General features: G+C 42.9%; 114 protein-coding genes and 2 riboswitches (1 of these 116 running past the window's edge). Of the genes, 81 read left to right on the top strand and 33 right to left on the bottom strand.

What is annotated here, in order from left to right:
• Window positions 1-72: 72 nt before the first annotated feature.
• The 3 genes from trpS (at window position 73) to NST85_RS23895 (ending at window position 2967) form a co-directional block, all read left to right on the top strand.
• Complete coding sequence (trpS, locus tag NST85_RS23905; RefSeq protein WP_341190595.1) at window positions 73-1056, top strand: tryptophan--tRNA ligase; 984 nt, start codon at window positions 73-75, stop codon at window positions 1054-1056.
• A 218-nt stretch (window positions 1057-1274) separates the two neighbouring features.
• Window positions 1275-2213, top strand: a complete 939-nt coding sequence (cyoE, locus tag NST85_RS23900) for a heme o synthase (protein ID WP_341190594.1) — start codon at window positions 1275-1277, stop codon at window positions 2211-2213.
• Between the two features lie 154 nt (window positions 2214-2367).
• Window positions 2368-2967, top strand: coding sequence for an SCO family protein (locus tag NST85_RS23895; protein WP_341190593.1), 600 nt, complete (start codon window positions 2368-2370; stop codon window positions 2965-2967).
• Window positions 2968-2982: 15 nt separating this feature from the next.
• Here NST85_RS23895 and NST85_RS23890 read toward each other — a convergent pair whose 3' ends face one another.
• The 3 genes from NST85_RS23890 to NST85_RS23880 all read right to left on the bottom strand — a co-directional run bounded on the left by NST85_RS23890 (window position 2983) and on the right by NST85_RS23880 (window position 4930).
• Complete coding sequence (locus tag NST85_RS23890) at window positions 2983-3333, bottom strand: toprim domain-containing protein (RefSeq protein WP_341190592.1); 351 nt, start codon at window positions 3331-3333, stop codon at window positions 2983-2985.
• Between the two features lie 148 nt (window positions 3334-3481).
• Entirely contained in the window at window positions 3482-3586 is a 105-nt protein-coding gene (locus NST85_RS23885; RefSeq protein WP_211350027.1) for a YjcZ family sporulation protein, read from the bottom strand.
• 174 nt (window positions 3587-3760) lie between these two features.
• A complete protein-coding gene (locus NST85_RS23880; protein ID WP_341190591.1) occupies window positions 3761-4930 on the bottom strand; it encodes an MFS transporter in 1170 nt (389 codons plus the stop codon).
• 577 nt (window positions 4931-5507) lie between these two features.
• Between NST85_RS23880 and NST85_RS23875 the strand changes: the two genes are divergently transcribed.
• From NST85_RS23875 to NST85_RS23825, 11 genes are all read left to right on the top strand, one after another.
• Window positions 5508-5957, top strand: a complete 450-nt coding sequence (locus tag NST85_RS23875; RefSeq protein ID WP_246053944.1) for a hypothetical protein — start codon at window positions 5508-5510, stop codon at window positions 5955-5957.
• A 47-nt stretch (window positions 5958-6004) separates the two neighbouring features.
• Complete coding sequence (locus tag NST85_RS23870; protein WP_341190590.1) at window positions 6005-7159, top strand: transglutaminase domain-containing protein; 1155 nt, start codon at window positions 6005-6007, stop codon at window positions 7157-7159.
• Between the two features lie 92 nt (window positions 7160-7251).
• A complete protein-coding gene (locus tag NST85_RS23865; protein ID WP_341190589.1) occupies window positions 7252-9279 on the top strand; it encodes a peptidoglycan D,D-transpeptidase FtsI family protein in 2028 nt (675 codons plus the stop codon).
• 216 nt (window positions 9280-9495) lie between these two features.
• Window positions 9496-11556, top strand: a complete 2061-nt coding sequence (locus tag NST85_RS23860; protein WP_341190588.1) for a peptidoglycan D,D-transpeptidase FtsI family protein — start codon at window positions 9496-9498, stop codon at window positions 11554-11556.
• 185 nt (window positions 11557-11741) lie between these two features.
• Window positions 11742-12719, top strand: coding sequence for a metal ABC transporter solute-binding protein, Zn/Mn family (locus NST85_RS23855; protein WP_341190587.1), 978 nt, complete (start codon window positions 11742-11744; stop codon window positions 12717-12719).
• 38 nt (window positions 12720-12757) lie between these two features.
• The gene (locus tag NST85_RS23850; RefSeq protein ID WP_341190586.1) at window positions 12758-13522 is read left to right on the top strand and encodes a metal ABC transporter ATP-binding protein; all 765 of its coding nucleotides are present in this window, start codon (window positions 12758-12760) and stop codon (window positions 13520-13522) included.
• Window position 13523: 1 nt separating this feature from the next.
• On the top strand, window positions 13524-14486 hold the full coding sequence (locus tag NST85_RS23845; protein WP_341190585.1) for a metal ABC transporter permease: 963 nt from the start codon (window positions 13524-13526) through the stop codon (window positions 14484-14486).
• Window positions 14486-15376 carry a metal ABC transporter permease gene (locus NST85_RS23840; RefSeq protein ID WP_341190584.1) on the top strand — a complete coding sequence of 297 codons (891 nt, stop codon included), beginning with the start codon at window positions 14486-14488 and terminating at the stop codon, window positions 15374-15376. The genes NST85_RS23845 and NST85_RS23840 overlap by 1 nt, the downstream gene beginning before the upstream one ends.
• A gap of 224 nt (window positions 15377-15600) precedes the next feature.
• Complete coding sequence (locus NST85_RS23835; RefSeq protein ID WP_341190583.1) at window positions 15601-16347, top strand: Cof-type HAD-IIB family hydrolase; 747 nt, start codon at window positions 15601-15603, stop codon at window positions 16345-16347.
• Between the two features lie 7 nt (window positions 16348-16354).
• The gene (locus NST85_RS23830; RefSeq protein ID WP_127190304.1) at window positions 16355-16840 is read left to right on the top strand and encodes a DUF456 domain-containing protein; all 486 of its coding nucleotides are present in this window, start codon (window positions 16355-16357) and stop codon (window positions 16838-16840) included.
• A gap of 78 nt (window positions 16841-16918) precedes the next feature.
• Complete coding sequence (locus NST85_RS23825; protein ID WP_341190582.1) at window positions 16919-18556, top strand: putative polysaccharide biosynthesis protein; 1638 nt, start codon at window positions 16919-16921, stop codon at window positions 18554-18556.
• Window positions 18557-18611: 55 nt separating this feature from the next.
• Here the strand turns inward: NST85_RS23825 and NST85_RS23820 are convergent, their stop codons facing one another.
• Window positions 18612-19952 carry a DUF2515 family protein gene (locus tag NST85_RS23820; RefSeq protein WP_341190581.1) on the bottom strand — a complete coding sequence of 447 codons (1341 nt, stop codon included), beginning with the start codon at window positions 19950-19952 and terminating at the stop codon, window positions 18612-18614.
• Window positions 19953-20150: 198 nt separating this feature from the next.
• On the opposite strand from NST85_RS23820, the gene NST85_RS23815 reads away from it, so the two are divergent.
• The 8 genes from NST85_RS23815 (at window position 20151) to NST85_RS23780 (ending at window position 28423) form a co-directional block, all read left to right on the top strand.
• Window positions 20151-20516 (top strand): thioredoxin family protein, encoded by a 366-nt coding sequence (locus NST85_RS23815; protein WP_307399970.1) that lies wholly within the window; start codon window positions 20151-20153, stop codon window positions 20514-20516.
• Between the two features lie 175 nt (window positions 20517-20691).
• The gene (locus NST85_RS23810) at window positions 20692-21645 is read left to right on the top strand and encodes a COX15/CtaA family protein (protein WP_341190580.1); all 954 of its coding nucleotides are present in this window, start codon (window positions 20692-20694) and stop codon (window positions 21643-21645) included.
• Between the two features lie 202 nt (window positions 21646-21847).
• Window positions 21848-23614 carry a UbiD family decarboxylase gene (locus NST85_RS23805; protein WP_341190579.1) on the top strand — a complete coding sequence of 589 codons (1767 nt, stop codon included), beginning with the start codon at window positions 21848-21850 and terminating at the stop codon, window positions 23612-23614.
• 20 nt (window positions 23615-23634) lie between these two features.
• Complete coding sequence (locus NST85_RS23800) at window positions 23635-24351, top strand: Cthe_2314 family HEPN domain-containing protein (RefSeq protein ID WP_127190298.1); 717 nt, start codon at window positions 23635-23637, stop codon at window positions 24349-24351.
• Between the two features lie 104 nt (window positions 24352-24455).
• A riboswitch (SAM riboswitch) is annotated at window positions 24456-24612 on the top strand.
• Between the two features lie 95 nt (window positions 24613-24707).
• The gene (locus tag NST85_RS23795; protein WP_127190297.1) at window positions 24708-25724 is read left to right on the top strand and encodes a methionine ABC transporter ATP-binding protein; all 1017 of its coding nucleotides are present in this window, start codon (window positions 24708-24710) and stop codon (window positions 25722-25724) included.
• Window positions 25724-26392, top strand: a complete 669-nt coding sequence (locus NST85_RS23790; RefSeq protein WP_341190578.1) for a methionine ABC transporter permease — start codon at window positions 25724-25726, stop codon at window positions 26390-26392. Before NST85_RS23795 ends, NST85_RS23790 begins: the two co-directional genes overlap by 1 nt.
• A gap of 61 nt (window positions 26393-26453) precedes the next feature.
• A complete protein-coding gene (locus NST85_RS23785; RefSeq protein ID WP_127190295.1) occupies window positions 26454-27320 on the top strand; it encodes a MetQ/NlpA family ABC transporter substrate-binding protein in 867 nt (288 codons plus the stop codon).
• Between the two features lie 329 nt (window positions 27321-27649).
• Window positions 27650-28423, top strand: coding sequence for an SDR family oxidoreductase (locus NST85_RS23780; protein WP_127190294.1), 774 nt, complete (start codon window positions 27650-27652; stop codon window positions 28421-28423).
• A gap of 141 nt (window positions 28424-28564) precedes the next feature.
• On the opposite strand, the gene NST85_RS23775 is transcribed toward NST85_RS23780, so the two are convergent.
• Window positions 28565-28810: a NifU family protein gene (locus NST85_RS23775; RefSeq protein WP_091228009.1), complete on the bottom strand. Its 246-nt coding sequence runs from the start codon at window positions 28808-28810 to the stop codon at window positions 28565-28567.
• An 88-nt stretch (window positions 28811-28898) separates the two neighbouring features.
• On the opposite strand from NST85_RS23775, the gene NST85_RS23770 reads away from it, so the two are divergent.
• Window positions 28899-29129 carry a YuzB family protein gene (locus NST85_RS23770; RefSeq protein WP_127190293.1) on the top strand — a complete coding sequence of 77 codons (231 nt, stop codon included), beginning with the start codon at window positions 28899-28901 and terminating at the stop codon, window positions 29127-29129.
• Here NST85_RS23770 and NST85_RS23765 read toward each other — a convergent pair.
• Together NST85_RS23765 and mqnE are read right to left on the bottom strand one after the other, a co-directional pair.
• Entirely contained in the window at window positions 29126-30187 is a 1062-nt protein-coding gene (locus NST85_RS23765) for an NAD(P)/FAD-dependent oxidoreductase (protein ID WP_127190400.1), read from the bottom strand. The two genes, NST85_RS23770 and NST85_RS23765, sit on opposite strands and share 4 nt — an antisense overlap.
• Before the next feature lie 49 nt (window positions 30188-30236).
• A complete protein-coding gene (gene mqnE / locus NST85_RS23760; protein ID WP_127190292.1) occupies window positions 30237-31343 on the bottom strand; it encodes an aminofutalosine synthase MqnE in 1107 nt (368 codons plus the stop codon).
• A 240-nt stretch (window positions 31344-31583) separates the two neighbouring features.
• Here mqnE and NST85_RS23755 point away from each other — a divergent pair, with 240 nt between their 5' ends.
• The gene (locus NST85_RS23755; protein WP_127190291.1) at window positions 31584-31940 is read left to right on the top strand and encodes a HesB/IscA family protein; all 357 of its coding nucleotides are present in this window, start codon (window positions 31584-31586) and stop codon (window positions 31938-31940) included.
• 66 nt (window positions 31941-32006) lie between these two features.
• Here the strand turns inward: NST85_RS23755 and NST85_RS23750 are convergent, their stop codons facing one another.
• The gene (locus NST85_RS23750; protein WP_127190290.1) at window positions 32007-33212 is read right to left on the bottom strand and encodes an AI-2E family transporter; all 1206 of its coding nucleotides are present in this window, start codon (window positions 33210-33212) and stop codon (window positions 32007-32009) included.
• 76 nt (window positions 33213-33288) lie between these two features.
• A complete protein-coding gene (locus NST85_RS23745; RefSeq protein WP_307399990.1) occupies window positions 33289-33510 on the bottom strand; it encodes a hypothetical protein in 222 nt (73 codons plus the stop codon).
• 178 nt (window positions 33511-33688) lie between these two features.
• Here NST85_RS23745 and NST85_RS23740 point away from each other — a divergent pair, with 178 nt between their 5' ends.
• The gene (locus tag NST85_RS23740; protein ID WP_127190289.1) at window positions 33689-34354 is read left to right on the top strand and encodes a YheC/YheD family protein; all 666 of its coding nucleotides are present in this window, start codon (window positions 33689-33691) and stop codon (window positions 34352-34354) included.
• 226 nt (window positions 34355-34580) lie between these two features.
• Entirely contained in the window at window positions 34581-34724 is a 144-nt protein-coding gene (locus NST85_RS23735; RefSeq protein ID WP_127190288.1) for a sporulation histidine kinase inhibitor Sda, read from the top strand.
• Between the two features lie 52 nt (window positions 34725-34776).
• On the opposite strand, the gene NST85_RS23730 is transcribed toward NST85_RS23735, so the two are convergent.
• On the bottom strand, window positions 34777-35025 hold the full coding sequence (locus NST85_RS23730) for a hypothetical protein (protein WP_127190287.1): 249 nt from the start codon (window positions 35023-35025) through the stop codon (window positions 34777-34779).
• A gap of 71 nt (window positions 35026-35096) precedes the next feature.
• On the bottom strand, window positions 35097-36098 hold the full coding sequence (locus NST85_RS23725) for an NAD(P)/FAD-dependent oxidoreductase (RefSeq protein ID WP_127190286.1): 1002 nt from the start codon (window positions 36096-36098) through the stop codon (window positions 35097-35099).
• A gap of 406 nt (window positions 36099-36504) precedes the next feature.
• Here NST85_RS23725 and NST85_RS23720 point away from each other — a divergent pair, with 406 nt between their 5' ends.
• The 4 genes from NST85_RS23720 to NST85_RS23705 all read left to right on the top strand — a co-directional run bounded on the left by NST85_RS23720 (window position 36505) and on the right by NST85_RS23705 (window position 39214).
• Entirely contained in the window at window positions 36505-37698 is a 1194-nt protein-coding gene (locus tag NST85_RS23720; RefSeq protein ID WP_127190285.1) for an NAD(P)/FAD-dependent oxidoreductase, read from the top strand.
• A gap of 1 nt (window position 37699) precedes the next feature.
• Window positions 37700-37948: a hypothetical protein gene (locus NST85_RS23715; RefSeq protein WP_127190284.1), complete on the top strand. Its 249-nt coding sequence runs from the start codon at window positions 37700-37702 to the stop codon at window positions 37946-37948.
• Between the two features lie 100 nt (window positions 37949-38048).
• On the top strand, window positions 38049-38399 hold the full coding sequence (locus tag NST85_RS23710) for a helix-turn-helix domain-containing protein (RefSeq protein WP_127193234.1): 351 nt from the start codon (window positions 38049-38051) through the stop codon (window positions 38397-38399).
• Complete coding sequence (locus tag NST85_RS23705) at window positions 38348-39214, top strand: IS3 family transposase (protein WP_170220213.1); 867 nt, start codon at window positions 38348-38350, stop codon at window positions 39212-39214. The genes NST85_RS23710 and NST85_RS23705 overlap by 52 nt, the downstream gene beginning before the upstream one ends.
• Before the next feature lie 83 nt (window positions 39215-39297).
• Here the strand turns inward: NST85_RS23705 and hemQ are convergent, their stop codons facing one another.
• Window positions 39298-40044, bottom strand: coding sequence for a hydrogen peroxide-dependent heme synthase (gene hemQ / locus NST85_RS23700; protein WP_127190283.1), 747 nt, complete (start codon window positions 40042-40044; stop codon window positions 39298-39300).
• A gap of 203 nt (window positions 40045-40247) precedes the next feature.
• Here hemQ and NST85_RS23695 point away from each other — a divergent pair, with 203 nt between their 5' ends.
• Complete coding sequence (locus tag NST85_RS23695) at window positions 40248-40541, top strand: YuiB family protein (RefSeq protein ID WP_127190398.1); 294 nt, start codon at window positions 40248-40250, stop codon at window positions 40539-40541.
• Window positions 40542-40868: 327 nt separating this feature from the next.
• Here the strand turns inward: NST85_RS23695 and NST85_RS23690 are convergent, their stop codons facing one another.
• A complete protein-coding gene (locus tag NST85_RS23690) occupies window positions 40869-42185 on the bottom strand; it encodes an MFS transporter (RefSeq protein ID WP_341190577.1) in 1317 nt (438 codons plus the stop codon).
• A 171-nt stretch (window positions 42186-42356) separates the two neighbouring features.
• On the opposite strand from NST85_RS23690, the gene NST85_RS23685 reads away from it, so the two are divergent.
• From NST85_RS23685 to dnaI, 3 genes are all read left to right on the top strand, one after another.
• Window positions 42357-43562 carry a helix-turn-helix transcriptional regulator gene (locus NST85_RS23685; protein ID WP_341190576.1) on the top strand — a complete coding sequence of 402 codons (1206 nt, stop codon included), beginning with the start codon at window positions 42357-42359 and terminating at the stop codon, window positions 43560-43562.
• Between the two features lie 91 nt (window positions 43563-43653).
• Window positions 43654-45186 (top strand): helicase DnaB, encoded by a 1533-nt coding sequence (locus NST85_RS23680; protein WP_341190575.1) that lies wholly within the window; start codon window positions 43654-43656, stop codon window positions 45184-45186.
• Window positions 45187-45235: 49 nt separating this feature from the next.
• A complete protein-coding gene (gene dnaI, locus NST85_RS23675) occupies window positions 45236-46192 on the top strand; it encodes a primosomal protein DnaI (RefSeq protein ID WP_341190574.1) in 957 nt (318 codons plus the stop codon).
• 72 nt (window positions 46193-46264) lie between these two features.
• Here dnaI and NST85_RS23670 read toward each other — a convergent pair whose 3' ends face one another.
• Window positions 46265-46420: a YqzM family protein gene (locus tag NST85_RS23670; RefSeq protein WP_127190278.1), complete on the bottom strand. Its 156-nt coding sequence runs from the start codon at window positions 46418-46420 to the stop codon at window positions 46265-46267.
• Between the two features lie 247 nt (window positions 46421-46667).
• Here NST85_RS23670 and trxA point away from each other — a divergent pair, with 247 nt between their 5' ends.
• Both trxA and uvrC read left to right on the top strand, forming a co-directional pair.
• Complete coding sequence (trxA, locus tag NST85_RS23665; RefSeq protein WP_341190573.1) at window positions 46668-47015, top strand: thioredoxin; 348 nt, start codon at window positions 46668-46670, stop codon at window positions 47013-47015.
• A gap of 121 nt (window positions 47016-47136) precedes the next feature.
• Entirely contained in the window at window positions 47137-49074 is a 1938-nt protein-coding gene (uvrC, locus tag NST85_RS23660; RefSeq protein WP_341190572.1) for an excinuclease ABC subunit UvrC, read from the top strand.
• Here the strand turns inward: uvrC and NST85_RS23655 are convergent.
• The gene (locus NST85_RS23655; protein ID WP_341190571.1) at window positions 49056-50780 is read right to left on the bottom strand and encodes a CPBP family intramembrane glutamic endopeptidase; all 1725 of its coding nucleotides are present in this window, start codon (window positions 50778-50780) and stop codon (window positions 49056-49058) included. The two genes, uvrC and NST85_RS23655, sit on opposite strands and share 19 nt — an antisense overlap.
• 288 nt (window positions 50781-51068) lie before the next feature.
• A riboswitch (cyclic di-AMP (ydaO/yuaA leader) is annotated at window positions 51069-51232 on the top strand.
• A 73-nt stretch (window positions 51233-51305) separates the two neighbouring features.
• Between NST85_RS23655 and NST85_RS23650 the strand changes: the two genes are divergently transcribed.
• The 3 genes from NST85_RS23650 to NST85_RS23640 are packed head-to-tail and all read left to right on the top strand — an operon-like array spanning window position 51306 to window position 54592.
• A complete protein-coding gene (locus NST85_RS23650; protein ID WP_341190570.1) occupies window positions 51306-52640 on the top strand; it encodes a TrkH family potassium uptake protein in 1335 nt (444 codons plus the stop codon).
• Between the two features lie 17 nt (window positions 52641-52657).
• Window positions 52658-53323 (top strand): potassium channel family protein, encoded by a 666-nt coding sequence (locus NST85_RS23645; protein ID WP_341190569.1) that lies wholly within the window; start codon window positions 52658-52660, stop codon window positions 53321-53323.
• Window positions 53324-53353: 30 nt separating this feature from the next.
• Window positions 53354-54592, top strand: a complete 1239-nt coding sequence (locus tag NST85_RS23640; RefSeq protein ID WP_341190568.1) for a cation:proton antiporter — start codon at window positions 53354-53356, stop codon at window positions 54590-54592.
• 41 nt (window positions 54593-54633) lie between these two features.
• On the opposite strand, the gene NST85_RS23635 is transcribed toward NST85_RS23640, so the two are convergent.
• From NST85_RS23635 to NST85_RS23615, 5 genes are all read right to left on the bottom strand, one after another.
• Window positions 54634-55596 (bottom strand): alpha/beta hydrolase, encoded by a 963-nt coding sequence (locus NST85_RS23635; RefSeq protein ID WP_341190567.1) that lies wholly within the window; start codon window positions 55594-55596, stop codon window positions 54634-54636.
• An 82-nt stretch (window positions 55597-55678) separates the two neighbouring features.
• Window positions 55679-56362, bottom strand: coding sequence for a hypothetical protein (locus NST85_RS23630; RefSeq protein ID WP_341190566.1), 684 nt, complete (start codon window positions 56360-56362; stop codon window positions 55679-55681).
• A complete protein-coding gene (locus NST85_RS23625) occupies window positions 56359-57270 on the bottom strand; it encodes an ABC transporter ATP-binding protein (RefSeq protein WP_341190565.1) in 912 nt (303 codons plus the stop codon). The genes NST85_RS23630 and NST85_RS23625 overlap by 4 nt, the downstream gene beginning before the upstream one ends.
• Entirely contained in the window at window positions 57267-57641 is a 375-nt protein-coding gene (locus NST85_RS23620; protein WP_341190564.1) for a GntR family transcriptional regulator, read from the bottom strand. Before NST85_RS23620 ends, NST85_RS23625 begins: the two co-directional genes overlap by 4 nt.
• Window positions 57642-57817: 176 nt before the next feature.
• Window positions 57818-58714, bottom strand: coding sequence for a LysR family transcriptional regulator (locus tag NST85_RS23615; RefSeq protein WP_341190563.1), 897 nt, complete (start codon window positions 58712-58714; stop codon window positions 57818-57820).
• 273 nt (window positions 58715-58987) lie between these two features.
• Here NST85_RS23615 and NST85_RS23610 point away from each other — a divergent pair, with 273 nt between their 5' ends.
• The 4 genes from NST85_RS23610 (at window position 58988) to NST85_RS23595 (ending at window position 63881) form a co-directional block, all read left to right on the top strand.
• Window positions 58988-59659 carry a succinate dehydrogenase cytochrome b558 subunit gene (locus NST85_RS23610; protein ID WP_127190268.1) on the top strand — a complete coding sequence of 224 codons (672 nt, stop codon included), beginning with the start codon at window positions 58988-58990 and terminating at the stop codon, window positions 59657-59659.
• A gap of 179 nt (window positions 59660-59838) precedes the next feature.
• The gene (gene sdhA / locus NST85_RS23605; RefSeq protein ID WP_127190267.1) at window positions 59839-61581 is read left to right on the top strand and encodes a succinate dehydrogenase flavoprotein subunit; all 1743 of its coding nucleotides are present in this window, start codon (window positions 59839-59841) and stop codon (window positions 61579-61581) included.
• Window positions 61582-61602: 21 nt separating this feature from the next.
• Window positions 61603-62367, top strand: coding sequence for a succinate dehydrogenase iron-sulfur subunit (gene sdhB / locus NST85_RS23600; protein WP_127190395.1), 765 nt, complete (start codon window positions 61603-61605; stop codon window positions 62365-62367).
• 153 nt (window positions 62368-62520) lie between these two features.
• A protein-coding gene (locus NST85_RS23595) for an IS1182 family transposase (RefSeq protein WP_341188322.1) occupies window positions 62521-63881 on the top strand; the annotation gives its coding sequence in 2 pieces (ribosomal slippage) (window positions 62521-63091 and window positions 63091-63881; 1362 coding nt in all).
• 218 nt (window positions 63882-64099) lie between these two features.
• On the opposite strand, the gene NST85_RS23590 is transcribed toward NST85_RS23595, so the two are convergent.
• A complete protein-coding gene (locus NST85_RS23590) occupies window positions 64100-68224 on the bottom strand; it encodes a S8 family serine peptidase (RefSeq protein ID WP_127190266.1) in 4125 nt (1374 codons plus the stop codon).
• A gap of 360 nt (window positions 68225-68584) precedes the next feature.
• Here NST85_RS23590 and NST85_RS23585 point away from each other — a divergent pair, with 360 nt between their 5' ends.
• Window positions 68585-69076, top strand: coding sequence for a DUF6147 family protein (locus tag NST85_RS23585; protein ID WP_127190265.1), 492 nt, complete (start codon window positions 68585-68587; stop codon window positions 69074-69076).
• Window positions 69077-69105: 29 nt separating this feature from the next.
• Here NST85_RS23585 and NST85_RS23580 read toward each other — a convergent pair whose 3' ends face one another.
• Complete coding sequence (locus NST85_RS23580; protein WP_127190264.1) at window positions 69106-69936, bottom strand: DUF4367 domain-containing protein; 831 nt, start codon at window positions 69934-69936, stop codon at window positions 69106-69108.
• Window positions 69933-70514: an RNA polymerase sigma factor gene (locus tag NST85_RS23575; protein ID WP_170220105.1), complete on the bottom strand. Its 582-nt coding sequence runs from the start codon at window positions 70512-70514 to the stop codon at window positions 69933-69935. The genes NST85_RS23580 and NST85_RS23575 overlap by 4 nt, the downstream gene beginning before the upstream one ends.
• 260 nt (window positions 70515-70774) lie before the next feature.
• Here NST85_RS23575 and NST85_RS23570 point away from each other — a divergent pair, with 260 nt between their 5' ends.
• The 7 genes from NST85_RS23570 (at window position 70775) to NST85_RS23540 (ending at window position 76875) form a co-directional block, all read left to right on the top strand.
• Complete coding sequence (locus NST85_RS23570) at window positions 70775-71566, top strand: CPBP family intramembrane glutamic endopeptidase (protein WP_341190562.1); 792 nt, start codon at window positions 70775-70777, stop codon at window positions 71564-71566.
• 149 nt (window positions 71567-71715) lie between these two features.
• A complete protein-coding gene (locus tag NST85_RS23565) occupies window positions 71716-72603 on the top strand; it encodes a MerR family transcriptional regulator (RefSeq protein WP_341190561.1) in 888 nt (295 codons plus the stop codon).
• Window positions 72604-72644: 41 nt separating this feature from the next.
• Window positions 72645-73337 (top strand): response regulator transcription factor, encoded by a 693-nt coding sequence (locus NST85_RS23560; protein ID WP_341190560.1) that lies wholly within the window; start codon window positions 72645-72647, stop codon window positions 73335-73337.
• Window position 73338: 1 nt separating this feature from the next.
• Window positions 73339-74274 carry a sensor histidine kinase gene (locus tag NST85_RS23555; RefSeq protein ID WP_341190559.1) on the top strand — a complete coding sequence of 312 codons (936 nt, stop codon included), beginning with the start codon at window positions 73339-73341 and terminating at the stop codon, window positions 74272-74274.
• 108 nt (window positions 74275-74382) lie between these two features.
• Window positions 74383-75306, top strand: a complete 924-nt coding sequence (locus tag NST85_RS23550; protein WP_341190558.1) for an ABC transporter ATP-binding protein — start codon at window positions 74383-74385, stop codon at window positions 75304-75306.
• Window positions 75299-76006 carry an ABC transporter permease gene (locus NST85_RS23545; RefSeq protein WP_341190557.1) on the top strand — a complete coding sequence of 236 codons (708 nt, stop codon included), beginning with the start codon at window positions 75299-75301 and terminating at the stop codon, window positions 76004-76006. The genes NST85_RS23550 and NST85_RS23545 overlap by 8 nt, the downstream gene beginning before the upstream one ends.
• Before the next feature lie 299 nt (window positions 76007-76305).
• Window positions 76306-76875: a class I SAM-dependent methyltransferase gene (locus NST85_RS23540; protein ID WP_341191158.1), complete on the top strand. Its 570-nt coding sequence runs from the start codon at window positions 76306-76308 to the stop codon at window positions 76873-76875.
• An 84-nt stretch (window positions 76876-76959) separates the two neighbouring features.
• On the opposite strand, the gene NST85_RS23535 is transcribed toward NST85_RS23540, so the two are convergent.
• Window positions 76960-78240 carry an MFS transporter gene (locus tag NST85_RS23535; protein WP_341190556.1) on the bottom strand — a complete coding sequence of 427 codons (1281 nt, stop codon included), beginning with the start codon at window positions 78238-78240 and terminating at the stop codon, window positions 76960-76962.
• Window positions 78241-78449: 209 nt separating this feature from the next.
• Between NST85_RS23535 and NST85_RS23530 the strand changes: the two genes are divergently transcribed.
• Window positions 78450-79076: a class I SAM-dependent methyltransferase gene (locus tag NST85_RS23530; protein WP_341190555.1), complete on the top strand. Its 627-nt coding sequence runs from the start codon at window positions 78450-78452 to the stop codon at window positions 79074-79076.
• A 327-nt stretch (window positions 79077-79403) separates the two neighbouring features.
• Window positions 79404-80675 carry a beta-N-acetylhexosaminidase gene (nagZ, locus tag NST85_RS23525; protein WP_341190554.1) on the top strand — a complete coding sequence of 424 codons (1272 nt, stop codon included), beginning with the start codon at window positions 79404-79406 and terminating at the stop codon, window positions 80673-80675.
• Between the two features lie 10 nt (window positions 80676-80685).
• On the opposite strand, the gene NST85_RS23520 is transcribed toward nagZ, so the two are convergent.
• Window positions 80686-81012 (bottom strand): MGMT family protein, encoded by a 327-nt coding sequence (locus tag NST85_RS23520; protein ID WP_341190553.1) that lies wholly within the window; start codon window positions 81010-81012, stop codon window positions 80686-80688.
• Between the two features lie 214 nt (window positions 81013-81226).
• Between NST85_RS23520 and NST85_RS23515 the strand changes: the two genes are divergently transcribed.
• Together NST85_RS23515 and NST85_RS23510 are read left to right on the top strand one after the other, a co-directional pair.
• Entirely contained in the window at window positions 81227-81961 is a 735-nt protein-coding gene (locus tag NST85_RS23515) for a DUF1361 domain-containing protein (protein WP_127190251.1), read from the top strand.
• Window positions 81962-82020: 59 nt separating this feature from the next.
• Complete coding sequence (locus NST85_RS23510) at window positions 82021-82512, top strand: GNAT family N-acetyltransferase (protein ID WP_341190552.1); 492 nt, start codon at window positions 82021-82023, stop codon at window positions 82510-82512.
• Between the two features lie 186 nt (window positions 82513-82698).
• Here NST85_RS23510 and NST85_RS23505 read toward each other — a convergent pair whose 3' ends face one another.
• Together NST85_RS23505 and NST85_RS23500 are read right to left on the bottom strand one after the other, a co-directional pair.
• Entirely contained in the window at window positions 82699-83508 is an 810-nt protein-coding gene (locus NST85_RS23505) for a histidinol-phosphatase (RefSeq protein WP_127190249.1), read from the bottom strand.
• Window positions 83509-83531: 23 nt separating this feature from the next.
• Window positions 83532-84434 carry a LysR family transcriptional regulator gene (locus NST85_RS23500; RefSeq protein WP_127190248.1) on the bottom strand — a complete coding sequence of 301 codons (903 nt, stop codon included), beginning with the start codon at window positions 84432-84434 and terminating at the stop codon, window positions 83532-83534.
• Window positions 84435-84697: 263 nt separating this feature from the next.
• On the opposite strand from NST85_RS23500, the gene NST85_RS23495 reads away from it, so the two are divergent.
• On the top strand, window positions 84698-85159 hold the full coding sequence (locus NST85_RS23495; RefSeq protein WP_127190247.1) for a chemotaxis protein CheX: 462 nt from the start codon (window positions 84698-84700) through the stop codon (window positions 85157-85159).
• 28 nt (window positions 85160-85187) lie between these two features.
• Window positions 85188-85964 carry an SDR family NAD(P)-dependent oxidoreductase gene (locus tag NST85_RS23490; RefSeq protein ID WP_341190551.1) on the top strand — a complete coding sequence of 259 codons (777 nt, stop codon included), beginning with the start codon at window positions 85188-85190 and terminating at the stop codon, window positions 85962-85964.
• A 68-nt stretch (window positions 85965-86032) separates the two neighbouring features.
• Here NST85_RS23490 and NST85_RS23485 read toward each other — a convergent pair whose 3' ends face one another.
• Together NST85_RS23485 and NST85_RS23480 are read right to left on the bottom strand one after the other, a co-directional pair.
• A complete protein-coding gene (locus NST85_RS23485) occupies window positions 86033-86809 on the bottom strand; it encodes a response regulator transcription factor (protein ID WP_127190245.1) in 777 nt (258 codons plus the stop codon).
• On the bottom strand, window positions 86794-88398 hold the full coding sequence (locus NST85_RS23480; RefSeq protein WP_341190550.1) for a sensor histidine kinase: 1605 nt from the start codon (window positions 88396-88398) through the stop codon (window positions 86794-86796). The genes NST85_RS23485 and NST85_RS23480 overlap by 16 nt, the downstream gene beginning before the upstream one ends.
• Window positions 88399-88570: 172 nt before the next feature.
• Here NST85_RS23480 and NST85_RS23475 point away from each other — a divergent pair, with 172 nt between their 5' ends.
• The 4 genes from NST85_RS23475 (at window position 88571) to NST85_RS23460 (ending at window position 94150) form a co-directional block, all read left to right on the top strand.
• Complete coding sequence (locus NST85_RS23475) at window positions 88571-90352, top strand: flavocytochrome c (protein WP_341190549.1); 1782 nt, start codon at window positions 88571-88573, stop codon at window positions 90350-90352.
• Between the two features lie 401 nt (window positions 90353-90753).
• Window positions 90754-92160 carry a DEAD/DEAH box helicase gene (locus tag NST85_RS23470; RefSeq protein WP_341190548.1) on the top strand — a complete coding sequence of 469 codons (1407 nt, stop codon included), beginning with the start codon at window positions 90754-90756 and terminating at the stop codon, window positions 92158-92160.
• Window positions 92161-92185: 25 nt separating this feature from the next.
• Window positions 92186-92932 carry an ABC transporter ATP-binding protein gene (locus NST85_RS23465; RefSeq protein ID WP_127190241.1) on the top strand — a complete coding sequence of 249 codons (747 nt, stop codon included), beginning with the start codon at window positions 92186-92188 and terminating at the stop codon, window positions 92930-92932.
• A 3-nt stretch (window positions 92933-92935) separates the two neighbouring features.
• Window positions 92936-94150: an ABC transporter permease gene (locus NST85_RS23460; RefSeq protein WP_127190240.1), complete on the top strand. Its 1215-nt coding sequence runs from the start codon at window positions 92936-92938 to the stop codon at window positions 94148-94150.
• Window positions 94151-94223: 73 nt separating this feature from the next.
• On the opposite strand, the gene NST85_RS23455 is transcribed toward NST85_RS23460, so the two are convergent.
• On the bottom strand, window positions 94224-94340 hold the full coding sequence (locus NST85_RS23455; protein WP_341190547.1) for a YjcZ family sporulation protein: 117 nt from the start codon (window positions 94338-94340) through the stop codon (window positions 94224-94226).
• Window positions 94341-94443: 103 nt separating this feature from the next.
• The gene (locus NST85_RS23450; protein ID WP_127190239.1) at window positions 94444-95742 is read right to left on the bottom strand and encodes an aminotransferase class I/II-fold pyridoxal phosphate-dependent enzyme; all 1299 of its coding nucleotides are present in this window, start codon (window positions 95740-95742) and stop codon (window positions 94444-94446) included.
• Between the two features lie 224 nt (window positions 95743-95966).
• Here NST85_RS23450 and NST85_RS23445 point away from each other — a divergent pair, with 224 nt between their 5' ends.
• Together NST85_RS23445 and NST85_RS23440 are read left to right on the top strand one after the other, a co-directional pair.
• Window positions 95967-96752 carry a helix-turn-helix domain-containing protein gene (locus NST85_RS23445; RefSeq protein ID WP_127190238.1) on the top strand — a complete coding sequence of 262 codons (786 nt, stop codon included), beginning with the start codon at window positions 95967-95969 and terminating at the stop codon, window positions 96750-96752.
• Between the two features lie 174 nt (window positions 96753-96926).
• A complete protein-coding gene (locus tag NST85_RS23440) occupies window positions 96927-97895 on the top strand; it encodes a hypothetical protein (RefSeq protein WP_341190546.1) in 969 nt (322 codons plus the stop codon).
• Between the two features lie 76 nt (window positions 97896-97971).
• On the opposite strand, the gene asd is transcribed toward NST85_RS23440, so the two are convergent.
• Entirely contained in the window at window positions 97972-98787 is an 816-nt protein-coding gene (asd, locus tag NST85_RS23435; RefSeq protein WP_127190236.1) for an archaetidylserine decarboxylase, read from the bottom strand.
• A gap of 179 nt (window positions 98788-98966) precedes the next feature.
• On the opposite strand from asd, the gene NST85_RS29400 reads away from it, so the two are divergent.
• From NST85_RS29400 to NST85_RS23420, 4 genes are read left to right on the top strand one after another with little or no spacing between them, the layout of a single operon-like run.
• A complete protein-coding gene (locus NST85_RS29400) occupies window positions 98967-99122 on the top strand; it encodes a hypothetical protein (protein WP_425464312.1) in 156 nt (51 codons plus the stop codon).
• 31 nt (window positions 99123-99153) lie between these two features.
• Window positions 99154-99759, top strand: coding sequence for an ECF transporter S component (locus NST85_RS23430; RefSeq protein WP_127190235.1), 606 nt, complete (start codon window positions 99154-99156; stop codon window positions 99757-99759).
• Between the two features lie 3 nt (window positions 99760-99762).
• Window positions 99763-101349, top strand: coding sequence for an ABC transporter ATP-binding protein (locus NST85_RS23425; protein ID WP_341190545.1), 1587 nt, complete (start codon window positions 99763-99765; stop codon window positions 101347-101349).
• On the top strand, window positions 101346-102149 hold the full coding sequence (locus NST85_RS23420) for an energy-coupling factor transporter transmembrane component T family protein (protein WP_127190234.1): 804 nt from the start codon (window positions 101346-101348) through the stop codon (window positions 102147-102149). The genes NST85_RS23425 and NST85_RS23420 overlap by 4 nt, the downstream gene beginning before the upstream one ends.
• 122 nt (window positions 102150-102271) lie before the next feature.
• On the opposite strand, the gene NST85_RS23415 is transcribed toward NST85_RS23420, so the two are convergent.
• The gene (locus NST85_RS23415; RefSeq protein WP_127190233.1) at window positions 102272-103396 is read right to left on the bottom strand and encodes a YheC/YheD family endospore coat-associated protein; all 1125 of its coding nucleotides are present in this window, start codon (window positions 103394-103396) and stop codon (window positions 102272-102274) included.
• A 260-nt stretch (window positions 103397-103656) separates the two neighbouring features.
• Between NST85_RS23415 and NST85_RS23410 the strand changes: the two genes are divergently transcribed.
• From NST85_RS23410 to NST85_RS23345, 14 genes are all read left to right on the top strand, one after another.
• Window positions 103657-104814 carry a glycosyltransferase family 4 protein gene (locus NST85_RS23410; RefSeq protein WP_127190232.1) on the top strand — a complete coding sequence of 386 codons (1158 nt, stop codon included), beginning with the start codon at window positions 103657-103659 and terminating at the stop codon, window positions 104812-104814.
• 100 nt (window positions 104815-104914) lie between these two features.
• Window positions 104915-106327: a deoxyguanosinetriphosphate triphosphohydrolase family protein gene (locus NST85_RS23405; protein WP_127190231.1), complete on the top strand. Its 1413-nt coding sequence runs from the start codon at window positions 104915-104917 to the stop codon at window positions 106325-106327.
• Window positions 106328-106544: 217 nt separating this feature from the next.
• Complete coding sequence (locus tag NST85_RS23400; protein WP_127190230.1) at window positions 106545-107369, top strand: glycosyltransferase family 2 protein; 825 nt, start codon at window positions 106545-106547, stop codon at window positions 107367-107369.
• Complete coding sequence (locus NST85_RS23395; protein ID WP_246053942.1) at window positions 107366-108484, top strand: glycosyltransferase family 2 protein; 1119 nt, start codon at window positions 107366-107368, stop codon at window positions 108482-108484. Before NST85_RS23400 ends, NST85_RS23395 begins: the two co-directional genes overlap by 4 nt.
• Window positions 108481-109227, top strand: coding sequence for a glycosyltransferase family 2 protein (locus tag NST85_RS23390; protein WP_127190229.1), 747 nt, complete (start codon window positions 108481-108483; stop codon window positions 109225-109227). Before NST85_RS23395 ends, NST85_RS23390 begins: the two co-directional genes overlap by 4 nt.
• A gap of 27 nt (window positions 109228-109254) precedes the next feature.
• Window positions 109255-109986: a sugar phosphate nucleotidyltransferase gene (locus NST85_RS23385; RefSeq protein WP_127190228.1), complete on the top strand. Its 732-nt coding sequence runs from the start codon at window positions 109255-109257 to the stop codon at window positions 109984-109986.
• A gap of 61 nt (window positions 109987-110047) precedes the next feature.
• Window positions 110048-111145 carry a GT-D fold domain-containing protein gene (locus tag NST85_RS23380; RefSeq protein WP_341190544.1) on the top strand — a complete coding sequence of 366 codons (1098 nt, stop codon included), beginning with the start codon at window positions 110048-110050 and terminating at the stop codon, window positions 111143-111145.
• A 15-nt stretch (window positions 111146-111160) separates the two neighbouring features.
• Window positions 111161-112501, top strand: coding sequence for a glycosyltransferase family 2 protein (locus tag NST85_RS23375; protein ID WP_341190543.1), 1341 nt, complete (start codon window positions 111161-111163; stop codon window positions 112499-112501).
• Window positions 112502-112677: 176 nt separating this feature from the next.
• Entirely contained in the window at window positions 112678-112965 is a 288-nt protein-coding gene (locus NST85_RS23370) for a nucleoside-diphosphate sugar epimerase (protein WP_127190227.1), read from the top strand.
• A 24-nt stretch (window positions 112966-112989) separates the two neighbouring features.
• Complete coding sequence (locus NST85_RS23365; RefSeq protein ID WP_127190226.1) at window positions 112990-113328, top strand: restriction endonuclease subunit S; 339 nt, start codon at window positions 112990-112992, stop codon at window positions 113326-113328.
• Window positions 113325-113636 (top strand): hypothetical protein, encoded by a 312-nt coding sequence (locus NST85_RS23360; protein ID WP_127190225.1) that lies wholly within the window; start codon window positions 113325-113327, stop codon window positions 113634-113636. The genes NST85_RS23365 and NST85_RS23360 overlap by 4 nt, the downstream gene beginning before the upstream one ends.
• Entirely contained in the window at window positions 113633-113995 is a 363-nt protein-coding gene (locus NST85_RS23355) for a hypothetical protein (RefSeq protein WP_127190224.1), read from the top strand. Before NST85_RS23360 ends, NST85_RS23355 begins: the two co-directional genes overlap by 4 nt.
• A gap of 198 nt (window positions 113996-114193) precedes the next feature.
• Complete coding sequence (locus tag NST85_RS23350) at window positions 114194-115285, top strand: CgeB family protein (protein ID WP_127190223.1); 1092 nt, start codon at window positions 114194-114196, stop codon at window positions 115283-115285.
• A 51-nt stretch (window positions 115286-115336) separates the two neighbouring features.
• A protein-coding gene (locus NST85_RS23345) for a CgeB family protein (protein ID WP_307400124.1) crosses the window boundary here: on the top strand, window positions 115337-115343 show its beginning. 1130 nt of this gene lie beyond the right edge of the window; the window shows 7 of its 1137 coding nt (coding positions 1-7); it begins with the start codon at window positions 115337-115339; its stop codon lies beyond the right edge, outside the window.

The raw sequence follows: 115343 nt of genomic DNA, 5'->3' as shown, positions 1-115343 counted from the left end.
GACTGTGGGCTTTTTTGTGTTTTGATTTTGATATACATGAAAATGAATTAATCTTTGAGGAGGACGAATAATATGAAAAAAGTACTATCCGGCATCCAGCCCAGCGGGAAATTAACACTTGGAAATTATATTGGGGCTATGAAAAATTTCGTGGCTTTACAGCATGAATATGCTTGTAATTTTATGGTGGTTGATCTTCACGCCATTACTGTACCTCAGGAGCCAGCTGCCCTGAGAGAACAATCTGAAATGGTAGCTGCGCTTTACGTTGCAGCTGGAATTGATCCGAATAAAGCTAATATTTTCATGCAATCGCATGTTCCACAGCACGCACAACTCGGATGGTTGCTGACAACGCTTGTTTCCATGGGAGAATTGGAGCGAATGACCCAGTTCAAAGATAAATCTGAGGGTAAAGAATCAGTTGGGGCTGGTTTGTTTGTATATCCGGCTCTTATGGTCGCAGATATTCTACTCTATAATGCGGATCTTGTTCCTGTTGGTGAAGACCAGAAGCAGCATTTAGAACTCACTCGCGATATTGCGGGTCGGTTTAACAGTCGCTTTGGTGAGTATTTCACTATTCCTGATCCGTATATTCCGGAAGTAGGAGCACGTATTATGTCATTGGATGACGCCTCTAAGAAAATGAGTAAAAGTAATCCAAATGCGGGCAGTCTCATTGCGCTACTAGATGCACCGGATGTTATCCGCAAGAAAATTAGCCGGGCAACAACCGATTCGGGTAGTGAAGTGAAATACGATCCGGCGAATAAGCCTGAAGTGAGTAATTTAATTACTATATATAGTCAATGTGCAGGGATATCGATCCCTGAAGTGGAGGCGCGCTACGAAGGACTAATGTATGGGCCTTTCAAGAAAGATCTAGCAGAAGCTGTTGTCGGATTGCTTGAACCGATGCAGCAGCGCTATTACGACATAAGGGAGTCTGGTGAACTTCGTAACATTTTGGCTCAAGGGGCAGAAAGAGCAGCCGAAACAGCAGAACAGACCTTAAAAGATGTACACCGAATGATGGGGTTTTTGGAAAAATAGATTTTGTCCTTCTTTAACTGAAGGGGTAATATGAAGAAACTCGGGTAAAGTTTACCCGGGTTTTTACGTTGTTGTCACGGAATTGTCATAATAACTCAGGCGTTATTGGAGGATTTTTAAACACTTCGAGGGTTTGATATGATAAAGTTCATAGTAAGAGAATTATTTATGTTTTTCTCAAATTTTATATAAAGAATTGTTAGGAGGAATACTGACGCATGGATAAACACATAAGTTATCATGCTCCTGCGGATTCCGCTACCTTATCCGTGAGACCAACTCCTCCAGGAGAATCGGTGACTTGGAAGGATTTTGTTGTCTTAACGAAACCTGGGATTCTGCGTTCCAATATGATCGCGGTGTTTGCTGGATTCTGGTTAGCATCTCATTGGGATCTACAATATGGAAAACTTATTATGACACTGCTTGGGACGATGCTGGTTATGGCGTCTTCCTGTGTCTTCAATAATTATTTCGATCGTGAGTTAGACACTAAGATGGAGCGGACTAAGAATCGAGCCCTTCCTACAGGTAAAATGTCACCCAAAACAGTACTCTGGTATGCAGTTATTTTAGGAATCGCTGGATTGGCTGTTTTGTTTGGTTTTTCCGGTATTCTAGCAGGCTTGTTTGGAATAGTTGGCATGTTGGTATACGTAGTTGTGTACACTCTTTGGCTGAAACGGTCGTCGACTTGGAGTACTTCAGTTGGCGCAATATCAGGGGCTATGCCACCAGTAATCGGTTATGTTGCGGTGACAGGTACCGTTGATTTGGGAGCCATCTTACTCTTCGCCATGTTGTTCCTGTGGCAGCCACCTCATTTTTGGGCATTAGGAATTCGGCGTGTAGAAGAATATCGTGCAGCAGGTTATCCGCTCTTGCCCGTAGTAAAGGGGATTCCCAGAACTAAACTCCAAATGCTTCCTTATCTCGTATTGCTGATCCCAATTCCAATCTTAATGTATCTCTACGATTATACAGGAATGTGGTTCCTAGTTATTGGTGAGATTCTCTCCTTAGCATGGCTCTTTATGGCGCTCAAAGGAATTCGTTCCCAGGACAGTGATGCTTGGGCGAAGAAGGTATTTTTGTTCTCAATTAATTATTTGACGATCAATTTAATTGTGATCATTCTGGATACAGTACGGTTCTAGTTTTAACACCAGTTTCATACCCATAAAACCTCCCTTCTTAGGGACGACATCATGAGATGCACTTTACACATAGTTAATATTTTATGGAGAGTGCTTTTGCTTAAGCAATGCCCCTTTGGGATGAGTTGATGCCGAGAATAACGGAGGTCCGGGTATGATTTTACTTAAAAAGTATAAATGGACATGGATTCTATTAGCGCTATGTATCATCATGGCTGGATATTTGTTATGGGGTGCATGGTCTAAGCCCAAATTGCCAGTAATTCGGCCAGTGGAGAGTTTCTCCTTGGAGAATGTAGATGGCAAGAACGTTACACTAGAGGATACGAACGGAAAGGTAAGACTGTTCTATTTCTTTTTCTCGAAATGCAATGATGTCTGTCCTCTAACTACATTCAGGCTGAGTCAGGTGCAGGATGAATTGAAGAAGAAAGGTTTGTTTGCTAAGGATGCGACGATTGTCTCGATTTCGTTCGATCCGGAGCGTGATACTCGGGAGCAGATCAAGTCATTCGGGGACAAATTTGGAGCGGATTACTCCGGTTGGTATTTTCTCCGAGGAGATCAGCAGAAGGTTATGGATCTGGCGATGAACTCTTTTAAAATTCTAATCAATCAAGATCAGACTGGGAATTTTGTTCATATGGATCTCATCGGACTGGTAGATCGGGATGGTCAACTTCGTGAGATATACAGACCGGAAGTTACGGCTACAGAAATTGCTCAAGGTGTCGTGGATTTATCCAAGGAATAACAACATATACATGGACTATATTAAGTCGGGTGGAGGATACAGAATGTATGCCTCCAAACCGGCTTTTTCTAATTGTGCAATGATGTACTCATCGGGCGTCCCTTCGACACCGGCATATCCTTTTCGTGTATACATATGGATTGCATCAGGGAAGACCTCTCTTAAGATGCCGCGAATTCTTCTGCCAGAAGTGTCGTTATCCATAAATAGAAGTACCTCTTCTTCTCCCACCTGTTCCTGAAGGGATTCGAGTTTAGCGGCATTAAGAGTTCCAAAGGTACAGAGAATATTCACTTCATCCTCTTGGAGTAGGTGACGTAGCTTGATGCGGTCATTTTTACCTTCGACTATGATGTAGATGGGCAATGGTGATCACCTCAGTAGGGAGTTAACGTACCCTACTAGTGTATACTGCTTACCAATACTCATGCAAAATTCAATGAGAGAAGAACAAGCGGCCTACCACTGAAGGCAGACCGCATTTGATGCGCGTATCGCGTAGGCTAGGATGAAATTACAGTAGTAGAGGAGCACGAAGAACGATCACTAATAAAATATACAATACAAGGATCGTACCTGTTGTGGTCCAGATATTACAAGCTGAAACAACTGGAGCGATCGGACCAGGTCCACAATTTTCAAGATGGCTCATTTACGTTCACCCCTCTTTCTCATCGGGTCAGTGATTACAAGATATATTATGTAGGTTTTAGACGGGGTGCCCTGTACAATAGCCTAAAAATCCTGAAATAACAGATTGTCTTTTGGGATGTCAGTTCAATCTCACTAAAAGCTAAGTTATACTTGTTGGCGCGCTGATTGGAGTAGTAGGAACAACCGGTCTACGCACGGAAGGAACAAGGAGTAGTACAGACATAAGTAACAGAAATCCGACAAAGTAAGGTGAATAACTATCCCGAATCATCCCTGCAACAATCGGACCGATAAAGGATCCGATGGACATTGCGATCGACTGTAAAGAGAATACCGTGCCAAGTCGCTGTCCCCCACTCAAATCGATAAAGAGAGAAGCGATTGCAGGGAAGACGACACCTTTAGCCATTCCGAGGGCGAACAAGGATACCTCTAGTGGAATGGATGGTAATGCAGCTAGGGAGAAGAAAGATAAGGCGATCCCCAGAATGCCGTAATGTGCCCTTTTGTAAGGGGATAGGCGATTCAGAAATAACATAGAGAGAGTGACAAGAGCTCCCAAACTGATGATGGAGAAATACAGTCCCGTGTGCATAATTCCAGCCTTTCCTCCTGCTCGCATGGGTAGTTCAAAGAATAGGATTCCCTGTGAACATGCTACAGCTAAGGGAAGTAAATAAACTCGTAGCGGGATGATGTTTAGTTTCATGGGAACTTTCTGCTTTGGTGTGATTCCCGTTTCGATAAGGGAAGGCTTCGGTTTTCGGGATTCTTTGATTGTAAAGATAGCGATAATTCCAGTCGCGATTAACAACCAGCCTAGGGATTGAAAGGTTAGCTTGAATCCGACTTGGGCGACTAGGAAGGCACCTGCAGCTGGAGATACAACGGAAGCTAGAGTGTGCATAACTCCATGCCCAGCCATTAGTTTACCTTGCTGGGTCTGGTTTGTAGATAAGGAAGCAAGGAGAGCCAAACAGGCTGGTGATAGAAAGGCGAGTACAAAACCGCTGATTGAACGTAATGTAAGCAGTTGCCAAGGCTCTGTCACATGGGCTTGCAGCAGTAGGATGCACCCAGCGGTAATCATGCTAAAGATCATATAACCGCGGCTCCCGTGCCGGTCTACGCCTTGACCAGCGATCAAATTCCCTGGGAGATGAGTTAGTGCATAAATACCCATCATCCATCCGATGAACGTCGGTGCAGCACCTAGCGATAGAGCAAAAGGCGTTAGTATCGGATATTGGGCGTGGAGATCGAAGAAAGCCAGAAACATAAAAAAGTAAAGCCAAAAAGCCATTTTCATATCTTGCCCTCCTCACATAAGTCACTAATCTACTTGTACGTTTCTTGGGACGGACTTAGACCCCTTAAATCTTATGGAGGTTGTCCTTAATTTAGGGCTTTCTGCAAGAAATAGGGGTTAAGCTGACACATACTCGGGCCATCATGTATAATAAGAGAGGTTATTTAAAAAGTCAGCTTTTGATCACGAAGTAGCTCTGGATGTGGATTCGGCATCGAATCTTGAATTCAGCCGGGACTTCCGGTGCTCACGTAGGTTTTGCCTACGCTCCGCTCCTCATTCCCTAGCTTTATTCAACCTTCTTGGTGCTGAAAAGCTGACTTTTTAAATTCTTATTGTTTGGTCAGCTTTTGATCACGAAGTAGCTCTGGATGTGGATTCGGCATCGAATCTTGAATTCAGCCGGGACTTCCGGTGCTCACGTAGGTTTTGCCTACGCTCCGCTCCTCATTCCCTAGCTTTATTCAACCTTCTTGGTGCTGAAAAGCTGACTTTTTAAATTCTTATTGTTTGGTCAGTTTTTGATCACGAAAGATATACTAACCTGTTCTAATAAAATGATGTTTAGGAGTTGGATATGATGGATGTTCAAGTATGGATTGAGTTTCTAAAAGAGAACTGGTTGGTCATTGTTGTTGCATTGGTTGTCCTTTTCTTGATCTTGAATTTCGTGAAGACGGTCGTAAAATGGGCGCTTGTACTTGTCATTGCGGCGTTTATTATCATTTACAGTGGGCTTTCGTTGAAAGATCTGAGTAGTGCTGTATCGGTCGTGACGGAGCAGGCAACAAGCATTGGTAAAGACCAAGTGTTGAATGTCATGAAGAGTAGAGCCAAGGATGCCAAGTTTACCCAGAATAGCGACGGTACATTTATAATAACTATCTCGAACCCAGACGTAGAAGTAACCGGAACTATTGGTGGAGATAAAGTGAAAGTAGTGTCTCACGGGATTTCATTGGGAGAATGGACGGTAGACGATACTGTAGAAGCCTTCATTCAAGAGGCAACAAGGAATTCTAAATAGTTCAGGGCAGTTAGTCTTAACCTAAGTCATCTAGATAGGAGGCAGACATGACGGAAGCTTGGATTGCGAGTCTGCGTGAGTATAACCTGATTACTATATTGTTGATTATTATCTTATTGGGTTCTGCCCTTCAAGGCTTAATGCGAGGTGCTTCCCGATCTGCCGGAAGATTGTTTACACTCCTAAGTGGTGGGGTTCTGACCCTCCTCGGAATAGGGGTATCTATTCCATTCACTTTGTGGATCTCACCTTCTGTACAAACTTGGCTGTCTAATAGTCTGACGCTGCCCGAGCGGGACTTAGCTAAATGGGAGCAGGTATACTATACATTGGCAACAGCGGTAAGGGATTTTCCGTTGATGCGTTTTGCTGTGCTGTTTATTCTCAGTTATGTATTGTTCCGGTTCTTACTTGGGATGATCTTAGGATTTATTATTGGAGGAGGTTCGCTGTTTGGGAGGCGTTCTTTCAACGAGGAACGCTCAGCTTCCTTATTGGGGAGACTAGTTGGAGTGGGGATTGGTGTGATCATTGGCGTAGCTAGAAGCCTGGTTATCATTGCAATTTTGTTCATTGTGGTGACACTTTTCCCTTCCAGTAACTTCAGTCGTTATGTAGAGGCGTCACCCGTATATCAACAAGGAGCACGTAATGTAATTGAGCCACTTTCGGGCAATCTAATAAAAGAGAAACTTCCGGTATTTACTCGCAGTGTGGAAGTAGAACTTAATGGGATTTTGCAACGAAAATATGAAGTGATTGATGCCAATGTCCCTCAGAATATTGAACAAGCTGCTGCGAAAATCACTGAAGGGGCAGCGAGTGAAGAGGAGAAAGCCCGTCTTCTGTATGATTGGGTTGGATCACGCATTGTATATGATAATGATAAAGTTAAGGATTATGAAGAAAAGGGAATTTGGCATGAGCAGACACCGCAAATGACCTTCGATACGAAGCGTGGAGTGTGTATTGATTACTCTCGTCTGTATGCGATCATGGCTAGATCTCAGGGATTAGAGGTAAAAGTAGTAACCGGACTTGGGTACGATGGCCAGGGTGGTTACGGACCGCATGCTTGGAATGAAGTGTACATTCCAGAGAAAGAGAAATGGATTCCACTGGATTCCACTTGGGCTGGCAGTGGTGATTGGTTTGATTCTCCCGGTTTCAGCGAGACTCACGTCGCGGACAAGATCGTATAAAAGTCCAAATAGAGTGTAACTTCGCAAGACGTTAGTACGTTATGCTAATATGAATAGTGTGACTTAGTAGGAATGAAAGTGGGAGAAATAAAATGAAAAATGTCTATTCTGACGATCAACGCGAACAAGAAATTGCGATGCAGCGTCATTTTAATATTCGTCTAAATATGTTTTTCTTTAGTGCATTTGCCATATTTACCGTCATTATCGTACGCCTGGCAATTTTACAATTTGTTGAAGGGCCGAGCCTTTCACAACAAGAAACCAGTATGAGGGTAAAGGATGTACCGCTTCCTCCGACAAGAGGTTCTATTATCGCTGACGGGGGCGAGAAACTGGCATACTCCACGCCTGTACAATCGCTGTATATTACGCTGCAGAAGGACTATAGTAAGGCGGAGAATCGACCAGAGGCTACGGCTCTTGCCGAGAAATTGAAGAAGGTTTTTGATGTAAATGGAGATCCAGATGCAACACCTCTTACCTTGGACAAAATTATCGAAGCAATGGATATTGATTATAGACAGAATGGTGGATTTTCACCTCGTAGAATTAAGCTTGATTTATCAGATGCAGAAGTGGCGTATTTCTTGGAACGGAAAGATCAATTTCCGGGCATAGAGGTCGTAGAAGAAAGTGTTCGGCATTATGATAAAGATACGGTGGCTGTACAAACCGTAGGTTATATAAAAAAGTACAAAAATGCTTCAACAAGTTTAGAATATTATAAGAATTTACGCGCACAAGAACAAACAGACCCTGCTCTACAGTACACAGAAGCTGAAGATGTTGGGTACGACGGCCTGGAACTTTACTATCAGGATGTCCTTCGTGGCAAGAATGGATATAAGAGCGTCGCGATTGATCCACGAAATATGGCTACCGGGATTCCGGAAGTAACGCCTCCTGAAAAGGGTTATGACATTCACACATCAATTAATAAAACGGTACAAATTGCTGCGGAAGAAGCGATAACGTACCAGCTTGATTGGGTTCATAAGAATCCTGTGTCTGGTAAGACACATCCTAAAGCACTAACCGGTTATGCGGTAGCGATGGAAGTGGATACCGGGAAAGTGGTTGCGATGGCGAGTATGCCTGATTATGATACAAATATTTGGCAGACGGGGAGCGTATCGAGCGAGGACTATAAGAAAATCGAAACCAACTATCAAAATGGGACGATCACACCGTTTAGCTCGGGGCGTTCGGGACATAATTTTGAATCGACCATTTTGCTCGGGTCTACGATCAAACCATTATCGGTTCTTATCGGCTTGAACGAGGGGTTATTTACAACTTCAACCATCTATAATGACCGAGGGATTGCGTATTTCGGAAAGAACGACTCTGCTAGTGTTCGAAACTCAGGTAGTCATGTATACGGTGGTCTTGATCCAGCAAAGGCCATTCTTCATTCCTCCAATGCCTTTATGGTGGATATGGTAGGTGAAAAGCTGTGGAACAAATATGGATCCAAGGGTATTGATAAATGGGATGAATATATGAAGGCTTTTGGACTGGGTGTATCCACTGGAGTAGACCTTCCGAATGAATATCTAGGTAAACTGGAATATACGAATGAGAAAGAAACTGCGCTTTCCCGATTGGCATATGCATCGTTCGGTCAACAAGGGAAATATACGACCTTGCAGCTTGCTCAATATACAGCGACAATTGCAAGTCATGGGAAGAGAATGCAACCGCAACTAGTTAAGAAAATTACCGATGCGGATGGAAATGTTATCGAGGAAATTGAACCCAAAATGCTGGATGAAATTAAATTTGATGAATCCTATTGGAAGGAAGTCATCAGTGGAATGTCAACTAGTGTAAACAATGCTTTTAGTGGTTTCCCATACGACTTTGCTCGTAAAACGGGAACTTCAGAGCAATGGGGGGATGGTGCGAACAGAGATAACGGGGTGTTTATCGCATTTGCTCCACGTGATAATCCGAAACTCGCTGTCGCCGTTGTTATTCCAGAGGGTGGATTTGGTGCTTACAGCGCTGCGCCGGTAGCCCGTAAAATCTTTGATGCATATGATCAAGAATACGGTCTAGATGGAGTACCAAAGAAAACTTTGCAACAGAAAGATACCACAGTCGTAGGTGAATAAAATAAAGGGAAATCCGATACGACGGAGTAATATATTTGCTATAAATTGAATAATTATTATTTTAAGCAGGAGGGTAAGTAACCTCTTGCTTTTTTTGTGTGTAGACATAAACCACGAAAAACATTATATAAATTTCCAGAAGAGTGTAACTTTACAAAAGTGTATTACGTTGTGCTCATATAAGGTTGTGATGAGTAGGAATGAGGTGTACTGGATATGAAAAATATATTTTCTGAAGAAGATCAGGGTGAACAAGAGCGTGCGATGCAGCGCCATTTTAATATTCGACTGAATATATTTTTCTTTAGTATATTTGTTATTTTTACCGTCATTATTGTACGACTAGCAGTTCTACAATTTGTTGAGGGGCCAAGTCTTTCACAGCAGGAAACCAGTATGAGGTTAAAAGAAGTGCCACTTCCTCCTTCAAGAGGCTCAATTATTGCTGACGGAGGTGAGAAATTAGCTTATTCTACTCCGATCCAATCACTATATATAACTTTACAGAAGGACTACAGTAAGGTGGAGGATCGAGCAGAGGCCACAGCTCTTGCTGAGAAATTGAAGAAGGTTTTTGATGAGAAAGGTGATCCGAATGGAGTAGCATTAACCTTGAAAGAAATCATTGACGCTATGGATATTGATTATAGACAGAATGGTGGATTTTCACCTCGTCGGATAAAACTCGATTTATCCAAAGAAGAGATGGCTTATTTCTTGGAGCGGAAGGATCAATTTCCTGGTATAGACGTCGTAGAAGAGAGTATTCGACATTATGATAAAGATACTGTGGCCGTACAGACCGTTGGCTATATAAGAAAATATGAAAATGCTTCAACTAGTCTAGCTTATTATAAAGAGATCCGGGCACAAAAGGAAACAGTTCCGTATCTGCATTATACAGAAACCGAAACGGTTGGATACGATGGGCTGGAATTGTATTATCAGGACATTCTTCGCGGCAAAAATGGATATAAGAGTGTCGAGATTGATCCCCGAAATATGGTAATTGGAATTCCTGAAGTAACACCACCAGAAAAGGGATATGACATACATATAACACTCAACAAAAAGGTACAGCTTGCCGCCGAAGAGGCGATTATGTATCAACTTGACTGGGTTCACAATAACCCCGTAGCGGGTAAAACCCATCCTGATGCCAAGACCGGATATGCAGTAGCGATGGAAGTGGACACGGGAAAAGTGATTGCTATGGCGAGTATGCCTGATTATGACACAAATATTTGGCAAACGGGGAGCGTTTCGAACGAGGAGTATAAGAAAATTGAAACTAACTATCAGAATGGGACGATTACACCGTTTAGCTCGGGAAGGTCTGGACATAATTTTGAATCGACCGTCTTGTTAGGCTCAACGATTAAACCATTATCAGTGCTTGTTGGGTTGAATGAGGGGTTGTTTACAACTACAACTACCTATAATGACCGAGGAATCGCTTATTTTGGGAGAAACGACTCTGCTAGTGTACGTAACTCAGGTAGCCATCCATACGGCTCACTTAGACCGATTGATGCCATTCGTAAATCATCAAACACCTTTATGGTGGACATGGTTGGAGAGAAGTTATATAAGAGAGATGGTGCCAAAGGTATAGACTTATGGGATAAATACATGAAGAAATTTGGGTTAGGTGTAGTTACAGGAGTTGATCTCCCGCTGGAATACCGAGGCAAATTGGAATACACCAATAAAGCGGAGACGCCGCTTACTCGCCTGGCCCTAGCCTCCTTTGGACAACAAGGTAAATATACTGCATTGCAGCTTGCTCAATATACGGCTACCCTGGCAAGTAGGGGGAAACGGATGGAACCGCATCTCGTTAGCAAAATTACGGACGAAAAGGGAAATATAATAAAAGAAATAGAGCCGAAGGTTCTGAATGAAATCAACTTTAGTGATACTTATTGGGATACAGTTATCGGTGGAATGAAAACTAAGATAAACAGTACTTTTGATGGTTTTCCATACGATTATGCCCGCAAGACAGGAACATCGGAGCAGACCTACAAAGGGACAAATATAGATAATGGTGTGTTTATCGCATTCGCTCCACGTGATAAACCTAAATTAGCCGTTGCCGTTGTCATACCCGAGGGTGGGTTTGGTGCTTCAAGCGCCGCACCAGTAGCACGTAAGATATTTGATGCGTATGATCAAGAATACGGCCTGGATGGAGTGCCGAAGAAGAATTTACAACCGAAAGATAACACAGACGTCGATAAAGACAATACAAGTAAGTCCGATACTACGGAATAATGGGATTTGGATGAGTCGATTAAGATTATTTTTAGGCAAGAGGGTAAATTCCTCTTGCCTTTTTGTATCCTCTTGAGTTAAAATTTGCACTAGGGAAACATTTTTAAGTTTGTGCAACATATAATGCATTGGGAAACAATTGTTCGCGAGCACAACATAAAACACCTATTGGGAGGGAAAGTAAAATGGAGAAGCAGTTGGAAGTTAAGAAGGGTCCACTACAGAGGGCAAAGATGACAATAGGTGTACTAGTATTAATTATTCTATCGGCATGTTCAAGAGTTGATGGAGAGATGAATCGGGTTGAAAGGGCTAGTGGTGCTTCACCCATCCAAGTGGTTACAACGATAGGAATGATCACCGACATCGTTCAAGAAGTCGGTGGAACAGAAGTAGTCGTAACTGGATTGATGGGACCAGGAGTAGACCCTCATTTATATAAAGCGTCACAAGGAGATATGAAGAGACTTGAAGACGCGGAGGTTATTTTCTACGGCGGATTACATTTAGAAGGTAAGATGACGGAAATTTTAGAAAAACTGGAAAATAAAAAACTAACTGTCGCTGTTTCAAAGGATATAGATCGTGCTGTTCTGAGATCTGGAAAGGATGCGGGTGGGTCTCAATATGATCCTCACATTTGGTTTGACGTTAAGCACTGGATTTCGGCTACTGAAACGATTTATGATGCGTTGGCGCAATATGATCCAACAAATGCTGAACAATATAAGAAAAATGCAGAGACTTATATTAGCAAATTAACGGAACTAGATGCCGAGGTTAAAGATAGAATTCTGGAAATTCCAGAAAATGATCGAATATTAGTAACTGCTCATGACGCGTTTGGATATTTCGGTGAAGCTTATGGAATGAAAGTAATGGGCCTACAGGGGATAAGTACCGCATCCGAATATGGATCAAAAGATGTAAGTAAGTTACGTGATTTTCTTGTAGAGAATAAAATTAAAGCGGTATTCGTGGAGTCTAGTATTCCAACGAAGTCAATGGAAGCAGTCATCGCAGGGGCGAAGGAGAAAGGACATTCGGTTAACATCGGGGGAGAATTATATTCAGACTCAATGGGAGAGCCTGGATCAGATGCGGATACTTACATCGAAATGGTACGTCATAACGTAAACACGATCGTAGATGCACTGAAATAAAGGATAGATAGTTTTTTCTACAGGAGAGGAGAATTAAAATGCAGAACTCAAATCCGCTACAAGTTAACAATTTAACAGTTGCTTATCAGAAAAAGCCTGTACTGAACGCTGTTTCTTTTGTAATTCCGTCAGGGAAACTCATAGGTATCCTCGGCCCAAATGGAGCTGGAAAGTCTACTTTTCTGAAGGCTGTACTTGGATTAATTCCAATAGTAGACGGCGAAGTGAAAATATATGGTGGTTCTTATCGAGAGCAACGGAAAAATGTTGGATATGTACCACAGCGTGAATCCGTGGATTGGGACTTCCCTACCAATGCTTTGGATGTTGTGATGATGGGGAGGTATGGACATTTGGGATGGTTCAGACGTCCAGGGGCATCCGAGCGAAAGCTCGCAACAGAATGTTTGGATAAGGTAGGTATGAAGGATTATGCAGGACGACAAATCAGTCAACTATCAGGCGGTCAGCAGCAACGTGTATTCTTGGCAAGAGCACTTGCACAAAATGCGAACCTCTATTTCATGGATGAACCGTTTGCTGGAGTGGATGCTACGACAGAGAAGGCGATCATTCAGCTTCTGCATGATTTGAAGAATCAAGGTAAGACAGTGCTGGTTGTTCACCATGATCTCTCTACGGTACGTGAGTATTTTGATCATGTCATATTGTTAAACGGAGATTTGGTTGCTGAGGGCCCAACCGAAGTGACATTTACACCGGAAAATCTGCAGAAAACGTACGGGGGGCGATTAGCCTTACTTCAAGATTTTGTTACCGTACCGGTAGGGACGGTGCAGTGATATGATACCGACATTGATAAGTTGGTTCACCGATCCCAATATGAGATGGATATTAATGGGCTCTCTTCTATTAGGACTGGGGAGCGGCGTAATTGGTTCGTTTACTGTATTGCGCAAACAGAGTTTACTTGGAGATACGTTGGCGCATGCTGCCTTACCAGGCATTTGCATCGCCTTCATGCTTAGTGGGGTCAAATCAATGGGTTTATTTATGATAGGTGCTATTATCTCCGGTATGATTGCAACATTAGGGATTCATATCATCACTTCTTTCTCGCGGATAAAACAAGATGCCGCTTTAGGAATTACACTTTCCGTATTCTTCGGAGTCGGAGTTGTTCTTATGACTAAAATTCAGCACAGCGGAAACGGGAACCAAAGTGGACTTGATAAATATATGTTCGGTCAGGCTGCCTCGATGATGCTGTCAGATGTTTATCTTATGGGCACTGTCTCGTTGCTACTGATTTTAATTTGTGCGTTACTGTTTAAAGAGTTCAAATTGGTAAGCTTCGATCCTGGATTTGCTAGGGGAATGGGGCTGAAGGTGGCAGTCCTAGAGCAACTTCTGCTATTAATGACTGTTGTAGCCGTGGTCGTCGGTATACAGGCAGTCGGAGTTGTCTTGGTGGCTGCACTGTTAATTACTCCCGCTGTTGCTGCTCGATATTGGAGCGATGCACTAGGGGTTATGGTTATATTAGCCGGGTTATTTGGGGCACTGTCAGGCGTAATTGGTACGCTAATTAGTTCAACTCTATCCAATTTGCCGACAGGACCTGTGACTGTTTTGTCAGCTACGTCTATCTTTTTTGTCTCGGCAGTATGTGCTCCAGGGAGAGGGCTGATTGCTAAATGGATTCAGCGTGTTCGTAATCGGAGGGTAATCCAGCCTAATATTGAATCCATTGGAACCCATGCAGTCCTTCAGAGAACAGCGGCAGTAGAAAGGAGCACGGAGTAATGGGTGATTTCTGGATCATACTTACTGGTTCGTTAGTAGCAGCTAGTTGTGGGATACTAGGTTGTTTTCTTATTTTACGAAAAATGGCACTGATCGGAGATGCAATAAGCCATTCAGTGCTCCCAGGGATTGCGATTGCCTTTCTAATAAGTGGTTCTCGTGATTCTTTCTTGATGCTGTTAGGGGCTGCGGTATTTGGATTAATCACGGTGTTTCTCATCCAACTTCTTCAACGTGGAGGACTTCAAGGAGACGCTTCAATTGGGATTGTCTTCACAGCGTTATTTGCAATAGGCGTTATTCTAATCAGCAGAAATGCATCCAACATTGATCTGGATCTGGACTGTGTTCTATTCGGGGAAATTGCCTACGTACAATGGGATACGTTAATTTTGAATGGATACGATATGGGGCCTGCTGCTGTGTGGATGTTGGGCGGAACCCTGTTTGTGGTTCTTGCAGTGGTTGGTTTGTTCTATAAACAATTCAAACTGTGTGCCTTCGATCCAGCGCTAGCAGCGGCTGTTGGTATTCCTGTGGCTCTATTTCATTATTTATTGATGGGACTTGTATCATTATCTACAGTGGCATCTTTCGAGAGCGTAGGCGCTATCCTTGTTGTAGGTATGCTCATTGTGCCCGCTTCTACTGCGTACTTACTTACCGACCGGCTTAGTACAATGCTCGTGTATAGTGTGATCCTTGGTGTGCTTTGTTCAGCAGGAGGATATTATACTGCTAAGTGGATAGATACATCAATTGCAGGCTCTATGATTACTGTTGCAGGTATCTTGTTTCTCCTAGCGTTTATTTTCTCGCCTTTGCATGGAATTGTAGCTAGATTCGCCAAGCGTCGTCGTTTGAAGAGGGTTCCTATGCCACTTAACTAATCATCAATCGGGTTCTGTATTGAAACAATAAATAACCAAATTAAATTATTAGAATATAGGATTGCTGGAATGGAATTCTCCAGCAGTCTTTTTCATTTTGTTTGATGTTATAAGTCTGTCTTTGTTGGTACTACGGTAATATGATAAAATGACGTTGTGTTGTTTAAAGAATGAATTAGAGAAGAGATTAGAACAAAGGATAAGAGTGAAATGGAGGAAGACAATTGAAATATAAATTACTGGCACTAGATATGGACGGAACCTTGCTGACCGATGATCATCAAATTTCACCAGAGACGGATAAGTGGATTCGCAAAGCCATGGCGGCAGGAGTTCATGTATGTCTATCTACAGGTAGAGGATTTGATGAAGCTATCTCTTTTGGTGATCAATTAGGACTTAAAACACCGATGGTAACCGCAAATGGAAGCGAAGTATGGAAAACACCACATGAGTTGTACCATCGCGAATTGTTTGAGAAAAGCATTATCGAAAGCATGTACAATATTGCTCAGGAGAAAAAGGTTTGGTTCTGGGCATATGCTGTAGAAGGAGTCTACAATGAGAAAAATTGGGATGATTCTTTGCTGGACCGCAACCAATGGATCAAATTCGGCTACCATATTGAGGATGACGAGGTTCGTCACGACGTTCTGATGCAATTACAGGATATGGGGGGGCTTGAGATCACGAATTCATCCCCTGTTAACTTGGAGATTAATCCTAAGGGAATTAATAAAGCGAGTGGTATCCGTATGGTATGTGAAGAGTTACTTGGAATCGATATGTCTGAAGTAATTGCAGTCGGTGATAGCTTGAACGATCTGGCTGTCATTCAAGCAGCTGGATTGGGCGTAGCGATGGGTAATGCTCAGGAGACACTCAAGGAGAATGCAGATGTTGTTACAGCATCCAACAATGAGGATGGTATTGCGTTAATTATTCGCGATTATATTTTGATGGAGGAGTGAGCTTTTTATGGTAGTACTCGGCTGGTTTCTTGTTATCGCTTTGTTTGCCATCGGCATGGCGGGAACGGTTTACCCCATACTTCCTGGGGTGCTGGCCGTGTATTTTGCCTTCTTCGTGTACGGATGGTTCTTCTCATTTGAATCTTTTGGTGTGTTTTTCTGGATTATTCAAACACTGATCGTAGTCGTTCTGCTAGTTGCAGATTACGCGGTTGGTGCATGGGGTGTCAAAAAATTCGGGGGCAGTAAATTATCGATGTGGCTGAGTACCATAGGAATTATTATCGGCCCGTTCGTTATTCCCGCCTTCGGATTAATTTTGGGACCACTCATTGGGGCAATGATTGGGGAACTGCTTCGGGGTGAGTCGTTGACTAAAGCTTTCAATGTAGGGATTGGCTCATTAGTAGGCTTATTTACTAGTATCGTGGTCAAAGTGGCATTGCAGCTCACAATGATTGTGGTCTTTATTATCTGGATCGTTGCTTTCTAGATTGGATAGATTGTGCTTATTCCATCATTATTACTTTGAGAGTAGTAGTGGGGTAATATCGGAAAGAAGGAATTTTCTTTGTCATCTAATAAAGAGTCTTTTGTTAAAGGTACTTTAATCCTCGCGGGAGCCGCGCTGCTTGCTAGATTACTAGGATTGTTTCAACGTGTTCCCTTAGAACATATCCTTGGAGATATCGGTAATGCGGCGTATGCCCAAGCTAATGCGGCTTATTTTATGTTGCTAACATTAGCAACGGCCGGTATTCCGAGTACATTAAGTAAGATGGTATCTGAACGACATGCCTTAGAGCGGCCAGGTGAGGCTCGTCGTGTGTATCACGCTGCTTTAATCTTCGCGCTGTTTGCGGGTGCAATTATGTTTGGACTGCTCTATATCATGGCGCCATATTATGCAGCGGCTACAGGTGTACCGGAATCTGCTGTAGCGATGAGGGCGTTGTCACCAGCACTTCTTCTGTTTCCTGTGATTGCAATTATTCGTGGTTATTTACAAGGTCGAAACATTATGATCGCCGGTGGTATATCACAAGTGATTGAGCAGATTATTCGCGTAGGTACGGGTATTGCTCTAGCATTTATGTTCTATAATATGGGGTACACAGGTGAACGAGTGGCAGCAGGTGCTACCTTTGGTGCAGTCTTAGGTGGTGTTGCGGCTTTGATCGTCATGTTCACTTATAATTACAAAGTACGTCAGAAGGATCTTCGTGCAAATCAACTTCAAGTTTCGTTAGACAAAAATAGCATGTCGATGCCTAAAATTTACGGTGAGATATTCAAATTATCGATTCCTATCGTTCTTACCGCTTTGGCAGTGCCGGCAGTCAATTTTATTGATAATTCTATAATAGAGCCGTTGCTTAGCGGACAAATTGGATCAAAAGAAGCGACTTATATTTTGGGGATTCTCGGTAATCGTGCTCAGATGATTGCGGGTATTCCACCTATTCTGGCTATTGCACTCAGCCAATCGTTAGTACCTGTTATTTCGGCTGCATTTGCTCGTGGTGACAAAGAACATTTAAATCGGCAGGTAACACTAGCGATGAGGGTGGCTGTATTGACGGGAATGCCGATCATTCTCGCACTAGGAACTGCCGCTTACTCTGTAAATGGGCTGTTGTTCAGTACACGGGACGGAAGCAGTATCATTGCGCTGCTTACGTTTGCAACTATTTTTCAAATTACGATGATGACTAGTAATTCGATTCTACTAGGGATCAATAAAGCAAACTTATCTATGGTTCATGTTGCCATTGGCATTATGATTAAACTGGGCGCAAGTTATGTCTTGGCTCAGTTCTGGGGTATTTACGGTATCATCACGGCAACGGGGCTATGTTTCCTCGTTATTACGATCTTAAATGTACGAGCGATGAAAAAGATTGTACCATTCTCCATCATGGGAAATCGCTGGACTGGCTTCTTGTTAACTGTTATTGGTCTTTCTGGTGTGGGTTATGGTTTAAATCAGGCAGGAATTCAAATGGTATCCCTTCTCCCTGATCGTCTTGCCTTCTTCCTCACTTGCTGCATCGTTGGGATTATCGTTGTAGCGCTTTATCCGGTTCTATTGGTCTTGCTGCGTGTTGTCCGCAAGGATGAGTTAAGCAGCTTCCCTAGACCGTTACGGAAGGTGCTGTCTCCGCTCATGCGACTGCAGAGAACTCCGGGTTCCGTGGACCGCAGTTAAATTGCGTACGTGAATATGCATGAACTGGGCGATTGCGCTATCTTGCTTGGTATGATTAGCTATCCGCTAATGAATCATGCGCTAGCGCAGTCTTAAGAATGCCGAGCCGATGCTCGCGGCTAATGTCGCAGAGATAGGGCGGCTTGGGCGCGCTGATGCCGTCCAGCGCGCTGGTGTCCTTGAGCCAATCCTCCCTGGGGATTGGCTCGTAAGGCATGTCGCCCCAAGCGTCAAGCAGCTTGGGGCTATAGAGACGCTTGCCCGCTGGCAGCGTCTCCGCTTCTAGAAGCTCTGACCCCTGTACAGGGAAGGTCAGAGCTTCTTCACGTTTGGCCGTGAATATATCCGGCCAATAATCAGCGCGCGAGCCGCTATGCGGCACGGCTGCGGCGAAGTTCTGCGCGCCGCTGCGCACGCCGCGCAAACCCATCAGCATCGCGTATAGGCCTTTGCCTAGCGCGATGCGGGCGGGGAGGCTGCCGAAGTCGGAGACCACGCGCCCAGCGAGGCGCGTGACCATCCTCTCGGCTGTGCCATTCCCCGCTTCTATGGCTCCGTCATTATCAGACTTCGCCGCGGGCCCGCCTTCCAGCAACGGGAAGACGATATGGTTCAAACCTGAAAGACTATAAAAGTGGAAACGTGCCTTGTCGGTAACATATTTCTGATAATAGGGGTGCTTAATAACGCGTTTTTCAATGTAATGCTGCTCATTAATGATGAGGCCTACGGCAAGCAGTGCACTACCCCGGTCGATCCAGAATCTCTCCCAGAAAGGGAGCATAAAACGAGATACATGGAAATACGGCAGTAGATGAAAGTGGCTGGAGCCTAACTCTCGACTTTTCATATAGAGTAGGAGTTGGGGGTATGCGTCTTGAAAGATTAGCGCGTTACTCCGTTCGATAAAACGATAGGCGGATCTCTTCCCCTCTTCGTCCATCGTATCAGCGATTCGGCTTCCCTGAAGGTCTGTCATATTCCATCCAGCATTTCGAGATACCATATGAGCAAGAAAAGCCCAGTGCAACTCAGGATAGGCCTGATAGCAAGCTAGATAAGCTTCGGTTCTGGTAATATTGCTGATCCCCGCCCGATCGGTTGCTGTGGCAATCTCCTCGGCAAGGGCTAGGTCGGCATCACTCCATGTTTCCGTATTAGGGCGAGCGGCGCTCCCGCGGCGTACAAGGTCCTCAATTTCATTGGATACGGTCCGAGCGGAGGCTTCGTTCCAACCTAGAGAAATTCGGTCTTCCCGAAGTTCTGAAGAATCGGCAAATCCTGCAGCTTTTCCTCTAACCATCTCGCCTAAAACAGCGGGCAAGCGGTGTAGTAACTCCTTAAAACCAGGAAAAGATACATGATTTGTGGGATCATCACCTGGCTTCTGTTTCATGGGTATTCCTCACTTTCCTCTAAACTAACATAGGGGGATAAAGGGCTTATCCTGTAAGCGGAGGTGGATAGAGAGCCTGCATCTCTGCCTCAGAACTAACTTGATAAGTTCACTATAAGTATGGCCCAAAAATTTGACTTCCACTCTCCATTTTGGTTGACTAATAGGTAGATCGATAGAGAAAGGGTGAAGAAGACCATGAAACAGGTAACTAGTGCGGAAGACTTTAACGTAAGCATTCAATCCAGTGGTTTAGTAGTGGCAGTCTTTAAAGCAGACTGGTGCGTAGACTGTAAATTTATTGATCCGTTCATGCCGGAGCTCGAATTAAAATATGGTGATCGTTTAACACTTATGGAAGTGGATGTAGATAAAGTTGGCGATGTTAGTCAGGAGCAGAACATCCTGGGTATCCCTAGCTTTGTTGCATACACAGATGGACGCGAGCTTGTAAGGTTTGTTAATAAATTGCGTAAATCTCGTGAAGAAATCGAGGATTTCTTGGATAAGGCTTTAGCCGTATACAGTACACTGCATGATACTGCAGAAAGAAAAGAAGAATAATCTAAGCACATTCCATATTAAAAGTCACATCGCTATCCCGAATTTAGGGGTAGCGATGTTTTATTTTTGAACATTTTACTAGGAATCACTATGATTGCGTTCTCTTTATCGGTTATAATGAACTGTAATTTGTTAATGTTTTCTATTTTTTATATAGTAGGCGGGTGAAAAGCCTTTGAGAACCAAACAATTAAAATGGCTTAGTTATCTTTCTTCTTTGGTTATGTTTTTGGCGACTTTAGGTGGAAGTGTTGTAACGAAGACAGAGTCAGGACTCGGTTGTGGGAACCAATGGCCACTTTGTAATGGCAAATTTGTTCCGGCGCATACAGTTGCCTCGATGATTGAATATTCGCATCGTGCGATCAGCGGGGCGGCGGGACTATTGGCTTTAGGGACCTTTGTTGCCTTTTGGCTGTATCGTAAAAATCGGCGTGATTTGCAATTATATTCGCTACTTGCGTTGATTTTTGTAATGGTGCAGGCCTTTATGGGGGCAATGGCGGTTGTCTATCCGACTAATTCGGCTGTCATGGCACTTCATTTCGGTTTCTCTTTGATCGCATTTGCTAGCTCTATTATGCTCGTGTTTGGTATCCGCGAGGATGAAGTAAGGCAGACAAAGAATGTAGTGTTACCAAGTGCTAGTGTTTCCAAAGGATTCCGTAACTTAACGTGGTTTGCTACGGTTTATACTTATATTGTTGTATACATAGGGGCCTACGTAAGCCATACTGATTCGGCTGGAGGTTGTAGTGGTTGGCCGCTATGTAACGGCCGGATTATTCCTGAATTATCTGGGGGCGTTGGGATTGCATTCGCCCACCGGGTTGCGGCAGGTATGCTATTCCTTGTCATTGCAGTCCTGGGCCATTTCGCTTATCGAAAACATCCAAATAACAGGGAAATTCGGCTCTTGGGCGTTGCAGCGACGGTTCTTGTCATTGTACAGGTATTCACAGGCGCTGGTATTGTGTTCACTTTGTATAATTATCACGTATATTTATTTACATCGCTTGCGCACATGGTTGTTGTGGCCGCATTGTTCGGAGTATTATGTTATATGAGTGTAAGAACTTGGCAGTTAAGTAGACCTCCTAGTAGACGGCAGGATAGTGATCTGAAGTAGCAAGCATGTTACAATATGTATAGATACTTTAAGTAAAGTCCACGATCTCATCGTGGGCTTTTTCTTGAGAACTAGGTCTACACTGGGGTATCTGTTTTATGGAATGTACTGCGTTTATTGTTCAGCCATCTGAGGCTGATAGGGCTATCCCTAATACATATTTCTTAAGGCTAAATTAGCTCTCATTGGGGGAGGAATAAATATGAATTACACTAATTTGCGTCAATGGATTGATGCTCTGCAGAGAGACAATGATCTTGCTATTATAGATGTGCCTGTTGACCCCTATTTGGAATTGGCTGAAATTCATCGGCGTGTTATTGATGATGGTGGGCCTGCTTTATTATTTACAAACGTGAAAGGGTCACCATTTCCGGTGGCTACAAATCTATTCGGTACGAGTCGCCGGGTGGAAAAGGCATTTGGACCACGCCCCGAACAGCTTGCAAATCGACTTCTAGGAGCTTTGAACAAATTACAGCCTCCAACACCGAAGGCGATTTGGAATGAACGGGGACTCATTCGGGAAGTGCTAAAAGTAGGAATGAAAACAGTAGCAATAGGTGATGCACCCATTCTTCAAGTATGTCAGACTGAATCGCCATTGCGTGTTCTGCCGAGAGTAACGAGCTGGCAAGGGGATGCAGGGCCATCTCTTAACTTACCACTGGTATACACAGAGAACCCATTAGACTCCAAGGATAACCATCTCGGGATGTGCCCTATGCAATTGTATGATGATCAAACAACTGGAATGCATTGGGGAATTCAAGATGGGGGTGCATTCCATTATCACGAGAGCGAGAAACGTAATGAACCGTTACCAGTGTCCGTCTTTCTCGGCGGTCCTCCGGCAATGATTGCAGCGGGTATCTCTCCTGTACCGGAGATGGTATCAGAGCTATTGGTGGCCTCTTTTATTCTAGGAGAGAAACTTCCTATGGCTGAGAATCCTCTGGGGGGACACCGGATTCCAGCGGAATTGGAATTTGCTATTTCAGGATTTGTGCCTCCACATGAACGACGTTTTGAGGGACCCTTCGGTAATCATTTAGGTTATAACTCCATGCAACATAAATTCCCGGTGTTTCATGTGAATCATATATGGCATCGGAAGAATGCAATTTATCCAGCAACCATTGTAGGCAAACCATTTCAGGAAGACTATTATTTGGGAGACTTTTTACAAAAGCTACTCTCACCGATCATTTCAGTTGTCATGCCAAAGGTTCGTTCACTCTGGAGCTATGCAGAATGTGGGTTTCATCCATTGACCTCAGCGGTTGTGCGGGAGAGCTATTCCCGTGAAGCACTTGTATCAGGGTTTCGCCTTCTCGGTGAAGGGCAATTGTCACTGACGAAATTTCTGATGCTAACGGACAAGCTGATTGATCTCTCCGATTTTAAATTGTTACTGGCAACGATTTTAGAACGTTTCGATCCACGAACCGATTTATTTATTTTTAATAATACTTCTTATTACACACAGGACTTTACTGGTCACGAGTTGAATCACGGTAGTAAGGCTATTCTAATCGGAGTAGGAGAACGGGTTAGAGAACTGCCTAAGTCATATACAGAGGGAAATATTGCAGAAATAGCTCAAATCAACGTATTCCACGACGGTTGTCTTCTAGTCTCAGGTGCATCGTATGAGAAGGAGCCTATGCTCCCGCAGCGTCTACTTGCCCGGTTGAGAGTACGCGGAACAGCTTGGCCACTTGTCATACTTGTTGACCAAGCTGAGATAGTGGCACAAGATCAGATAGCCTTCTTGTGGACCGTATTTACTCGGTTTAATCCGGCTGAGGATATTTACTCGGTGACAGAGGTTAATAAGCATCACTTAGCATACAGCCTGCCGATTATCATTGACGCACGTATGAAGCCGGGCTATCCGGAGGAATTATTTCCGCGTGAGGATATTGTATCTCTGGTGGAGCAACGGTGGAAAACGTATTTTGTATAATTGGGAAATGAGGGATAACCATGTTAAGAAGCTTGCTTGGAGAACCACCGAGGCAGAATGAAGGACTACTGGCGGATACAATGAATATCATGGGGAATAGCATCCAGTTACTACATAAACAAATGGAACTTTACCTCGACCCTTCACATGATTATCGAAAGTTGGAAGTATGGACACATGGTTTGATTTCTTCGCTGGATGAACTGGAACAGTGCCTGTTTGCAGCTACCTTTTTTCGTAAGAAGGTTGTGACAGACTTTGTAGATGACATGGATGCGGCTGAGAAAGATAATTATGCTCGGTACGTTTTTTTCTACAAGGATGGCTTCATTCGATTGTTTTCTATTCTCGATAAGCTAGGAACAGTGCTGAATGAACTATATAATCTGAATACCTCTAAAGAAAAACCACATTATTCTTATTTTACAGTGCTGCGTCAATTCCACTATTTGAAGGTGCATATAGATTTGGGGAATACGTTGTTCACGATCAAGGAAAACTACAAAGAAGCGCTGAATGTGTTACGGCGGCGGCGGAATACAGAGATTCATTACATGAACTCGGAGCTACAAGATGATCTGTGGCAACGGCATCAAGCATTGTACGGAAAGATTGAACTGGAGGATCTTGATGGGCATTTACGCGATTTGGAGCAAGGATATCGTATGGTATGTGAAACATTGCTTGCTTCTTATGACTATATCATCCAAGAATGGAAAAAGAACAACAAAAAATGATCTTTGGTAAGGATTCTCTTTGACAAAACAGCCAAAAGAATCTATACTCTAAAATAATAGTTTCAGAAATATTACATTTAATGATTTTCATATAATTTCATATTTTCTTATCGAGAGTGGCGGAGGGAAAGGCCCGATGAAGCCCAGCAACCAATTTGTTACTAATGCGGTCTATGATGTACTGTGTTATTGGACGAATGAATGGTGCTAATTCCTTCAAAATCACGCAGTTTGTGTGCGAATGATTTTGGCAGATGAGAAGGCATTGTCTTTACGTAAAGAGAGCCCTTGAATCTGCAAAGGGGCTCTTTTGTTTTTTTATCATTTTATTTTTAGAAAATAGGGGGTCTATCCGTTTGATCGAACTCAAACAGCTCACCAAAACATATGGAAGCAAACAAAAAGTAACGACCGCTTTGTCCGGAGTCAATTTAACCGTAGCAAAGGGCGAAATTTTCGGGGTTATCGGGCATTCCGGTGCCGGGAAAAGCACATTGATTCGCTGCATCAATTTACTCGAACAACCCACAGAAGGTGAAGTTTGGGTAGGCGGTGTAGAACTCACTAAGCTTGGAAAACGTGAGCTTCAGCGGCAGCGCAGTAAGATCGGAATGATCTTTCAGCATTTTAATCTACTGTCATCAGCGACTGTGTACAACAACATTGCTTTTCCACTTACGCTGATCGGTACACCGAGGGCGGAGATTTCGAGGAAAGTAAATGAACTTATAGCTCTGGTTGGTCTGGAGGAGCACCGGAATAAATATCCGGCGCAACTATCTGGGGGACAAAAGCAGCGGGTTGGTATAGCCAGAGCACTTGCAAGTGATCCTGATGTACTGCTCTGTGACGAAGCTACTTCTGCGCTTGATCCACAGACAACGGACTCGATCTTAAAGCTGTTGCTGGATATTAATAAAAGATTTAATCTAACGATTTTGCTCATCACCCATGAAATGAATGTGATCCAGACCATTTGTGATCGAGTAGCTGTTATTCATCAGGGTGGTATTGTGGAACAAGGCCCGGTTAGTGAAGTGTTTCTTAAGCCGAAGCATCAAGTTACGCGGGAATTTATCAATCATGATGCATTTGCTGAGGAAGGTTTAAAGTTAGCAACCTCGGCTCTACATGCAAAGTGGGCTAGAATTGTTAGAATTACATTCCTTGGGGCTAAGACATATGAGTCTGTTATGTCTCAAGTGGTAAAGCAGACCGGAGTTAACTTTGCTATTCTGCAGGGGACAATTTCTACAATAAAAGATGTACCTTATGGACAGCTCACCGTTTCTTTTGAAGGTGACGAAGGTGATGTTGATCGGACGCTGACGCTATTGCGGGAACGCGATCTTGATGTGGAGGTGATCGGATAATGAAAGGGTTGGATTTCTCAATAATAAATTGGGCAGAGATCGGTGAGGCTTCGATCGATACGTTGTTCATGATGGGATACGCTACTTTTTTCACGTTTCTGATTGGCTTGCCACTTGGCATCCTGTTATACAGCCTGTCCAAATCCAATATCTGGGTTTTAGGATGGATTTACAGAATCTTATCGTTTATTGTCAATATCGTTCGTTCTGTACCATTTATCATTCTAATAGTCGCTTTAATTCCCTTTACCAGATTTGTGGTTGGGGTATCCATGGGGGTTCAAGGTACGATCCCACCACTGGTTATAGGTGCCGCTCCATTCTTTGCACGGCTTGTTGAGACAGCGCTCCGCGAGGTAGACCGTGGGGTTATCGAAGCATCTCAGGCAATGGGAGCTTCTACACTTCAGGTTATTCGTAAGGTGCTACTCCCAGAATCATTGCCAGGTCTTGTGTCCGCGATGACAATTACAGCTGTAACACTTGTATCCTATACAGCTATGTCAGGTATGGTCGGGGGCGGTGGATTGGGAAGCTTGGCGATCCAATACGGTTATTACCGTTATCAAACGGAAGTCATGATTGTTGCCGTAGTCCTGATGGTCGTCTTGGTACAGGCATTGCAAATGTTGGGAGATCGGTTAGTGATTTATTTTTCACGGAAATAAGGAATTACTAAATATATAGAGCTCAGATCCTTATTCAAAAAAATTAGGAGGTCATACTGTTATGAAAAAATGGACTTTATCTTTTTTGACGCTAGCCTTGGTTCTGGTGCTCGCAGCTTGTGGAAATAACAACGCGAAGAACAATGCAGCAAACAACTCGCAATCATCTGAGGGTAATGCAGCACAGACTGAAGTAGAAACACCAGCTGAACCAGTGAAATTGGTTGTAGGTGCCACTGTGCCACATGCTGATATTTTGAAATTCATCGCTCCAAAGTTGAAAGAAGAAGGCGTTGAATTGGAAGTTGTAGAATTTACAGATTATGTACAACCAAACGTTCAAGTGTTTGAGAAACAATTGGATGCGAACTACTTCCAACACCAACCTTATCTTGATGACCAAAACAAACAAAATAATTTTGACCTTGTGTCTGTTGTAGGTGTTCATGTTGAGCCATTTGGCGCTTACTCCAAAAAATACAAATCCGTTGATGAAATTGTTGACGGTGCAAAAGTAGCTATCCCGAATGACGCTACCAATGGCGGACGTGCATTGTTGCTACTTGAGAAACAAGGCTTGATTAAATTGAAAGACGGCGCTGGAATTTCAGCTACTAAAGCTGACATCGTCGAAAATCCAAAAAACTTGAAGATCATTGAAAGTGAAGCAGCAATGCTGCCACGTCAATTAGAAGAAGTGGATTTCGCATTGATTAACACTAACTATGCGATTGAAGCTGGTCTAAATCCTACAAAGGATGCGCTCTTCATCGAGGATAAAGATTCACCTTACACTAACATTTTGGTTGCTCGTCCTGACAATAAGGATTCCGATGCAATTCAAAAATTGGCGAAGGCTCTTACTTCAGAAGATGTAAGAACATTCATCAATGATACCTATGCAGGTGCTTTGGTTCCAGTATTCTAAGTAAGGAACACTATGTTTGATCCTTTGAATCCCGTTTGCCTTATGGCGAGCGGGATTTTTTTGTGAGCTTAGATTGCAGATGCGTAGCGAAGGGGACGGAATTGTTCTGAAGAAGCTAAAAGCTTTCTTCAGAAAGCTACCTCGGAAGCATAAGCTGCGTTCGCCTTTGTCCTCGGATTTCTACCGCTAAGTGCGGTATATAATCAGGAAATCTGAGGACAACAGCGATCGTAAGAATAATCCGTCGTCGTAGCGGACATCTATTGTTTGTCGGAATCCCTCAAATCTTCTATACTTGAAATGAAGGCATTGAGGAGGAGGAGAGGACAATGAAGGGAAAAGTCGCTCTCATTACCGGGAGCGCCAAAGGGCTTGGCAAGAAGACAGCACTAACCCTTGCTGAGCATGGGTGTCATATTGCAATCAATTATGTGCATAGCGAGTCCGAGGCGCTGGCCCTCCGTTCTGAAATACAGCAGAAGGGCGTACGCTGCATCACTGTACAAGCAGATATTTCCCGGCATGAGGAGAACGAGAGGATGGTCGAGCGGATAACCGAAGAGCTCGGGACAGTTGACATATTAGTCAATAATGCTGGGCCATTTATTCGTGAACGTCGGCTGTTTGCCGATTATAGCCAATCACAAATCTTGGCGATGATCGAAGGTAACTTTGTTGGAACGCTGCTACTGGATCATCTTGTGCTTCAGGGTATGAGGGAGAAACGGTGGGGACGGATTATACATTTCGGCTTCGGTCACGCTGCTGAATCACGGGCTTGGCCTCACCGTGCTGTGTATGCGGCTGCTAAGACAGGCCTAGTGTCTTTCACCAAGACATTGGCAGTGGAGGAAGCACCCTACGGTATAACGGTTAATATGGTATGTCCTGGAGATATTCGAGGAGCCAATAAGGAGATGTCCATTGCTGATGCCCGGGAAATCCAAGATGGTGAAACTCCATTAGGTCGCCCAGGTAGTGGTGAGGATATTGCGCGCGTTATTGCGTTTCTATGTCATTCCAATTCAGATTTTATTACGGGTAATATTATGGATATTTCCGGTGGTTTGGATCCTATTCGTCCGTGGATTAAGCCGTCTTAGCATCTTTGATAATAACGGAGGAATTCCAATTGGAATTAAAAAATAAACTCAGCCTTTCCAGTCATACCGGAGGGCTGAGTTTATTTGGTGGCTTTCTCCATTTGAATGGTCGAAGGCCGGATCGTTCATCATACTATTTTATTAAAATACTTGTACGACCTCTTGTACACCTTCTACTTCTTCAAACAGCGCGCGCTCGATACCTGCTTTGAGAGTAATGGTGGAACTAGGGCAACTGCCGCAAGCACCCATCAATTTCAACTTAACGATACCGTCTTCAACATCGACTAGATCAACATCGCCACCGTCACGTTGTAGGAATGGACGAAGTTTATCCAGAACTTCTAGAACTTCATCATATAATTTATCTTGTACGTTTTCGCTCATTGTTATTTTCAACTCCTTTCTTATTACATCATTATTATAGTACAAAAAATCTAAAATTTAAATGGCATACATAAACGGAGGTAGCTGGTTGAGACCTATTATTGAATTTTGTGCTAACAATGCCCATTTCGGCACGGATGAAGTGATGGAGAAGTTGAAAGAGAATCCTGACTTTGATGTGATTGAATATGGTTGCCTGACCGGATGTGGGATGTGTTATATGACACCTTATGCGCTGGTCAATGGAGAGACTGTAGAGGCAGAGACTGCTAGTGCGTTGTATCAGGTGATTTTAGATAAGATAAGAGAGTTTTCTTAACCAATATGGTGCTTGGACATCCATAGTACTCCACTTTTTAGGATACGTGGGACCCGGCCGGTTACTTGAGTCATACCCATAAGGCCAAATCCCGCCTTTTTTCCAAGGGATCCAAGCGTACCTTTTAATTTAATGCTAGATAATTTTGGAGTTTCTCCGCGCCATAATGCGCTTGTAATCTGAGCAATCTGGTAACCTTGCCCTTCAGCAGCTTGTGCACTTGGCGCAAACGGTAAGCTTGCACAATCTCCACAGACAAATATTTCGGGATAATTAGGAATTTGGTGATACTCATTTAATAGGATGCGGCCTTGCGGATCTTTTCTGACATCCATCTGTTGCACCAGAGGTGCAGGCTGAATCCCAGCAGTCCAAACTGTGACATCCGTAGGAATGGTATCAGCCCCATAGTAGATGAGATCAGGTTCAAGGGAAGTTATTGAAACATAAGGTAGAGTCCTCACCTCATGTTCGTTGAACCATTTGGTGACATATCCAGATACTTTGGGTGGAAAGGCAGATAACACCCGGGAGCCACGGTCTATAATCGTTATGTTCAGATCAGGCCGGCTCTCCCTGAGCTCGGCAGCAAGTTCTACTCCGCTCAGGCCTCCGCCGATGATGTTAATATTACTATAAGGCTTGCTGTTGTTTAATTTCATATAGGTGTTTCGAACAGCTGCAAAGGATTGAATGCTACAGGAATTTTGCTGGGCTCCTTGAATGTTATGATACTTATCGGTGCATCCCAAGGCGATCACAAGTTGGTCATATGGAAGAGGATCCCCTTCTGTGAAGTGAATTAAGCGGTTATTCAAATCAAGTGTACTTATTTCTCCGTATTTGATTTGTAATTCCGCATAGTGCGGAAAAGGGACACGCAGCTCATGATCAGAGGCGGTACCAGCTGCAAGTGCATAGTACTCGGTCTTCAAACTTTGAAAGGGCATGCGATCAACTAAAGTGATCTGCACATCCGAAGGGATATGTCCTTTGAATAACTCATGAATGACAGTTGTTCCCCCGTATCCTCCACCCAGAATGACGAATTGTATCATCAACCCACGTCCCTTCTGTATCACTTTCTCAATTCAAGTGTCCGAAACTTTATTCGAAAATTTCTATTTCGTTATAGAAGGTGTCGCGTTCAACCGGAATCCGTCCGGCGCCTTGAATAAGCCAAATCAATTCTTTGCGTGTTATGCCTTCAGGAGTTAAGGCACCAGCTGCGTGACTGATCCGTTCCTTAAGAATTGTACCGTGCACATCGGATGCTCCGAAGGAGAGAGCAACCTGAGTGAGTTGAACCCCAATGTTGATGAAATAAGCTTTGATGTGCTGAATATTATCCAACATCAAACGGCTGATGGCGATAGTTTTCAGATCCTCATAGGCCGAGTTACGGCGCATAATTCCCGCATTCTTATTACGTGGCTGCATGGACAGAGGAATGAATACCATAAAACCACCAGTCTCATCCTGCAGTTCGCGAATTTGAATCATATGGCGAATTCGATCTTCATGAGATTCGATTGAACCATATAGCATTGTTGTATGAGTCTTCATACCAAGTTGGTGAGCAGTCCGATGAACATCGAGATATTGATCAACGTTAGCTTTGTCGACTTTCATTTTCTCGCGATATTGATCTGATAAAATCTCAGCCCCACCGCCAGTTAATGACTGGAGCCCTGCCTTACGTAACTCTGTTAGCACTTCTGCCGTGCTGAGTCCACTAATCCGAGTGAAAAATTCAATTTCAGCAGCTGTGTATGCCTTAATTGTGACGTCGGGGAAACGTTCATTTAATGCTTTGAGTGAATCCACATAGTATTGGAAAGGCACATGATTATTGTGACCACCAACGATATGGAACTCCCGGATTCCAGGGTGAATATGTTGCTCTACATAGGCGATCATCTCTTCACCGGATAACGTATAAGACCCCTCTTCATCTTGGTCCTTACGGAAGTTACAGAATGCACAGTATGATTCACAAACGTTAGTGAAATACAGGCTCATATTTTCGATGAAATACACCTTTTTGCCGTTTTTTCTAAGATTAACCTCATTGGCTAATTGTCCAATGGTCAATAAATCATCACTCTTATATAAATATACTCCGTCTTCAAGGGTAAGGCGTTCGCCCTTCGAGACCTTTTCTACAATTTCTGCCATTCTCTTGTCTGTACTTGGGGTGACAGTTGTAAACATACAATAATACCTCCATTTCCATGAAGACAGTCCAACAAGGAAGAATATTGATACCTATGCATAGGGATCCGTCAAAATAGATAGTAATAGTTAAATACCTATCTATTATAAACCTCGATTTATCAGGGGGCAATAAGTTAGATCGATTAGTGGGAATAGTTGCAGCAATAAAAATCACATCACTTGAGGGGATTTCGGTTGTGGAGTATAATTTATGTGTACGGAAAAGGAGGATGGAAGATGATTAATATATCGGATAGTGCTATGAACCGAATTAAAGACATGTTAGATCAAGAGGAAACACCTAATATGTTTTTGCGTCTTGGGGTGAACCCGGGCGGATGTAGCGGTTTCTCATATGGTATGGGTTTGGATGATGAGGAAAGTGAAGAAGATGTTCACTTGGATGTTAATGGATTAAAGGTAGTTGTAGATAAAGAGAGTGTGCGCTTTCTGAACGGCCTAGAGATTGATTTTCAAGAGTCTGGAATGAGTGGTGGATTTACTATAAATAATCCTAACGCTGTCGCTTCTTGTGGCTGTGGACAATCGTTTCGTATGAAGAATGAAGAGGGTAAGCCAGAGGTTTGTGATTGATTGTGCTTAAAATAAGTAAATAAATAAGCCGCAACCTAGTAATCATCCAGGGGGCGGCTTATTTTGCTATGTCGTGGGCTTACTATTATCTTGTGCTGTGGTGGCTTCACCTTCGGTTATTTCAACTGGATCAGGTACTGCATCTTCATATAGATGCGAGCGTCCTTCGAACCATTGGAACAAATGAGAAAAGATAACCTTTAGTACGGCATAACCTGGTACGGCAAGGATGATACCTAATATACCGAATAAATTTCCAGCAGTTAGGATCACAAAGATGATCGTGATAGGGTGAATCCGTAGTGTTTTGCCCATAATTTGCGGTGAAATAAACTTACCTTCAATTAGTTGTACGATTGTCCATACTGCAATAAGTTTAAGTAACATCAAAGGTGACGTTACGATTGCAATAATCAGTGCTGGAGTAATAGCAATCGCTGGTCCGAGGTAAGGGACAATACTCGTGAACGAAGCTATGATGGCCAGTACAAGCGAGTAATCAAGCCCTATGATTAGGAACCCGAAATATAAGAGGATCCCAATACAGAAGCTGACAATAATCTGCCCACGAATGTAGGAACTGATCTTAACATTCATATCGGTCATCACACTATGAGTTTGTTTACGGAATTGGACAGGGACAAATCGTAAGATGAAAGTGGGAAGCTTCTTCCCATCCTTAAGCAAATAGAACAGAATAAACGGCACCGTAACTAATGTCAATACGATATCTTTAATCGCACCGAGGAACCCGCCAATACCGGACCAAGTGCTATCAAGTATCGAAGTGGCTTGCTCGGCAATGGTTTGACCCAAGGTTGATGGATTAAATCCAGTGGATTGTTGGATCTGGGAGAAAAAATCGCTGCCGATTAGACTTTCGAACTGAAGTTGCACTTCATAGCTGTATTTAGGAAAATTTTCTATTAGTTGTGTTACCTGTTCCTGAACTAAAGGAATGACTGAGATGATCACAATAGTAATGATTCCCGCCATCAGTAGATAAAGGGTTACAATCGTGTACACCCTCGGAATTCTTTTTCTCTCCAATAAGTCCACTAGCGGATTGAGCAAGTAATAGATCGCTCCCGTTAGTAGAACGGGGAACAATACCGTTTTGAGTAATACGGTCAGAGGTGTGAATATAAATGAGATTTTTCCGAACACAAAGATATTTAATCCAATTAGCAATAGAATCAGCAAAAAGAGAACGAACCGGTTATTTAAAAATAATCTTTTGAAGCGTTCACTCCAACTGTGCGTACCTTCCATTAAGACAAAATCCCTCCTACATATCTAGCTGTGTGTATTTCTACTAATAAGTAATACGTATGAAATGATTTTGGTTTCAGAAGAATTGCTTATTAACCATAAGTATGATCATCGAGGTGGAGACTAGCGAGAATAGAATACAACCTAAACCGAGACCTTTGCGGGAATCCTTAATAAACTTGAAGCCTATGACGCATAAAGCGACTGTTATGGCAGCAAGCACAAGTGACATGGCAATCATCGCGAACCAATATAAAATTTCGAATAATGTTGGTATAAAAGAACTTGTCTCCTCCAAAGTGACCCCCCTTATATATGAGCAATTTGCGTTTGAGAATACTATACGTAAAAAAGGGATATTTTGCAAAGAGGGAGCAAGTCCCCAGAAAAGAGGCGCAGGCTTCGGACAATCATCCAAGAAAACTAGCCCCGCTCTGAGTATGTATAGCATATAACGCCAGAAAGGGGATGGAGTCGTGGCAGGAAGACAACTGGCTAACAAATGGTTAAAGACTGAAGCGTTATTAAGTAATGGAAGCGTAGCGCCCCACATACCGCAGACCAGAATGTATGATGCAGAACAATTGAAGCGAATGATACATCAGTTTGGTATGGTCGTCATCAAGCCAATTCATGGCGGGGGAGGTTATGGTGTAATTAAAGTGTCTTATGATCGGGGTGTTTATTCGTTTACGTATATGTCTAGACGCAGAGCATTTGGAAACTTCGAAACGATGTTTAAAGCATTAGGTCGTGCGAAGGTAGGGCGAAAGTACATTATTCAGCAAGGAATTCATTTGGCTCGTATCGGAGGACGCCCGATTGATTACAGGGTCAAGGTTGCAAAGCAACAGGATGGAAGCTGGATGTATCGAGCAATGGTGGGACGATTAGCCCGGCCGGGGCTGTTCGTTACGAATTTATGCAAAGGGGGAACTTTATTAAGTGCACGTGAAGGCTTAAGTAGATCCTTACGGAGTAAAGTTGCACGTACTAAACGTCGTGAAATGCGTAATTTGACGAATACATGTATCGGAATACTAGAGTCATCCTTTCCGGGGATTGGCGAACTAGGATTCGACTATGGAATCGACAACGGTGGTAAGATATGGATATTTGAAGTCAACACAAGACCACAATAATCCAAAATATGCATAATATTAGAAATATTTTTTTGAGATAAAAGAAACGGGAATATCCTGTGAATAACTTTTGTCCACATTATACCACCATAATTAACAGCCACTTGGATAGGTTACTAACATTCTATTCACAGGATTTCCACAACCTCATGTGGATAACAGAACGCTTGTTCTACTGGAAATTTCTTGATATGATAAGGAAAATAATTGAAGGGGTGTGTTACCAATGGCGATGTTAACAGATGAAATGCTGCTTGAATCCTACCAGATGGCTACTAAATTGCAGTTGGATAGAGAATTCATTGCACTACTGTTGGCAGAGATCCATAAACGTGATCTAAACAAAAATGTAGGTTCTTTTCTTCATTAAAATGGACGAGCCTAATACGCTATTTTTCAAGAAAAATTTAATTCATACGAACTTAAGGCGTCTGTACGGCGTTGACACGATAGATGTAAGCTTCATGGCAGTGCGGACATTGAGCGACATGCTCACATCCCATAGCAGCATGCTTATAGATTACTGAAGTGAATTGATCAATAGAACCATAGGGACTGTAAGGGCCAGCGTAGTCTTCCTTCTTCCCCATATTTTCTAGAACCGTACCGCAATCAGGACAGGATGAATTTAAATTAGCCAATCCGTTACATAACGGGCATATATATGACAAAGGGTATCTCTCCTTTACGGTAAAATGATCGTAAAGTTAAGATACCCTTTTTTGTCAATTCTCATGTAGCATTATAATTTGAGATTGCTGCTATGCCCTGGTGATAGCTTTGCATCAGGATCGATATATACTTTGGCGTTATTGACAGCTGTTGGAGCTTCGCCAAAACCAACGGCTATTAGGTCTAACTTACCAGGATAAGTCGTGATATCACCAGCGGCGAATATCCCGGGAATGGAGCTCTCCATACGTGAGTCTACAACGATGGAATTTGACTCAATTTCCAGTCCCCAATCTGCAATTGGACCGAGTGAGGATACGAATCCGAAATTGACGATTACATCATCAACTTCAATTTCTTGTGTTTCACCCGACTTAACATGAGCGATGGTAACTCGTTCGATGTTATCCTCACCATGAAGTGCAGTGATTTCTGTGGGAGTGATGACTTGAACCTTGGAAGCCATCAAATTTTCTACACTGTGCTCATGGGCACGGAATTTATCTCGGCGGTGAATGAGGGTCACTTGTTCAGCGATAGGTTCAAGCATAAGTGCCCAGTCTACTGCAGAGTCACCGCCACCGCTGATGAGGACCTTCCGTCCACGGAATTTTTCTAAATCACTTATAAAATAATGCAGATTTGTCTTTTCGAACTGAGCGGCGTTCTCAAGGTCTAGACGACGCGGTTCGAATGCTCCGACCCCTGCTGTAATAATTAAAGCATGAGCGTGATGAACATCCTGATCGGTTGTTACGATAAAATGGCGTTCATCTCTCTTCTCGATGTGTATGACTTTTTCCTCGAGGCGAATATCTGAGTTGAACAGTTTCAACTGATCACTTAAATTGTTGATCAGTTCTTGGCCCGTGATCTTAGAGAAACCAGCAATATCGTAAATATATTTCTCAGGGTAAAGGGCAGCAACTTGACCACCCAACTGAGGCATACTTTCGATTAGTTTGACGGATGCTTTTCTCATACCGCCGTAAAATGCGGCAAACATGCCTGCAGGGCCGCCTCCGATGATAAGCAAATCGGAAAAATTGGCGTTAGGACTAAGGGATGACACAGGCAAAACACCTCCAGAAAATTTGTGTAGCTTAATAATGTCAATTCTACTTTATTATAAACATCTAGTCTTGACTTGCAAAGGCAAGATGAATATACAAGCTGATGTAGCTCAAATGATATGGAAAACCCCGGGAATCGGCATGAAATAAGACTTGATCTTTTAAGTAAAAGTCGATATCATTCAATTGTGTGTACAAAAAAGTGTGACAAAAAAAGCACAGTTTCGAGATGGTGTGTGAAATTTGATATAGCAACAATTACCGTTTAGAATGACTATTACATAAAGTCTCGAAATTTTCGAAATTCGGAATAGAATTTCATCTAAATTTATGTGTTAATTTTCACATTGAAGGTTGATGTTTAAAGAATATAGAGTGTTTAAAATTGGAAGGAGAACAATCCAGATGAGTACCATACCTAAGATAGTAATTCTTGGAGCGGGATATGGCGGGATTCTAACCGCACAGAGACTGCAAAAAGAATTGAATTACAATGAGGCCGATGTAACTTTAGTAAATCGGCACGATTACCATTATTTCACTACTCATTTGCATATGCCTGCAGCAGGAACGGACTCCATCGAACATACACGTGTGCAAATTTCTAAACTGATCGATGAATTCAAGATTGATTTGGTTAAATCCAATGTTCAAGAGATCCGACTGGCTGATAAAAAGGTGGTTCTCCAAGACGGGACCCTGTCTTATGATTACCTAATTATAGCCCTTGGTGGCGAACCGGAATCATTTGGCATTCCAGGGCTAGCGGAATACGCTATGACGATCCGCAGCATCAACTCGGTACGCTTAATTCGTCAGCATATTGAATATCAATTTGCGTTGTACAAGACGGATGAAAGCCGTAAGGACCGTCTTAACTTCGTAGTTGGCGGCGCTGGATTTAGTGGAATTGAATTTGTTGCTGAATTAGCTGACCGAATTCCACAGCTCTGCAAAGATTACGATGTAGATCCTAATCTTGTTAACATTTATAATGTAGAAGCAGCTCCAACCGCACTTCCAGGATTTGATCCTGCGCTAGTTGAGTACGCTATGAATGTCCTACGTAAGAAAAACGTACAATTTAAAATTGGTGTCGCCATTAAAGAATGTACACCGGATGGCGTTCTACTGGCTACAGGTGAAGAGATCAAATCGGCTACAGTGGTTTGGACGGGTGGTATCCGTGGGAATAGACTTATTGAAGCAGCTGGGTTTGAAACGGCTCGTGGTCGCGTGAAGATCGATGATTATTTGCATGCACCAGCCCATGATAATGTCTTCATCATTGGGGATAACTCCTTAATGTTTAATGCTGAAGGACGTCCGTATCCTCCAACAGCTCAAATTGCTATGCAACAAGGTGTGGTCTGCGCTCAGAATGTAGTTGCGTCCATTCGCGGCAAAGAGCTTAAGAAGTTTATATTTAGTAACAAAGGTACAGTTGCATCACTTGGTAAAGGTGAAGCCGTTGCTTCGGCATTTGGCAAGACCTATACTGGCTGGGTTGCTGCTCAACTGAAGAAAGTTGTAGATATTCGCTACTTATTCACGATTGGCGGCATTCCGTTAGTTCTGAAAAAAGGCAGATTCCTATAGGATGCGCCATTGCAGCGTTCAAGTCCGGGGCTTACTTACGCGGGAAGAGCTAGACCGATATAACGCATTGATGGAAGTGGGTTCTTATTTAGAGTCACAGCAGCAATATGACTTCGCTTATACCGTCCAGAAAGAAGTGGATATCCTTATTCTTCCGGCAATCGAAAGGTTAAAGGAGAAGAGCAGGGACCGCGATAGGGCGACTGCATTATTTCTAGAGTCGCTTCGGGAAGAAGCGGAAGACGAATAGATGAAAAAGGCTGTTCCCAATGTTTGAAGTGCACCCCTTAGAATAGACATTGGAAAAACCCCCGGGTTTAGCCGATGAAATTCTAGGGGGTGCATTTTTTATGCCAGCAAAGAAGGGTCAGAAGTTTAAGCATTATCCTGAGTCTCTTAAAGTAGAAGCGGTAGGACTGTTTATTGAGGATGGATGGTGCTACAGAAAGATTGCAGAACACTTAGAAATAAACGATAAAAACCGTGTTAAGGTTTGGGTGAGGAAGTATCGGACAGAAGGACAAGCTGCATTTGAAGATAGACGTGGAGATCCACACAAGGCTGAAACAGAGCAAGAGCGTGAGTTGCGTCGTTTGCAGTTGGAGGTAGATGTCCTAAAAAAGTGGTTACAAATCTTGAATCGGGAGGGTTGCAGGATAGATATGTCGTCATCGACGAACTTAAGCATAAACAAACCGTAAAGGAGCTCTGTGTATATTTGGGGATTAGCAGAAGCGGTTACTATGCTTATTTAAAGCGCAAGAATAAGCATATTGACGAGGATTTGAAGCTTAAGATCCGTATCATTTATGAGCAACGTAACAAGACTGTAGGATACCGTCGTATACAGGATGAATTGTATCGCCAATATCGTCTTGTAGTGAATCATAAGAAGGTTCTACGACTCATGCAGGAACTAGGTATTCAAGCGATTATACGCCGTAAGTACGTCCATAGAACAAGTCATGAGGCGGCTGTTTCGGATGGAAGGATCGCAGAGAACTTGTTGAACCGAGACTTTAAAGCCGATAAACCTAATCTGAAATGGGCAACAGACGTTACGCAATATCGTGTTTTTGATGACAAGATTTACTTATCTGCCATTAAAGATCTGTGGAATAACGAAATCGTCGGATACCACATTAGTAGGAATAATGACAATCCGCTTGTCTTAGAGACGTTTCGAAAGGCGTTTGAAAAGCATAAAGACGTGACCGGGCTGATCGTTCACAGCGATCAAGGAAGCCAGTACACGTCTCATGCTTACCATGACATGCTGCCACAGGTTGGAGCCCAAATCAGCATGTCACGTCGAGGGAATTGTTATGACAACGCCTCAATCGAGAGCTTCTTCTCTCATCTTAAAGTCGAAGCACTCTACCCTTATGATATACGAAGTACCGATGAGGCACAAAGAAGAATTGAAGAATTTATTCGTTTTTATAACGAAGATAGAGCACAACGAAAATTAAACAAGCTGACTCCTGTTGAGTACAGGAACCAGCTTGTGTCCTAGGTGTTTTTACAGTGTCTACTAATTGGGGTCTTGACCAGTTCATAGGGAGCAGCCTTTTATTTGTTTGCTCTCTGGGGAGCGGATTATACTTTCAGTAAGTCCTCGAACAACTGCTCATTGAGCAAATTACCAACATAGAAGGAACCGAATTCTCCAAAACGTGCACTCACTTCGTCAAACCGCATTTCGTATACGAGTTTCTTAAAGTGAATCGGATCATCAGAGAAGAGTGTGACTCCCCATTCCCAATCATCTAGACCAACAGAACCGGTAATGATTTGCTTCACTTTGCCGGCGTATCCACGACCGATCATACCGTGGCTACGCATCATAGTGCGCCGCTCATCCATGGTTAGCATATACCAGTTGTCATTCAAATCGCGTTTCTTGTTCATCGGGTAGAAGCAGATGTGTTTCGATTTTGGGAGAATGGGCTGAAGTCTAGCTAGAATTTCAGGATTACTCTTCGGATCACCATCTCCTGATGCAAGATAGTTGCTTAGTTCCACGATACTCACATAAGAGTAAGATTTAATCGTGTACTCAGCAAATGTTGTTTTATTAAATTCGGTCTCCACAGCGTTTAGTTCCTCTAATGTTTCCCGAAGATGCATGAATACAAAGTCAGCCTTCTGTCCTACGATGGAGTAAACGGCTGTGCTACCGCTCTTGTCTTGCTCCATATTGCCCCACTGCTGGAGGAAGGTGTGAAGCTCTTCAAGTGCTCCTGCTCGCTCCTCGTCATCTGCTGCTTTCCAAGCTGTCCAATCGATGGAGCGGAAATCATGCAGAGCGTACCATCCTTCCAAAGTTGAAGCTACGTCACTCATTTATTATCACTCCTAAATTTCTTATGGATTACATACGATATGTACTTACTCTATTGTATCCTAACGATGGTAGAGGGGCAAACCGAATTGTGATTTTATTTCAAGAAAGTTCGTTGCTTCGTAACATTTTTTCTAGTAAACTTATCACTAGTTCTAGTCAATGTGATTTAACTTATAGTATGGAGGAGAAGGGTGGGGAAACGATGGGTTGGCTCATCGTATTGGTGCTGATGGTTCTGTTCTTCGTTATGATGTTCGGCATCGGATTTATTCTCAATATGCTTATGAAAACAACATGGTTTCCAGCATACATATTTGTTCTTGTCATTGTACCGATTGTTGTATATACGTTATGGAATCATGATAAGAGTTTTGGATCCTACCTCGCTTCGTTCCGTTTGGTTGATTATTTGACTGCGATTGCTGGATTTGGTGGCGCAATATTAAGTGGATGGACCATTGAAAAGCTGCGTAAAGGCGGATATAGGATGTTTTAAACATTCTAAGGACATAACTAATGCTTGAAACAGTAGGTTCGCACAACCGCTACGATGACGGATTATCCTTACGATCACTGTTGCCTCCGAAATTTTTTGAATATATCGCTATAGCGGTGAAAATTTGGAGGCAAAGGCGAACGCTCTGCTTCTTCAGGATAATTCCGTCCTCTCCGCTAACTTCTGCTCCTCCATGATCAAGTATTGATTATATTTATGAATCCTCTTTATGTTTAAAAGTGGAATTGAAATAAAACAAACAGCGGTGGTATCCCTGATAGCCAGGGGTGCCACCGCTGTTTGTTTTATTCGCGTGTGTGAGGTTGCTTATTGACTACTGGAAGCCTGCTGAGATGAAGCGACAGTTGTCTGACTTGGGACCTTTCGTAGCTCATGTGCCCCGATCAAAGTAACGAGCAGCAGTCCTAAACCTGAAATGATAGGGATATAGAAACTTGGAATCCAGTCTAGTGTAAGGCCGAATAATACCATACCTAGAGGTGCGATGGCGCTGGCCATAGTATCAAGAATACCGAATACGCGTCCGCGATATTCCTCTTCTATAGTCTTTTGCAGTGTAACCTGGATGGGAATATTGATGTAAATAATGATTATGCCAACAATTAACATGAGTATCATATAAAATACAAATGAGCCAAGAGAAGTGAAGGTAATAAGCAAGGGTAATGACATAGAAATAATTAGAATGGAGAGAGTAGTTGTACCTTGTAGTAATGACTTTATGGGATCTCCTAATTGTTTGCGAATCGAGAGAAGAGCTGACATGAGTAACATACCTGCAGCTAACATTGCGTCGATAGTACCATACTGCTTGGAGCTAAGTTTCAGGGACTCGACAATAATATAGGGGAGAAACACGTTAAGAGCACTGATGAAAAAGTTGATCCAGAAGGCCAGTTTGATCATTCCCCAGATCAGATGGTTCCGTTTAGCATAATGGAAACCTTCAATAAAACTACGTTGGAATGATTTAAGGAATCCTTTGGACGAACCATCTCCTGTATTCATATCGTAGTCAGGGGATGATGAAGCCGAAGGTTTGAATTTCAATGACCATCCCATCAGTGTTGATATCAGAAAGGCAAGGCCATTAAATAACATAAACATTTCTAATGATACATAAGCGTAAAGAATTCCACCAAGTATTGGTCCTAAAATGCTGCCGATTGAACTGGATATTTGACCCAAGGAACTCGCTCGCTGCACATTATCCTCTTCAACAAGCATCATAACGGAAGAAGATAGGGAGACGCTATAGAAGGTAGAACATACTGAGAGTAGGATGAGTGAAGCGTAGACAGTTATTAGGGGAAGTCCTGCAAATGATACGGTGGAAAAGGCCAGAAGCATGACGATTGTACTTGCAGCATCTGATCCTATAAGGAGCTTTCGGCGGCTCATACGGTCAGCGATAACTCCGGCAAATGGAGACAACAGTATTCGAGGTAACATCCCGCAAATAATCGTTAGAGCGAAGTTTCCACCTGAACCGGTCAATTTCAAAATATACAGTCCAATAATAAAAGTGTACATGCTTGAGCCTAACATCGTAATTAACTTGCCGGTAAAAAAAAGAAAGATGTTTCGATTATCGTTGCGTTTGTTTGGAACATCAATATTCATGTGATTTCCCGCTTCCAGTTAAAGTTAAATTAAATTAAACTTATAATAACGTATGTAGCAACAATTCGCAATATAAGTTAATTTTAATTTAACAAATAATCAATCTGTATGCTTTTCTGTAGCTTCTAGTTAAGTTATACTGGATAAAATGAATCTAATGAGGTTGAATACATGTCCACAACAATCGGAGAAAAAATTCGAAAGCTGCGTAAAGCAAAGGGTATAACACAATCGCAGTTAGCAGGTGAACATATAACGAAGAGTATGCTCAGTCAAATTGAGAATGGTAAAGCTCAGCCCTCGATGGGAAGCTTACAATACTTGGCTCGGCAATTGGGGCTAGAAGTCAGTCAGTTGTTGGAAGAGGATGGCTCTGCGGAAATAAGTAGGCTGCTGAGGGAAGTAGAGGATCATATCAAGCGGAAAGATTATATATCAATCATATCAAAGGTTGAACCTTTACTGGAGACGAAGCTTCCTTTAATTCTTGACGCTGCAAGACTCATGGAGAATTACGCAGAAGCTTGCTTCCATACATTGAATCCGAACGGCGGGAGAGCAGTAGATAAGGCAGTAGAGATTTATGATCATTTTAGTTTATATGTTGAGGCAGCTAAGGCTAGATATATCATGTATGCTTTGTATTTTACGAAATTGCAATATGGGACTTCGCTAGACTTAATCCGTGATGTTTGGCGGCAATATAAGGACAAGAAATCAAGTAGGGATATCTTGTTTGAACTAGACCTTCATTATGCTGAGGCGGCATCCTTGTCTGCTATTGGATATTATGAGGAAAGTAGAAATGTTCTTCTGGCGGCTATTACCTTGTCTCATGATGAGAAGGTCTTTTATCTAACGGACCATTTTTATAGATTGTTGGCGGGAAATAGTCAAGTCATTGAGGACGATGAACAAGTTCAACATTATTTGTCCAAAGCAAGGCAGTTCGCTCAATTTACGGAAGACCTCGATTCGTTGGAATTAATAGAATTGGTCGAAGTAACAAAGTTGAATTGGAAGGGTAAATACGCTGAGGCATTGGATTTGATCTTGAAGTACTCTATTATGGAGCATGAGGATAAGCGAGGATATTGGCTGTTGCAGAGGGGAATCTCCTATTATGGGTTAGATCGATATGCGGAGGCTCTTGAAGCGTTGTCGCAAGTCACCATGCCGGAATGGGGGCACCACCCGTTTAATAAGGCTTCTATTCATTCTGCCGGAGCTTATATAGCAAAAATTTATGCTAAGCAGGGAGAACATGATCGTGCCCGCACTCTTATTGAGCAAGTATATGAAACGATGAAGGTATTCCCTCCGTCGCCTTATCTTTCATTTGTTAAGGAGACTTACCACGAACTTTGCGGCGGATAAGAAATGCCATGATTTTACGACTAAGCTCAGCTGGATTTGTGATAGAATAGAGGAAGTCTACCTGTAAGTGATATGAAGGAGTGTTTCATAGGTGCGCATGAACAATTTACATCATTTTACCGAGAATCATCATTATTGTGTGTATCGTGACTTCAGTCTTAGTGGTGTAGACGGGAAAATGCTAAATTTAATCTATCAACCTATGGTTGGAGCTTTTGCAATAGGAGTCTATAAGTTGCTCGCCCAGCAAGTGCCGTTGGAACAAGTAGGATATTCCGCCGTTGAGCAGCAACGGGGGTTATTTTTGACGTTGGGGTTGGAGCCTAGTGAAAAGGGGCGTAAATTTCTCGTTGAGCAGACCTCCAAACTAGAAGCAGTTGGTCTGTTGCAAACTAGCCGTTTATATATGCCTGATAGTGACGATTATATGTATGAATATGAGCTACAAGCGCCATTGACCCCGTCAGAGTTTTTTAGAACCCAGCATCTGACGTTACTACTACGTGATAAGATTGGCAAATTTGCCGTTCTGGAGTTGCGGGAGAAGCTATTCAATAAAGAACCGGATGAGTGGTCCGTTCTAACTTATAATAAAGAAAATATATCCATACCATTTTATGATATTTTTGAACTGAACACACATGCTATTGATTATGAACTTGAACAGGCGATTGCTGAAACATCGGTTGCGAGGGGGAAAGGTCAAATAGCAGTGGCGAGTGAGGAAGATTCACTCAATTATGCGGACATTATCCTCCATTTCCCGCGTGGATCTGCTAACCGTCCTTTTGTGGAAGGGCTACGATTTAATCCCGAAGGTATGGGAGTTGCGAATTATGTGGCTCGTAAATACGATTTGAGTGTTCAAGATTTGTGTCGCCTTCTGGATGAAGATGGTGTGTTTGATCCTGATGGTGGGCTCTTGTTGGATAAATTACAACACATAGCAAATCTTCAGTTCCGCCAAGGCAAACGACGCAAGGAAGAGCGGGAAGTTGTATACGGTAAAGTGGCCGCACTTCGCGCTGAAGTTAAAGAACCTGCCCAGATGCATGAGGAAGAAATTGCGGTTCAAATGGAATTTTATGTGGAAGTACCACCACAATTTATAAGCAAGTGCGATATTCATCAGTACAACATGATGTTGCGTAACGAGCCATACACCAGACTTCTTAAGACGTTCTTTCCGGGAGCGGTTCCTGATAATTTACTTGATATCTTTGAAAAAATCGATTTGAATTATAAACTACCAGGTGAAGTTATCAATGTTTTGATCCATTATTTGATGAGCCTCTTAACCTCGGGTGGAGAACAACGGATTAATCGTAATTTTGTGGATGCTATCGCATCGAATATGTTGCTGAAACAAGTCAATTCCTATGAGAAGGCTGTTCAGTATATACGTGAACAGTCGAAGGTGAAGGATAAAGTTGCAGCCGCCTCCACAGGTGGTGCGGCCGGCGCGGGACGTGGACGTACGTATAGTAATCGTGGAGTGAAGCCGAAGCCTGAGATACCTATCGTTGAACGTTCGAGTGGGGAGCAGAGTGTCTCTGATGAGGATTTTGCTGAAATGCTTAAGTTGGCTGAGCAGACACAAGCAAGCAAGAATAGAGGCAGTTAAGCGGAACAGAATTGTATATATATAGAATGAAGGATGGTGAATATAACGCATGGAATCACTCGGGCAACTGTTGTCGCAAATGAAGAACCCACAACTCCGTCGGAGGTCAGAAGAACTTTCCGCAGAGCTACTAAATTCACCTTTGGTACTGTCACTTCGCGCGGCTCATCCAGAGCTAACAGATGAACAGTTGCATCTTAATATGGCTAAGCTGTATCAATATGTGAATACGAATCGCCATTGTAGTAATTGTCCGGGACTTGATGATTGTCCTAATGATTTTCCAGGACATTATACGAAGTTGACAGTCGAAAATACGGGTGGACGTACCCAATTGATAGATCGGCAGGTTCCTTGTGATAAGCAGAATCAGAGGCAGACGGAACTAGCGGTGAAGAAGCGGATACATAGCTTCTACGTGGATGAACGTGCCCTAGAAGAAGGCTACAATGAAGTAGAGATCATGATGAAAGATCGTGAGCGAGCACCAGCCGTGACTCAGGTTATTAAATATATCAATGAGACTAGAGAGAATGGACTTCAGACTCAAGGGCTCTATCTCGAAGGTCATTTCGGTACCGGAAAGACCTTTCTAATGTGTTACTTACTTCATGAACTGGCGAAATCGGGATATTCCGGAGTGATCGTCTACATGCCTGAGTTTGTGGAAGATTTAAAGTCGATGATGCTGGATAATCAGAAGCTGAAGGAATCGGTGGAGGTTATGAAGCAGGCGGACTTGCTCATCTTTGATGACATCGGGGCTGAAAATTTAAATCCTTGGGTTCGCGACCATGTGATGGGAGCTATTCTTAATTATAGAATGAACCGTAAGCCGACCTTTTACACTTCGAATCATTCGCTTAGTGCTTTGGAGAAGCATCTAAGCTTTACGAATAAAGATGGGGAAGAACAACATAAGGGTCAACGTTTGATGGATCGGATTGCCCCATTTGTGGACGTAGTACAAGTTCATGGGAGTAACAAGCGTGGGCGAAATCAATAAATAAAATACAAATACAAAAAAAGGCCGGATTCTCTTGGAGGAGAAGATCCAGCCTTTTTGCCGTCCAGCTTCTTAACCGGCTATAAATTTTACGATGACCATTCCGAAGAAAATAACGGCCATGAGCGTAAACATACCGAAGAAACCGTTCATCAAATCAAATAAATCGTTGCGTGGCTCTTCGTTGATATGCGCTCTTGGGTCGTTTGCATGTGGGTTAGCGTCCATATTGGCGTAGCCTCCTCGGTCAAGTTGGAAACATCAATGATATATGTTATAGACAAAACGATTTTGGGTTATTAATAGTATAACCATTTCTACTTTATTTTGTAAAGAAGGCGCTTTAACCGCGCGTGTAACGGTGATTACCCATTCTCAAAAAAAATGTGGTATAATTGGCAAGACGCCATTTTAGGATGGATTCATCATTATGAACTGAATGAAATTGTGTTTGTTCTGAGAATACTGTGCAAACATGATAAAACAAACATATAGGAGGAGATTTATTATGGCAATTGTTAATGTATCCGATCAATCCTTCAATAATGAAGTAGAAGGTCAAGGTATGGTCCTTGTTGATTTCTGGGCTCCTTGGTGTGGTCCCTGCAAAATGATCGCTCCAATTCTAGAGGAATTGGCTTCAGATGTAGGAGATTCGGTCAAAATAGCAAAAGTGAATGTGGACGAAAACCCGGAATCAGCGTCCCGTTTTGGTGTGATGAGTATTCCAACATTGATCCTTTTCAAAGACGGGCAACCCGTTGATAAGGTTGTTGGATTGAATTCCAAAGAAGCACTGAAAAACCTGATCGCTAAACACTAATAAGCTTTATTGCTTCTTTTTGGTTGCAAGGGTATGTTTTCCCCACGCCTCCGGCATGTCCGGGGGCGTTTTCTGTATATTATTCGAAGTGAACAATTCCATAGGGGAGGAAGTCACGGGCATGGATTTGATTCATGATTCACAAGAACAAGAGAATGAACAAGAGCAAGAGAAGGCTATGGAGGCTATCCGTCACAAGTTGGCTTTATTACCTGATCTTCCGGGCTGCTACTTGATGAAGAATAAAGAAGGTACCATTATTTACGTTGGTAAGGCAAAGGTCTTGAAGAACCGGGTCCGTTCTTATTTCACAGGCAGCCACGATGGTAAAACGCAGCGACTTGTCTTGGATATCCGAGATTTCGAGTATATTGTTACTGGAAGTAACATGGAAGCACTCATTCTGGAGTGCAATCTGATCAAGACTCATCATCCACGCTATAACGTGCTATTAAAGGATGATAAGACCTTTCCTTATATTAAAATTACAAACGAAGAACACCCTAGGCTTGAAGTCACTCGGCGAGTGTTGAAAGATAAGGGGAAATATTTCGGACCTTATCCGAATAGTTATGCAGCTCAACAAACAAAAAAACTATTGGATCGGATGTATCCACTGCGCAAATGTAATGTCATGCCCAAAGATGTTTGTCTCTATTATCATATGGGGCAGTGCCTTGCACCATGTGTAAAAGAAGTGCCTCAGGAAACGTATGAGAAAATGACGCAGGAAATCAATTCCTTTCTCAGTGGTGGTCATGAGGAAATCAAGAAAGAACTACAGCGTAAGATGCATGAAGCCGCAGAGGAATTGTATTTTGAACGTGCTAAGGAATTACGAGATCAGATCATCAACATAGATGCGCTAATGGAGAAACAGAAGATCACGATGGCGGATGCCAAAGACCGCGACGTGTTCGGTTTTGCTGTCGATAAAGGCTGGATGTGTGTCCAGATATTATACATGCGACAGGGTAAAATGATTGAGCGTCATGCTTCGGTCTTTCCGTTCTACGGGGAAGCCTATGGTGATTTTCTATCCTATGTAACGCAGTATTACAGTGATAATCCGGCGGTGCCACAAGAAATTCTTCTACCTGAATTGAAGGGGCTTGCTGGGGATGAGGAAAGTGTTGATTCAGCGGAAACGGTGATAGATGCCACAGGAGTGACTGCAAGTGTTGCTGGTGGCGAATCATTGGACCCGGCGAGCGGAGCTGCAGCGCTACAGCAATGGCTCGGTGTGAAGGTTCTCGTGCCTCAGCGGGGGCTTAAGAAGCAGATGGTGACGATGGCTGAGGATAATGCCCGCGTCTCGATTGACGAGAAGTTCAAGCTGATTGAACGAGATGAAGAGCGGACTTCAAAGGCTGCGGAGAATCTGGGCCGGAGTATTGGTCTCGAATCAGTTTCAAGAATCGAAGCTTTTGATAACTCCAATATTCAGGGAACGAATCCTGTGTCGGCTATGATCGTCTTCATTGATGGGAAGCCAGCTAAGAAGGAGTATCGTAAATATAAAGTTCGAACCGTTCAGGGACCAGACGATTATGAGACGATGCGTGAAGTCATTCGTCGCCGGTACGAACGGGTGCTGAAGGACAATCTGCAAATGCCTGACCTGATCGTTGTAGATGGAGGGAAGGGGCAAATCTCGGCAGCTGTCGATGTACTACAGAATGAGCTGGGGTTGTATATCCCTGTGTGTGGTCTCGTTAAGGATGCCAAGCATAAGACGGCTCAATTGATGGTAGGTGACCCACCAGAGCCAGTTCACTTGCCACGTGACAGTCAGGAGTTCTACTTGTTGCAACGGATTCAGGACGAGGTACACCGGTTTGCTATTTCATTTCACCGTGAGCAACGTGCCAAGTCGATGGTTACCTCACGTCTGGATGCTATTTCTGGCGTTGGTGAGAAACGTCGCAAACTTTTGCTGAAGCATTTTGGCTCACTTAAAAAAATAAAAGAGGCCTCAGTCGAAGACTTTCGGCCCCTGTCGATCGGCGAGAAGCTCGCCAATCAAATTATTAATGCCCTTCAGGATGAGGAGTCGTAATCAACGGCTCCTCTCTTTTTTTGTATCAAAGGAGTTCTTCGTTCCTTTCCCGGTGGGTTGAATAGATAAATCACATAAGCAACGATAGCAGGAAGAATAATATAGAACAATCCTGCCACCAAGTTAATCGATCCTCCCATAAAGATGAGGCTAAGTGCCATTAAGATACTATCAAATATTACGTGTGAGAAGACAGCCGCGATGAAGCCATAACGCAGGAAGATGAAGCTGAATAATAATCCGATAACTCCTAATTCAATAGGACGTGTTATGACAGGATAGATTGGATATAATGTATGTCCGAAAGCCCAGATCATGGTTGTAATGAGACTGGCAACGAATGTGTTACGAACGATCTTTTTGAGCATGGGAATTCCAAACAGACGATATACAGCTTCTTCACCAATACCGGCAACCCAAGCGAGTAAAGGAAATAATAACGGATATAACAGATTGTAAGGTGATTGTGTAGCGTCTGACGTTGACCAGAAATGAATGGTTTTATCCAAGATAACGAATATGATGGACTGTAGACCAAGTAGAATAAAGGCCCAAGCGTAACCATCAGCCATAGAGCTCAGGACATGACGCCCATATCCGGGTTCCTTAGAACGTGCCCACAGATTAAGGCCATTCTTCTTTAATAGACCATCCCCTCCAACAAGTGAGAAGTAGACGGAGGCAGCCATAGTCAAGGTCAGTATACCTTGTACTAGGAATCCGATGATTAGGAATATCGGGTCCACGCCTTCTTTTTGCAGATAGGGAAGCATATTTATTGCACCTATTATAGAGAGTATAAAGTAAAGACTGGATAGAAATATCCCACGCTTAAAAGAAGAATGGGGCCGAGTCTTGGCGCTGAATACGATGGCTAGAATACCAAGTACTAAAGTAAATAAAGCATACCCTCCAAACGTGAGCCAGTATGCTAATCTCGTCTGAGCATCCACGTAGTCGATGTGAGACTCAGGAGTGCTGAAATAGGTCTCCATTGAAGAGACTGCTCCAAACTCGAAGCGGATATCGATGAATCCTTTAGATTTCCCTATTTCGTTGTCTTGAAGTTGATATTGAATCCCGATCTCCTCTTCCCCAGAAGCTAGGATCAATTTATCTTTAGTGAATCCAAATGATTTCAGGTAAGGGGTCGCCAATGCATCTTTTTCTTCCAGACTTAAATTACCTTCTCTAGCTTTGGCCATTAAGGTAGTTGTTGATGATTCGGAGCTTAGTTCAAGCATCAAATCTTTAGTTGAATTGCTAGCGGAAGCAATTTTCTCGAAACCAACGACTTGCCCTGTTGTCATATGCACATCTACTGTTACCGCAGAGTGGATTTCATCAGGATTTTCAAAACGAACGCGGAACAATTCCAAAGGGAACTGTTTATCATAAGTTTTCAGATACGATTCCATTAATTTTTCCTTGGATAAATAACCATAGACCTCTGAATAGGTCTCATATGTAACTAAGGTTTCATTTAAGTTTCCTGAAATACCGAGAGTTGATTCCATAAAGTTTACAGCAGATTGCTTTGCTTCGTCTTTCGAAATGATATTTTTCGTTTGCTCGACTTGAAGTGACTCTGAGACAGTGGTAGGGAGAACTTGTAAGAGTACAAAAATAACGAGTCCTAGTGAGGCCAATATCCAAAGTGTACTCGTTTTTAGTTTGCGTCCGAATGGTTTAACAGCAGCATTCATTATAAAACCCCTTTAAAATGAAATTTTATTCAAATTTAGATCAATTCGCTTCATATTCGTCTCAGTAAAGATAACACAGGGTGAAAACATTCGCCATAAGTGAGAACGAAATGTTGAAAAGCCGCAATAACATCGGTAAGGCTTAGCAAAGCTGGGAGAAGGGATGACGTGGAACAGCGTTTCGCCTCTTTTAGGTTTTTTTCAATGTTTTTCATGGAAATGAAGCTTTGTGATAGGGAAGAATAAAGATTATAATCCATTTGACTGAAATGAATGTAAATAAATGAAAATAATATTTGGCCAAATTTCCATGTGAAAATGGGGGAACCAATCTGTAGGGGTGAATTTTACTTCGAATCTTGGATTGAATTATTTCCAGTGATGAAGTGAATAGGGCAACTGTGCATGCCCGAATCCGTCAGCTAACCTCGTAGGCCTTTGCAGCAGGAGCCCAACCACCGCAAGGCATTGGATTTCCAGTGTCTTTTTTTATTGTTCTTTTTATTAACGTGATGAGGTGAACATGTGTTGTCTAAATGGTTTAAACTTTCCCCGCCGCGGATATTGGTGTTCGGATTTGCCGCGATAATTATGGTCGGAGCGCTATTATTGATGCTCCCAATTGCGAGTACAACAGGTGAAACACTCCCCTTTGTTGATGCACTCTTTACGGCAACTTCGGCTACATGTGTAACGGGATTGATCGTGGTTGATACGGGAACCCATTTCACTACCTTTGGCCAGGTCGTAATTATGCTCCTGATTCAGGTCGGGGGCTTAGGTTTTATGACTATGGCAACCTTATTCACTTTTGCACTCAAGCGAAAAATTTCATTGAAAGATCGATTGGTACTCCAGGAAGCAATGAATCAAAACTCAATGGAGGGTATTGTTCGTCTAATCCGTAAAGTATTGATGTATTCGTTAGTGATTGAGTCTTGTGCGGCGTTAGTCTATACGATTCGTTGGGCCTTCGATATGCCTTGGGGTCGAGCTATTTACTTTGGTATCTTTCATGCGGTTGCAATGTTTAATAATGCTGGCTTTGATCTATTTGGTGGGTATCAGAGTTTAACGATGTATGTAGGGGATCCTATCGTCAATTTCGTCACGATGTTCTTAATCGTCGCCGGTGGTATTGGCTTTATCGTGATGTCCGATTTAATCGACTTCCGTCGCCGCCGTAGATTATCGCTTCATTCTAAGGTGGTATTAACGATGACAACTACACTTATCCTAATTGGTGCGCTTGTGATCTTTATATTTGAATTTACAAACCCTAAGACGCTTGAACCCCTGAGCTGGGGTGTAAAGATATGGAGCGCATTCTTCCAGTCCGTCACACCACGTACGGCGGGAGCAAATACACTGGACATTGCTGCGTTACGACAAGCAACACAGTTCTTTATGATCATTCTGATGTTCATCGGTGCGTCACCTGGTTCCACAGGGGGCGGGATAAAGACGACAACGTTCACTATACTTGTTGGTGCTGTCCTTTCAATGATCCGTGGACGGGAAGACCTGGTATTGTTTAAGTACCGTCTGGCACAAGAACGAATATTCAAGGCTGTGACGATCACGATGTTGTCGTTATTTCTCGTCATTGTTGTCTCCATGATATTATCCACTACTGAGGATGTTAGTTTTTTGAGTATACTATTCGAGGCAACATCCGCATTTGGTACAGTAGGGCTATCGATGGGGATTACAGGTAAACTGACGCTCATTGGTAAAATTATAATTAGCTTCACCATGTTTGCTGGAAGGCTTGGGCCTTTAACGTTAGCTTATGCACTGGGACCAAAAAAGGGTAAAGAACTTTATCGCTATCCAGAAGGTAAAATGATTATTGGATAAGGGGATTGACGAAAAAAATGAAAAAGCAGCAGTTTGTAGTGATTGGACTTGGACGGTTTGGTTCTAGCCTCGCATTGGAATTGATGGATCTCGGGTACGAGGTTCTCGGGATTGATCATAACGAAGAAATAGTTAATGAACTCAGTAATCGTCTTACGCATGCCGTAGTGGCAGATACCACGGAAGAAGAGGTACTTAAGTCGTTAGGAGTTCGCAATTTTGATTGTGGCATCGTGGCCATGGGTAGTGATATTCAGCGGAGTATCCTAACCGCGATCTTATTGAAGGATTTAGGAATCAAAACCGTAGTTGCTAAGGCCATCTCTGTTTTACATGGACGGGCACTTGAGCGACTCGGAGTGGATCGTGTGATTTTTCCAGAACGTGATATGGGGATTCGGGTTGCTCACCAGCTTGTGAATCCGAATTTACTGGATTTTATTGAATTATCCAAAGAATACAGTATTGTCGAAATGATAGTTCCAGCTTGTCTTGAAAGTAAGAGTATTGGCGAGCTTAATCCACGCGTTCGGTTTGGATGCAGTATCGTAGCTATTCATAAAAAAAGCGGAATTATCGTAGCTCCGACCGCTATGGACCAATTGATTACGGGCGACATTATGGTAATTATAGGATCTAATAAAAATATTGAGGACTTTAAAGCTGTCATTAATGAAGATTAGTTATGATCCTATGGTTGGAGTGTGACTGAAATGGAATCGGCTGTAGGTAAAATAATTTCGGATGATATTATGCTGCTGCTATTTGTTATTTGCGTTGGGATGTTTGCAGGAAAGCTGGCTTCCTGGCTGAAGCTGCCGGATGTTGCAATATTTATTGCTGTGGGTATGCTACTCGGTCCAGGATTGAAATTAATCCACGAGCCGAGTGGCTCCCTGGTTAATCAGATGATTCTAACGGTTGGTTCGGTGTTTATATTGTTTGACGGAGGCCGCAGTTTGAAACTCAGTGAGCTGCGAAAAGTATGGATTACACTATCACTGCTTAGCGTGCCGGGTGTATTGATTACTATGGCGGTGGTTGGTACGAGTGTTCATTATTTGTTTGGTGTAGACTGGGTCTTTGCATTCCTGGCAGCAGCGGTTATTGCCTCTACAGATCCTGCATCGATTATTCCTGTTTTTAAACAGGTCAAAATTAAGGAAAGAGTTCGTGAGACGGTTGAGAGTGAATCGGCATTTAACGACGCTACGGGGTCCATCCTAACTTTCTCTTTGCTTGCAGTGGTTGTTGGAGGCGGGGCATTAAATTTTGGCGCGATGTCCTGGGATTTTGTAAAAACGGCTTTTGGTGGTATTTTAATAGGCATCGTCGTTTCAGCACTTTTTACATATTTAAGCGGGCATGTGCGTCACGGTATACTGCAGGAGTATGCGCCGATAGTAATGATCATTTGCGCTTTATCTTCGTATTGGCTTGGGGATTTCCTGCATGTCAGCGGATTTATGGCTGCGTTTGTTGCTGGTATCATTTGGGGCAATGCCGAAACGTTCCATTTATCATTAAAGCCCCAAGAGCTTGAAATTAATTCCTTTGCGGAGAATACTACGGTTATGATGCGTATGCTGATCTTTGTGCTACTTGGCAGTCAGGTAAATTTTGTTATTCTAGGACAGTACTTCTGGCAAAGTCTTGCCGCTGTGTTGATATTAATGTTCGTAGCTCGTCCGATTACCGTATTGTTATGTGCATTGCCTGATAGAGTAGTGAAATGGACTTGGCGAGAGTTGGTGTTCATGTGCTGGGTTCGAGAGACGGGGGTAATTCCGGCGGCGTTATCGGGGATGATACTTGCAATGGGGATTGCTCATGCTGAGATAATCTCGGCGGTGACGTTTATGGCTATTGTGTTAACGATTATGATTCAGGCCAGTACGACCGGTTGGGTCGCCCGCAAGCTTGGATTAGAAGTAGAGGAAGCTAGCGGGTGACTTTATAAGGTAGTATTAAATTGTATCTCAATTACTATGTTCTATTTAAAATTTTTCTGTAAAAAATCTATTATTACTGTTGACACTTCAGTATCTTTGGTTGGATTATCGAAATTCTCTTCGTCAAAAATAAAATGGTAATCACCTTCACGCACAAAGGTCTCGGTAGTATCCGGGGCCTTTTCTTTAATTCGTTCAAAACTTGCATAAGGGACTTGCGAATCTTCCGTTGAATGGAGCAGAAGCGCAGGTCTATCATTCAACTTTCGAATTTCATTCACCGGGTTAATCTTCATGTTATCAAACCCAAATTCCAATCCTAGATACATCCATACAAAAGGTCTTTCTATCTTTGCAAACCAGGAGGGGGCTCCCATATTTATCATATTATCAATAAAAACGTCGGTTCCAGATGAAAAGGCGGAGCAACTAATCAAACCATCGATTTCCGGAATTTCTCCGATTGCATTTATAGCAGTTGTCCCTCCCATCGAAGTACCCCACACGATAATTGGCGTATCTTTATACTTTTCCTGAGATTTAATATATTGTACTCCGGCCTTTACATCCAAATACTCTTTAGTTCCAAGATATATCTTATCTCCCTCACTGGCTCCATGAGAACGTAGTTCGATCAGAAGAGAATCATAACCGTTTTCTTCCAGTATTTTAGAGTATCCAAAAAAGGCAGTAACGGAGGGGTTGTGAATACCTGATAAGAGGATTACGATCCCCTTTGGTTGCTCTTGTTCTTGTTCGACTTTCCATGCAGCAATAGAGTAATGGTCTTCTGTTTCCAGGGAAAGAGAATCTGCCTTCACTCCGTAATCTTCAGCTGCGTATACTTCGAAATCTACATGCAAATTAATCATGTCTTTCATAACTAGCGGAGGGATTGCTGAAAACATGATGAGTGTGAGGAGTGCGATTACTGAAACAATAATTAGAAGGACTTTTTTCTTGGATACTTTTTTTCGCTTTTTAGGGCTCAACGTTACTTCCATCTGAATATCTCCTTTGCATTCTACATGGTCAAATCATTGCCAATCTAATATCTACTCTTGTGGCCGAAAGATCTCTTCTTATTTAATGGGTACGTATAGCAGCTCGGCGACACAATAACCAACCGATGCTCGCGGCAATGATGGTTATAATTAAGGGGATAAGAATTAGGGTCGGGCTGGTATTGGCAGTTATGGAGTTGAAATATGAATCAAAGCTTGGTTTTTCGGTTATCCAGTACAGTAACATGATATATACAGCAATAACAAAGATTCCAGCGAGAGTGCCGAATCGATAAAATACGATGCCCATCACGAAGAATAGAAAGGAAATGGCTAGGTAGATCCAAAACTGCATATACCACAAAGTGAAGAAGGGAATGAGGCTAGACTGAGGTTGGAAATCAAACAAATGAATAATTGCGCTACCGGCATGCACGACGATACTTTGCATTAGGGCCATACCAGCGCAGTAAATTATAGAAATGATTTGAACATTAATGAAGAATTGCTTTCGAGTGAATCCGAAACTCATCATCAAAGGGAAGGTTTGGGTTGCGGTTATAAGCCCAGCAACCAGTGTGAAAATAGCAATGACACTGTAATTAGCAGCGAATACCTGATCAATAGGTGAATCGATTATACCCGGCCAGAAATGTTGGATCACTATTTGTGTAGAATTAACAAGTATTAGAACTAACCAGAATATATATATGGCTTTACGAAAATCTATCCAGTGAAACTTCATCTGTTTACGAAATGATCTCATATGACATCCTCCGATTGTGATGATTTAAGTCTTTTTCGAGTTAGATAAACGAACAGCTTTTGTAATGGAACTGGCTGAATCTCGATACCTTGGTGAATAAGTTGTTCCCTATTATCCAAATCCCCCCACCAGACTAGACGTGTAGTCCCCGCAAGGGATTCTTGATGCAGTACATGTGGATCTTCGGACAGGCGTTCCAATAAAGAAGAGTTCCCTTGTAGATAATGCGCCTGCTCCATAAATTGCTCAGTCTCAAGATGAGTAGTGATCGTTCCTTGCTCGATTAAAGTTATATATTGAAATAGTTTGGCTGATTCATCGATCAAATGTGTAGATAGGATAATCGTCCGGGGATTCTCACTGAAATCTCGAATGAGTAAATCATAGAACGTCTCTCTCATATCGGCATCAAGCCCCAATGTAGGCTCGTCGAATAAAGTTACTTGGCAGCGACTAGCAAGCCCTCTGACAATACCAACAAGTGATTGCATGCCTCGTGATAGATTTTTGTATCGTCTACCGAGTGGTAGACGGAATGTCCGTAATAATTCATTGGCAAACTCCTCGTCCCAGTGAGGATATAGAAGGGAACAGAAATTCATTAAATGCTTCACTTTATAGTCCATCCAAGAGCGTTCCTCGGATTTAACGAAACAAATGTTAGCTACGGCTTGAGGGTTCTCATGAACAGGGTAACCTTCGTATAAGATATCGCCCTGAGTCTGGAAAATTTGACCTGATAATAGATGGAGTAGTGTTGTTTTGCCGGCACCGTTAGCACCAAGTAATCCATGGATGGCATCACGCTCGAAGGAGGCGGTGGCTTCTTTCACCGCAATGGTGCCGCTAAACTGCTTACTGACATGCCGACATTCCAATAATGGTGTAGTGTCGATGGTATCTCTCATGATTCATTCGACTCCATTCTTGATATCATTTCGGATAGCTGCCGGGTTGTAATTCCCAGCTTGGCAGCCTCGTTGATCATGGTAACTATATATTGCTCGTAAAACTGTTCTTTCCTTTTCTCGATCAGCACTACACGTGCACCCTCCGCTACAAACATGCCAATCCCCCGTTTCTTATACAAAATTTCTTGATCAACTAGCATATTAACGCCCTTTGCTGCCGTTGCAGGGTTGATCTGATAGAAAGCTGCAAATTGATTCGTAGATGGAACTTGCGATTCTTCGGGTAATCTTCCTTCTATGATGTCATCTTCAATCTTCTCCGCAATTTGCAGGAAAATCGGACGTCCGTCATCTCTTAACAGACCCATTTTCTCACCACCACATTGGTTAGTTACTTATGTAACTAACCATACAACCGTTGGTTATTTTTGTCAACACAATTTTGTTTTTATGAAGAGATGAATCTGAGATTGAGTTTTTAAGAACAACAAAAAAACAGCCGTTGAATGGGCTGCTTAAGGGTTGATTTATAATGGAAAAAGTTTCAAAGATCTAATTCATGAAATAGACTCCCTTTAATTTTAGTAATCCAATCTATCGTTTCGTTAGTCAACTCTGATTTGTCGCTATAGATCAAGCAGGTCTCTCTCCTAGTCTGCTCCAATTCCTTCATAGGTACGGTAACGAGACCGTTGTCACGAAGTAACTGGCTACGTAGATATGATTTAGGTAACAGTGCCGCGGACTTACAAATCGGTAATAAGCGTACAATCGCTTCGAATGAATCGATTTCCATCCTTACGTCGGGAATGACTCCATAGCGACCGAACAAATCATCGATTAATTTACGGTACCAAGTGCCTTTAGAGAAAATAATCATGGAACGGGCGTTCAAGTCTTCCATCGCGGCGCCCTCCGCTAGTTCATGTCCCTTAGGAACAATAAGTTCCAGGTGATCCTGAAATAAGGGGATGCAGCGTAACCCTGTTTCATTGATTGAGGACGCTACGAGTCCGATATCTACTTTTTTGTCTCTGAGATAAGAAACAATTTCATGGGTTTTTCCAGTGGAAAGCTTGAGTTCGATGTCAGGGAATTTACTCATCATGGCTGTGATAAAAAGTGGTAGTGTCGTTTGAATGGTAGTGAGACTCGCCCCGAGGTTCACGATTGCTCGTTCTGCTGTTTTGAAGCGTGACACGGATTGCAGGAAGTTCTGATGTCGTTGCCGCTGTTCCAGTGCATAGATGTAAGCCTCATGGCCGACTCTTGTTAGTTCAAGTCGTTTACCTTTGCGGCGAAATAGGGAGACACCCCATTCCTGTTCTAGTTTGGCCACTTTACGAGATAATGCTGGTTGTGACAAATTAAGCAGTTTGGATGCTTTGTTTAAACTAGATTGTTCGACGACAGTGGTGAATACAAGTAGTTCTTCAAGCATGAATGTACCCCCTCTTTATTTCTGAGTCGTGTTTCGATGCCAATGTTGCTTATGTCAATTTGTTATAACGTTTAATAATTATATTGCAATTCCATTATAAGATGAAAAGGAGTAACATGGGAAGTGACACAAGTTGTTCACATGTTACTTTTATATCCATGTTAAAGTAGCACTTGTTTGTGGAAATTGTCATATACGTTTTCTTAGGAAGTTTTTTATTTCAAGCATGGGTTGATAGAGAAACGATGGAAATGGGAAGGGGTATATGAACATATGAAAGGGTTTTATTCCAGAAAACTACACTCTCTGTTGGGTGTCATGCCACTTGGATTTTTCATTCTGGAACACGTGATTACTAATTTTGCTGCCGTGGAAGGCGGAAGTCAGGGATTTAAGGACAGTGTGGCTCTACTGAATAGTTTGCCACTCGTACTAGCATTGGAGATTTTTGGGATTTGGTTGCCTCTATTGTATCACGGAGTATATGGAATATTTATCGCTTTTCAGGCAAAACCGAACAACACGCGGTTTCCGAATGAACGGAATCTACGATATTTGCTGCAGCGGGTGACCGGGGTGGCGGTATTTGCTTTTGTTATCTGGCATGTATACGAGACTCGCGTACAAGTAGCTTTAGGTAACATTACTCACGAAGAGCTAGGCGGAGTGATGCATGATATTGTAATGAATCCGATCTTTTTCATTTTGTATTTAATTGGCGTTCTATCGGCAGCTTTTCACTTCACGAATGGCCTGTGGTCCTTCATGATTAGTTGGGGTATAACTGTTGGACCAAGAGCTCAACGGGTGTCCTCCGTGATCTGTATGGGCCTGTGCGTTATCGTTTCTGTGATGTTAATCTGGTCACTGTTTGCGTTCCGCGGAGTAGAGTTTCAAGCGGACGGTACGGCATGGTTAACAGGGATAAAATCGCTAATAGGTTAGTTGACTAGTAGAAGATGCTATACAAAACTAAGCAAATGCTTACGAGGTAAGTTTTGTACGAAGATGATTCGAAGTAGAAGATGCTATACAAAACTAGGCAAATGCTTACGAGGTAAGTTTTGTACGAAGACGATTCATAGTAGAAGATGCTATACAAAACTTTTAGGAGTTGACGATAGATGGCTAAACAAAGCGTAATTGTCGTAGGCGGCGGTCTGGCTGGGTTGATGGCCACGATCAAAGCAGCAGAGGCAGGGGTTCAGGTTCATCTGTTCTCACTCGTTCCGGTGAAGAGATCACACTCTGTCTGTGCACAAGGTGGAATTAATGGTGCTGTAAATACAAAAGGTGAAGGTGACTCTCCATGGGAGCATTTTGACGATACGGTTTATGGTGGAGATTTTCTGGCAAACCAACCACCGGTTAAGGCGATGTGTGAGGCGGCGCCGGGCATTATTCATTTGATGGACCGGATGGGTGTTATGTTTAATCGTACACCGGAAGGACTGCTTGATTTCCGGCGTTTCGGGGGGACGAAGCGTCACCGGACAGCGTTCGCAGGGGCAACGACCGGACAGCAATTATTATATGCTCTTGATGAGCAGGTACGCCGCTTTGAAGCTGGTGGACTAGTGACCAAATATGAACACTGGGAGTTCCTATCGGCTGTTATCGATGATGAAGGTATATGCCGCGGAATTTGCGCGCAGGATCTTCGTTCGATGGAGGTAGTGACTTTTGCATCGGATGCGGTCATTTTGGCGACAGGTGGCCCAGGCATTATTTTCGGCAAAACGACGAACTCGGTTATTAATACAGGGACGGCAGCGAGTGCGGTTTATCAACAGGGTGTGCACTATGCTAATGGTGAATTCATTCAAATTCATCCGACGGCTATTCCCGGTGACGATAAGCTACGACTGATGTCGGAGTCAGCACGTGGTGAAGGTGGACGGATCTGGACGTACAAAGATGGTAAGCCATGGTATTTCCTTGAGGAGAAATATCCGTCTTACGGTAACTTGGTACCCCGTGATATCGCAACACGAGAAATATTCCACGTGTGTGTGGATATGAAGCTCGGTGTTAATCAGGAGAACATGGTTTATCTTGATTTATCACACAAAGACCCCAAAGAGTTAGACGTTAAACTAGGAGGAATTATTGAAATTTATGAGAAATTTATGGGTGATGACCCCCGTAAAATTCCGATGAAAATATTCCCTGCGGTCCATTATTCGATGGGTGGTATGTGGGTTGATTACAATCAGATGACAAATGTACCAGGACTATTTGCAGCGGGTGAATGCGAATATCAATATCACGGTGCGAATCGTCTAGGTGCGAATTCACTTGTATCTGCTATCTATGGCGGGATGGTGGCTGGTCCTAAGTCTGTGGAATATATTCGCGGCTTAAAGAAATCGGCGGAGGATGTCGACCCTTCTGTCTATGAGAATACACGCAAGGCACAAGAAGCTAAATATGAAGGTCTTCTGGCGATGAACGGCACTGAGAATCCCTATGTCATTCATAAGGAGCTTGGCGAATGGATGACGGACAACATGACGGTTGTTCGTTACAATGCAAAGCTTGAGGCAACGATTGGCAAGATTAAAGAGCTGAAACAGCGTTACAAAAATATTAATATGAACGATACATCACGATGGAATAATGCAGGTGCTGCGTTTACACGCCAATTGTGGAATATGCTTGAGTTGTCCGAAGCCATGACGCTCGGAGGATTATTGCGGAACGAAAGCCGCGGAGCACACTACAAACCGGATTTCCCGGAACGTAATGATGAAGAGTTTTTGAAAACGACTAAGGCAAGTTGGACTGCAGATGGACCGCGTATTTCCTACGATGAAGTGGACGTTTCTTTGATCCCACCACGTGTTCGCGACTATTCAAAAGATTAATAGGAGGGGAAGGCTATGGCTATGGCGGAACCGAAAGCTGCTGCCAAAAAGGTAAAGTTCATTATTACACGTCAAGATGAGCCGGAAGCGGCGTCCTATACGGAAGAATTCGAGCTGGACTACCGTCCGGGTATGAATGTCATCAGTGCTTTGATGGAAATTCAACGAAACCCAGTAAACTTGAATGGGCAAGATACAGCTCCGGTATGCTGGGAGTCCAATTGCCTAGAGGAAGTGTGCGGCGCCTGCTCGATGGTCATCAATGGCAAGCCTCGTCAAGCGTGTGCGGCATTAGTTGATAACCTGGAGCAACCGGTGCGACTTGAACCGATGAAGACTTTTCCGATCGTACGTGATCTGGTTATTGATCGTAGCAGAATGTTCACCTCACTGAAGCGAGTGAAAGCCTGGATTCCAATTGATGGAACCTACGACCTCGGCCCAGGTCCCCGCATGCCGGAGAAGAAGCGTCAGTGGGCGTATGAGTTGTCCAAGTGTATGACCTGTGGTGTTTGTCTTGAAGCTTGCCCTAATGTCAATGAGAAGACCAATTTCATGGGTCCTGCACCTATTTCACAAGTAAGGTTGTTTAACGCACATCCTACGGGCGAAATGAATGCTGAGGAACGAATAGAAGCTCTTATGGAAGACGGCGGCATCGAAGGTTGTGGAAACTCGCAGAACTGTGTTCGCGCCTGTCCGAAGGGCATCCCGTTGACAACCTCAATCGCTGAAATGAACAAAGCCACGACAAAGCACATGTTTAAGAATTGGCTTGGTTTGTAAATAATTTGATCAAAAGAAGACCGGATTAGTATCCGGTCTTCTCAGGCTGTCGAGAAAGTCTCGACAGCCTTCTTTATGAATTAATTATTTAAGACGACACCGCGTTAATGTTGTATAATATAGGTAACTATTATAGAACGGATGGTGTTCTGTATGCTACGTTCCAACCGAGAAAAACAACAAGTCTACGAGTTTGTTTCCATAGAAGATTTGGTCCCGCAAGATCATTTGCTGCGCAAAGTAGATAAACATATCGACTTTTCCTTTATCAATGAAAAAGTTCGGCCCTTGTACTGTGCGGATAATGGACGACCCGCGATTGACCCTGTTGTTTTGTTTAAGATGATATTTCTCGGATACTTTTATGGCATTCGTTCCGAACGCCAATTAGAACGTGAAATTCAGACCAATTTAGCTTACCGATGGTTTCTAGGCCTCGGATTAACAGATAAAGTGCCCGACCATACAACTATTAGCTGGAATCGGCGAACTCGGTTTAAAGGTACGAACATTTTTCAGGATATTTTCGATGAGATTGTCTTGCAGGGCATTTCCCACCGGATGGTTGGCGGACGTGTTCTGGTGAGTGACTCTACCCACGTGAAAGCAAATGCGAATAAACACCAGTACACAAAACAGCAAGTGCTGCAAAATACCAAAGATTACGTGGACGAGCTAAACGCCGCCGTTGCAGAAGACCGGAAAGAGCACGGAAAAAAGCCCTAAAACCTAGAGAGGAAGTGACTGAGGACAAAGAAATTAAAGTAAGCAAGACGGATCCGGACAGCGGATATATGATTCGGGATGGCAAACCAGAGGGCTTCTTTTATCTGGACCACCGCACGGTGGATACAAAGTACAATTTTATTACGGACGTGCATGTCACACCGGGAAATGTCCATGATTCTGTTCCCTATTTGTCGCGTTTGGACCGTCAGCGAGAACGTTTTAAATTTGAGGTCGAAGCTGTTGCATTAGATTCAGGTTATTTAACTACGCCAATTTGTCGAGGTTTACAAAGCAGAAATATTTTCGCGGTAATTGCTCACCGAAGATTTCATCCGAAGCAAGGTTTGTTTCCGAAATGGAAATTCACGTTTGATGCAGAGCGAAATATTTACGTCTGCCCTGCAAGCCATGAATTGGGTTACCGAACCACAGATCGCAAGGGTTATCGGCAGTACGCGTCCGATCCAGAGCATTGCAAGAACTGTCCCTTGCTGGACCAATGTACGCAATCCCGAAACCACCGGAAGGTGGTAACCCGACATGTTTGGGAAGACAGCAAGGACTGGGTACGGAATAACCGGCTCAGCAAGTCCGGCAAACAGTTATACCGTAAACGAAAAGAAACGATAGAGCGAAGCTTCGCGGATGCTAAAGAGCTCCATGGGTTTCGCTATTGCCGTTTGCGAGGGCTACCAAACGTCAGAGAACAAGCACTGATGACGGCAGCCGTACAGAATATGAAGAAGATGGCGATCCACCTGGATCGCCTGGAGTACCGGGTTTAAACCCCTAGTTTCCCGATTTTATATCTGCCAAAATAAAAAGAGAAACCCGATGTCATGAAAATGACTGGGTTTCTCGACAAGCTGAGAAGACCGGATTAGTATCCGGTCTTCTTTTGATATTACGATATCAGTGAAAAAAATCCCTCACCTCTAAAGCCGTAGCCTTAAGGTGAGGGGATTTGGTCGTACTTAGAATAACTTTATGTTACATAGTCATTTCAATCGATTAGTTTAGCACTACGTAACAATTGATGGAGAGCAGCGGCTACAGTTTCACGAGTTGTGGCTATATCTGGGCGGAAATATGAACCACCGTCAACCGTCTCCCCTGAAATGAGGCCTGCAGCAGATAGAGTGTTAACACTTTCCTTAGCGTATCCAGCGATTTTTGCCTCGTCGGCATAAGCAGTAAAGGATGGAATAGAAGCTTTGAGTTGTACACCTGTCAATTTAAGAGCTCTAGCTAGAATAACAGTCAATTCTTGACGGGTGACCTTGGCATTCGGTGAAAATTTATTGTTACCCGTACCTTGAATCAATCCAGTTTCATAGGCTGCTGCTACGTCGCTAGCAAACCAGTCTGATGCTTTGATATCTGTAAACTGAGTATTAGCAGTTCCTTGTAGACCAAGTGATCTTACCAGTAGTGAGGTGAACTCAGCTCGTGTTAAGTTTGCTTGAGGCGAGAATGTGGTTGCTGAAGTGCCCTCAATTATAAATTTCTTCGCGAGAGCCGTGATATCGGAAGCAGCCCAAGAAGAAGCGATGTCATTGAAATTGATAGTACGACTCGCAGCTGTGTATACGGAAAACCCTGGACGGTTAACAACTACGAGGGTTGTTCCATCTGTTTGTGTCTTGAAGAGTGAGGATACGGGTCTTACCATGCCATTTTCTTCGTACAATACACCAGCCGTATTAGGTTCAATATTACCAGGCACGGAGAAAGATCTCTTAATGAAGGTATGGTTAGGTACTTCGATAGGTTGACTACCTGATGTGGATACCCAATTAGCCTCAAAAGAAACAGGCTCCCCAATGAGTGTTCCACCAAGGGTTTTATCATCAAAGTGTGACTTAAGATCTTTAGACTTTGAAATGACAATTTCGAGATTGTTACTCGCCGGGGCCTTAGTCAATAGAGAGACAGGGAAGGAAACGGCAGAACCAGCAAAACTAAATACGATCGTACTTTGTGGATCAAAGGTCTGGAGCAGTTTGATTTGCTCAGCGGTTAAAGAGAGTTTTGAAGTCTCAACGTTGCTATTGGATGGTAAGCCTATAATGATTGCTGCCGGTGAACTTGTAGCTGAGGTTAATGCTGCCTTCAGATCATTATCGGAAATAGTGGCAATGGTAACGCCGCTTACTGAACTAGTCTTTGCAACAATAGGAAGCTGTTTGAAGCCTTGTTCTATGATTGCGTTTGTTGCAGCGTTGACGGTTGTTGCTGGAGAAGAAGTAGGAGTAGGAGTTGTTATACTACTGCCACCGCCGCTATTACCGCCACCACTATTGCCACCACTGCTGACGGAGTTATTAATTCGATATGATGTATAGGCCTCATATTGAATTGGGCGAGCTCCATCTTTGACTATCTGACCCGAATTATTCAATTGTGCTGCAAAAATATTGATTTTATAAGTGCCATCCTTGAGATGTGCAATTGTTGGTTCATCTAACTCAGAATAGGGCTGATAACTACCGCTAATTCCATTCAAAGCATATACACCAGGTTCGAAACGACCATTAAAGTCATCTGTAGTCGCAATATAGAAGAAGCCTATGACTTCATCGTTCAAATCGACAACATTAATTTCAATATAGTTTGTGTCTTCAGCCGTCAGTTTGAAGGTAAGATTTGTGGTATTCTGCACATTACGATTTGGATAAACGATAGAATTCGTTAATTGAACTTCTTGAATGCCGAAACCATTGCTTGGTTGTTCGCTACCCACATAAATTACAAAAGGTAAATGCAAAGTCGGTAGTCCAGGGCTCTCCAAATTGATTTGACCCTCGTAGAAGTTTTCGTTAGCGTCCGTTGTTACATCGAGGTTTAAATGGAAGGATGTCGCTTGGTCGCCAGTGGCAGATATCGTGCTGTTATCTAAGGTAGCTTCAATCCCTTCATGATCTTGATGCCACTCAATTTCCGCTGTATAAGCTACATCGTTACTTGAAGTGTTCTTCAATAGTAATTCCTTTTCTTGTTTTCCTGAACCTGGAGCAACAATTCCAAAGTTGGCTGATGAATTGTAATTGATAACATTTATTGAATTATAGTTTTTATCAAGAATAGTAATAGGTTCAACACTTTGAAGTAATGCAGGAGTCAAAATGGCTTCTCCTACATCGACTCGTCCAGCTCCTTGTTGATAAACATCATATAAGTAATCATTTGGGTCGGTCAGTACGTCAGCTGTGTTTGCCAGAGCTGCCCGAATATCAAATGGTGTCCAATCAGGGTGTTGTTGTAACAACAATAGAGCTAGCCCAGCTACATGCGGAGCTGCCATACTAGTTCCGCTGAGACGTTGATAAGCTTGCTCATATGAGTTCGAACCAAATCCGGGAAAGGTTGAAAGGATATTCACGCCCGGTGCTGTAAAATCAGGTTTTATACTCATATTCAGATCCGCGTTAGGTCCCCAAGAAGAGAAGTCAGCCAAAGTATCACCGGGAACGATTTCGGATGGATAGGAGGTAGGAAAAGTGAATTGCAGTGTTTGATCAGGATTTTCCCTTAATGCCCTCGCCAAAGAACGTCCCTCGATACCTTTTAAATCAAAGGTAGGAAGATAATCGAAGCTATTACTGAGGTCAACATTAATATGACCGTCGAGGTTCGCGATTGATCCGCTCAAATCAGCGGCAGAACCATCTGCTCTACCGTTAAAGATAACGATTGCTTTGGCGCCATGATCTTTGGCGATTGAGATTTTATCAACGAATGCGAGTTTCCCACGTGATACTAAGACTACTTTTCCTGTAACATCTTTACCCGTGTAGTCAGTTGTATCTCCAAGACCTACATAAACTACATCCAAGGGGGTTGTGCCCAGTATATTTACAAAATCAGTTTGTGAAGTTTCCCAACCCATTAGGTTGAAATCACCGTAGCTGTCATAAGTAACTGTAGTTACAGATGTATTATTCACTAGATTAGGAAGTAATTTTCCGGAGTAGTGTGTACTCTCGCTGGTTACTGCCCCAACTGCAATAGCTAGCTGAGCACCGGCTGGGGAGCCCATAGTGGAATAGTCTGGCCCAGCATTTCCGTTGGCAACGACGGCAACGACACCGGATAGAACGGCGTTGTTGATAGCTATAGAATCTGGAGAATTGACGTTCTTCTCGGAGTCGGAGCCAAGTGAGAGGTTAATGACGTCCATACCGTCTTTGACGGCACGCTCAATCCCATCGATGACTTGTGCTGACGTTCCTGTGGAGGTATCTGGTCTCTCTACGTCCCGACCAAGCACTTTATAAGCATAGAGTTTAGCATCAGGGGCCACGCCCTTTTGTACGATATCACTTTCTGTATTAGAGGCTCTACCGATAATCGTACCCGCAACGTGGGTTCCATGATAAGTTCCCTCAAACCCTACTTTATATTTAATATCCTCTTCAATTGTTAACGGAGGTTCTTCAGAAGGATCATTATCCTGATAAAATGAATCGTATCCACCTACATATGCGTCTTTAATATCTGGATGATTATAATCGATGCCTGTATCAATAACGCCAACTTTCAGGCCTTCACCGGTGAGGCCTCTAGCCCATGCTTGATCGGCTCCGATCTGTTTCAGTGGATTAATCTCATAATTTTCATCCGCGGAAGGCTCAATCGGAAGTGCATACCATGTACTGTTCTTCTGAATCGATTTCACGCCTGGAATTGCAGCGAGATCGGTAATTTCATTGGCAGGAATGGTAACCTCAAACCCATTTAGCACGGTGTTGTAAGTATAGTTAACTTGTAGATCGATTTTTTGATCCTTAACTTCATTAAGAAATTCATTTTGTTCATTTTGAACCGCTGTTTCAGAAAAGGCCGAGGCGGAACGCATACCCATCCTTGAGGCATATTTACCTACTGCTGTTGGTTGGCCGTCTAGCTGAACAATGACCCTGATTTTCTTTGTAGAATTGGTGTCTATCTTTGGTGAAATAATAGGTTCAAAAGATAGTTCAGTAGCAAGTGATGTCGACCTTTGCAGATTAGGGAGTTTGAACTGCGGATGACTTGATGCCGCTGTAACTCCAGGTATGACCCCTACGGTCAAACCCAATGCCAGTGTGATTACTGACAATTTCCGAAATAGTAGGTTCCTTTTCAAATAATTTCCCTCCATCAGCTCAATTTGGGTATAAAATCGTTCTCTCAATGCGTCTTCTAGGTCAGGGAAAGATATAATCTCCTTTCTAGTAATTTGTTTCCCTATTATTCGCCTAGTAATAGTAAGTGAAAAAACAATAAGGAGATTTTACCATTTGTGGAATGCGATATCTACGCTGAATAGGGAACTCATAGGAAAATATTTATCGTCAAATTTCTCGGTATAGTCAATTTTTAGGGAAATAAGTCGTTATTTATATATGTATGGTATTTTCATATGAATTATATGTAGAAAGGAGTAGTAGGAAGTGTAATGAGCATGGAGGGTTAGTACAAATTAGAAGAGAGAAGGCGAATTTATATGACAAATAAGAAGATTCACTTGAAAGGGATCATGTTGCTGGGTATTTCTGTTTTAATAGGTTTGATCATTCCATTATTCAACTCTGTACCTATAGCGGCGAGTGGCACTACTATGCACACAACGCCACCTCCTATCACGTTTAGCCCCTATTCTATATTTAATAGCTCATTTGTTTCCCTTGAGAGCGGAGTTGGAAGTGTTAGTAAAAAAAGCTCAGGTAAGGTACTGATTTCTGGAGAAACAAATGCTAAGCAAACTGTGAATACAATAGGTGTGAAGGTAGTCTTACAAAGATGGACTGGATCCGATTGGGTTAATTACTATACAGGTAGCGACTCTACTAAATCTAATGCAAGCTTCATTACTACAAGTCAGGAAACAACGGCTACTACGGGATATTATTATCGGACTAAAACAACTCACTGGACAGTTAAGAACGGGTTAAGGGAAGAAGGAACGCTTACTTCGGATAGTGTAGCAATCGACTAAGTCTTACATAAATCAACAAAGGCAGAGGATTATTGATCCTCTGCCTTTGTTGTGGAGTTAGCCATCTTGATTAGTTCTTCTTCGGTCAAATTCCCCGATATTTGTAGCAAGATGGATCCATCAGGAGAAAGCCATTCTATACGCCCACCACCTTGGGTATATAGAATGATAAATCCCTCTCCCTGATGAATCTGTACACTCTTGACAGTGCCAACAGATTCATTGACGCTGGTCTGCTTTGAGGATTCATTAATTGATCTCTGCATATAGGAGATTAACTCAGAAGTACTGTTGCGGTATTCCATTCTTACGATACTATTATTTCCTTGTAAGTCGGGATAAACCTCAACTGTGTCAAGATGGTATCCATCAGGAAACCAATCGGGACTTAATACTGCAAATTCTGCAATTTCGGCCACTTCTTCTATTGATACTTGCTTGGGGACGGATATGACAGGCTCAGAAGTTTGTTGAGACGCGTCGAATGGCTCTCCTTCAATATCAGGCGGCGGCGGGGTTAACATACGATTACTCGGGCTCTCTTTCTCCCCACCAAATAAGATATGAATGATACCTTCTTGGGTATCCTTAACAATTCTAACCATTTGCTTAAAAGCATAGGCTGGATTCGGGTTTGTTGAGAATAGACCAATTACGACAGAAATGCAGGCTATAGCAACTCCTAATTGTGAGACTCTTATCCATTTTGAACGTTGTTTGCGTTTTCGAAGTTGGACATGCATCTTCTTCCAAGCTTCATCCGGATCGGGGATGTCAATTTGAGCATGGATGGCTTGAACAGCTGATTTTGCAAATTGTTCTAACTGTTCTTCGGTCAATTCCTTGTTGTTTGGGTTCAACTTTCATCCCCCCATTCGTTCAAGAATAATTCGGCTAGTTTTGCCTTAGCACGTTTCAGACGCTTACTCATTAAAGGCTCCTTAATACCGAGTAAGTGAGCTATTTCTTTACTTGGCATCTCCTCGATATATTTCAGGTATAACACTATACGGTATTCCCATTTAAGCTGTTCTAAACACGCTATAAGTGATGCACTTCGACTCATATCTTCAACAATTTTCTCGATAGGTTCAACCGTTGAGATTGTTAACAAGGTACTGTCTTCATTATCTATAACGGATTCAATATCCAATACTTGCCGATATTTTTTATTTTTTCTCAACATATCAAAAGCAGTATTCCTTGCTACTTGTTTCAACCAGGCTTTAATATTGGAATCTTCTCTGGTCTTTGGACCATGATGCATAGCTTTAATAAAGACCTCATTAATAGCGTCTTCTACTAAAGTATGGTCATTAAGCAAGAAGAATAGATTAGAATACACAAGTTGATGTAAGGCATAGTACAAATTACGCTGCGTAAGATCATCTAAATTACGAACATTACTTCGAAACACGCTAAACAAATCATCAGACAACGTGCATATCCCCCTCAATCTATAATCAACCATTACCTAAAAATATGTTTTAATTGAACATTTTACCTCTATGTACTGCCTTAATTATATGGATAGGGCAAGAAGGATTCAATCATCATTCGTATAATATATTTGAAAAGCTAGAAACTTAGCGAAATTAAAGATAAGGTATAGGCGAATATTTCCGAGGAAATAGGAGGGATTTGTTGGGATGTGACGAATGATTGTAAGAAAAACATCTGGGGGAGTTTAAGAATTCCATGTTAAAATTTTCTAAATCCGCTTTAGTGCCAAATATATTCTTCATTGTTTCTATCATTTTAGTGCAGATTTTACCGTGGTACTTGGCTTGTTTCCTGATTTTAAGTAATCTCATGATACTTTGGAAAACTCATTCAAAAACAAGGAATATATACATACTATCTATTACCTATGTGGTTGGATACTTAATATCAGAGCCAATTAGAGGTATGATAACTTCTTCATTTCCAACTGAATATAGTGAGTGGGGAATCGTTGTCTCTAGATTTAGTTTACTCCTATTCGTTTTACCTTTTTATATTATGAGTAGATTTCAGTCATCAGATATATCGTATATATCCGTAGGCTCATTTAGAAATAATATTTATTTTCCGTTTATTTGGAAGGGGAAGAAGGATCCTGTTTGGCGCTTTCTATTAATTGGAGCAGGTATTATTATAATCTCTTTTAGCTTTATGATTGATTTCAAAGCAGTGAACTTTCAATTACTAGTTATGTATGCCGTATGTTTTGCACTTATTAATTCAATATTAGAAGAGATATTGTGGAGAGGATACATACTTGGTCGATTGGTAGGTGTCTTGGGGGAGCAAGTGGGACTCGTGATTTCAAGTTTAGGATTTGGACTCTACCATTATAGTCTAGGGTTTCCTTGGTCTGTGTGTGTTCTATTTTCATTATTCGGTATGTTAATGGGCGGGGTTACAATTAAATCTCAGGGGCTATTACCTGTGATTTTATTGCACTTTTTAATGAATATTATGTTTGCTTTAAGCGGGATTATTTTTTAATACTTAATAACCCTGTTTCCGGATTAATCCATTATGGGAGCGGCGCTATTTTATCTGATAGTTTGTTTTTAGATTATTAAGACTAGCTTTATTCAGTTATTGACTATAACCTTAGGGATGGGTCTAAAATGAAGGCTGAGGTGATTTGATTGTTAATAAGCGAAATATCCAAAATATGTGGACTAACAAAGAAAGCGATAATTTATTATGAGCAGCAGGGACTATTTGAAGTAAAATATAATGAAAATGGTTATCGTGATTTTAATGATCATGATTTAACAGTATTGAAAGAGATTACTATACTTAGAAAGCTGGGTATGAGTGTTTCTGATATTAAGATAATTATCAACAGTAATGACAAATATAAAGCCCTGTCTGATTTTAAGTTGAAAAAAGAAGTCCAAATGGAGCAGGCAGAAACTCAATATGCGTGTTTAAAATATTTAATGGAAAGTAACTTGACTATAGAAGAGGCGTTTCATGAAATCGAACATAAACTTAATGATAAAATAGTTATCAAAGATAAGTTACTCCAAGCATTTCCTGGAGACTATGGAATGTACTTATACATCCACTTCGGCAAATTTTTGGATGAAAAATTAGATAGCGACGAGAAGATTATTGCCTATAATCGTATTGTAGAATTTTTGGACCATATGGATAGTCTTGAGTTTCCCCAAGAAATACAACAGTTTATGACAGATATATTTGACTCGTTAAGTCAAATCAAGCTTGAAGAGATGGATCAAGCCGTGGGAGATGCTATACATAACTATGATCATTACATGGAAGAAAATAAGGAGACAATTACAAAGTACCTAGAATATCGCACTTCAGAGGAGTTTAAATCAAATCCTGCCTATAAGATGCAACAAATATTAATCGATTTTCAAAATAAAAGCGGGTACTATGATATTTTTCTTCCAAATATAAAAATATTAAGTAACTCCTATCGAAAGTATCAAGATAAGCTACAGGTGATGAATGAACGGTTTCTGGTAGAGTATCCACAAGCAAAAAAACTTTATGAGTATTAGTATCTTTGAGAAGAGTCGATAGAGTCGGTGAGGGGATAAATATGCATCACATTTTATTAATAGAAGATGATATTTCTATCGTAGAGATGGTAGAGAAGGTGCTTAGTAAGGAAGGCTTTCTTGTTACTGCAGCCTACAATGGCGAGGAGGGTATATTTGCTTTTGTAAAGGGGACTTTTGATCTCGTTCTGGTGGATTTAATGATGCCTAAGATGGATGGAATGGAAGTGATCCGCATTATTCGCTCTCGCAGCGCCATTCCAATTCTGATTATGTCGGCTAAAGATAGTGATGTGGACAAAGCGCTTGGACTCGGCTTTGGTGCAGATGATTATATTGCTAAGCCATTCTCTATGATTGAACTTTCTGCCCGCATTAAATCGGCGATCCGCAGAGCAACTACATATACTCAGGTAGAGCAGCAAACGGAGAAGATCACTACCGTAGGTGATTTGAAGATGGATTTTGATAATTATTCGGTCAACAAACAAGGGGAAGAACTAAAGCTTACCGCCAAGGAATTTGAGATTTTGAAATTGTTTGCTAGTAATCCCAATCGTGTGTTTACGAAATCTCAATTGTACGGATTTATCTGGAATGATGATTACATGGGGGATGAGAACGTAATCAACGTACATATTCGCCGCCTCCGTGAGAAGATCGAGAATGACCCATCCAACCCGGTTTACATTAAGACACTATGGGGAATCGGCTACAAGTGGGAAGGTGTTTGACATGATTACGGTTGCCTTTTGTATCATCTTAATCCTGGTTATCATCATTGTTCTACAATATAGGATGCAGACAGTAAGAACCGCTCAAATGAAAAAGGTTGCCGAACGACTTGAAGCTATTATGACGGACAGAACCGCTGAGAAACTACTGTTCGTCACGAGCGATCCAGCGCTGCAGGTGTTAATGACAAAGATCAATGCACTGCTTGATATGAACCTTAAGTCGAGTGCAGACAATACCAAATCACAAATCATGATGCGTAAAATGTTATCTAACATCTCACATGATTTGAAAACGCCATTAACGGTTGTATTTGGCTATGTGGAGGCATTGTCTCTCCATCAGGATATGGATACAGAAGAACGTCAAGAATTGCTCTCTAAGGTTCATCAGAAGACAGCTCAAACCATCCAGTTGATCGATACATTTTTTAACTTAGCTAAGTTAGAATCGGGTGATACAGAGTTTCCGATTGCTCGTGTAGATATGAGTGAGCTATGTAGGATAAATATTTTACAGTTCTACGACATGTTGTCCGCCGAAGGCTTAGAAGTACATATTGATATTCCTGATTCTCCGGTATTCGTGCTTGGTAACGAGGATGCAATAAACCGTATTTTAAACAATTTAATCTCGAATGCGCTTCGGTATGGAGCAGACGGCAAAACAGTAGGACTGAGGCTCCGCGAGGAACAAGATATGGTATGTGTAGAAGTATGGGATCGTGGAAAGGGTGTCCAAGATAGCCATAAGAATCTCGTATTTGAACGGATGTACACCTTAGATGATTCCCGTAACAAATCGGTGCAGGGCAGTGGCTTAGGCTTAACGATTGCTAAGAGACTTGTGGAGACCATGGGGGGAAGTATTCATCTTTCAAGTAAGCCATACGAGAGAACCGTATTCTCTTTTCATTTAAGAAAATTGAACTATTAGTATAATCATCCGCTCTACTTAAGAAACACGTAAGAATTGAGTAAGAAAAATAAACCATTTCGTTTATTACAATGAATTCATGAGAGATAAGCGAAGGGAGATATAAACATGGCTTACGTACTACGAACTCATCATTTGACAAAAGTATTTAATGAGAAGGATATTGTAACCAATGTCAGTATGAATATTAAACAGGGTGAAATTTATGGTTTTCTTGGTCCGAATGGTGCGGGTAAAACTACGATTATGAAAATGATAACGAACCTGGTAAAGCCAACATCTGGCGAAATCGAGTTGTTTGGTCAAAAGCTAACACCAACATCCTACGATGTACTCGGGAGAATGGGAACAATCATTGAATACCCGATATTTTACAATAAGTTAACAGCACGTGAAAATCTGGAATTGCATTGTGAATATATGGGTTACTATAACAAAACGGCTGTAGATGATGCGCTTGAGCTTGTTAAACTACAGAATATTACTAACAAGCCTGTTAAGGACTTCTCACTAGGTATGAAACAGCGGCTTGGAATTGCCCGGGCAATTACGACAAAACCAGAATTACTCATACTGGATGAACCGATTAACGGACTTGATCCGATTGGGATCAAAGATATCCGTGAGTTGTTCAAACTCTTGAGTAGAGAGTATGGCATTACGATGCTGGTATCAAGCCACATTCTGGGTGAAATCGAGTTGATGGCTGACACGATTGGAGTAATTAATCATGGAGTATTGTTGGAAGAGGTCTCCATGGAGCAGATTCGGGAGAAAAATACCGATTATATTGAGTTCAGTACGAATGACTGTAACAAGGCTGTATATGTGTTATCCCATCAGTTAGGAATTGAAAATATTCGTGTCATAGATCAACAGTATATTCGAATTTATGACAATAGTATTCCAATGAAACAAATTACAAAGACCCTGATTATGAACGATATTGATGTGGAATCTATTCATCAGAAGAGCAGTACGCTTGAGGAATATTTTATGAACTTATTGGGTGGAGGTGTGGTAAATGTTTAGACTGATTCAGTTGGAATTGAAGAAATACCGCCTTGCTGGAATCATTAGGGGGGCGTTTATCGCCAACCTCTGTATCTTTGTTTTAATTGCTCTTGTTAGTATAACTTCGATAGGAGCTGAAATACCTGAGTTTACTGGTTTTGAGGGTTTATTTGAAATTATAGATGTAATGGTGAGAGCAACGTTTATTATATTTGCGGGGGTACTGTTATCTAAGTTGATTATCGACGAATTTAAAAGTCAGTCGATTACGGTACTGTTTATGTATCCAATTAACCGCAAAAAACTAATCATTGCGAAATTGCTTATTGTGATTACCTTTACTTTTACGGCAATTATTTTGTCCGCGATCTTCCTTACTTGTGCTATATATTTACTTGATCAATTTATAGACATCATACCAGGCACATTGACACTCGAATTGGTCTTAAAGCAGGGAACATCCTTTGTTACGGGGGGACTGGCAGCTAGTTTCATGAGTTTGATTCCGCTCTATTTTGGGCTACGAAAGCAATCAACTGTATCAACACTTGTTGCTTCTATAATCATAGTTCTATTGGTTTGTTCCAACAATGGTGGATTCTCACTCAATGCAATTATCATCGTTCCAATCATCTTAGCTTGTATTGGTGTGTTAATCGCTTACTTGTCTATTCGCAATATTGAACATGTGGACCTATTATCGAAATCCGAGTCATAAGTAACGTGACGAATCATCTTGAAGGTTTTCGAATATAGGAATAACATGCTTTCAACAGGGGGCATGGCTATGAATAATGTTGTTGTAAATTATTACGTTAATTATAGTGAAGAGGATCGTTTGGGAAGAGATAATGTTAGAAGGTTAGAGTTTATTACCACTACGACAATATTGAATAAATAAATACATTGATGGCGAGGAAGATATCCTAGATGTAGCAGCAGGTACAGGGATATATTCTATTACGCTGACAAGGTTAATGCAATCACAGCAACTGATATTACTCAAAGCATGTTCAGATTATACAATCCAAGATCGATCATATGGGTTGCGAGAATATGAAGGCAGAGGGTGTTGATGCAACAGATCTCTCCATGTTTGAATCGGAGAGTTTTGATGTCGTGCTATGTTTGGGACCGATGTATCATCTACAGGACATTCAGTTGCAAAGGAATTGTATTAGCGAATGTATGCGAGTATTAAGACCAAATGGAATACTTGCGGTTGCGTATATTAATAGATTTTATATGCTACCTTATATGTTCAAAATGAACACGGGGTCTTTATCCGATGAGTGGATTACAGGAATCATAGAAGATGGATGCATTCATTCTATGGAAGATGAGAGTTTCTTAGCATCAGCATATTTTCATACACCTGATGAAATAGAAGCCTTACTTGCTGAGAATAAGGTGGAGAAGTTAGAGCATGTTGCAATCGATGGTATTGGTGCTCTTATGCAGGATACGATTAATCAATTATCGGAAGAGAAATATAACCAGTGGGTGGAGGCTCATTTGAGAACTTGCAGTGAACCGTCGATACTGGGTAACAGTAATCATGGAATGTTAGTTTGTCGCAAAATGTAACATGGATTATTTATGTGAAAATAAAATGGGGGTTATCACTCAGCTATGCTAAATATAGCTGAGTGATAACCCCCTCTTTTTTTATTAAAAAGATTCAGTCACAACGTGTTGATAAGGTTTTCGGAACATGAAGTAATAGAGGGCTGCTGCGGTGACATATAAACCACCTGTTATACTAAAGGTAATTGCATACCCCCAATAATGACCGTACGAAGTAACTAAGTAAGATTGAATAGATCCCATGAAAGCCCAGCCCAGCATAAACGCAGTCTGAGTGATGGAATTGGCTATTCCACGACTCTTATCAGATACACGCTCAATGAGAACCGTCGATTGAATAGGGTTGGCTGCATTCATCAATGCTTGTCGGAATAGGAAACCCACCGCAGCGATCGCGAACATATTTGTGAACCCAGTTAATAAAAGGAAGGGAAGAGAGAGTATTTGAAAACATACTACAGCCTTTACAGGGCCAACTTTTGCTGCTAAAGAAGGACCGATTAACATGGATATGATGGTCATGATTTGTCCAAGTGAAATGAGTATACCAACCGCACTAAGGGATACAGAGAAACGGTTGGTGAAATATAGATTTAAGTAGGGAACAACTAACCCGGATCCGATTCCGATAATCAATTGGATGATTGCGAACTGCGCAATCATTTTATAATCAGATTTCAAGCTGATGGTAGCAGATTGAGCAGGTTGAACTATAGGGTTACGAGTTTGCTCTTCCTCCTCAGATTGAACTACATGAGATTTTTCAACAATGAAGAGTAATGGAATGAATGCTGCTAAAGTAGCGATCCCACCAATGGCTAGAACGATTTGCAAACTCGAAACACGATTTATACCGAATGTTTGCAAGAGATCGGCCAACATGCCGCCGCCCATACTCCCTAGTACCTGTGAAGCAAGAACAAGAGAAGAGAAATAACTGAATATCCGTAGTCTCTGTTTGACAGGGATACTTTCAGCAAGAAAAGGAATAGCCAATACTTGAAATATGGAAGCAAATAAACCAGAGCAGACGGCTAGTGTCAATAGGCTGGGCTCTGAAATCAAAAAAGATCGACCGATAAAGGCTAAACCGCTAAAGAGTGCACCAATAATTAGTAATCGCTTACGGCTAGTCCGATCTCCAAGAAGGCCGACAGGAATGAACATGAGCGCTGTGGCAAAGGATTGAATACCTACGACTCTACCATTCATGGTATCTCCGTAACCTAGGTCTTGAATGTAGAGATTATATAAGACAGAGAACATCCCGCCTCCGATTTGAAATAAAACATTTGCTAGAAAGAATAATTTAATATTTGGGGATAAATTATACCATCCCTTTTTCACTTGATGTATATACCGCATGATGTATTCAAAATCCCCCTAAAAATTTTGTTTGCAAAACTGACCAATGTTACTATTCTAGCAGTTTTAGAGAGCACAAGGGAGTGATCTTTTATAATTCTGTATAAATGCTAGCGGTGTAAGCGAAAAAACTTGAAGGTTAGGGGATATTCAAATAGTATGGGGAAATACAACATTTGAACTTAATATAAAGTTAAGGTGGTTCAGGTATGGTTAATGAGTATTGGGATCAGAGATTCAAAGCGGAGGGCATGATCTGGGGTAAAGAGCCAAGTCCGACTGCATATCATGCAATTGATATATTCCAAGAGCATGGTGTTCAAAGCGTGCTCATCCCAGGTGGAGGTTATGGGCGGAACTCCAAAGCGTTCTCTCCTCACTTTCAAGTTGAGGCAGTAGAACTGTCGCCAGATGCTATTGCGATGGCTAGAGAGTGGGACCCTGATTGTCATTATATTGAAGGATCAGCGCTGGACATAAAGATAGACAAAACCTATGACGGTATTTATTGTTATGATCTGCTGCATTTATTTCTGATGTCTGATCGACACCGATTAATACAGTGCTGTGACGAGCATTTGCGAAAGGGAGGCGTGATGTACTTTACAAGCTTTTCTGATGAAGATCCTAATAACGGGATAGGTAAGCAGCTGGAATCAGGAACCTATGAATATAAAGAGGGGAAATATGCTCATTTTTTCTCCGAAGAAGATTTAAGGGAGCATTTCAGCGGTTATCGAATAGTAGAAACAGGAACGGTAGAGGAAATATTAAGAAATCAAAGTAATGTTTCGCATTCATATTTGTTAAGATATATAGTGGTGCAGAATAAATAGATAGAAATGAGTGATTAGATTATGAAGTTAGAAAAAGGGATGAAAATCTATTTAGTTGGATCCGTAATATTTCTGATCTATGCTATAGGTTTTGCAATTTATTTCAAGAGTCAATCCGCCGAAGTTCCCATGTGGTTCTTAGGATCTTTGCTGTTGGCTCCTTTAGTGGTATTCTCCAGGGGAGTTTGGTCATTTATCAAGGAATGGAAAAAATCGCGCCCATAAGCGAGGAAGATTTGGTTGTATTCGCGTGGTTAACAATAGCATGAGCGCATTTGAATTGGTGAATACTTCATAGAATAATATGAGTGATTTGGAGGCAAATGCATGAAATATACATTACGGATGTGCTGCGTAATTATACTTAGTATTGGACTGGTGGTCGGGTGTTCCTCACAGAACAACCAGGCTAGTGTACCGGAAGCTACCCCCTCAAGTAATCAAGACTCACAAGGTGGAGAGGTGAGCGAACCAACGCCCACTCCCACGGAATCAGTTGATCCCATCAGGGATCAGTTAGAAGGTCTTAGCCCTACCGAGAAAGTGGGGCAACTGGTCTTAGTTGGTATGGAAGGAACGGAGCCGGATTCATCTGCTTTAGATTTGATCAAGACTTATCGGGTTGGGGGCTTTATCTTTTACAAGGATAATATTAAAGACAGTGCCTCGGCGCTCTCGTTGTTCAATGAGTTAAAGGCGACTAATGCCACTAATTCAGTTCCTTTATTTATGAGTGTGGATGAAGAAGGCGGGCGGGTCACCAGGATGCCAGAAGAATTTACGAAGGTGCCAACGGCCGGGAAAATTGGTGAAACAGGAAGTGCAGAGCTGGCGAGTGGGATGGGTGAGGCAATTGGAACTCAACTGTCGGGCTTTGGTCTGAATATGGATTTTGCCCCTGTACTTGACGTGAATAGTAATCCAGATAACCCGGTTATCGGTGATCGATCGTATGGGAATACGGCTGAGATCGTAAGCAAATTAGGCATAGCCACTATGAAAGGAATTGAGAAGCTGGGTGTTATTCCAGTCGTTAAGCATTTCCCTGGGCACGGAGATACTTCGGTGGATTCTCATCTTGGGTTGCCTGTTGTAGACCATGATTTAACACGATTGCGGAGTTTAGAATTGATCCCGTTTGAGAATGCCATCTCCGAAGGGGCAGATGTAGTTATGATAGCTCACTTACTGATGCCTAAATTGGACCCCGACCATCCAGCTTCCTTCTCTAAAATCATCATCAACGATCTGCTTAGAGAAGAACTTGGTTATCAAGGCGTGATCATTACCGATGATATGACAATGGGAGCCATTGCAGAGCATTATGAGATCGGAGATGCGGCCGTTCAATTTATTCAGGCCGGTGGTAACATTGTTCTGATTGGTCACGACTATAAGAAGGAAAAGGCAGTTATTGAAGCTTTGACTGAAGCCGTGGACAAGGGAACTATTACGGAAGAGATGTTAGATGAACGAGTATACGGGATTTTGAAACTAAAACAAAAATATAATTTAAGTGATGATCCGGCAAAGGGACCAAATGTCAAAGAAGTAAACGCTGATATTAGCAGTCTTTTGAAAAAGTACAAAGTGAAGTAAAAGCTATAGTCTACTCTTCCTGAAAGTAAGGTTCCGGGTGAAATTGAAATTTCTCAAGTATGACTCGTCTGCCATCAAGTACTTCAATATCTTCTGACTCTAAAAACATTCTTTGCATGAAGGCGGACTCATCGTCTTGAATCGCAATTTCACCAGCTTTATTTAGAACTCTGTGCCATGGAAGAGCGTATTTACTGCTCATGGAGTGCAGAATCCGTACCACTTGCCTAGCGGCACGGGGACTTCCTGCGGCAGCAGCTACGCCACCATATGTCATGACTTTTCCTTTAGGTATAGCAGAAATAACCTCAATGACTTTTGCGGTAAAAGGTGTCATTTTTAGAGCTCCGATCTATATTGTGAAATAAAAAGAGGGTGGACTATGGATACTATTTTATACTCAAATTGTCTGGTATTGAAAGCTCTTAATGAGTTCATTAGTGATGATGTTCTAAGCAAGGATAGTAACTATCCCCTTCATCCAAACGTATATAAGCAAATTGGTTTGTATACAACTTTGATAAGATCTTGATGTGGGGGAGGATGTACGATTGAATAAACTGAAGGAACTCGGATATCCCGTTAAATTATATTTGTATATTGTCTTATTTATAGCCACGGTGATAGGCATGAAATTTGTAGTAGAGATTCAGCTTCCTAGTGGGGGGAGATCCCCTTATCTATTTCTGATCTGGAATACGTTTCTGGCTTGGATTCCGGTAGGACTTGTCATTATACTTGATTTGGTTAGCTTGTTAAAGAATAAACTCTCGCGAAGACTGTTATTTCTAGTGGTTGGCTTATTATGGTTATTCTTTTATCCAAATGCGGCTTATATGATCACAGATATGCTACATCCGTTTGCAAGGTATCCGGTAAGTGGTTATCGATTCTGGCAGGAGATTTCATTCTGGGATCATCTGTTTACATTATTCTTTGTTGCGTTGCTTGGTCTAGCGTTGGGTAATGCATCATTGGCTTCGGTTCACCGTTTAGTTCGCAAGAGTTATGGAAGCGTGGTTGGTTGGATCTTTGCCATTGCCATTCTGGGTTTGAGTAGCTTCGGAGTATATCTTGGTCGCTTTAACCGTTGGAATAGCTGGGATATTATCAAGAGACCGTTTCATGTTCTAGAAGAAATGGTTATATATTTTTCTGATATGGAGCATCTGAGACATACGCTGGCTTTTTGTAAATGGATATTTATAATTACTTTGTTTAGCTATGTAATGCTAAATCTATTTGGTGCGATGAAGAACTCGAAGGGAACCGAGGTAAGGGAATGACTAACATCAGGCAGCAGCTATTGAGCCAGTTTCCTATTCTGGAAAGCCATCGTTTAATTATGCGAAAGATAGTGCCAAATGATACAACAGAGATGTTTCGTTATATTACTGATCCGCAGGTTCAGCGTCATACATCTTTTCAGCCAGGGGCCTTGCGCTTTCCAGCACGAATGTTCCGTTATTTCGAAGAATCCTATTGGATTCTCCGTGACCTCCACTTTGCAGTTGATTTGAAGCAGGATCAAGGGCGCAGTAGTCGGTTAGTAGGCCTATGTTCTCTACAGTATTGGGACCAAACTACGGGTAAGGCAAGGCTAGGATATTTATTCGCTCCTCATAGTTGGAATCAGGGGTTAGCTACAGAGGCAGTAAAGTCTCTACTCTCATTTGGTTTCGATACAATGGGACTAACTGTAATCGAAGCTAGATGTGGACAAGATAATCCGGCTTCAGAACGCGTATTGCAGAAATGTGGAATGTCTTGCCTCGAAGGGCTTACTGAACATAATCTTCTAAAACTCTATTCGATAAGTTCAAATGAGGACAAGTAACAATAGGAAATTCATTTGTTACACAAATGAAATATAGCTGTGATCCAACCCTAACAGTAAGGGGGTAAACTTACCTTATGACCCCCTTTTGAATATATTGTTAGGAACCCGGCGTAGGAACGCGCGGGTTCCCTTTTTTTTTGCAGAAAAAAAGTGAGGCATGTGCCCCACATCATTTAATACCTTTTATAGCGGAACGACTACCTTTGCTTTGTTCTTGTAATATACCCATTCGGTGAACCCGATTTCTCGCAATCTGCTTGCTACATCATCTAAATCCTCAGCTACACGCCCCGGAATATGTGCGTCCGAACCAAAGGTCACATTTACACCATAATGCAGCGCACGTTCCAAGATCGCATCGTTAGGATACCATCCACCGCTGAGCTTTGTCTTGCCGGAAGTATTAATTTCAATTGCAACATCACACTCGGCGATGACCTGTAGTGTTTCGTCAATGGCAGTAGCGGCTGGAATATCTGAGAAAGGTGGGTAGTTCCCCTTCATCGCATCAATATGACCTAGAACTTGAAACATACCACTACGAGCTGAATCACGGATCAAGGCATAGTAAGCTTCCTTAACTGCGATATGTTCTTCTTCACTAAGTCTTTTCCAGCGATTTTTGTTAAAGATACTAACATTTCCTACGCTGTGCACAGAACCGATTACATAGTCGAACGGATACTGGGCCAAGACGTTAGCATAAACTTTCGCATGTTCGGGGAAAAAATCACTCTCGATACCGAGTAATACGTCGATAGTTCCTTCATATTCTTGTTTCAGATGCAGAACTTCCTCAACGTAATTTGAAAATTCTTTCTTTGCCATAGCAATCAGGGGAAAAGGTTGTTCTTCCTGACTCCCAAAGTAAGGAGTATGATCGCTGATACCGATGACAGACAACCCCGCAGCGATTCCGGCTTCAATGTAATCACGGATATTTCCGTCTGCATGTCCACAGCGAAAATGATGAGTGTGAAGATCAAATTTCATGATGATACTCCCTTCTGGTTAGCTTACTCTGAGCCTATAAAATTAGTTTCGGGCATTCCCTTTAAGTCACCAAGAAACTGCTGCATGGCCGAGTTAATGTATCTGCTCGATTTGTAGATCACGCCCACAGGATGGGTGACCTCCAGTTCGGGAATAGGAACAACTTTTAATGAACCCTGACGAAGTTCACGTAGAATGGACTGTCTGGAAATAATAGCAGCTCCCAAATTAATCTCGACCATCCGTTTCACTTCTTCACTGCTGGATAATTCCATGACAATGTTGGGCTCCATTTGATGTTTTTTGAACACCTCATCGACGAACCTACGACCGACTGTGTCGGGGGAGAGCATGATAAGCGGAACGTCTCGCAATGAATCCAAGCTGGGTGTCCTTTTGTCAGCTAGTGGATGCTGAGGCGATACTACAAGTTCAAAGATGTCGTAATACAACACAGAAGATAAAACATTTGGATTGTTCTCAATTAAATAGCCAATACCGATATCGACGAGACCTTGTTCCACATTCTGATAAATTAGTGAAGAGGGCATGGATTGGATGGTTGTTTTGATCAATGGGAACTGGTCTTGGAAATAGGAAAGAATCCGTGGCAAAATCTGAATGGCAATAGATGTTGTTGTACCTAGTACTATGTGCCCTTGTGGAGTGTGCTCCATATCGGACAGTTTCTGCTTGAGCTCTTCAGTTATATCTAGGATTCGTTCGGCCCGTTCAAGAAAAACCTGCCCACGGTCTGTTAGTGTTACCGGTTGATTACGGTCGATTAGCACTGTTTTGAATTCATCCTCTAAGCTCTTGATCTGCGCAGAAACAGCAGGTTGAGTTAGATTCAGTAATTCTCCAGCTTTACGAAAGCTTTTGGTCTTAGAAATGGTGATTAGCGTTTCCAGTTGACTGATATTCACCTGAATCCCTCCTTTCAACTGTGATCTTCTCAACTATTCTTTTCTCAACATATTTATTTCATTAATTATAGGTGATTCGACTTGTTAAACGCAATGATATTGAAGTTGTTAGTCGTAGTCGTTTAGTTTGACATCTCTATATAAAGTACTATACCTACATTTCTAATGACTTATTAATAGGAATAAAGTATAATTTGTTTTAACTAAAACACGGGACTTTTGTATTACATTTTTTTACTTCCTAGTATAAAGGAGCACAAATTGTGAAAGCAGAAGTAATTAATCCTTTTCTTGAATCCGCGCGTTCTGTTATTGAACAGGTCATTCAAATCTCTCCTTCTGTAGGAAGTCTTGGAGTAAAGAATATCATACCTAGCTGCGATCAAGTTTGGGTACAGGTCGGTATGTCAGGTCATTTTACTGGTATGGTAGTGTTTGGGCTACAAGTGAAGGTTGCGTTAAAGATCGTATCTGCTATGATGGGTGGATTTGTGCTGACAGAAATGGACGAGATGGGGAAAAGCGCCATTTCGGAGCTAAGCAATATGATTAGCGGTAATGCGAGTACTATCCTGTCAAGTCAAGGTTATGTAGTGGATATTACTCCGCCGCAAATTATTGAATTGGAGCTAGCCAATAAAGACATGTTACCTCGTAAAGCACTCTGTATTCCTTTGACGATGGATGGGATCGGCGAACTAGACATCCAGGTCATGATCTCCTAGAATGAAATGATTGGGAGGGGACCTACATATGTCATTGAACGGAAAAATTATTGTTGTCACGGGTGCTTCTAGTGGGATTGGTGCTCTGAGCGCTCAAATGTTATCGGAACGTGGGGCAATTGTTGTGCTGGCTGCTAGGTCGGTTGATAAACTGGAAAATGTCAGCGCGGGAATGTATGGCTCCTATAAGGTTATTGAAATGGATGTAGGTAATGATGACTCTGTAAAGAATGGATTCAAACAAATCTTTACTGAGTTTGGTCGGATAGATGGTCTATTGAACAACGCTGGGTATGGGAAGTTCGAATATTGTGATGATATGCCAATTCATGAATTTAATGACATGATGAATGTTAATTATATGGGCATAGTTCGATGTACAAAAGCTGTGCTTCCTTATATGAAGAAGGCGCGTACGGGGCGAATTGTTAATGTCGCATCCATTGCGGGTAAGATTGGAACCTCCAAATCAACCGCGTATACGGCGACGAAACATGCAGTACTTGGTTTCAGCAGTGCGCTTCGCCAAGAAGTTCGTGCTGATGGAATTACGGTCTCGACAATTAATCCTGGGCCGATTGATACGCCGTTCTTTACATTGGCAGACCCAAGTGGAGAATATGTCAAAAACGTAAAATGGTTCATGTTGAAGCCTGAACGAGTGGCAAAAGCCATGGTATCAGCACTTGATAAAGGAACGACGGAAATTAATCTACCTTGGGTTGCTGGGGTAGGTGCAAAGTTATATCAGTTGTTTCCACGTCTAGCTGATCGTTTGAGTTACCGCATGTTGAACAAGAAATAACCCACCCTCAGAGGCGGGTTATTTCTTGTTTTGCTCAGTAAAAATGTGATATTAACTACCTCTAAACATTAGTTCTGGCGTAGATTTTTATAATCTACCGGGCACATCCCTACTCGGCTTTTGAACAGGCGACTGAAATAATATTGATTTGTATAACCTACTTTAATTGCCAGATCACCAATTTTGATGTTCTGCATGGAATTATCCAATACTTCCTTTGCCTTTGAGATACGGAGCTCAGTTAAGTACTCCAGAAAAGATGCTCCAACCTCTTGCTTCATTCGTTTGCTCAAATAATTAGAATTAATGTGAAATAACTCTGCTACATTGGGTACAGCCAGTTCAGGATCATTGTAATGATGGTTAATGTATTCTGTTATCTTCTCCATAATTGGTGAGAGATCAGATGCTTGTGGGATATATTCCTGCGTCATATCCTTCTCAAGCTTTAGGACCACGTCCGGATGAAGATTGCACAAATGATCGTTTAGCATAGCCAACATTCGGTTTAGATCGCTTTTAGGGACAGGTTTCAGTAAGTAATCAAAAGCATGCAATTGCAGGGCTCTTCGAGCATAATTAAAATGCTCGTACCCACTAATGATCACCACGACCATTTCTGGATATCGACTCATCACAAGTTGTATCAGATCAAGGCCATTTAAACCGGGCATGTTAATATCCGCCAGTAATACGTCTGGTTTGGATTGCTCAATTAGAGACAGGGCTTCAGCAGCGTTCCTTGCTTCTCCTGATACTTCAAAAGGTAGCCGACTCTCTTGGATATATTTCAGTAAACCTTTACGGATAATCTTCTCGTCATCCATGATTAGGACTTGCCACATGATTCGTCACCTCCAAGCGGCATATTTAACGTCATACGGGTTATCCCTTGTCCACTACTTATCTGCAAACCATAGAGTTCACCATAAGCAAGTTTGATACGGTGGCTGACACTATACAGACCGAAACCGATCTCTCCGTTTCTATCTTTTTTTCCGTTTCGCACTGTCTCCTGAAGTGACGCAAGTCTTGATTCAGGGATGTCGACTCCGTTATTCTCGACGCTGACTATCAGTTGATCTCCTCGTTCATAAGCACTAATTGATATTTTACTTTTCCGGTCCGCCAGAGGCTTGATTCCGTGATAAATTGCATTTTCAACGATTGGTTGAAGGATGAAACGAATGATTTGATGTTGTTCCAAATGATCGTCATAACGCAGTTCATACTCCAGAATATCTTCATATCGAACACATTGAATATTCAAATAGCTCTCGACATGTTGAAATTCTTGCCCCAGTGTTGCAAATTGATTGCCACTGCCCAGCCCGAGCCGGAAATAAGTACTAAGGGATTCTACGATTTCAACCACATCGTCCGCCTCATGACTTGCAGCCATCCATTGGATCGTATCCAGTGTATTGTACAGAAAATGGGGTTTAATCTGTTCGTGAATCATTTGTAGTTCCATTTCCTTCTTCTCTTGCTGGGATTGGTATAGGTTCTTGAGCATTTGATTGAAGCTACGCCCTAACTCTCCAATTTCATCGCGTCGCTGATCATTGGAACGCACGTTCCAGTCGCCGTTTTCCACTTGTCTCATCAATTGACGTAGCGTTTGTATTGGTCGTGCTATGGAGGATCCCAGCAATATGACGAGGATCAAAAAGAAGATACCTACTACGCTTCCCACTATAAGAGCCGACCATTGGGTCCTTATCATACCTTGGGAAAGTTGGGATCTCGGCACTTGAAAGATGAGTTTCCAACCCGGAACACCAGCGATCGAAGCTGTAAAGGTCGAAAGGGAAGCTTTGTTGCCTTCTAGATTTGGGGATTCGGAATTTACTATAAGCCATCCCCTGCCGTCATAAACCAAAATGTCTTGGGCGATCTCTTTCATTTTACCGATGGGAACAGCGGCTGCAATGTATGCTACATCTTCATTCACAAGCGGTTCAATGCGGTATAGAATGACGACTATTTCTGCTTCGTTAGCTTTGGAAACAATAACATTGCTAACAACGTAGGGAGCATGCGACGAAATAAGATCCTTATAATAGTCTCGCGTTAGTATAGAGAACGACTCACTATCAGATGTCCAAGAATTTCCTTTTAGATCAACGATCCGAATGGACTCGTAGTCATTACCGCGCCTTTGCTCTAGCTTGCGACTTTCGAGTAACAGTTCATCCCGAGTCCAGTGGTGATCTGCCGCAAGTGTGGCAAGCATTTCAACTTCTCCGATCCGCTGCTGAAACCAATAAGATATTTGTTCACTCCGGGCATTCACGATTTGCTGAGTCAGAGATTCGTTGAGTGGGATGACTGTTCGTTCCATCTCTAAGTAAATGGCGCCCGACAGCGCCAGAAACAGTAAGAGAAAGCATCCCCCGGCGTAATACGTAATTTTTCGTTGTATAGAGTTCATGTCTTTATTACATCATGTTGTACGCAAGCTTCAAATGAAAAGAATCACTTGTCCAAAATGTATAAAGAAAAACTGAAATGTGCAAATACTTTTAGTGGTTTATCCCCTACAATAAACATTGTACATTTTTTCACAATATAAAAATTCTAGTATAAGTATCAGGGGAGGAACTATGAGAAGACACACGGGAAGAATATTATCAATTATTATGGTGCTGGCGCTTATATTCACGATGACCGCTTGCGGCTCTAAGAAAAACTCAAAGGAAGCAGCTGATGGAACGACGACTGCGATTGGGGTAGGTAGTGGGAAACACGGAGACATAAAAGTTGAGGTAAGCTTTATGGATGGGAAAATTATCGAAGTGAAGGTTCTGGAACAGAAGGAAAATGAAGTTCTCGCGGAGCCTGTATATACTCAGTTGAAGGAAACCGTGATGCAGGCTAATAGCGTAGAAGTGGATGTTATTAGCGGATCTAGTGTGACAAGTAAAGGATATCTAGATGCGATTCAGGATGCGATCGTTAAATCGGGGATTGCACTGGTAGCAGGCAGCGCAGTAGCAGACACTAAACAGACTGAAGAGTCGGAGCAAACATACGACGTCGTCGTTATCGGTGCGGGTGGTGCCGGATTTAGTGCCGCACTCGAAGCAGGAGAGGCAGGGAAAAGTGTAGTTATATTGGAGAAGATGCCGACAGTTGGTGGCAACACGCTAATCTCCGGTGGGGAGATGAATGCTCCTGATAACTGGGTTCAGCATGCACTTGGTATAACCGATGATAGCGCAGAATTATTTTATGAGGATACGATGAAGGGTGGCGATAATCTGGGCCAACCTGAAATCGTAAAGATTCTATCCGAGAAATCACTGGGTTCAGCCGAATGGTTACGTGACGTGGTAAAAGTTGAGTTCTTACCAGATCACCTCTTCCAGTTCGGGGGGCATTCTCGTAAACGTGCACTTATTCCTGTCGGTCATACAGGAGCGGAATTGATTACTAAGCTTAAGACCAAGGCTGGAGAACTTGGAATTACTATAAAGACGAACATGAAGGCTGAGCAACTGCTGACAGATGAGAGCGGTAGAGTAGTCGGAGTTGAAGCTAGTACGAATGGTCAAAAAGTGACCTTCCGCGCTAACAAAGGCGTTATAATGGCGACCGGCGGATTTGGCTCTAATATAGAGATGCGTAAGAAATATAATCCTGAGTTGGATGAGAGCTATATGTCTACGGACACGCAAGGAACGACCGGTGATGGAATTATCATGGCACAAGAAATTAACGCAGATATTACGAACATGGAGAATATACAAACTTATCCGATTTGTAACCCGATTACTGGTGTGATCTCACTTGTGGCCGATTCTCGGTTCGATGGTGCGATATTGATTAACCAAGGGGGAACACGGTTTGTGGAGGAATTGGAACGACGGGATGTAATATCTAAGGCTATTCTGGCACAAGAAGGCCGCTACGCATACCAATTCTGGAATCAGGAAATCGCCGATATCGGTAAGACGATCGAAGTCCATAAAGATGAATATGAACAATTAATTAAGGAAGGGCTACTCTATAAGGCTGACACTATTGAAGATGCAGCTAATTTTTTCAAAGTTGATGCAAAGACATTGAAAGAGACTATTAGTAAAGTTAATGAGTATGCGAAGACAGGTAAGGATCTTGATTACAACCATCGCGGCGGGTTAGTGTCGCTGGAAAAAGGTCCATATTATATTCAAAAAGCGGTTCCATCGGTCCATCATACAATGGGTGGATTGGTTATTGATACAAAGGCACATGTTCTGACGACGGAAGGCGAGATTATTCCTGGATTATACGCTGCGGGAGAAGTGACGGGAGTTGTTCACGGTGCTAACCGTCTGGGCGGAAATGCCATTTCTGATGTTATCACTTTTGGTCGGATTGCGGGTCAAGAGGTAGCAAAGTAAATATAATTACAGAATGATTTTTTGATAATTGGACTGGGCAAAGGGAATATCCTTGCCTGGTCCATTTGCTCGTTCTCTTGCTGCTTTTGATTATCATTTGGTGTAGCTTGGGTTTATGACATATAATGAAAATAATGATTTCTAGAAGTGCGGTGAGAAAATTACAGCTATGAATACCATTTGATCCTTCGATCGTTGTTGCAGTTGGATTATTTGATTTAATTAACCGGAAATGGTAATAATCCGACTGCAAAGACGAACGCTGACGCTTCTCCAGATTCAAACGGTTTCTTCGCCTCTTGATTACCGCACTTCTAGAAGTGGGCGAGGAAGCAGAGACAGCTCGTGTCCTTATTACAACTACGCTTACGAGACTACTATTGAATAAAGGATGAATATAAATGACAATGATTACTTTTGCTGGACTCGGGATCAGCGAGCCGCTTGCGGCTAAACTGGCAGAGTACGGTATTATTGAACCGTCACCGGTACAGGCGGAGACGATTCCTGCTGCTTTGGAAGGTCGTGATGTGCTTGCCCAGTCGCAGACGGGAACTGGGAAGACGCTGGCTTATCTTCTACCATTGTTGCAGAGAATAAATCCTGAGGAGAAGACGTTGCAAGGATTGATTCTTGCACCTACCCAGGAACTAGCTATACAGATACTTAGAGAAGCAGAGAAGTATGGAGAAGCACTGGGTGTTCAAGTCCAAGCCCTTATTGGTGGGGCAGCGATCAAACGGCAGATAGAGCGATTGAGACTACATCCTCAATTGGTAGTGGGAACGCCGGGTAGAATCCGTGAAATCGTGGCCTTGCGTAAGTTGAAGCTTCATACAGTGCGGACGGTCGTTGTGGACGAGGTAGATCAAATGTTCCAACTCGGCGGAACGACGGAATTGGAGCATATTCTACGCGGGACCCTTCGGGAACGGCAGCTTATGTTTCTTTCAGCGACGATCAATCCACAGATTCGGGCGATGGCAGCACGTGAGATGAAAGATCAAGTCGTGGTTGGTATAGAGCCTGAGCAGCGGACTTCGAAAAGTCTGGAACATGTATATTTCATCTGTGATGAGCGGGACAAAATCGATACATTGCGGCGGATTGTACGTCACTATAATCCCGCAAGGACGATAGTGTTTATTAACAATACGGATAATATTACAGAAGTGGAAGCCAAAATGAATCACGTCGGATTGAGTGCCGGTGCACTGTATGGCGATGCGGATAAAACAGCAAGAAGCCTGACACTTCAACGCTTCCGTGATGGAAAGCATAAAGTGCTTGTTGCAAGTGACGTGGCTGCTCGCGGGTTAGATATCGAGGATTTGGCCTTAATTGTTAACTTGGATCCCCCTATTGATTCCGAACATTATGTACACCGAGCTGGTCGTACGGGACGAATGGGCAATAAAGGACTAGCTGTATCCATTGTCACACCCAAAGAAGAGTTTATTATGCGTAAATTTTCTAAGGAATTGGGTATAGAGATTACGTCTTTAACCATGTATGCCGGAAAAGTTATGGAACCACAAAGTGGCATGGTTGGACGTGATAAGAGTTTCGGCAGTTCAGGGGATAAGACAAGACCTAGTGGTAGAGATGAGAAGAGTCCTGTGAGAAAATCGGATGTAGCTCGCACATCAGCGACTCGTCCTTCAAGTCGACCAGCGAAACCGAAAGCTTCTACGACTGCTGATAAGCGGAGTGGGACTCCAAATGGTGCACGCAAGAGAGACCGCGACCTAGATCGTAAGAACAAAGGGGCTCCGAAGTGGCTCAAGAATAAACCGCCTCGTGATTAGAAGATAAGTTAAGGGGGAGTAAGCGTTGAGTGAAACGCCTATTTTGCAAATTGAAGAGCTCAGCGGCGGATACAGTCTGGGCCGTCCAGTACTACACGACATTAGCTTTGAAGTGAAGCCAGGGGAAATGGTTGGCCTCATTGGGTTGAATGGCGCGGGGAAAAGCACGACGATGAAGCATATTCTCGGTCTAATGGCGCCTCATCATGGCGGCATTCTAGTCAATGGGAGAACAAGGGATGAGGAGCCAGAGGCCTATCAAGCTTCACTTGCTTTTGTCCCTGAGTCTCCTCTGCTCTATGAGGAATTAACGGTAAGGGAGCACTTGGAGTTTGCAGCTCGTGCTTATGGTGTGGAACCGGAAGCTTATAAAGAGCGTTCGGAGAGGTTGTTGAAGTTGTTTCATATGGAGGAGAAGGCAGATAGCCTGTCGATTCACTTGTCCAAAGGGATGAAGCAGAAGGTAATGATCATGTGTGCATTCGTTGCACGTCCACCATTATATATTATCGATGAACCGTTTCTTGGACTGGATCCACTGGGTATCCGCTCTTTGCTCGATTTCATGCTGGAAATGAAGGAAAGCGGGTCTTCAATCTTACTCAGTTCACACATCTTGTCGACAATTGAAAATTATTGTGATCGCTTTATCGTGCTTCACCGAGGAGCTGTTATTGCCCAAGGGACGCTGAAGGAGATTGCAGAGCAAGCGAAGACACCGGGGGCATCACTGGAAAATATTTTCTATGCCTTGGTTAAGGACGAGGTTTAGTTTATGGAGCTCAAAGCGCTGCGTAGTCGGCGCAAAGCGTCGTTTTGGAGTAAGGTGCTCCCCTATTTTCCTTATGTAATGCAAAGTGGGGTTGCTGTTCTACTCCTTCTGTTGTTTATTGCCTTCTCTGCTTGGTATACATCATTTCTACTGGACTTGCCGCCCGGACTACCTGTCCGTTGGATTATGTTAATTCTGCTCGGACCGCTTACGGTGTATTCCGGATTTCGGACCTATGTGCAGCAGGCGGATCTAATTTTCCTGCTCCCTCAGGAAACAAGAATGAAAGAGTATTTGTCTCCCGCTTACCGCAGCGGAATTATCTATAAGTTGTTTGGGCTCTATATTCTTCTATTGACACTCTGGCCGCTCTATATTCGTGGCGGAATTTATACACAACCTCTTTGGCTCATGCTTATCGTTTTGCTGTGGCTGAAACTTTTAAGTGGTTATGGTGCATGGCAGGAACTGAGGATTACAACACCAAGGGCTAGAGGCGGCTACCGCTTGCTACGTTGGTGTTTCATTCTTCTGATACTGGCAGCCTGGTTGTGGCAACCGGCGTGGAAGAGTGCCCTCTTTATGGTGCTGGTTAGCGTGAATTACATCCTGGCGCTTCGTTTTCCAATGAAGCATGCTGTTCCATGGGAGAACTTGATTGCTACCGAGAAGGCGGGAAGTGCAAGGGTTATGCTATTACTAGGTTGGTTCGTCGATGTATCTGCGGAGGGTCAGAAAGTGATCAGACGTCGCTGGTTATCTAAGCTGGGAAATGGGGTTCCATGGGAGAGGAAGACTTCCTATCGTTTCCTTCTTACTAAGACGCTTATGCGCAGTGAACTACTCGGCATTGTAACTAGACTTACCTTGCTTGGAATGATCGTCACCGGATGGAATGGGGACTCTTGGATTGGGACTGCGTTATATTTGTTTTTTATTTTTCTGATAGGAACGCAGCTAACAACGCTACGCCATGTTCATCACGATTCCCCTGCCGCTTTGTATTATCCAATCCCCGAAGGTGTTCGAATGAACACTGTACTTCGGTTGACGTCACGTCTGCTCCTTGGAATTAGTGTTCTGATGTGGGTACCAATGGTCGTTGTTCCGGGTGGGAGTCTTCTGCTTACGCTTGGAACACTTGTCGCCGGTATCTTGCTAGTCTTAGCTCTACGAGCAACCTGGTCTCGTAAATGGAGTAAGGAAGAGGAAGACTGAATCCAAGAAAATAAAGAACGGATCTTTTCCCTGGTTATAGGGAAAGATCCGTTCTTTGATTTGTATTAGTTACTTAGATGAACGCACGACTTACGATTACTAAGAGAATAAAAAGAACCAAGATTACACCTGTGCTAGTAAGGCCGCCACAGCCACAACCGCCTCGAACATCTTCTACGATCCCACTCATATACATTCCCCTTTCCAAGTTGAAAAGATATGTTCTTACACCGTAGTGTATGATAGGGCAAAGTGTCATGCTTGGGCCATTGTCCGGTTCATAAATTGGTTATTTAAATTTTTTGAAGGTCTAGTACACCTTTGTAAACAAGGTCAAATAGTTCCTCCAAGTTCTCCTCAGCGATACAAGAGAAAGCGATCCGTAGATCTTGATCACCAAGTGCGATTGTACCAACGCCATATTCATAAATCAAATGTTGGCGCAATGCATCAGCGTTAACCGTTTTTAACTTAAGACACATGAAGTATCCTGAGTTGAAGGGATAGTATTCCCAGACATCGCCGTATTTTCCGCTATCAAGCAGTGATTTGACCTTATTGGCCCGACCCTTCATGATGACGAACTTCTCTGCTTTCTGTGACTCAAACTCGGGCGATTTCAGCGCTCTTAGTACGAACGACTGCGACGGATGAGAACAACTGGAGATAGTAGCCCGGATAATCCCAAGCGTTTTTTGCTCAAGTGCAGTAAGGACTTCTGCTTGCTCAGCAGCGAATGTGATGAAACCTACACGGAAGCCCCATACGAATTCTTCCTTGGTTGCGCCATCTACTTTCACTGGAAGGATGCGAGGATGAAGACCAGCTAATTTGCCGAATAATGACTCGGTCAACGAATCCTCAAAGAACAATCCGAAATAGGCATCATCCGTGACAACCACGACATTAATGCCAGCTTCTGCAGCTTTAACCAAGGCAGCTACGATCTCTTCTCCCTCCTTCACACCCGGTGTATATCCAGTTGGGTTATTAGGGAAGTTCAGGATGACAACGGCTTTGCCTTTATCTTTTTGCGCTAGTAGAGCTTCTTCAAGCCCTGCACTATTAAATGTCATATCTTCAGTAAATAGTGGATAATTGATAATTGACCCATGACGACGGATACCGAATGTCAGTTCATAGTTTTCCCAATTTTTATCAGGATAGATGACAGCATCTCCTTCATCAACAAACAAGTCAGCCACAATACTGAGACCGTGAGTGAGCGCGTTTGTGACGACAGGGTTACCGAAGGATTTGTCCGCAAGTGCTGGATTTTCCTGAATCATTTTGTCCCGCCATACTGTTCTAAGTTCTGGCTTTCCCGCAGGTGGGGCATAGGGATACAAGTCTTGTGGTTTATATGCAGAAAGTGTTTCTTGAATAGTAGCCAGATGCATAGGGCCACCATTTTCCGTGGCAATCCCGATTGTGGCATTAAATTTCTTAGCGTTTGCAGTGGCTTCTGCTGATTGGCTTAGAATGCCTTCTTTAGGGAAATAAATCTCTTTGCCGAGGGTAGATAACATTTCATATACATGGTTATTGCCAGACTTCAAGTTCTGATTCAACTGCTCCGCAAGTGGGTTCATTACATTTCATCCTTCCGATCGGTTTGGTATGGGCAATGCCGTTTTAACTGCCTAACATTATAACATCTCGCTATGGGTAACGTCACGATCAAAACGTACGGTAATAAGAACGAAGTAATACAAAAATATTATAAGAGTTTGGAGTTTACGGTTATAATATAAATTGATAGAAAGACATCTGTTATTAAGATTATTCATTCATTTATTTTCTGGGAGGTAAGAACATGCTTCACGTTTCACCAACCTCATTTATATTGAAGCCAGCCTTTGCTAAAATTGTCTGTGAACCGGGGTGGAAATGGCGTAAGCGGGAGATTCCGCTACAAAACTATGATTTGTTCTACGTATGGAGTGGGGAAGGTACGATTATTCTGAATGGTCAATCTTTTCCGGTTAGCAAAGGAAGTTGTTTCCTGTTCCGTCGTGGGGATTATACGACCGCTACACACAATCCACAACGACCGCTAGTTCTTACCTATATCCACTTTGATATCAGTGAACCTGTTACGGAAATACCAGGCTCATATCGTGTTCTAGGGGAGACGCTCGATTTTGAATACATGTTGGCAAGATATGTCCGTCTATTTCTCGTAAATGCATATGCCGCAGAAGAAGAAGCAAGGCTGATTCTGAAGCAATTGCTAATTCATCTACTGCGAGAGGAACGTCAGGTTCCAGTAGAGAAGAAAGTCAGCAACCAATTAAATGAAGTTATTCACGAGGTGGCGAATTATGTAGTTCAGCATCCCGGACTTCCCCATAAAGTTGAGGATTTAGCAGCTCGAGCAGGATTATCACCACGTTATTTTTCAATTAAATTCAAGGAAATTGTTGGCCTGTCGGTGCAATCTTACATAATTAAATCAAGAATAGATCGAGCGCAGCATTTACTGCTACATGCGGGTATGAATGTAACTGAAGTTGCAGATGCCTTGGGATATCGCGATATCTTTTTCTTTAGTCGTCAGTTTAAGCAATACACAGGTAAAAGCCCTTCCGAGATCAGATAATCTAGAGTAGCGAGCTTACAGAAAATAACTTCTTCGTGAATTTCTCCCCCGTCTAAGGTCTAGCTAGAGTCTTAGTCTTCGGCCTGTGGTGCATTAACTATTGTGTTATATACTGGAAGTAGTGATTGCCGCCAAGCTGCGGTAGGCAAAAGAAATATACAGGGGGAGAACTATATGAGGAAATATCATAAATCAGTTTGGATTTGTGGAGTTATTTTACTAGTTTTATTGGCTGGTTGTGAGGGACAGTCTGGTAAGACTAACAATACAGTAGGGGAAGCTATCGAGGATGTGTCAAAATCTACAGAAGAAAATATAGCAGGCGTATTTCAATCGTTTGGAGAAAAGGTAGGAGAAGTAGTAGGCGAAGCGACATCTGCTCTTGGAGAAGGAGTACAAAACACGTCGTTGGAACTCGGTAAGGAACTGAGAAAAGAAGGGGTTTCTAAAGAACTTTCTGTGACGCAAGAGGTCCTTGCAATATCCGAGCTTCAAATCGATCATGCAGTTGGGAATATCGAGGTGAAGGCGGCAGCTGGAGACAAAATTATTGTGGATGCTGTGATATGGGCTGGAAATAACGCAAGTGAAAAGGCTAAGATTCAAAAAATATTCGATCAAGCTGAGGTTTCTGTCACTGTAAGTGGAGATCAGTTGAAGATTAACACGCATCCTAAGGGTAAACCTGAGCTTAACTTATGGGACTGGGCCCAGGGTAAATACGGATTATCAAAGTTTATAATTGACTATACTGTACAGGTTCCCTCGAATGTCGATAGATTTAATATTATAAATAACGTTGGAAATATTAACGTGTATGATTTAAAGGGGACATATCTCTTGCATAATGATGTGGGTCTAACAACGATTGAAGAGGCACAGATTATCGGTGAGTCCTCCGTGGTATCCGAAACGGGGAGTGTTCAATTAGGTGTCGCTCAAATGGACAGCAGCAGTAGTCTTAAAGTGAAAGTCGCAGTCGGTAGTATTGACGTTACACTAGCGAGTTCTGTTCAATGCAATCTGACAGCTGAAAGCGATGTTGGGCACATAAAAGGAGTCTCGAAAGGAACAAACGAAATTAATGGTGGGGGTCCACTATTGTCGCTGACTTCTAATATAGGTTCGATTAATGTAAATTGAAATTATCCTAAAAAAGACCGTTTCTCCATATAGGGGAACGGTCTTTTGGGTATCTGTACTTAAATGTAAAATTTCATTATTCTTTATGATTTCTAGTAGAAGCAGGGACAGAATGAAAACTCCCTAGTTGCTCACCCATCTTTATCTTATGTCCGACTTCTAGATTTGGTAGTGGTTGGAATAAATTGCTATTCGTCAAGAGCACTACGGTTGAGCCAAATTCGAAATAGGCTAAGTCATCACCCTGATTCCATTGAGCACTCTGTTTATCTGTATATTTAATACTACTGACGTTCATGGCCCCAACTTTAACTAACGCTATTTCCCCATTCTCATGGGAAATATAAGTGATTAACCGTTCGTTGCGGCTCAGCACAGACCTCATGTTTCTCATTCCAAAGTCGTTAACGGGATATACTTTTCCTTTGATATGCTCGCTCTCGGATTTGACGCCCGATACCGGGGCGTGAATGCGATGATAGTCAGTTGGACTGAGGTAGAGCACAAATACGAATCCATGCTTATATATCTCCGCGCGGGGAGAATGATTGAGCAATTCATCTATGGAATAATCTTGGCCTTTCACATTAAGAATAGTGCCTGATTTAATTTCTCCCATGGCTGTAATTAGAGCATCCACCGGACTGACTAAGCTTGCTTCTTCTGAAAAGACCGGTCGCATTCCTGGCTTCAGCCTTCGAGTGAAGAATTCGTTCAGCGTGCGATACTCCCCAATTTCTTTCTCTGCCTCATGCAACGGAATACCGTAGGACTTAGCGAAGACGGGGATTATTAATCTACTCACTTTGGAATGTGAGAAAGCCCCAGTCAGTTGTGAGATCCATTTCCGGGAGGAAAGTTCAGTCATCCATTTCATCCAATTTGCGGTCAAATCGTATCCTCCTAATACCATAATGAACAAGAGCATTACTGCTATTTTCCACTTCCGCTTATATTGACATAGAATAGAGTGGAAATCAATAAGTAGAATCATTTCTTATTTTTTTACTTGCTAAATCTGGAAATGTTGTTGTATTGTAATATCAATCGAATAGGGATACGGGGGCTTGAGTGAATCAGGCTGAGATTACAGTATATTCCGCTGTGGACCGTCAATCTGAACTGGATAATGCCAGCGTAGAGAATCGAAAGTCCGGGATAACTATACCTTTGGACCTAGTAACCGTCTGTGCACATCCAGCCAGTCGGTTTTTTGTTGTGTTCTAATACGAACTATATTTGAAGGAGAGATGAGAAGATGCAAGAGCAAGTTATTCAGAAAAAAGGTCGTGGATTAAAGTTAAGCGACCTACTTGTCACGATTCTAATATCGATTGTACTTGGTGTGGTGTATCACTTCTGGGGTTCGGTCTATAATTTATTCTCACCGTTATTTCCACAGGCGGATGAAATCGTCTATGGCATGTGGTTTTTGGCACCAACACTTGTATTTCTGCTTATTCGGAAACCAGGTGTAGCGCTGATTGCCGAAATCGCGGCTGCCCATGTAGCGATTCTTTTTGGTAGTGAGTGGGGAATTCAACTTGTCATGTATGGTGTGCTTCAAGGACTTGGAGCTGAATTGGTATTTGCAGCGTTTCGCTATCGCAAATTTTCAGGTGCTGTTGCAGCCCTTGCAGGTATTGGTGCCGCGGTGGGGTCATTAATACCGGATATTTATTATGGATATGTAGCTGATTATGAAACTTGGTTGCTTATAGCAAAATATGCTATGCGTGCGCTCAGTTCAGCAGTTATCGCTGGATACCTAGCCTTTGCACTGGCCAAAGCAGTAGAAGCCACTGGGGTGACGAATCTTCTTCGCCCTGTAGCTGACAAAGATTACGCTGCGCTGAACGATTGACCGATGAATGTCCATCAAGAGAGTCTTAGCATTAAGGATAACAGCGAAGAGATGATTACGGATACTGTAGCGGAAGTACGTGATCTGAGGCTCAAATTTCCGGGTGAAACTTCGTTTGTGTTCAAGGATCTATCCTTTTCCGTTCGCCGCGGAGAGAAGATGTTGCTATTAGGTCCTAGTGGGAGTGGGAAATCAACGCTCCTGCAGGTGCTTTCGGGTATCATTCCTAACTTGATTGAGGTTCCTATGCGTTGTGCGGAGAAGATACTTCCACCTTCCTGGGGCTTATTGTTCCAGGATCCGGACACTCAGTTCTGTATGCCATATGTTGACGAAGAATTAGCGTTTGTACTCGAGAACTTGGCAGTGCCGCAATCAGAAATGTCTCAGCGTATGAAAGAGGTGCTTGAAAAAGTAGGTCTTCAGCTTGGAGAACTTCATGTTCCAATTGACTCACTGTCACAGGGTATGAAGCAGAGGTTAGCATTGGCTTCTGTGTTACTCAGTAATCCGGAGGTCTTGTTCCTCGATGAACCGTCAGCCCTGCTTGATCCGGAAGGTCGGAAGCAAATCTGGAAGTCTGTCCAAGCTATAGCAGAGAATCGAACTTTGATCATAGTGGAACACCGAATCGAAGAAATTATTGGGTTTGTGGACAAAGTAGTTTTGTTTAATCCGGATGGTCAAATTGTTGGGCAAGGCCATCCGCATGATGTGTTTCGTATTTTCCGGCGTGAGTTGCAAGAATACGGGATATGGTACCCTGGTGTGTGGAAGGATTTCTTGAGCTCCCCGGATGGACAGACGTTATCCGAATCAGTAAAACCGGCTTCAGTGGAAGAGATTTCTTCTATACCACATCTTGTATTAAGTGCCTTTCGTGGAATGAGATACGGAGGAACCGCTATTGAGGTCGACCATGCCGAAGTGTATCCTGGTGATTTTATTGCGATAACGGGACCAAATGGGGCCGGCAAAAGTTCGCTACTTCTTAGTCTCATGGGTTTATTAGCTGCAGAAGGAACCTACATATTGCGAGAAACACGAATGGATAAGCTGAAGAATCGCAAACGTAAATTTGAAATGGCCGCGCATGAGATTGGGTTCGTATTTCAAAATCCTGAGTTTCAATTTATTGCTGACCAAGTATCAGAAGAAATTATTTTTTCTTTGCGGGAAGAAGGCTTGACTGCTGAAGAGGTATCGACAAAGGTTGCCGAGATCTTAGTGCAGTTTGGTTTACAGGGGTTAGAGTATCGTCACCCTTATCAATTATCGCTTGGTCAGAAGCGAAGACTCAGTGTGGCAGGTGCAGCTGTTCTTAAGAAACCTCTGCTGCTACTGGACGAACCAACCTTTGGTCAAGATGCCGTAAATACATTTGCGATTCTTAAATTCTGTGAGGAAATGCGTTCCCAAGGTATGGCCATTATGATGGTGACCCATGAGGAAATGATTGCTGACACTGTCGCCACGCATCGGTGGGAAATAAGCGAGGGGCGTTTAGTATCGCAGCAAGTGACGAAGCGGGGAAGAAACAGGGATAACATGAATCTGATAGAACGTGTTGAAGGGAGCTTTAGTACATGAGGAAGTTTCTGACACCAAGAATAGTGACATGGCTGCATAGGGCCAATCCCGTCGCGAAGCTCACTCTAGTATTAGTGGCCTTTTTTATAACATTGTTTAGTCATAGTTTGGATTTTGTGTTCTACCAAGCGATTATTTATATCCTATTATTATTTGTACTAAGTGGTCACGCTCCATGGAAAGTACTGCTCATTATATTGCCTTTCTTGCTGGTATTTATATCTTCCTCGTCAACGATGATTCTTTTTGGAAAAGGGGATCATCTTTGGTGGGAATGGGGACTCATTCGCATATCGGAGGAGAGTTTTTATCGCGGGATTCACATCGGATTCAAGTCAGTGAGCTTTGCCGCCGAAGGCTTGTTATTTGTGTTGACGACCCCTTCGGTTGCCCTATTCTACGCTCTGATGCAAAAAGGGAAGCTCCCTCCTAAATATGCTTATAGTTTCATGGCTTCCATAAGACTACTTCCAATGGTGTGGGAGGAATACGAAATTCGCCGGAACGCATTGCGTATACGCGGAGTTAGGGCATCTCGAGGTATTCGGAGTTGGTACACACAGATTAAGCTTTATGCTGTGCCTTTACTGTCCCAGAGTATCCGCCGAGCACATCGTGTGGCTGTTGCGATGGAGACGAAGGCATTTGATGGAAAGCGCCCACGGACATACTATTACCCATCAACATTTTCGCGTTACGATTTGTTGGTCATTATCATTTTGTCTGGAGCAGTTGGAATCGCATATATAGCAGCATTAGAGTATCCGTTGTTTGGGATATTTGATGTAAGGTATCGTTAGAAAAAGTCCAAGTTCATACAGCTGAACTTGGACTTTTTTTGCTATTTAAAAAAGGATCAAGGGCTAGATACAATGACTGGTGTTAAGCCTAAAAATGTCCTCACTATACTTTGATTCTGGCTCTAATTTGGGTTAGCTTTACGAGCGTATAACGCTGATACGGTAGGGTTATCAAGTAAATACCGAGCGAAGGCCATCGGTCTGCGGTAGGTGTCTTTCCAAGTTTCGTTCAGCTCAGCTTTACGAAATCCGTAACGTTGATCACGTCCGTTGCATTCAATAAAGTAAGGACGTCCGTCCATTGTGAGACCAATATCCATGCCGAGGTCACCGAGAAGAGGTAATTGAGAGGATAAATGGGTGGCAACAGCCAGGGCAAGTGTCTTGACATGGGTGATGACGGTTGGAACAATATGTGGCGCAAAGACTTCGGTTAACAGCAAATCTACAGGGAATGCTCTTCCCCCTTTGGCGATGTTGGAAATGAAGCTCCCTTTTGGGGCGACTTTGGCAAATAATCCTGTGACTGTCCATTGTCCGGTAATTCCTCGTTGTACAGTTATGCGGATATCCAAGGGCCGAGACTCATATTCCGCAAGCGGAATGCGCTCCTGGATAAGATAGGGAACGTGTATGAGTAAACGCCGAGTCCAGACTGGGAGTTCCTCGCGTCTTAGTCTGGTAGTAGTCCATCCGTTTTTGCCTGAACGTGAGGGATGAATAAGAAACCAGCCATCTTTGTCACGCTTCAATCTTAGGATGCCGTGTCCAACGGATCCGCGAATTGGCTTTAGGATGAGGTCGGGATAGCGGCTCATCATCAACCGTAGTGAAGATGACGAAGCGGAGGTGGAATTGGGTAAATACTGGCAGATATAAGGATCATTCCACAACAGGCGGTGTACGACATCTTTGCTGTATCGATTGTTGACGTTATAAATGATCTTCCCTTGAGAAATGATATTGCGTATTTTCTGATGTGCTGAACGGTCGGCGTACAGAGCTCGGTTGTGAATGACAGCCGGTGTGGGGATTACAGACTTAACGTAATCATAGCCGTTAAATTTATAAGCTACGCTTACGCCTTTTCTTACGTCTATATCCCCCAAGCGAAGAAAACAAGGAATGAATCCGTATGTTTGTGCTGCTTCCTCATAGTTAGATATCGACTCCTGGCCGGTTCTCCGCTGGGGTATCCCCCGGTACATGCTAGTATTAAGCAGAATACCGACATGGTCCTGCCCCATGGATCTCCCTCCTTCTGATTTGGCGTCTTATGTCTTGGTTCAATTTATGTTCGTCCGCGAAAAATGGAGTGGACGACTGCTATGCGTCAGCAGCCTGTTTTGGAATATTGACCCTTATTAGTGTACTCAGCATTACTGGAGGTTTTGATTCAGTCACATTTCCCGGGCTAACTTCGTATATTTGAGAATAACTATGAATGTCGGATTCAAGAGATCGTATAGCGTAGTAAGGTAATTGTTTGTTGAGGGAGGGGTGTCTTATGGGAGAAAGGCAAAAGGTTGCGGTAATTACTCCAGGGTCGTTTGTTATACCATCAGGGCGTAGCAGCTCAGTCGAACGGGTAATAGAGAAGATAGTTCCACTAGCGGCTGAACAATTACAGATCAGGATTTATGGTCTGGCAGATGGACATCTTCCGGCCTATGGATTACTTGGCAACGTACCTTGTTATCGATTAACAGGAGGTCGTCGGTATGTTGATTCTATTTTGCGTCATCTACGTAAATGGCTTCCAGATACGGTAGATGTGCATAATCGTCCGCAGCTTGCTTATCAATTAAAAGCACGACTTCCATTAGCTCGTGTGTTCTTGACGTTGCATTCTACTACATTCATTTCCTCATCTAGCCAACCGGGATCTCGGACACTTCCTATGTTGGAAAGCGTGGATGGTCTGATCGTAAATAGTAAATATTTAAAAGATGAGATTATGCGAAGGTTTCCTTCTTTAACAACGCCGATATCGGTAAATCCTTTAGGTGTTAGTTTAGAGGACTTTGTACCACGGTGGTCGTTATCTGGAGAATTACTACGTGAGGCGCGACTTGCCGACTTTGGTTGGAACAACCGGAAGATTGTCCTATTCATTGGTCGTCTGCTTCCATCCAAGGGTGTACATCATCTATTAGAGGTATTTCCTACTGTTCTAGAGAAAGAAAAGGATGCTATGTTGGTCATTGTGGGGAGTGCATTTTATGGAGTGAATCGGGAGAGTGACTATGTACGGAAGTTGAAAGTGTTAGCAGAGCCGTACAAGGATCGTGTTGTCTTTCTTCCGTATGTGCCATATCCAAGAGTGGCAGACTGGTATAATCTAGCTGATATATTGGTTGTACCCTCTGGAGGTGAGGAAGCCTTCGGTTTGGTCAATGTAGAGGCGATGGCTTCCGCAGTTCCCGTCGTGGCAACGGGGGTAGGTGGTATTCCTGAGATTGTGATGGATGGTGTTACGGGTGTGCTGTTATCACCAGAAAAGCTGGATCCCGGTCTTGGGGATAGTATCCTGCGTCTGCTGGAAAGTGAGGAAGAGCGCAGAAGTATGGGGAGAGCGGGGAGAGAGTTAGCCCGTATTCGGTTTCGTTGGGAGCATACGTCAGATCGATGGGTGTCTATAATGAAGAGAAACCCTAGTAATTGAAGTACAGGTTCTTATGTATTAACAAATGACTTGAATTCACAGATGAAGATGTATATTTTAAGATAAAGGAATATTTCAGATGATAGAGAGGGTGCGGTTTATGAACATAAGTGCATTGAGACAGCATCGTCAACATCCCGACAATATCGGACAAGAGACCGCGCGGGCTACTTATGAACGCGATTATTCGCGGCTCATCCATTCTCCTACCTTCCGGCGCCTACAAGGCAAGTCTCAAATATTTGGGGCAGGAACAGGAGACTATTACCGGACGCGGTTAACGCATTCGCTGGAGGTGGCACAGATCGCCAGAGAAGCGGCGAGGAGCTTACTCCGTTCTTATCCAGAGATAGAGACAGGACAAGCGCTCCATCCGGGGCTGATTATTGATCCTGAGGTGGTCGAGTGCGCTGCAATTTGTCATGATTTCGGTCATCCACCGTTTGGTCATAAAGGTGAAGAGGTGCTACAAGGAATTCTTGAGCGAGTGATTCAAGACAAGATAGCGAAGGCTTTAGGAGATGGGCGGCAGCATTCACTCGAAGAGGCACAGGCGATCCGAGAGAATATACAGCGTCAATATGAACATTTTGAAGGTAACGCCCATAACTTTCGGTTGATTATGTTCCTAGAGAAACGGGAAAATATCGATGGGCTTAACTTGTCTGATGCGGTCTTATTAGGAACAAATAAATATCCATTTCCCGGTACGCTGAATAAGAAAGGTGTATATTTACGTGAATGGGAATATATATCGCAAATTCGTCAAATATGGGGAATCCCAGAGGGTAAGAAGACTCTAGAAGCTCAACTAATGGATCTATGCGATGATATCGCCTATTCCTCTCATGATCTGGAGGATGGCATTAAGGCTGGAAAGATTGAGGTTCATGAACATTTTATGGAGGATCCTTATATTTGCCGATTGATTGTTGAGAAAATTAAGACATTGGAGGACGCAGTCTGGGAGGGTTGGCAGGAGGAAGCCATAGGTATTAAAGTACGGGAAGTGTTATCTTCATTCCTGCAAGTCTGGAAGGCCAAGTTGCCGACATGTGGCAATGATATTTCCCGGACAAGACGTGAAGTTAAAGCCTACTGGGTTAGCCTATTTGTTAACCATCTTGGAGTTGTTAGTGATGGTGATTGGAAGAAGGTGACCTTCGTGTCGGAAGGTCAGGAGAACGAGGATATGCTTCGTACCGTTAGCGTATTGAAAAGTTTTGCGTGGGTGACTATGATTTCTGATTTAAGGGTGCAGCGATTACAGAAGCGAAGTGCTTGGATAATTAAACGTCTGTGGGATGCATTTATTGATTCAGATTCTTCAAGATCGATTATTCCGAGCGATTGGTTGATGCGGTTTGAGCAAGATCAACGAAGTGAAAGACCGATGTGGACATGGGAGCATATGGTTGTCGACTATATCGCTGGAATGACGGATGCTTATGCAGAGAAAGTGTATAACGAGCTCTACGGCTTGAAGGTAGGCTCCATATATGATCTCGACTGATAACAGATGTAGGTAGATTAGAATAAGGTTCGTGTGGTTAATTAGTACCTGAAAAAAAGCTTGCGGAAAGAGAATCATTCTGCAAGCTTTTTTTATGTTGCCAGGGTTTGTTATTCAACGGTCTAGTGAGTATGTACGTTTGCCGTTACAATGCCTTGAAAGCGGCATACACTGTGGTATATGCTCCGGCACATATGGATATCTGGGAGGTGAAGGCATGATCAGAAAGCGCAAATCACGGAGACGTCTTAGCCGGAGAACCTTACTTCAAAAGCCGCGGATACGGCGTTTGTCCAATCATCCTAATCCTCTGGTCTCCATAATTATTCCAGCCATGAACGAAAGGGCTACGCTTCCGGCCGTCCTATATCAAGCGAGCCAGGTACATCCTTGTAGCGAGATTATTGTAGTAGCCAACGGTTCGACGGATGGAACGGCGGAGCTTGCTGCGAAGTGGGGAGCTAGGGTGATTTCCTTTACTGAGCCACTTGGTCATGATGTTGGCCGGCGTTTTGGTGCGGAAATATCCAAAGGAGAAGTACTGCTATTTATTGATGGAGACATGGTTATTCCCGCAAAAGAATTACGTCCGTTTGTGAATACGATAATATCTGGGGTTGATGTGGCTCTAAATGGGTATTCAGGGCCCGTGGAGAAGCAAAAGACTCACCCAGTCGTTCTGGCTAAGCATGTATTAAATGTTTTTTTATCTCGTTCTAATCTGAAAGGTGCCTCAATGACCGCTGTTCCCCATGCGTTAAGCCGCCGTGGTTTTGAGATCATCGGTTCTAAAGCGTTAGAGATTCCCCCTTTGGCTTACGCTATGGCAGTGAGTAGGGGACTGAATGTGCAAGTCGTTCATACAGTTCCCGTGGGTAAACTGAATCCAGTTCGGCAGAGAGTTGGTAAGGGGAAGCAGGATCCACTTGCTACGCTTGTCGCTGGAGATCACTTAGAAGCCCTTCATTGGCTGGTCAAGGAACATGGACAGCGAGGAGGATTCGGAGATCTTGGTCGCAAACGCGATAGAGTGAGGGGATGAGGAGGATTAGAAAAATTACTGTGAAGTCTTCACGAACGGGCAGAAAGGCTCGGTGGAGACCAAATAATCGTCGCAAAGTGAAGAAGGGAAAGAATCGGCTTCTTCGTTCTACGGTCCGCAGATCTGCTCCAATTGACAAGTTGTGGTGGATGGAGCAAAGAGCGATTAAGGCTGGCTTTATCGCTGCTTCTGATAAGGAAAGTAGTCATTTATCCTTGGAGAATATGCAAGAGTCGCTTAACGCTTGGTATGGTGATCATAATTCTGGGGATGCCTCTGTTTCTAGAGTATTGAGCCTTTCTCTGGCTTATCGCCGTGGATATGCGCTAGCTTCAAGAATTTCTGATATCGGAATTGCGCTCCCCCTGCAGGGGAAGGCATCGGTCGTTGTATCCATCTGTAATGAGGAACAGACGCTACCAGCTGTGTTATCCGAGCTCTGCAAACTGCCGCTGAAAGAGATTATTGTAGTACTTAATGGCTGTACAGACGGCAGCTTTGCTGCGATAGTGAGGGATCCCCGCATGATCCTAGTCCATATCCCTGAGCGGCTAGGTCACGATGTTTCGAGGGCACTCGGGAGCGCATTATCTTCAGGTGATATCGTTTTGTTTTGCGACGGGGATATGTCTCTGCCAGCTGAAGAGCTTGCAGCCTTTCTCATCGCAGTAGATTTGGGGGTAGATATTGCGTTGAATAATCTTACTCCGTATCTACCAACTTTCTCTGGTCAGGATGATGTTACACGTTGTAAGACATTCTTGAATCAGGCGCTGGGTAGGTCTGACCTGGGAGCGAATTCCCTGACAGCTGTACCGCATGCCTTATCCCGGAAGGCGATCGAAACACTTGGAACGGAGGCTCTCATTGTACCGCCCAAGGCGCAGGCACTTGCACTAGTACGCGGACTTAAGGTAAGCGCACCTTACTCGGTCAATGTAGTGCGAAATAATCGTATTCGCAGTGGAAATACAGGAGAGGGTAACTCTGTTGCAGGTTTGATCATCGGGGATCATGTGGAGGCATTTACCGAGGTTATGAAATCAGAAGGTAACCGATTGCGATTTGTGACATACTCTCGGAGCGAACTTGCGAAAGTGAGGAACGCAAGATGAGACAATTTGGACTGACTAGCATCATCATTCCGTCATATAACGGTCTTCATCTGCTTACAACTTGCATTGAGGCGATTCGCCATCACACATTAGAACCGATTGAAATTATCATAGTGGATAATGGATCGAGTGATGGGACAGCGGAATATTGTCTAAGGGAGGGACTCATCCTGGTGTCACTCCCCCGAAACACTGGTTTTCCGATCGCGTGCAATAAAGGTCTTGCGATCGCTTCGGGGGATCAGTTGCTACTGCTGAATAATGACGTTATTGTCTCTCCTAGGTGGTTATCGAATATGCTTCTGGCCTTAGATAGTGCTGATGATGTAGGTATCGTTGGACCCGTAACGAATTATATCAGCGGTAGGCAGCAAGTGGAAGTTACATGGATTGGGATGGAAGGGTTTGTCGAGGTGGCAGAGCGATATAATGTCTCTGACCCAGTCAAATGGCAGGATGTACAGCGTATTGTAGGGATGTGTTTCCTTTTTAAGAGGAGTCTGCTAGGTAGTATTGGCATGTTGGATGAGCGATTCTCACCAGGTCATTATGAAGATGATGATTATTGTTACAGAGCTAGACAACAGGGATATCGGTTGCTGATTTCAGGGGATACCCTTGTATACCACGCTGGAAGCGCGAGCTTCAAAGTTAATTTTCCGGATGGATGGAACTCCTTGATGGAACGTAATCGGGAATTATTTATCGCGAAATGGGGAGTGAATCCCTTACAATTTATATAAATTGCAAACATTGGGGGGAGTTAGTTTATGAAAGGTGTGATTTTGGCAGGGGGCACTGGAACACGGTTATATCCGTTGACCCGATTAATCAATAAGCATCTGCTTCCTGTCGGGAGCCATCCCATGGTTTGTTACGGCATAGAACGGCTGCGTCAAGCGGGAGTCACCGACATTCTTATTATCATTGGGAAGCAATCTGCGGGATTATATACAGACTTTTTTGGCAGTGGTGAAAAATACGGTGTGAATCTTACCTATCGGGTACAAGAGACGGCAGGAGGAATCGCCGAGGCGCTTGAGCTTGCAGCAGGATTCATTCATCATAAGGAGAAATTTGTTGTTCTACTAGGCGATAATTTATTCCTAGACGATTTAACTCCATTTGTGGAGAAATTTAAACATCAACCTACTGGAAGTGCTAGGGTGCTATTGAAGTTAGTAGATGATCCACGGAGATATGGGGTTCCCGTATTTGACGCAGCACATCCACAGCTGATCGCGTATATCGAAGAGAAGCCTAAGAAGCCAAAATCCAAATACTCCGTTACTGGGATCTACATGTATGACGATGCAGTGTTTGATAAGATAAAAGAAATCAGTCGTTCAGCGCGCGGAGAATTGGAAATAACGGATGTTAACAATCTTTACGCCCGAAGTGGCATGCTAGAATACAACGTACTGCAATTGTGGTGGGGAGATGCCGGTACATTTGATTCACTGCAAGAGGCTGGAATCCACATGAGAGGTGTGCTTCCATAAGTTAACTCTACCTGGACGTCGCATTGGCCTAGTAATTGCAAAACCGAAGGGAGGAGGTAGGATGGCGGGCTGGCGTAAGAAGGTTTCTAGATTGCGGAAGACTCGGAGAACCATGCGAGTGAGGCGGAGTCTTCATCCTGCCGCTCGGTCGAACAAACGATATGTGAAGAAACGGGCACGAACTAAAGTATTGAATAAAGGTGCTAAGGGTCCCGCAAGTCGTAGTATGCCATCTGAGGGAGTCATTTCCGAAAGTCTAAGTCAATCGGATTTGATAGAGAATGAGGATCTATCGTCAGAGGTCTTATTGACAGATGCACATATTGCCGCGGCGTATGAAGAGGGATACCGTCAGGGTTATTTTGAAGGCGGCGAGGCAAAGGTTGGACAATTAATTCCTCCTTTGATGATTCTACCTGAATTGACGGTGGACGACTTAATTGCGACAGGATATTTAGCCGTGGCTTCTACGCTGTTTCCGCTTATACCACCTGCAGCGGTATATGATGAGATGAAAACTGCTCTTGATCAACGGACACCACTTTCACTTATTCGTCTGGGGGACGGGGAACTTCTCACTCTTGCTCATGATATAGTGATTCCCACGGAACAAGCAGTACGTTGGGGATATTTCCTGCCTTATGCAGGAATAAATCTCCCCGACCCGCTTACACGTGAAGCTTTGGCGAATTCACTTCAAATAGCTGACTTGATAGGAGTACCGGAATCCAGACATCCATCCTACCAAGGATTGTTGTTTCCCATACTTCGACACTACGGAATTGATTATCGAAAGCTCCGTATGACCTCCTCTGTCGTGAATTATACATTGAATGAAGAAGGATTTCTTTCGAAGTTACTTGTGGGACGCAAGATACTGATTATTGGGAATGAAGCACCAGGATTGTCCATGTTACTTGAGCAACAGGGCTTCCAAATCTCTGGAATCATTCATCCAGTTCAAGGAGTAGCTGATGTCTCAAGGGTTATGGAACAAACTATAGGTATTGAATTCGACATTGCTCTGGTTGCTGCGGGGGTTGCTGCGGTGTTGATTTGCACACGAATCGCTAAGGAACATGGAAAAGTATCGTTTGACCTCGGTCATTTGGCCAATAAACTGGAGAGCGGTGAAGTCAACCTAGAGACCCGCTTGTGAGGTGCAATCATGCCAATGAGAAGAAATAAAATCAAAATAAGGCAGAGTATCCCGAGAGGGACTTCAAGAAAGAGCAAGGTGAGTGGGGCTTCGGATTTTCAAAAGGGGTATGAGGCGGGATATACCCACGGTATCTTAAAGGGGAAACAATCCTATGGCTCTTTTTTTGAAGGAACAAGTATTATTATCCCTACCTTTAATCAGAAGGCACTGCTGCTACAGTGCATTGAAAGTATAGAAGCACATACTACAATGCCGTATGAGATCATTGTGGTCGATAATGGTTCTGAGGATGGGACTGCAGAAGAACTAAGATCTCGGAGGGTATCCATTCGCCTAGCGGTACATTCGCAAAATCTGGGATTCGCTAGGGCAATTAATACCGGACTTATGATGGCGAAAGGCAGTACGATCGTTCTACTTAACAATGATACTCTGGTTACTGAAGGCTGGTTAAGCAATATGTTGCGTTGCCTAAACGATTGCCCGGAGATTGCGGTTGTTGGGCCGGTAACGAATTATATAAGTGGTGAACAGCAGATAGATGTCCCTTACGAAGATATTGCTGGAATGTATGAGTTTGCGGCAATATATAACGCCTCTGACGAGCGGAAATGGTGGAATACAGACCGATTGGTAGGGTTTTGCTTGTTGTTTGCTCGTAGTACCTTTGAAGGTGTGGGGTATCTAGATGAAGGCTACGAATTCGGCAATTTTGAAGATGATGATTGGATTGTAAGGCTGCGATTTCAAGGTAAAAAAATGAAAATTGCGGGGGACACTTTTATTCATCATTTTGGAAGTGTTACGATGAAAGGTCTCGGCAATGAGGGATTTAAAAAGGTGAATGGTCAAAATGAAAACTTTTTTACAGAAAAATGGGGAAATGTGTATGAAATACTTCAGCGACAGTCTGGTCAAAATTGTTCAGAAGGGACGAAATCGTTAGATTTCTTTCCTACCCATATTTGGATTAGGGGATTAGGAGAAAGAGTTTATTGGCTCGAACACGGTGTGAAATATCCGATAGATCATGGAGTTTTGAATGAAAATGAGAAGCATAGGGCAATAAGATTGTCCGTTATTGACTTGTTACAACTTCCAACTGGACCGCAGCGATGTTCGGAAGAAGCGTTATCTCCAACCTCTGCCTATGAAGGAGCACTATTCCGGGGGGCAGACGGCTGTATATATCAATTGGATCAAGGAAAACGACGTGAAATTGTTTCATCATATGCGATTCTGTCTTGGGGTCTAGTAGTCGGAGAGGATAGGGATTTGATAACTGAGGGTTCAAAACTTCCAATAGGTGTTCCTATTCTGCCAGCCCCACGGTTGAAATCAGAAGATTTATAATTTGCTCTGTTGTAAGTAACGCCATTGTCCGTTTTGGCATATGCTGAAGCAGGCGGGCACCAGGCTGGCCCTTGAACCCGTATTCTAGCACAATTCAAACCACAAGCTAATGCTATCGAAGTAAGTTTTGAGCAATCGAAGGTGTAACGCTCCCAAAACTTTTAGGAGGAATCAGAGTGGAGCAGAAAATTACGGAGATCATTGTTCATATGTCCCACTCCCACGGGCAGATGGCGCGGGTGATCGATGCTGAACGGCAAGTTGCTGTCCGTATGTCGCAAATCGTGAATGCCATACCTGATTCTACCCCTGGCTTTGATGGATCGGACGGAATTATTGAGAATGCGGGCCGTATCAACAAGAGTGTAATCTCATATTTAAATGCAATAGCTGATCTTCAAGAGGCGATGGCTGAGAATTTAGGTTACGTTATTAAAGAGATGAGAAGCCCGGATGAAGAATAAGCACACCAAAGCGGGGATGATGTCATGAGCAGGGAACAGGCGTATTTGAACATGCTAGGTGCCGCAGTCCAAATTCAATGGAATGTGGCCTTGATCCTAGAGGCGAAAGCGGTAGAAGCAGAAAAGGTGCGTAACTGGATGCTGAATCATGTGCATGAGGGTTGCTTCGAGAACCATGAGAAGCAGTTATCAAATCCGCTCGATGTGCATGAGCAATTGGTAGAGGTATTGGAAGGACTAACCAAACTTCAAAACGGATTGTGCAGCAACCTTAAGACGATACTTCCGCCAGAGGAGGAATCTAGCGATGGAGGTGGACTTGGCGGTCTGTTTGGTGGAGATTTGGGGGATTTCGACAAATGAGTGCGGATTTAATCAACAGGGAGGCGGCCAAACATAAACTGATCGATTCGATCGCTAAGAGTCAAACGGCGATGGCCCGAATTCTGAATAGTTTGGCCGACGTGTCGGATCATTCTAAGGAAACAGCTCGGCATTTAGCTTTAAATATTGAGACTCTAGCAAAATATCAAAACGCGATGGCACGAAGTGTGTGCGGGATATCCCTATATCGCGTTCACTATGGAACTCCTTCATCACCATGGATTACGAAATCATGTTACAAAGCAAACATTGCGCCCCAAGGAGTACAGGAGGATGTTAGGAAATGATAAAAGCTAAGGTCCGGCGTAGCCGTCGGTCGAAAATAAAAAGATCGAAAGGAACTTCACTTAGGAAGAGACGGAAGTTGTCTCTGAAACGGGGACGTAAGCTCACAGGTAAAAGACTTAAGAAAAAAGTTCTTAAGCTTCGTCGCCTTCGTAGGAGACGGCGGCTTAATCGTCGACCACTGCGGAAGGTCTCCCAAGTACCAGAACAGGTAGCCCAGGTAGCCCCTCTTCCTCTTGATGGGAATCCAGCCCCTTCATACCAGCATGCATATAATGAAGCATACCAGCATGGATTCAATTCGGGCTTTAATCAAGGGCTTGAAGACGGCCACAAGCTCGCTTACCAAGCGATGGTTTAATTAAGTAATTTAATAGCGAATCTCTATCCGGTACAAATCGGGATGGGGATTCGCTTTTTTGCTTATAGATTTGCTTGCCTTAGTTATTAGCCTTCAAAGGCGTTAGCCAATTTATGAACCTACGGGGTAGTCGTCTATGATGAACACACCCCCTCCGCATATATTTATATGGACCTAGGAAATCCACACACAGATGGGATGAATGCGTTGAAGAAAATAAAGGAGAGGAAAATCAACTCCGCTGATGATCACAAGGCTGGATACTATGAGGGGTACCGTTATGGTGGTTGCCAGGCCGTTCTGTCACGCATTTCGCACTCCTCACCTTCTATTCGTAATCTGCGTGTTATTTATGTGACGCAAGGGTTCGAGGGAATTGATGGGGGAGTGTCGGCGGCCCTCGGGAAGCTAGTAAATGTCTGTATTGTTGTTTCTCCAGAATCGATGCTACAGGAGGTAACCAATCATCGACCTGATCTCGTGCTGGTCATGAACGCACTGCATGTATTTCCCCCGGATCATGCGGAGCAGATTAGACAAATCAAGGAGATGGGGATTCGTACAGCCGTATGGTTTGTTGATGATCCTTACTTTAGCGATGATACGGCCTCGCTGTCATTGCAATACGATACGGTGTTTACCCATGAATTGGAAAGTGTAGATTTTTATCAGAAGATAGGGTGTGCCCAGGTTCATTATTTACCACTTGCTTCAAATCAGGAGATGTTTCGTCCTATTCATGTAGCTCCTGAATATCATTATGATGTTTGTTTTATCGGAAATGCATTTTGGAACCGAGTGGAACTGTTTAGGCAACTTGCACCGTTCCTGGAGGACAAGAAAGTATTGATTGCTGGGGGACATTGGGATCGACTGGAGCATTGTGGGAAGTTATCCCGCTGTATAAGACATGGTTGGATTCCTGTGGAGGAAACAGTGTCTTATTATAATGGCGCCAAGATTGCCATTAATATGCATCGCCCTACCACAGCGGGAATGGATAATCGGAACGGAGTTAACTTAACCGGAAGGTCCATTAATCCCCGAACTTACGAAATCAGCGGATGTGGTACGCTTCAAATTACGGATATCCGGGAGGATCTGACTGCGTATTATCGTCCGGGATACGACATCGAGACATTCAAAGATGCAGCGGAGCTTCAAAGCAAGATTGATTATTATCTGAACCATGAGGAAGAGCGGCAAAGAATAGCTTGGCGTTCGCTGTGGACAACACATCAGTACCACACTTATATTGACCGGTTAGGTCGTTTGCTGGATATGATTTGATTTTGATTCACTAATCGATATGCAGCAAAAATATAAACAAGGAGTGACAGTATGGTCA

The organism is Paenibacillus sp. FSL K6-2524 (genome assembly GCF_038005525.1).
Taxonomy (GTDB): Bacteria; Bacillota; Bacilli; order Paenibacillales; family Paenibacillaceae; genus Fontibacillus; species Fontibacillus anaericanus.
Note: the sequence above shows the minus strand (reverse complement) of the source record. Positions and strands in the feature narration are given on the sequence as shown.

Coding starts and splice junctions, on each gene's coding strand:
- trpS (WP_341190595.1), top strand. CDS start 73: ATGAAAAAAGTACTATCCGGCATCCAGCCCAGCGGGAAATTAACACTT.
- cyoE (WP_341190594.1), top strand. CDS start 1,275: ATGGATAAACACATAAGTTATCATGCTCCTGCGGATTCCGCTACCTTA.
- NST85_RS23895 (WP_341190593.1), top strand. CDS start 2,368: ATGATTTTACTTAAAAAGTATAAATGGACATGGATTCTATTAGCGCTA.
- NST85_RS23880 (WP_341190591.1), bottom strand. CDS start 4,930: ATGAAAATGGCTTTTTGGCTTTACTTTTTTATGTTTCTGGCTTTCTTC.
- NST85_RS23875 (WP_246053944.1), top strand. CDS start 5,508: ATGATGGATGTTCAAGTATGGATTGAGTTTCTAAAAGAGAACTGGTTG.
- NST85_RS23870 (WP_341190590.1), top strand. CDS start 6,005: ATGACGGAAGCTTGGATTGCGAGTCTGCGTGAGTATAACCTGATTACT.
- NST85_RS23865 (WP_341190589.1), top strand. CDS start 7,252: ATGAAAAATGTCTATTCTGACGATCAACGCGAACAAGAAATTGCGATG.
- NST85_RS23860 (WP_341190588.1), top strand. CDS start 9,496: ATGAAAAATATATTTTCTGAAGAAGATCAGGGTGAACAAGAGCGTGCG.
- NST85_RS23855 (WP_341190587.1), top strand. CDS start 11,742: ATGGAGAAGCAGTTGGAAGTTAAGAAGGGTCCACTACAGAGGGCAAAG.
- NST85_RS23850 (WP_341190586.1), top strand. CDS start 12,758: ATGCAGAACTCAAATCCGCTACAAGTTAACAATTTAACAGTTGCTTAT.
- NST85_RS23845 (WP_341190585.1), top strand. CDS start 13,524: ATGATACCGACATTGATAAGTTGGTTCACCGATCCCAATATGAGATGG.
- NST85_RS23840 (WP_341190584.1), top strand. CDS start 14,486: ATGGGTGATTTCTGGATCATACTTACTGGTTCGTTAGTAGCAGCTAGT.
- NST85_RS23830 (WP_127190304.1), top strand. CDS start 16,355: ATGGTAGTACTCGGCTGGTTTCTTGTTATCGCTTTGTTTGCCATCGGC.
- NST85_RS23820 (WP_341190581.1), bottom strand. CDS start 19,952: ATGAAACAGAAGCCAGGTGATGATCCCACAAATCATGTATCTTTTCCT.
- NST85_RS23815 (WP_307399970.1), top strand. CDS start 20,151: ATGAAACAGGTAACTAGTGCGGAAGACTTTAACGTAAGCATTCAATCC.
- NST85_RS23805 (WP_341190579.1), top strand. CDS start 21,848: ATGAATTACACTAATTTGCGTCAATGGATTGATGCTCTGCAGAGAGAC.
- NST85_RS23800 (WP_127190298.1), top strand. CDS start 23,635: ATGTTAAGAAGCTTGCTTGGAGAACCACCGAGGCAGAATGAAGGACTA.
- NST85_RS23790 (WP_341190578.1), top strand. CDS start 25,724: ATGAAAGGGTTGGATTTCTCAATAATAAATTGGGCAGAGATCGGTGAG.
- NST85_RS23785 (WP_127190295.1), top strand. CDS start 26,454: ATGAAAAAATGGACTTTATCTTTTTTGACGCTAGCCTTGGTTCTGGTG.
- NST85_RS23780 (WP_127190294.1), top strand. CDS start 27,650: ATGAAGGGAAAAGTCGCTCTCATTACCGGGAGCGCCAAAGGGCTTGGC.
- NST85_RS23775 (WP_091228009.1), bottom strand. CDS start 28,810: ATGAGCGAAAACGTACAAGATAAATTATATGATGAAGTTCTAGAAGTT.
- NST85_RS23765 (WP_127190400.1), bottom strand. CDS start 30,187: ATGATACAATTCGTCATTCTGGGTGGAGGATACGGGGGAACAACTGTC.
- mqnE (WP_127190292.1), bottom strand. CDS start 31,343: ATGTTTACAACTGTCACCCCAAGTACAGACAAGAGAATGGCAGAAATT.
- NST85_RS23755 (WP_127190291.1), top strand. CDS start 31,584: ATGATTAATATATCGGATAGTGCTATGAACCGAATTAAAGACATGTTA.
- NST85_RS23750 (WP_127190290.1), bottom strand. CDS start 33,212: ATGGAAGGTACGCACAGTTGGAGTGAACGCTTCAAAAGATTATTTTTA.
- NST85_RS23735 (WP_127190288.1), top strand. CDS start 34,581: ATGGCGATGTTAACAGATGAAATGCTGCTTGAATCCTACCAGATGGCT.
- NST85_RS23720 (WP_127190285.1), top strand. CDS start 36,505: ATGAGTACCATACCTAAGATAGTAATTCTTGGAGCGGGATATGGCGGG.
- NST85_RS23715 (WP_127190284.1), top strand. CDS start 37,700: ATGCGCCATTGCAGCGTTCAAGTCCGGGGCTTACTTACGCGGGAAGAG.
- NST85_RS23710 (WP_127193234.1), top strand. CDS start 38,049: ATGCCAGCAAAGAAGGGTCAGAAGTTTAAGCATTATCCTGAGTCTCTT.
- hemQ (WP_127190283.1), bottom strand. CDS start 40,044: ATGAGTGACGTAGCTTCAACTTTGGAAGGATGGTACGCTCTGCATGAT.
- NST85_RS23695 (WP_127190398.1), top strand. CDS start 40,248: ATGGGTTGGCTCATCGTATTGGTGCTGATGGTTCTGTTCTTCGTTATG.
- NST85_RS23690 (WP_341190577.1), bottom strand. CDS start 42,185: ATGAATATTGATGTTCCAAACAAACGCAACGATAATCGAAACATCTTT.
- NST85_RS23685 (WP_341190576.1), top strand. CDS start 42,357: ATGTCCACAACAATCGGAGAAAAAATTCGAAAGCTGCGTAAAGCAAAG.
- dnaI (WP_341190574.1), top strand. CDS start 45,236: ATGGAATCACTCGGGCAACTGTTGTCGCAAATGAAGAACCCACAACTC.
- NST85_RS23670 (WP_127190278.1), bottom strand. CDS start 46,420: ATGGACGCTAACCCACATGCAAACGACCCAAGAGCGCATATCAACGAA.
- trxA (WP_341190573.1), top strand. CDS start 46,668: ATGATAAAACAAACATATAGGAGGAGATTTATTATGGCAATTGTTAAT.
- uvrC (WP_341190572.1), top strand. CDS start 47,137: ATGGATTTGATTCATGATTCACAAGAACAAGAGAATGAACAAGAGCAA.
- NST85_RS23655 (WP_341190571.1), bottom strand. CDS start 50,780: ATGAATGCTGCTGTTAAACCATTCGGACGCAAACTAAAAACGAGTACA.
- NST85_RS23645 (WP_341190569.1), top strand. CDS start 52,658: ATGAAAAAGCAGCAGTTTGTAGTGATTGGACTTGGACGGTTTGGTTCT.
- NST85_RS23640 (WP_341190568.1), top strand. CDS start 53,354: ATGGAATCGGCTGTAGGTAAAATAATTTCGGATGATATTATGCTGCTG.
- NST85_RS23635 (WP_341190567.1), bottom strand. CDS start 55,596: ATGGAAGTAACGTTGAGCCCTAAAAAGCGAAAAAAAGTATCCAAGAAA.
- NST85_RS23630 (WP_341190566.1), bottom strand. CDS start 56,362: ATGAGATCATTTCGTAAACAGATGAAGTTTCACTGGATAGATTTTCGT.
- NST85_RS23625 (WP_341190565.1), bottom strand. CDS start 57,270: ATGAGAGATACCATCGACACTACACCATTATTGGAATGTCGGCATGTC.
- NST85_RS23620 (WP_341190564.1), bottom strand. CDS start 57,641: ATGGGTCTGTTAAGAGATGACGGACGTCCGATTTTCCTGCAAATTGCG.
- NST85_RS23615 (WP_341190563.1), bottom strand. CDS start 58,714: ATGCTTGAAGAACTACTTGTATTCACCACTGTCGTCGAACAATCTAGT.
- NST85_RS23610 (WP_127190268.1), top strand. CDS start 58,988: ATGAAAGGGTTTTATTCCAGAAAACTACACTCTCTGTTGGGTGTCATG.
- sdhA (WP_127190267.1), top strand. CDS start 59,839: ATGGCTAAACAAAGCGTAATTGTCGTAGGCGGCGGTCTGGCTGGGTTG.
- sdhB (WP_127190395.1), top strand. CDS start 61,603: ATGGCGGAACCGAAAGCTGCTGCCAAAAAGGTAAAGTTCATTATTACA.
- NST85_RS23585 (WP_127190265.1), top strand. CDS start 68,585: ATGACAAATAAGAAGATTCACTTGAAAGGGATCATGTTGCTGGGTATT.
- NST85_RS23570 (WP_341190562.1), top strand. CDS start 70,775: ATGTTAAAATTTTCTAAATCCGCTTTAGTGCCAAATATATTCTTCATT.
- NST85_RS23560 (WP_341190560.1), top strand. CDS start 72,645: ATGCATCACATTTTATTAATAGAAGATGATATTTCTATCGTAGAGATG.
- NST85_RS23555 (WP_341190559.1), top strand. CDS start 73,339: ATGATTACGGTTGCCTTTTGTATCATCTTAATCCTGGTTATCATCATT.
- NST85_RS23550 (WP_341190558.1), top strand. CDS start 74,383: ATGGCTTACGTACTACGAACTCATCATTTGACAAAAGTATTTAATGAG.
- NST85_RS23545 (WP_341190557.1), top strand. CDS start 75,299: ATGTTTAGACTGATTCAGTTGGAATTGAAGAAATACCGCCTTGCTGGA.
- NST85_RS23535 (WP_341190556.1), bottom strand. CDS start 78,240: ATGCGGTATATACATCAAGTGAAAAAGGGATGGTATAATTTATCCCCA.
- NST85_RS23530 (WP_341190555.1), top strand. CDS start 78,450: ATGGTTAATGAGTATTGGGATCAGAGATTCAAAGCGGAGGGCATGATC.
- nagZ (WP_341190554.1), top strand. CDS start 79,404: ATGAAATATACATTACGGATGTGCTGCGTAATTATACTTAGTATTGGA.
- NST85_RS23520 (WP_341190553.1), bottom strand. CDS start 81,012: ATGACACCTTTTACCGCAAAAGTCATTGAGGTTATTTCTGCTATACCT.
- NST85_RS23510 (WP_341190552.1), top strand. CDS start 82,021: ATGCGAAAGATAGTGCCAAATGATACAACAGAGATGTTTCGTTATATT.
- NST85_RS23505 (WP_127190249.1), bottom strand. CDS start 83,508: ATGAAATTTGATCTTCACACTCATCATTTTCGCTGTGGACATGCAGAC.
- NST85_RS23490 (WP_341190551.1), top strand. CDS start 85,188: ATGTCATTGAACGGAAAAATTATTGTTGTCACGGGTGCTTCTAGTGGG.
- NST85_RS23485 (WP_127190245.1), bottom strand. CDS start 86,809: ATGTGGCAAGTCCTAATCATGGATGACGAGAAGATTATCCGTAAAGGT.
- NST85_RS23480 (WP_341190550.1), bottom strand. CDS start 88,398: ATGAACTCTATACAACGAAAAATTACGTATTACGCCGGGGGATGCTTT.
- NST85_RS23475 (WP_341190549.1), top strand. CDS start 88,571: ATGAGAAGACACACGGGAAGAATATTATCAATTATTATGGTGCTGGCG.
- NST85_RS23470 (WP_341190548.1), top strand. CDS start 90,754: ATGACAATGATTACTTTTGCTGGACTCGGGATCAGCGAGCCGCTTGCG.
- NST85_RS23460 (WP_127190240.1), top strand. CDS start 92,936: ATGGAGCTCAAAGCGCTGCGTAGTCGGCGCAAAGCGTCGTTTTGGAGT.
- NST85_RS23455 (WP_341190547.1), bottom strand. CDS start 94,340: ATGAGTGGGATCGTAGAAGATGTTCGAGGCGGTTGTGGCTGTGGCGGC.
- NST85_RS23450 (WP_127190239.1), bottom strand. CDS start 95,742: ATGAACCCACTTGCGGAGCAGTTGAATCAGAACTTGAAGTCTGGCAAT.
- NST85_RS23445 (WP_127190238.1), top strand. CDS start 95,967: ATGCTTCACGTTTCACCAACCTCATTTATATTGAAGCCAGCCTTTGCT.
- NST85_RS23440 (WP_341190546.1), top strand. CDS start 96,927: ATGAGGAAATATCATAAATCAGTTTGGATTTGTGGAGTTATTTTACTA.
- NST85_RS23430 (WP_127190235.1), top strand. CDS start 99,154: ATGCAAGAGCAAGTTATTCAGAAAAAAGGTCGTGGATTAAAGTTAAGC.
- NST85_RS23425 (WP_341190545.1), top strand. CDS start 99,763: ATGAATGTCCATCAAGAGAGTCTTAGCATTAAGGATAACAGCGAAGAG.
- NST85_RS23420 (WP_127190234.1), top strand. CDS start 101,346: ATGAGGAAGTTTCTGACACCAAGAATAGTGACATGGCTGCATAGGGCC.
- NST85_RS23415 (WP_127190233.1), bottom strand. CDS start 103,396: ATGGGGCAGGACCATGTCGGTATTCTGCTTAATACTAGCATGTACCGG.
- NST85_RS23410 (WP_127190232.1), top strand. CDS start 103,657: ATGGGAGAAAGGCAAAAGGTTGCGGTAATTACTCCAGGGTCGTTTGTT.
- NST85_RS23405 (WP_127190231.1), top strand. CDS start 104,915: ATGAACATAAGTGCATTGAGACAGCATCGTCAACATCCCGACAATATC.
- NST85_RS23400 (WP_127190230.1), top strand. CDS start 106,545: ATGATCAGAAAGCGCAAATCACGGAGACGTCTTAGCCGGAGAACCTTA.
- NST85_RS23395 (WP_246053942.1), top strand. CDS start 107,366: ATGAGGAGGATTAGAAAAATTACTGTGAAGTCTTCACGAACGGGCAGA.
- NST85_RS23390 (WP_127190229.1), top strand. CDS start 108,481: ATGAGACAATTTGGACTGACTAGCATCATCATTCCGTCATATAACGGT.
- NST85_RS23385 (WP_127190228.1), top strand. CDS start 109,255: ATGAAAGGTGTGATTTTGGCAGGGGGCACTGGAACACGGTTATATCCG.
- NST85_RS23380 (WP_341190544.1), top strand. CDS start 110,048: ATGGCGGGCTGGCGTAAGAAGGTTTCTAGATTGCGGAAGACTCGGAGA.
- NST85_RS23375 (WP_341190543.1), top strand. CDS start 111,161: ATGAGAAGAAATAAAATCAAAATAAGGCAGAGTATCCCGAGAGGGACT.
- NST85_RS23365 (WP_127190226.1), top strand. CDS start 112,990: ATGAGCAGGGAACAGGCGTATTTGAACATGCTAGGTGCCGCAGTCCAA.
- NST85_RS23360 (WP_127190225.1), top strand. CDS start 113,325: ATGAGTGCGGATTTAATCAACAGGGAGGCGGCCAAACATAAACTGATC.
- NST85_RS23355 (WP_127190224.1), top strand. CDS start 113,633: ATGATAAAAGCTAAGGTCCGGCGTAGCCGTCGGTCGAAAATAAAAAGA.
- NST85_RS23350 (WP_127190223.1), top strand. CDS start 114,194: ATGAATGCGTTGAAGAAAATAAAGGAGAGGAAAATCAACTCCGCTGAT.